The 115343-nt window shown below is 31.8% G+C and carries 116 protein-coding genes and 1 pseudogene (1 of these 117 running past the window's edge); 78 read left to right on the forward strand and 39 right to left on the reverse strand.

The window, feature by feature from the left end:
* Positions 1–69: 69 nt before the first annotated feature.
* From Q0739_RS15075 to Q0739_RS13000, 7 genes are all read right to left on the reverse strand, one after another.
* On the reverse strand, positions 70–405 hold the full coding sequence (locus Q0739_RS15075) for a DUF1361 domain-containing protein (RefSeq protein WP_366140809.1): 336 nt from the start codon (positions 403–405) through the stop codon (positions 70–72).
* Positions 402–770: a DUF2809 domain-containing protein gene (locus tag Q0739_RS12975; RefSeq protein WP_298239171.1), complete on the reverse strand. Its 369-nt coding sequence runs from the start codon at positions 768–770 to the stop codon at positions 402–404. The genes Q0739_RS15075 and Q0739_RS12975 overlap by 4 nt, the downstream gene beginning before the upstream one ends.
* Entirely contained in the window at positions 767–1057 is a 291-nt protein-coding gene (locus Q0739_RS12980; RefSeq protein WP_298239172.1) for a hypothetical protein, read from the reverse strand. Before Q0739_RS12980 ends, Q0739_RS12975 begins: the two co-directional genes overlap by 4 nt.
* 98 nt (positions 1058–1155) lie before the next feature.
* Positions 1156–2526, reverse strand: coding sequence for a cell envelope integrity protein CreD (creD, locus tag Q0739_RS12985; protein ID WP_298239173.1), 1371 nt, complete (start codon positions 2524–2526; stop codon positions 1156–1158).
* 84 nt (positions 2527–2610) lie between these two features.
* Positions 2611–2904 carry a transcriptional regulator gene (locus tag Q0739_RS12990; RefSeq protein WP_298239174.1) on the reverse strand — a complete coding sequence of 98 codons (294 nt, stop codon included), beginning with the start codon at positions 2902–2904 and terminating at the stop codon, positions 2611–2613.
* A gap of 28 nt (positions 2905–2932) precedes the next feature.
* Positions 2933–3190 (reverse strand): hypothetical protein, encoded by a 258-nt coding sequence (locus tag Q0739_RS12995; protein ID WP_298239175.1) that lies wholly within the window; start codon positions 3188–3190, stop codon positions 2933–2935.
* 28 nt (positions 3191–3218) lie between these two features.
* Positions 3219–3830 carry a hypothetical protein gene (locus Q0739_RS13000; RefSeq protein ID WP_298239176.1) on the reverse strand — a complete coding sequence of 204 codons (612 nt, stop codon included), beginning with the start codon at positions 3828–3830 and terminating at the stop codon, positions 3219–3221.
* A gap of 87 nt (positions 3831–3917) precedes the next feature.
* Here Q0739_RS13000 and Q0739_RS13005 point away from each other — a divergent pair, with 87 nt between their 5' ends.
* Positions 3918–4295 carry a DUF1801 domain-containing protein gene (locus Q0739_RS13005; protein WP_298239177.1) on the forward strand — a complete coding sequence of 126 codons (378 nt, stop codon included), beginning with the start codon at positions 3918–3920 and terminating at the stop codon, positions 4293–4295.
* Here Q0739_RS13005 and Q0739_RS13010 read toward each other — a convergent pair.
* The 3 genes from Q0739_RS13010 to Q0739_RS13020 are packed head-to-tail and all read right to left on the reverse strand — an operon-like array spanning position 4292 to position 6373.
* Entirely contained in the window at positions 4292–5143 is an 852-nt protein-coding gene (locus tag Q0739_RS13010; protein WP_298239178.1) for a hypothetical protein, read from the reverse strand. The genes Q0739_RS13005 and Q0739_RS13010 overlap by 4 nt on opposite strands.
* 21 nt (positions 5144–5164) lie before the next feature.
* Positions 5165–5983: a 3-deoxy-8-phosphooctulonate synthase gene (kdsA, locus tag Q0739_RS13015; RefSeq protein WP_298239179.1), complete on the reverse strand. Its 819-nt coding sequence runs from the start codon at positions 5981–5983 to the stop codon at positions 5165–5167.
* Positions 5984–6013: 30 nt separating this feature from the next.
* Positions 6014–6373 carry a hypothetical protein gene (locus Q0739_RS13020; protein ID WP_298239180.1) on the reverse strand — a complete coding sequence of 120 codons (360 nt, stop codon included), beginning with the start codon at positions 6371–6373 and terminating at the stop codon, positions 6014–6016.
* Between the two features lie 177 nt (positions 6374–6550).
* Between Q0739_RS13020 and typA the strand changes: the two genes are divergently transcribed.
* From typA to Q0739_RS13055, 7 genes are all read left to right on the forward strand, one after another.
* A complete protein-coding gene (gene typA / locus Q0739_RS13025) occupies positions 6551–8350 on the forward strand; it encodes a translational GTPase TypA (protein WP_298239181.1) in 1800 nt (599 codons plus the stop codon).
* Positions 8351–8422: 72 nt separating this feature from the next.
* Complete coding sequence (locus Q0739_RS13030) at positions 8423–8668, forward strand: uroporphyrinogen decarboxylase (protein WP_298239182.1); 246 nt, start codon at positions 8423–8425, stop codon at positions 8666–8668.
* 150 nt (positions 8669–8818) lie between these two features.
* Positions 8819–10117 (forward strand): O-antigen translocase, encoded by a 1299-nt coding sequence (locus Q0739_RS13035; protein ID WP_298239183.1) that lies wholly within the window; start codon positions 8819–8821, stop codon positions 10115–10117.
* 169 nt (positions 10118–10286) lie between these two features.
* Entirely contained in the window at positions 10287–11159 is an 873-nt protein-coding gene (locus tag Q0739_RS13040; protein WP_298239184.1) for a GNAT family N-acetyltransferase, read from the forward strand.
* Positions 11156–12256, forward strand: coding sequence for a DegT/DnrJ/EryC1/StrS family aminotransferase (locus Q0739_RS13045; protein ID WP_298239185.1), 1101 nt, complete (start codon positions 11156–11158; stop codon positions 12254–12256). The genes Q0739_RS13040 and Q0739_RS13045 overlap by 4 nt, the downstream gene beginning before the upstream one ends.
* Positions 12257–12332: 76 nt before the next feature.
* Positions 12333–13595: an O-antigen translocase gene (locus Q0739_RS13050; protein WP_298239186.1), complete on the forward strand. Its 1263-nt coding sequence runs from the start codon at positions 12333–12335 to the stop codon at positions 13593–13595.
* A gap of 21 nt (positions 13596–13616) precedes the next feature.
* Positions 13617–14183 carry an acyltransferase gene (locus Q0739_RS13055; RefSeq protein ID WP_298239187.1) on the forward strand — a complete coding sequence of 189 codons (567 nt, stop codon included), beginning with the start codon at positions 13617–13619 and terminating at the stop codon, positions 14181–14183.
* A 3-nt stretch (positions 14184–14186) separates the two neighbouring features.
* Here the strand turns inward: Q0739_RS13055 and Q0739_RS13060 are convergent, their stop codons facing one another.
* On the reverse strand, positions 14187–15341 hold the full coding sequence (locus tag Q0739_RS13060) for a glycosyltransferase (protein ID WP_298239188.1): 1155 nt from the start codon (positions 15339–15341) through the stop codon (positions 14187–14189).
* Positions 15342–15741: 400 nt separating this feature from the next.
* On the opposite strand from Q0739_RS13060, the gene Q0739_RS13065 reads away from it, so the two are divergent.
* Positions 15742–16158, forward strand: a complete 417-nt coding sequence (locus Q0739_RS13065) for an FdtA/QdtA family cupin domain-containing protein (protein WP_298239189.1) — start codon at positions 15742–15744, stop codon at positions 16156–16158.
* Between the two features lie 201 nt (positions 16159–16359).
* On the forward strand, positions 16360–17136 hold the full coding sequence (locus tag Q0739_RS13070; protein WP_298239190.1) for a glycosyltransferase family A protein: 777 nt from the start codon (positions 16360–16362) through the stop codon (positions 17134–17136).
* A 7-nt stretch (positions 17137–17143) separates the two neighbouring features.
* On the opposite strand, the gene Q0739_RS13075 is transcribed toward Q0739_RS13070, so the two are convergent.
* Positions 17144–18082 carry a glycosyltransferase family 2 protein gene (locus tag Q0739_RS13075; RefSeq protein WP_298239191.1) on the reverse strand — a complete coding sequence of 313 codons (939 nt, stop codon included), beginning with the start codon at positions 18080–18082 and terminating at the stop codon, positions 17144–17146.
* A 644-nt stretch (positions 18083–18726) separates the two neighbouring features.
* Between Q0739_RS13075 and Q0739_RS13080 the strand changes: the two genes are divergently transcribed.
* The 3 genes from Q0739_RS13080 (at position 18727) to Q0739_RS13090 (ending at position 21201) form a co-directional block, all read left to right on the forward strand.
* Positions 18727–19482 (forward strand): hypothetical protein, encoded by a 756-nt coding sequence (locus Q0739_RS13080; RefSeq protein WP_298239192.1) that lies wholly within the window; start codon positions 18727–18729, stop codon positions 19480–19482.
* A 1-nt stretch (position 19483) separates the two neighbouring features.
* Entirely contained in the window at positions 19484–20596 is a 1113-nt protein-coding gene (locus Q0739_RS13085; protein ID WP_298239193.1) for a glycosyltransferase family 2 protein, read from the forward strand.
* 83 nt (positions 20597–20679) lie between these two features.
* Positions 20680–21201: a DUF4136 domain-containing protein gene (locus Q0739_RS13090; RefSeq protein WP_298239194.1), complete on the forward strand. Its 522-nt coding sequence runs from the start codon at positions 20680–20682 to the stop codon at positions 21199–21201.
* A gap of 195 nt (positions 21202–21396) precedes the next feature.
* On the opposite strand, the gene Q0739_RS13095 is transcribed toward Q0739_RS13090, so the two are convergent.
* Positions 21397–27567, reverse strand: a complete 6171-nt coding sequence (locus Q0739_RS13095) for an MG2 domain-containing protein (protein ID WP_298239195.1) — start codon at positions 27565–27567, stop codon at positions 21397–21399.
* A gap of 182 nt (positions 27568–27749) precedes the next feature.
* Between Q0739_RS13095 and Q0739_RS13100 the strand changes: the two genes are divergently transcribed.
* A complete protein-coding gene (locus Q0739_RS13100; protein ID WP_298239196.1) occupies positions 27750–28700 on the forward strand; it encodes a tetratricopeptide repeat protein in 951 nt (316 codons plus the stop codon).
* A gap of 146 nt (positions 28701–28846) precedes the next feature.
* Positions 28847–30202 carry a Mur ligase family protein gene (locus Q0739_RS13105; RefSeq protein ID WP_298239197.1) on the forward strand — a complete coding sequence of 452 codons (1356 nt, stop codon included), beginning with the start codon at positions 28847–28849 and terminating at the stop codon, positions 30200–30202.
* A gap of 517 nt (positions 30203–30719) precedes the next feature.
* Here Q0739_RS13105 and Q0739_RS13110 read toward each other — a convergent pair.
* Positions 30720–31163 carry a DUF1569 domain-containing protein gene (locus tag Q0739_RS13110; RefSeq protein WP_298239198.1) on the reverse strand — a complete coding sequence of 148 codons (444 nt, stop codon included), beginning with the start codon at positions 31161–31163 and terminating at the stop codon, positions 30720–30722.
* A gap of 146 nt (positions 31164–31309) precedes the next feature.
* On the opposite strand from Q0739_RS13110, the gene radC reads away from it, so the two are divergent.
* From radC to Q0739_RS13130, 4 genes are all read left to right on the forward strand, one after another.
* Positions 31310–32008, forward strand: coding sequence for a DNA repair protein RadC (gene radC, locus Q0739_RS13115; RefSeq protein ID WP_298239199.1), 699 nt, complete (start codon positions 31310–31312; stop codon positions 32006–32008).
* Positions 32009–32096: 88 nt separating this feature from the next.
* A complete protein-coding gene (locus Q0739_RS13120; protein ID WP_298239200.1) occupies positions 32097–33392 on the forward strand; it encodes a polysaccharide deacetylase family protein in 1296 nt (431 codons plus the stop codon).
* Positions 33389–34078: a YjjG family noncanonical pyrimidine nucleotidase gene (locus Q0739_RS13125; RefSeq protein WP_298239201.1), complete on the forward strand. Its 690-nt coding sequence runs from the start codon at positions 33389–33391 to the stop codon at positions 34076–34078. The genes Q0739_RS13120 and Q0739_RS13125 overlap by 4 nt, the downstream gene beginning before the upstream one ends.
* A 73-nt stretch (positions 34079–34151) precedes the next feature.
* A complete protein-coding gene (locus Q0739_RS13130) occupies positions 34152–35030 on the forward strand; it encodes a hypothetical protein (protein ID WP_298239202.1) in 879 nt (292 codons plus the stop codon).
* Positions 35031–35055: 25 nt separating this feature from the next.
* On the opposite strand, the gene Q0739_RS13135 is transcribed toward Q0739_RS13130, so the two are convergent.
* On the reverse strand, positions 35056–36333 hold the full coding sequence (locus Q0739_RS13135) for a replication-associated recombination protein A (RefSeq protein ID WP_298239273.1): 1278 nt from the start codon (positions 36331–36333) through the stop codon (positions 35056–35058).
* A gap of 138 nt (positions 36334–36471) precedes the next feature.
* Between Q0739_RS13135 and Q0739_RS13140 the strand changes: the two genes are divergently transcribed.
* Positions 36472–37197, forward strand: coding sequence for a rhomboid family intramembrane serine protease (locus Q0739_RS13140; RefSeq protein ID WP_298239203.1), 726 nt, complete (start codon positions 36472–36474; stop codon positions 37195–37197).
* On the opposite strand, the gene rlmB is transcribed toward Q0739_RS13140, so the two are convergent.
* The 6 genes from rlmB to Q0739_RS13170 form a co-directional block, all read right to left on the reverse strand.
* Positions 37194–37928 carry a 23S rRNA (guanosine(2251)-2'-O)-methyltransferase RlmB gene (gene rlmB, locus Q0739_RS13145; RefSeq protein WP_298239204.1) on the reverse strand — a complete coding sequence of 245 codons (735 nt, stop codon included), beginning with the start codon at positions 37926–37928 and terminating at the stop codon, positions 37194–37196. The two genes, Q0739_RS13140 and rlmB, sit on opposite strands and share 4 nt — an antisense overlap.
* A gap of 393 nt (positions 37929–38321) precedes the next feature.
* Positions 38322–38864, reverse strand: coding sequence for a lipid-binding protein (locus Q0739_RS13150; protein WP_298239205.1), 543 nt, complete (start codon positions 38862–38864; stop codon positions 38322–38324).
* Positions 38833–39444: an immunoglobulin-like domain-containing protein gene (locus Q0739_RS13155; RefSeq protein WP_298239206.1), complete on the reverse strand. Its 612-nt coding sequence runs from the start codon at positions 39442–39444 to the stop codon at positions 38833–38835. The genes Q0739_RS13150 and Q0739_RS13155 overlap by 32 nt, the downstream gene beginning before the upstream one ends.
* 28 nt (positions 39445–39472) lie before the next feature.
* Entirely contained in the window at positions 39473–40930 is a 1458-nt protein-coding gene (locus tag Q0739_RS13160; protein WP_298239207.1) for a SusD/RagB family nutrient-binding outer membrane lipoprotein, read from the reverse strand.
* A gap of 21 nt (positions 40931–40951) precedes the next feature.
* Entirely contained in the window at positions 40952–44110 is a 3159-nt protein-coding gene (locus Q0739_RS13165) for a SusC/RagA family TonB-linked outer membrane protein (RefSeq protein WP_298239208.1), read from the reverse strand.
* 120 nt (positions 44111–44230) lie between these two features.
* Positions 44231–45922, reverse strand: a complete 1692-nt coding sequence (locus tag Q0739_RS13170) for a POTRA domain-containing protein (RefSeq protein WP_298239209.1) — start codon at positions 45920–45922, stop codon at positions 44231–44233.
* A gap of 178 nt (positions 45923–46100) precedes the next feature.
* Here Q0739_RS13170 and rpsL point away from each other — a divergent pair, with 178 nt between their 5' ends.
* The 37 genes from rpsL (at position 46101) to ctlX (ending at position 69491) form a co-directional block, all read left to right on the forward strand.
* Complete coding sequence (rpsL, locus tag Q0739_RS13175; RefSeq protein WP_102756994.1) at positions 46101–46475, forward strand: 30S ribosomal protein S12; 375 nt, start codon at positions 46101–46103, stop codon at positions 46473–46475.
* A gap of 21 nt (positions 46476–46496) precedes the next feature.
* Positions 46497–46973: a 30S ribosomal protein S7 gene (gene rpsG / locus Q0739_RS13180; RefSeq protein ID WP_298239210.1), complete on the forward strand. Its 477-nt coding sequence runs from the start codon at positions 46497–46499 to the stop codon at positions 46971–46973.
* A gap of 6 nt (positions 46974–46979) precedes the next feature.
* On the forward strand, positions 46980–49106 hold the full coding sequence (gene fusA, locus Q0739_RS13185) for an elongation factor G (RefSeq protein ID WP_298239211.1): 2127 nt from the start codon (positions 46980–46982) through the stop codon (positions 49104–49106).
* A gap of 11 nt (positions 49107–49117) precedes the next feature.
* Positions 49118–49423 (forward strand): 30S ribosomal protein S10, encoded by a 306-nt coding sequence (gene rpsJ / locus Q0739_RS13190; protein ID WP_295985741.1) that lies wholly within the window; start codon positions 49118–49120, stop codon positions 49421–49423.
* 207 nt (positions 49424–49630) lie between these two features.
* A complete protein-coding gene (gene rplC, locus Q0739_RS13195) occupies positions 49631–50248 on the forward strand; it encodes a 50S ribosomal protein L3 (protein ID WP_298239212.1) in 618 nt (205 codons plus the stop codon).
* Entirely contained in the window at positions 50248–50877 is a 630-nt protein-coding gene (gene rplD / locus Q0739_RS13200; protein WP_298239213.1) for a 50S ribosomal protein L4, read from the forward strand. The genes rplC and rplD overlap by 1 nt, the downstream gene beginning before the upstream one ends.
* Before the next feature lie 7 nt (positions 50878–50884).
* The gene (rplW, locus tag Q0739_RS13205) at positions 50885–51175 is read left to right on the forward strand and encodes a 50S ribosomal protein L23 (protein ID WP_109351411.1); all 291 of its coding nucleotides are present in this window, start codon (positions 50885–50887) and stop codon (positions 51173–51175) included.
* Positions 51176–51185: 10 nt separating this feature from the next.
* A complete protein-coding gene (gene rplB, locus Q0739_RS13210; RefSeq protein WP_298239214.1) occupies positions 51186–52013 on the forward strand; it encodes a 50S ribosomal protein L2 in 828 nt (275 codons plus the stop codon).
* A gap of 3 nt (positions 52014–52016) precedes the next feature.
* Entirely contained in the window at positions 52017–52295 is a 279-nt protein-coding gene (gene rpsS / locus Q0739_RS13215) for a 30S ribosomal protein S19 (protein ID WP_034043300.1), read from the forward strand.
* 6 nt (positions 52296–52301) lie between these two features.
* Positions 52302–52709 (forward strand): 50S ribosomal protein L22, encoded by a 408-nt coding sequence (rplV, locus tag Q0739_RS13220; RefSeq protein ID WP_237238875.1) that lies wholly within the window; start codon positions 52302–52304, stop codon positions 52707–52709.
* A 7-nt stretch (positions 52710–52716) separates the two neighbouring features.
* Positions 52717–53439: a 30S ribosomal protein S3 gene (rpsC, locus tag Q0739_RS13225; RefSeq protein WP_034043304.1), complete on the forward strand. Its 723-nt coding sequence runs from the start codon at positions 52717–52719 to the stop codon at positions 53437–53439.
* 21 nt (positions 53440–53460) lie between these two features.
* Entirely contained in the window at positions 53461–53880 is a 420-nt protein-coding gene (gene rplP / locus Q0739_RS13230) for a 50S ribosomal protein L16 (protein WP_298239215.1), read from the forward strand.
* A gap of 13 nt (positions 53881–53893) precedes the next feature.
* The gene (gene rpmC, locus Q0739_RS13235; RefSeq protein WP_237231813.1) at positions 53894–54085 is read left to right on the forward strand and encodes a 50S ribosomal protein L29; all 192 of its coding nucleotides are present in this window, start codon (positions 53894–53896) and stop codon (positions 54083–54085) included.
* Positions 54086–54097: 12 nt separating this feature from the next.
* Positions 54098–54355 (forward strand): 30S ribosomal protein S17, encoded by a 258-nt coding sequence (gene rpsQ, locus Q0739_RS13240; RefSeq protein WP_019386276.1) that lies wholly within the window; start codon positions 54098–54100, stop codon positions 54353–54355.
* Positions 54356–54357: 2 nt separating this feature from the next.
* Positions 54358–54726, forward strand: a complete 369-nt coding sequence (rplN, locus tag Q0739_RS13245; protein ID WP_069831953.1) for a 50S ribosomal protein L14 — start codon at positions 54358–54360, stop codon at positions 54724–54726.
* 14 nt (positions 54727–54740) lie between these two features.
* Entirely contained in the window at positions 54741–55052 is a 312-nt protein-coding gene (gene rplX / locus Q0739_RS13250; RefSeq protein ID WP_034043314.1) for a 50S ribosomal protein L24, read from the forward strand.
* Between the two features lie 2 nt (positions 55053–55054).
* Positions 55055–55606: a 50S ribosomal protein L5 gene (gene rplE / locus Q0739_RS13255; protein WP_298239216.1), complete on the forward strand. Its 552-nt coding sequence runs from the start codon at positions 55055–55057 to the stop codon at positions 55604–55606.
* Positions 55607–55609: 3 nt separating this feature from the next.
* Positions 55610–55879 (forward strand): 30S ribosomal protein S14, encoded by a 270-nt coding sequence (gene rpsN, locus Q0739_RS13260; RefSeq protein ID WP_298239217.1) that lies wholly within the window; start codon positions 55610–55612, stop codon positions 55877–55879.
* Positions 55880–55947: 68 nt separating this feature from the next.
* Positions 55948–56346 (forward strand): 30S ribosomal protein S8, encoded by a 399-nt coding sequence (gene rpsH, locus Q0739_RS13265; protein WP_298239218.1) that lies wholly within the window; start codon positions 55948–55950, stop codon positions 56344–56346.
* Positions 56347–56363: 17 nt separating this feature from the next.
* Positions 56364–56906, forward strand: a complete 543-nt coding sequence (rplF, locus tag Q0739_RS13270) for a 50S ribosomal protein L6 (protein ID WP_298239219.1) — start codon at positions 56364–56366, stop codon at positions 56904–56906.
* Positions 56907–56916: 10 nt separating this feature from the next.
* The gene (gene rplR, locus Q0739_RS13275) at positions 56917–57273 is read left to right on the forward strand and encodes a 50S ribosomal protein L18 (protein ID WP_298239220.1); all 357 of its coding nucleotides are present in this window, start codon (positions 56917–56919) and stop codon (positions 57271–57273) included.
* A 6-nt stretch (positions 57274–57279) separates the two neighbouring features.
* A complete protein-coding gene (gene rpsE / locus Q0739_RS13280) occupies positions 57280–57804 on the forward strand; it encodes a 30S ribosomal protein S5 (RefSeq protein ID WP_298239221.1) in 525 nt (174 codons plus the stop codon).
* A gap of 11 nt (positions 57805–57815) precedes the next feature.
* Complete coding sequence (gene rpmD, locus Q0739_RS13285) at positions 57816–57995, forward strand: 50S ribosomal protein L30 (protein WP_099563536.1); 180 nt, start codon at positions 57816–57818, stop codon at positions 57993–57995.
* A gap of 16 nt (positions 57996–58011) precedes the next feature.
* Positions 58012–58464: a 50S ribosomal protein L15 gene (gene rplO, locus Q0739_RS13290; RefSeq protein ID WP_298239222.1), complete on the forward strand. Its 453-nt coding sequence runs from the start codon at positions 58012–58014 to the stop codon at positions 58462–58464.
* Between the two features lie 14 nt (positions 58465–58478).
* Positions 58479–59825, forward strand: a complete 1347-nt coding sequence (gene secY / locus Q0739_RS13295) for a preprotein translocase subunit SecY (RefSeq protein WP_298239223.1) — start codon at positions 58479–58481, stop codon at positions 59823–59825.
* A gap of 9 nt (positions 59826–59834) precedes the next feature.
* Positions 59835–60050 (forward strand): translation initiation factor IF-1, encoded by a 216-nt coding sequence (gene infA / locus Q0739_RS13300; RefSeq protein ID WP_298239224.1) that lies wholly within the window; start codon positions 59835–59837, stop codon positions 60048–60050.
* Between the two features lie 10 nt (positions 60051–60060).
* The gene (gene ykgO / locus Q0739_RS13305; protein WP_010181906.1) at positions 60061–60177 is read left to right on the forward strand and encodes a type B 50S ribosomal protein L36; all 117 of its coding nucleotides are present in this window, start codon (positions 60061–60063) and stop codon (positions 60175–60177) included.
* Positions 60178–60179: 2 nt separating this feature from the next.
* Complete coding sequence (rpsM, locus tag Q0739_RS13310; RefSeq protein ID WP_298239225.1) at positions 60180–60554, forward strand: 30S ribosomal protein S13; 375 nt, start codon at positions 60180–60182, stop codon at positions 60552–60554.
* A 113-nt stretch (positions 60555–60667) separates the two neighbouring features.
* Positions 60668–61051, forward strand: coding sequence for a 30S ribosomal protein S11 (rpsK, locus tag Q0739_RS13315; protein ID WP_135877609.1), 384 nt, complete (start codon positions 60668–60670; stop codon positions 61049–61051).
* A 97-nt stretch (positions 61052–61148) separates the two neighbouring features.
* Positions 61149–61754, forward strand: a complete 606-nt coding sequence (rpsD, locus tag Q0739_RS13320) for a 30S ribosomal protein S4 (protein WP_298239226.1) — start codon at positions 61149–61151, stop codon at positions 61752–61754.
* Between the two features lie 95 nt (positions 61755–61849).
* Complete coding sequence (locus Q0739_RS13325; RefSeq protein WP_298239227.1) at positions 61850–62842, forward strand: DNA-directed RNA polymerase subunit alpha; 993 nt, start codon at positions 61850–61852, stop codon at positions 62840–62842.
* A gap of 59 nt (positions 62843–62901) precedes the next feature.
* On the forward strand, positions 62902–63372 hold the full coding sequence (gene rplQ / locus Q0739_RS13330) for a 50S ribosomal protein L17 (protein WP_298239228.1): 471 nt from the start codon (positions 62902–62904) through the stop codon (positions 63370–63372).
* Positions 63373–63489: 117 nt separating this feature from the next.
* Positions 63490–64617: a glutamine-hydrolyzing carbamoyl-phosphate synthase small subunit gene (gene carA / locus Q0739_RS13335; RefSeq protein ID WP_298239229.1), complete on the forward strand. Its 1128-nt coding sequence runs from the start codon at positions 63490–63492 to the stop codon at positions 64615–64617.
* A 130-nt stretch (positions 64618–64747) separates the two neighbouring features.
* On the forward strand, positions 64748–66040 hold the full coding sequence (gene eno, locus Q0739_RS13340; RefSeq protein ID WP_298239230.1) for a phosphopyruvate hydratase: 1293 nt from the start codon (positions 64748–64750) through the stop codon (positions 66038–66040).
* 171 nt (positions 66041–66211) lie between these two features.
* Complete coding sequence (locus Q0739_RS13345) at positions 66212–67498, forward strand: citrate synthase (protein ID WP_298239231.1); 1287 nt, start codon at positions 66212–66214, stop codon at positions 67496–67498.
* Positions 67499–67639: 141 nt separating this feature from the next.
* Positions 67640–68554: an arginine deiminase family protein gene (locus Q0739_RS13350; RefSeq protein WP_298239232.1), complete on the forward strand. Its 915-nt coding sequence runs from the start codon at positions 67640–67642 to the stop codon at positions 68552–68554.
* Between the two features lies 1 nt (position 68555).
* Positions 68556–69491 carry a citrulline utilization hydrolase CtlX gene (gene ctlX / locus Q0739_RS13355; RefSeq protein ID WP_298239233.1) on the forward strand — a complete coding sequence of 312 codons (936 nt, stop codon included), beginning with the start codon at positions 68556–68558 and terminating at the stop codon, positions 69489–69491.
* Positions 69492–69494: 3 nt separating this feature from the next.
* Here the strand turns inward: ctlX and Q0739_RS13360 are convergent, their stop codons facing one another.
* Positions 69495–71552 carry a tetratricopeptide repeat-containing sensor histidine kinase gene (locus Q0739_RS13360; protein WP_298239234.1) on the reverse strand — a complete coding sequence of 686 codons (2058 nt, stop codon included), beginning with the start codon at positions 71550–71552 and terminating at the stop codon, positions 69495–69497.
* A gap of 475 nt (positions 71553–72027) precedes the next feature.
* On the opposite strand from Q0739_RS13360, the gene argS reads away from it, so the two are divergent.
* Positions 72028–73836: an arginine--tRNA ligase gene (argS, locus tag Q0739_RS13365; RefSeq protein WP_298239235.1), complete on the forward strand. Its 1809-nt coding sequence runs from the start codon at positions 72028–72030 to the stop codon at positions 73834–73836.
* 123 nt (positions 73837–73959) lie between these two features.
* On the opposite strand, the gene Q0739_RS13370 is transcribed toward argS, so the two are convergent.
* Entirely contained in the window at positions 73960–74199 is a 240-nt protein-coding gene (locus Q0739_RS13370; RefSeq protein WP_298239236.1) for a hypothetical protein, read from the reverse strand.
* 268 nt (positions 74200–74467) lie between these two features.
* On the opposite strand from Q0739_RS13370, the gene Q0739_RS13375 reads away from it, so the two are divergent.
* The 4 genes from Q0739_RS13375 to Q0739_RS13390 are packed head-to-tail and all read left to right on the forward strand — an operon-like array spanning position 74468 to position 79654.
* Positions 74468–76423 (forward strand): peptidylprolyl isomerase, encoded by a 1956-nt coding sequence (locus tag Q0739_RS13375; RefSeq protein ID WP_298239237.1) that lies wholly within the window; start codon positions 74468–74470, stop codon positions 76421–76423.
* Complete coding sequence (locus Q0739_RS13380; protein ID WP_298239238.1) at positions 76424–77275, forward strand: peptidyl-prolyl cis-trans isomerase; 852 nt, start codon at positions 76424–76426, stop codon at positions 77273–77275.
* Entirely contained in the window at positions 77238–78695 is a 1458-nt protein-coding gene (locus Q0739_RS13385; RefSeq protein ID WP_298239239.1) for a peptidylprolyl isomerase, read from the forward strand. The genes Q0739_RS13380 and Q0739_RS13385 overlap by 38 nt, the downstream gene beginning before the upstream one ends.
* A 5-nt stretch (positions 78696–78700) precedes the next feature.
* A complete protein-coding gene (locus tag Q0739_RS13390) occupies positions 78701–79654 on the forward strand; it encodes a MoxR family ATPase (RefSeq protein WP_298239240.1) in 954 nt (317 codons plus the stop codon).
* On the opposite strand, the gene Q0739_RS13395 is transcribed toward Q0739_RS13390, so the two are convergent.
* Both Q0739_RS13395 and Q0739_RS13400 read right to left on the reverse strand, forming a co-directional pair.
* The gene (locus Q0739_RS13395) at positions 79646–80239 is read right to left on the reverse strand and encodes an SCO family protein (RefSeq protein WP_298239241.1); all 594 of its coding nucleotides are present in this window, start codon (positions 80237–80239) and stop codon (positions 79646–79648) included. The two genes, Q0739_RS13390 and Q0739_RS13395, sit on opposite strands and share 9 nt — an antisense overlap.
* Positions 80229–81377, reverse strand: a complete 1149-nt coding sequence (locus Q0739_RS13400) for a hypothetical protein (protein WP_298239242.1) — start codon at positions 81375–81377, stop codon at positions 80229–80231. Before Q0739_RS13400 ends, Q0739_RS13395 begins: the two co-directional genes overlap by 11 nt.
* Before the next feature lie 36 nt (positions 81378–81413).
* Here Q0739_RS13400 and Q0739_RS13405 point away from each other — a divergent pair, with 36 nt between their 5' ends.
* The 4 genes and pseudogenes from Q0739_RS13405 to Q0739_RS13420 all read left to right on the forward strand — a co-directional run.
* On the forward strand, positions 81414–82538 hold the full coding sequence (locus tag Q0739_RS13405) for an acyltransferase (RefSeq protein WP_298239243.1): 1125 nt from the start codon (positions 81414–81416) through the stop codon (positions 82536–82538).
* Positions 82539–82541: 3 nt separating this feature from the next.
* On the forward strand, positions 82542–83699 hold the full coding sequence (locus Q0739_RS13410) for an acyltransferase (RefSeq protein ID WP_298239244.1): 1158 nt from the start codon (positions 82542–82544) through the stop codon (positions 83697–83699).
* Positions 83700–83867: 168 nt separating this feature from the next.
* Entirely contained in the window at positions 83868–86135 is a 2268-nt protein-coding gene (locus Q0739_RS13415) for an aconitate hydratase (RefSeq protein ID WP_298239245.1), read from the forward strand.
* A 623-nt stretch (positions 86136–86758) separates the two neighbouring features.
* Positions 86759–86899, forward strand: a pseudogene (locus tag Q0739_RS13420) (nucleoside triphosphate pyrophosphohydrolase); the annotation flags it as partial.
* Between the two features lie 39 nt (positions 86900–86938).
* Here the strand turns inward: Q0739_RS13420 and Q0739_RS13425 are convergent.
* A complete protein-coding gene (locus tag Q0739_RS13425) occupies positions 86939–88555 on the reverse strand; it encodes a M28 family metallopeptidase (RefSeq protein WP_298239246.1) in 1617 nt (538 codons plus the stop codon).
* Positions 88556–88757: 202 nt separating this feature from the next.
* Here Q0739_RS13425 and mazG point away from each other — a divergent pair, with 202 nt between their 5' ends.
* A complete protein-coding gene (mazG, locus tag Q0739_RS13430) occupies positions 88758–89531 on the forward strand; it encodes a nucleoside triphosphate pyrophosphohydrolase (RefSeq protein ID WP_298239247.1) in 774 nt (257 codons plus the stop codon).
* Between the two features lie 182 nt (positions 89532–89713).
* Here mazG and Q0739_RS13435 read toward each other — a convergent pair whose 3' ends face one another.
* The 11 genes from Q0739_RS13435 to Q0739_RS13485 all read right to left on the reverse strand — a co-directional run bounded on the left by Q0739_RS13435 (position 89714) and on the right by Q0739_RS13485 (position 103926).
* Positions 89714–91723 (reverse strand): DUF349 domain-containing protein, encoded by a 2010-nt coding sequence (locus tag Q0739_RS13435; protein WP_298239248.1) that lies wholly within the window; start codon positions 91721–91723, stop codon positions 89714–89716.
* A gap of 112 nt (positions 91724–91835) precedes the next feature.
* Positions 91836–92576, reverse strand: coding sequence for a shikimate dehydrogenase (locus Q0739_RS13440; RefSeq protein WP_298239274.1), 741 nt, complete (start codon positions 92574–92576; stop codon positions 91836–91838).
* Positions 92569–93585 carry a DUF368 domain-containing protein gene (locus Q0739_RS13445; protein WP_298239249.1) on the reverse strand — a complete coding sequence of 339 codons (1017 nt, stop codon included), beginning with the start codon at positions 93583–93585 and terminating at the stop codon, positions 92569–92571. Before Q0739_RS13445 ends, Q0739_RS13440 begins: the two co-directional genes overlap by 8 nt.
* Positions 93585–94595, reverse strand: coding sequence for a DUF368 domain-containing protein (locus tag Q0739_RS13450; protein WP_298239250.1), 1011 nt, complete (start codon positions 94593–94595; stop codon positions 93585–93587). Before Q0739_RS13450 ends, Q0739_RS13445 begins: the two co-directional genes overlap by 1 nt.
* 52 nt (positions 94596–94647) lie before the next feature.
* Positions 94648–96036, reverse strand: a complete 1389-nt coding sequence (locus Q0739_RS13455; protein ID WP_298239251.1) for a tetratricopeptide repeat protein — start codon at positions 96034–96036, stop codon at positions 94648–94650.
* A gap of 162 nt (positions 96037–96198) precedes the next feature.
* Positions 96199–97377 carry an aspartate aminotransferase family protein gene (locus tag Q0739_RS13460; RefSeq protein ID WP_298239252.1) on the reverse strand — a complete coding sequence of 393 codons (1179 nt, stop codon included), beginning with the start codon at positions 97375–97377 and terminating at the stop codon, positions 96199–96201.
* A 2-nt stretch (positions 97378–97379) separates the two neighbouring features.
* Positions 97380–99203, reverse strand: a complete 1824-nt coding sequence (locus Q0739_RS13465; protein ID WP_298239253.1) for an OstA-like protein — start codon at positions 99201–99203, stop codon at positions 97380–97382.
* Positions 99204–99310: 107 nt separating this feature from the next.
* Entirely contained in the window at positions 99311–100585 is a 1275-nt protein-coding gene (locus Q0739_RS13470) for an adenylosuccinate synthase (protein WP_298239254.1), read from the reverse strand.
* A gap of 12 nt (positions 100586–100597) precedes the next feature.
* A complete protein-coding gene (locus Q0739_RS13475; protein ID WP_298239255.1) occupies positions 100598–101050 on the reverse strand; it encodes a transcriptional repressor in 453 nt (150 codons plus the stop codon).
* Positions 101051–101076: 26 nt separating this feature from the next.
* The gene (locus Q0739_RS13480) at positions 101077–103296 is read right to left on the reverse strand and encodes a RelA/SpoT family protein (RefSeq protein ID WP_298239256.1); all 2220 of its coding nucleotides are present in this window, start codon (positions 103294–103296) and stop codon (positions 101077–101079) included.
* Between the two features lie 54 nt (positions 103297–103350).
* On the reverse strand, positions 103351–103926 hold the full coding sequence (locus Q0739_RS13485; protein ID WP_298239275.1) for a non-canonical purine NTP diphosphatase: 576 nt from the start codon (positions 103924–103926) through the stop codon (positions 103351–103353).
* Positions 103927–104249: 323 nt separating this feature from the next.
* On the opposite strand from Q0739_RS13485, the gene Q0739_RS13490 reads away from it, so the two are divergent.
* The 3 genes from Q0739_RS13490 (at position 104250) to Q0739_RS13500 (ending at position 106418) form a co-directional block, all read left to right on the forward strand.
* Positions 104250–104420 (forward strand): hypothetical protein, encoded by a 171-nt coding sequence (locus tag Q0739_RS13490; protein WP_298239257.1) that lies wholly within the window; start codon positions 104250–104252, stop codon positions 104418–104420.
* A 29-nt stretch (positions 104421–104449) separates the two neighbouring features.
* Positions 104450–106009, forward strand: a complete 1560-nt coding sequence (locus Q0739_RS13495; RefSeq protein WP_298239258.1) for a hypothetical protein — start codon at positions 104450–104452, stop codon at positions 106007–106009.
* A 109-nt stretch (positions 106010–106118) separates the two neighbouring features.
* Positions 106119–106418 (forward strand): HPF/RaiA family ribosome-associated protein, encoded by a 300-nt coding sequence (locus Q0739_RS13500; RefSeq protein WP_298239259.1) that lies wholly within the window; start codon positions 106119–106121, stop codon positions 106416–106418.
* Here the strand turns inward: Q0739_RS13500 and rlmH are convergent.
* Positions 106415–106888 (reverse strand): 23S rRNA (pseudouridine(1915)-N(3))-methyltransferase RlmH, encoded by a 474-nt coding sequence (gene rlmH / locus Q0739_RS13505; protein WP_298239260.1) that lies wholly within the window; start codon positions 106886–106888, stop codon positions 106415–106417. The two genes, Q0739_RS13500 and rlmH, sit on opposite strands and share 4 nt — an antisense overlap.
* 125 nt (positions 106889–107013) lie before the next feature.
* Here rlmH and nadC point away from each other — a divergent pair, with 125 nt between their 5' ends.
* The 3 genes from nadC (at position 107014) to priA (ending at position 111355) form a co-directional block, all read left to right on the forward strand.
* Positions 107014–107874 carry a carboxylating nicotinate-nucleotide diphosphorylase gene (nadC, locus tag Q0739_RS13510; RefSeq protein ID WP_298239261.1) on the forward strand — a complete coding sequence of 287 codons (861 nt, stop codon included), beginning with the start codon at positions 107014–107016 and terminating at the stop codon, positions 107872–107874.
* Between the two features lie 82 nt (positions 107875–107956).
* Positions 107957–108898, forward strand: a complete 942-nt coding sequence (locus Q0739_RS13515) for a YihY/virulence factor BrkB family protein (protein WP_298239262.1) — start codon at positions 107957–107959, stop codon at positions 108896–108898.
* 3 nt (positions 108899–108901) lie between these two features.
* The gene (gene priA / locus Q0739_RS13520) at positions 108902–111355 is read left to right on the forward strand and encodes a primosomal protein N' (protein ID WP_298239263.1); all 2454 of its coding nucleotides are present in this window, start codon (positions 108902–108904) and stop codon (positions 111353–111355) included.
* A 96-nt stretch (positions 111356–111451) separates the two neighbouring features.
* Here priA and Q0739_RS13525 read toward each other — a convergent pair whose 3' ends face one another.
* Positions 111452–112147, reverse strand: coding sequence for a LytTR family DNA-binding domain-containing protein (locus Q0739_RS13525; RefSeq protein WP_139002091.1), 696 nt, complete (start codon positions 112145–112147; stop codon positions 111452–111454).
* A 196-nt stretch (positions 112148–112343) separates the two neighbouring features.
* On the opposite strand from Q0739_RS13525, the gene rpsF reads away from it, so the two are divergent.
* The 5 genes from rpsF to hisS form a co-directional block, all read left to right on the forward strand.
* Positions 112344–112682, forward strand: coding sequence for a 30S ribosomal protein S6 (gene rpsF / locus Q0739_RS13530; RefSeq protein WP_298239264.1), 339 nt, complete (start codon positions 112344–112346; stop codon positions 112680–112682).
* Positions 112682–112981, forward strand: coding sequence for a 30S ribosomal protein S18 (rpsR, locus tag Q0739_RS13535; protein ID WP_298239276.1), 300 nt, complete (start codon positions 112682–112684; stop codon positions 112979–112981). The genes rpsF and rpsR overlap by 1 nt, the downstream gene beginning before the upstream one ends.
* A 13-nt stretch (positions 112982–112994) precedes the next feature.
* Complete coding sequence (rplI, locus tag Q0739_RS13540) at positions 112995–113441, forward strand: 50S ribosomal protein L9 (RefSeq protein ID WP_298239265.1); 447 nt, start codon at positions 112995–112997, stop codon at positions 113439–113441.
* A 107-nt stretch (positions 113442–113548) separates the two neighbouring features.
* Positions 113549–114019, forward strand: coding sequence for a DUF6495 family protein (locus Q0739_RS13545; protein ID WP_298239266.1), 471 nt, complete (start codon positions 113549–113551; stop codon positions 114017–114019).
* A 279-nt stretch (positions 114020–114298) separates the two neighbouring features.
* Positions 114299–115343, forward strand: the 5' portion of a protein-coding gene (hisS, locus tag Q0739_RS13550) for a histidine--tRNA ligase (protein ID WP_298239267.1). 326 nt of this gene lie beyond the right edge of the window; only the first 1045 of its 1371 coding nucleotides appear in the window; its start codon is at positions 114299–114301; its stop codon lies beyond the right edge, outside the window.

Here is a 115343-nt window from a genome sequence, read left to right on the forward strand (position 1 = left end):
CCAAGTATTAAATTTGAAACAGAAAATACAAATCAATTAGCTCTGTTTTTCTAAATCCTTACGTCGAACTCAGGTTACTAATATATCAAGCCATAATAATGAATTGGTACTCACTTTTAAATGTAATAAATCTGTTATGATATAAGGAGCGTTCGGTAAAAAGAGTAGCCAAATTCCAAAGCATAGTATAAATTTGAATTTATGCAATTTAGGTAAGCTTATTAAATAAGAGGATATTGCAAAAGGGATGACTGCTAAAAATAAGTTCCAAACAAGAAATAAAAGAAAAAATGAATGGGTTAGTTTCATTCTTATCATAAGTAAAAAGAGACTAAAAGCCATTCCAACGGTAAGTAAAGAAAATATTTTAAAACGATTTACAAGAAGTTGTTTTATGGTATTCATGAGTTTGTAGTTTTAAATTCAACAATTAGAACAGTAATTATTCCTAATGTATAAGCGACTAAATCTGAAATTTCAAAAGTAGTTCCAACAATAATTTTAAGTAAGGGGTCATTTTGTAAATTCAATATCTTTAATAGGTTTATTAGCTGCAAAAACTCTATAATGAAAGCGAAAATTAAAACGGATACTCCTAGTTTTAAAGAGTCTATTTCGAAGAAAATTTTAACGAAACAATATATAAGAATAGTAGCTAAGTAATCCCCGAAAGTGTGTCTTATGAAACCAGCTTTTAGGAAAGTAGCAATTAGTATTTCTGTTATTAAAAGTAATACTGTTGCTAAGAGGTATGTTTTGTTTATTTTCATAAAGTTTCAATTAAAATGTAGAAATAGAGTGCTACTATAGGAATGTTTAATAAAACAATACCACAAGTTTTTAATAAGTCTAACTTTTGATTGGTTTTACTTAATAATGAAAATATTAAAGCTATTAATGATATAGAATTTATTATAACTGCAAGTAAAATAAAGATGATTCCTGTATAAATTAATGTAATAGATTCTCTTAAATATAATTGAAGTGAAAATAAAATACTACCAATTGTAAAACTGATTATAGCTATGGATTTGCTTGTGTTTATAAGATTTTTCATTTGTTTTGATTGTAAACTAGATGTTTAACACAGTTAGAAGATGAACCCTCCCGATAGCTATCGGGATTGGGTAACGCCCACACTAATTGGAAAAAGAATTAACCATTTTTCCAATCTATTTTTCGTGATACAAACATAACAATAGCGAGTATTAGGAAAAGTCCAATGCTGCCAACTAATAGTGCGTAATTTTCAAGTTGAATGATAACATAAATAAAGGCATATAATGCGCTTAAGGATGCCCCAATAAATAGAGGAAATTTGAATGTTTTTAGTATTGATTTTGAATATAAAGCGATGAGTACAATCACTGATACACCTGCAATTAAATAGGCTTTTAAAAAGTTACTATGTTCTGATATGGATACTAATAGTGTGTAAAACATAGTAAGCGCAATTCCAATCATTAAATACTGAAATGGGTGAATATTTATTTTACTTAATGTTTGAATTAAGAAGAACACTAAAAAGGTGAGTCCTATTACTAGAAAACCATATTTGGCAGATCGTTCGCTTTTTTGATATTCGTCAACCATAACCATAAATTTTGTTCCGAATGCAAATTGACTTAGAGCAGGTATGCTTTTTAGATGCTGTTGTGAAAAGGCTCTATTAATGTGCAAAACTTTCCAATCGGCTTTAAATCCGTCTTGAGATATTTTTTTTGTTTCATCGTTTGGTAAAAAGTTCCCCATAAAACTTGGGTCAGCCCAATTAGAAATCATTTCCATTGTAGTTGTTTTTCCTATTGGAATAAGTTCTATTTGTCGGCTACCGTTAAAGATTATGGAAAAGTTGAAGTTGGTATTTTTAGTATTAAATAAATCTTCGCCTTTAATGAAACTAGATTCTAAAACATCTAAACGGTTATTGTTATTTTGATTAAAATTGGTTTCAAAATTATACACTTTATCCATTAGCTTTATTTTTACTTCACTTTTGATACCTTTTAGGTTGGACGTTTTAATGATGATTGAGGCTTTATCCCAAATAATATCTTTTTGCTTAATACCTCTTTTAGTCAAGTTTACAGGAATATAGTTGCCCGAAAAATCCATTTGGGTTGTAAATACTGCAGATTCGAAATTGCCTCTTTTTAAAGTTTTAGAGTCTACATTTACTTTGGAGTGCAAGTTTTCTGGAAAAACATAAGCATAATTAGTATGTGTTTTAGTCTCCGTAAAATAGGTTTTAGTTTTCTCATTGTAGGTTTTTGTTTCTGTGTATGTTTTATAGGGCAACTTTAAAATTGGGCCATAAACCAAAACATCATTCCCCCATTTTTCGTTTATTTCATTGACAACATCTTTTTGCCTAAAAGCACGCTCATTAATGAGGCTATTTATGTATGATAATGGAATGAGTAATATAATTACTAGAAAGCCTACCATTAGCATTCTTGCTGTGATAGAGGTTTTAATCCAATGACCAAATTTGTTTTGTTGTTGATTGTTGTTTTGTGTTTCCATTTTGTTAAAGTTTAAAGTACTTTGTATTTCAAAGTAAAATGATAAAAAAATATTATTATTTTGTTTTCCTATTGTTACAAGAATCTATTTTTTGTTAATTAATTTTTCAAGGGCTTCAATATGTTTTTTAAATGCTGCTCTACCTACTTTAGTAGTAGAGTAACGGGTGTTAGGTTTTCTGCCTATAAACTGTTTTTCTACTTTTATATAGTCAGCATTTTCAAGCGCTTTAGTATGACTTGCTAAGTTGCCATCTGTAGCTCCTATAAGTTCCTTTAACATATTAAAATCGGCGTATTCATTAACCATTAAAATTGACATTATGCCTAATCTAATTCGATGATCGAATGCTTTATTTATATTGGTTATGATACTCATTTTTGTCATTCTCGCGAAAGCGGGAATCTTATAATTTTAATACGTACTTTTTAATTAAACGATAAGCAAAGTAGATAATTAAAACAACGTTTAAAATTATCCAAATGTAATAAGAGAAATATGCAATTTTTTCGATAGTTGTCATACTTGATAAACTAAAGTATTTTCCTTTAGATTCGTCATAAAAATCTTCGTAGTTTAAAATAACTAATCCAATAATAATCCATAAAGCTAAATCTATTATAATAAATAGTATAAAGAATAATATTTGCTTTATAATTTTCATATTTTTTTTTACTACAACTGAATACTGCTTACTGTTTCGTGTCATACTTAAAATGCATCCAAGTACCATAAACAATGTGCATAATTCCAAAACCTATTACCCAAAGCCAAAAACCATATCCTGGTTTCCAAGCCCCAATTAATCCCAAAATAATTTGAATATATCCTAAATAGCGAATATCTCCAATGCTGTATTTTGAAGCATTCACTAGTGCTAGGCCATAAAATATTAACATCAAGCCACCCGATTGCCCATATTTCCCTTGACTTAAAATAATTAAAATATAAGCGCCACCAGCTATTAGTGGAATTAAAAAGTTAAGAACTAAACGTTTTGAGGTCGCATCCCAAATTTTAGCATCATGTTTTTTCGCTTTTCGAGTTGTTAGAAATATACCAGTTGTCACACTAAAAAAAGCAACTAGAAATAGCGTTAACAAACATAACCTAAATACCTGTCCATCCAAGGTTAAAACACCATAACTGTAATTCATAACTAACCAATAGGCAATCGCCGCTCCAATTAATGCATAAATACCAGCTAGTATTCCCGATAAACCACTAAGCGAAATAAAACGAGAAGATTTGTTCATTAAATCTTTAATCTCACTTATATCTTTTAAATAATCTTTTGATTCCATATAAAAGTACTTTGAAATACAAAGTAAATAAATTATTTCGAATCAATCATCATAAATTTTTGTTAAGTTTGAAGTTAAATAATTTTAGTGAAACCAGTAGACGAATATTTTATAAACCAAAAAGAGCCATATCAATCTATTATGCTCTATGTACGTAGTGTAATTTTAAATACACTTTCAGGGGTAGAGGAGCGATATAGCTATAAAATTCCGTTTTATAATATTGGAAAGAAACCTATGATTTATTTGAATATTTTAAAAGGGAAAGATTATGTAGATGTGGCTTTTGTACAAGGTGTTTTACTTGAGCAAGAGTTTCCTGTTTTAAAAAATGATAATAAGCGAAAACAAGTGCGTTCAATCCAGTTAAAAACTATTGAAGACTTAGATCATGAGAATTTTATCGAGTTATTACATGCTGCTTCAAAATTACTAAAGAAGAGCAAGAAAGCTTGGTTTGTTTAAATTATAAAAACACCACCAAGCGAAATAACTCGTTGTAAATAAAAGAAATGTTGCGATGCACTTTCATCTGTATTGCTCGTTGTTCTTATGTCTGGCATATTAATATAACCACCTTTAAAATCTAACTGCATAAAAAAGTGTTTAAAAAAAGTTAAGTTTAAACCTGCATTAAGCGAAACACCATAACCTGCTAAATGAAACTCATCATATCTTTCTTTTTGGAGTAGCGTCGTGTTTGTTTTAGGGTATAAGACCCCAGAACTAAAACCTTCGGTAATATTTAATTGGAATTTATCTGTGTTTTGTATGTTAAATATAGATGATATATCGTCGTAACGAGCTATTTCAACATATATGTAGTTTAAACCATTGGTGTGTTCAAACAATAAGAAGTCTTCCGAAACGAAAAATTCTTCATTATTGTAAACTCCATTATATTGACTTCCTAACTCATCACTTGGTAAATTAATAGAACCATCAATAGTTTTATTTAGATTTCGATGCATTACATATTTCATATGGTCTGCACCAAGGGAAATAGTATAATTATCTGAAATAAAGTAGCCTATTTTAAAATTTGTTTGCGGAATCGTAATCTTTGTAGGATTAATATAATCTAAATGCCAACCTTTTGGTTTATCGTGTGCGCTTGCATCTTTAATAGTAAAATTGTAATCGTCACCTTTAAAATGAATATCGGACCTTGAGAATGATTCTCTGTTACCACCCCAACTTATAAAGAATTTTCCTTTATTCGAAGAAGTATATCTTTTTGGAATGGAATCCTGTGCTATTAGGTTAAGAGAAAACAATAAAATTGCTATACTAGTTACTGGTTTTAGTATCATGTTTAATATGTAACAGAGAAGTTAGAGACTGTTTACCGTTTTTCTAATGGCAACAAGGTTAGTTAAAAGGCTTTCTAGATGATTTAGATGCAACATATTAGCACCATCACTTTTGGCATTAGTAGGATCAAAATGAGTTTCAATAAACAAGCCATCTACATTATTTACAATACCAGCTCTTGCAATGGTTTCAATCATATCTGGGCGGCCACCAGTAACACCGCTAGATTGGTTTGGTTGTTGTAATGAATGGGTTACATCTAAAACTGTAGGTGCAAATTCGCGCATAGTTGGTATGCCTCTAAAGTCTACAATCATGTCTTGGTAACCAAACATAGTGCCTCTATCTGTTATCCAAGCATTATTATTTCCTGCATCTTTCACTTTTTGTACGGCATGTTTCATAGCTTCGGGACTCATAAATTGACCTTTTTTCAAGTTAACAACCTTGCCAGTTTGCGCAGCTGCAACAACTAAGTCGGTTTGGCGAACTAAAAAAGCTGGAATTTGTAAAACATCTACATATTGAGCTGCCAAAGATGCATCTGAAACTTCATGAATATCTGTAACTGTAGGAATATGAAATGTTTCTGAAACTTTTTTAAGAATTTTTAAAGCCTTTTCATTACCAATACCTGTAAAACTATCAATCCTACTTCTATTTGCTTTTTTAAAACTTCCTTTAAATATATAAGGTATTTCCAATTTATTAGTAATAGAAACTACTTTTTCGGCAATACGGAGTGCCATGTCTTCACTTTCTATTGCACAAGGACCACATAGTAAAAAGAAATTGTTAGAGTTTAGGTGTTTTAACTTAGGAACATTATCAAGGTTCATTCGCTTAAATTTAAGCGGCAAAGTTACATATTAAAAAGTTTCTTTTAAACTATTTCTTATAATCCATAGTGACATAACAAAATTTGCAAACACAAATAATCCGCTGTAAACCATAAGCCTTTTAAGAATTTGAGAAATAGATATAATATTTAGACTATCAGATATGTAAATAAAAATGAGGTAAGATGATATACAAACGAAAGTGATGCCTAAGGTAAAGTTTAAATCCTTACGAGGTTTAAATAATTGCCATACAAATGGAATGCCGAATAATAAAACTGGGTAAGCAATAAGCCCCTCACTTTTATTAATCATGGTAAAACAAAAAATGGTTGCAGCGATAAAGTATAAATAAGGAATAAACTTGGTATAACTTTTAAATGATTTCATAAAATGGTAATTCAATTAGTTTTTAAATTAGGGTATCCTCTGTAAACAGTAAAACGACGAAAACTTAAGAATAGTTTTTACTAAACTCAATAATAACATATAATTAACTAAATATCAAAATATAATGTTTAAAATGTTAAAATATAGCGTACATTTGCACGCTTAAAATAGGGCATTATGGCTAGTATTAAAAACATTGCAATTATTGCACACGTAGATCATGGTAAAACTACTTTGGTTGACAAAATTATGTATCACTGTCAGTTATTTCGTGAAAACGAAAATACAGGGGATTTAATCCTTGATAATAATGATTTAGAAAGAGAAAGAGGTATTACAATTACTTCTAAAAATGTTTCTGTAATTTATAAAGACACTAAAATAAATATTATAGATACACCAGGTCACGCCGATTTTGGAGGAGAAGTTGAGCGTGTTCTTAATATGGCAGATGGTGTACTATTGTTAGTAGATGCTTTTGAAGGCCCTATGCCACAAACACGTTTTGTATTGCAAAAAGCAATAGATTTAGGATTGAAGCCATGCGTGGTAATTAATAAAGTTGATAAAGAAAACTGTACACCAGATGAGGTACATGAGAAGGTTTTTGATTTAATGTTTGAATTAGGTGCAGAAGAGTGGCAACTCGACTTTCCAACAGTTTATGGTTCGGCTAAAAATAATTGGATGAGTGATGATTGGCAAAATGAAACTCAAAATATTGAGCCTTTATTAGACATGGTTATCGATCATATACCATCACCAAAAATTGAAGAAGGAACAACTCAAATGTTAATAACATCTTTAGATTTTTCATCTTTTACTGGAAGAATAGCTATTGGTCGTTTAACACGAGGGAAACTAAAAGTAGGACAGAATATTTCTTTGGTAAAAAGAGATAAATCTGTAGTGAAATCTAAAATAAAAGAACTTCATGTTTTTGAAGGCCTAGGTCGTTTAAAAGTTGAAAGTGTACAAACAGGCGATATTTGTGCTATTGTTGGTCTTGAAGGTTTTGAAATTGGTGATACCGTAGCCGATTGGGAAGCTCCTGAGGGCTTAAAAACAATTGCTATTGATGAGCCAACGATGAGCATGTTATTTACAATTAACGATTCTCCATTTTTTGGAAAAGACGGTAAATATGTAACCTCTCGACATATAAAAGATCGTTTAAATAAAGAACTAGAGAAAAACTTGGCGCTTAGGGTTGAAGATACTGATAGTGCAGACAAGTTTATAGTATTCGGTCGTGGTGTATTACATTTATCTGTTTTAATTGAGACCATGCGTCGTGAAGGTTACGAGTTGCAAATTGGACAACCACAGGTAATTATTAAAGAAATTGATGGCGTAAAATGTGAGCCAGTTGAAGAAATGACCATTGATTTACCTGAAACTGTTTCTGGTAAGGCTATTGAAATGGTTACTTTACGTAAGGGTGAGATGCTTAGTATGGAAGCCAAAGGAGATCGTATGGTATGCCAGTTTATGGTACCATCAAGAGGTATTATAGGTTTACGTAATCAATTACTAACAGCTACAGCAGGTGAGGCTATTATGGCACACCGTTTTAAAGAATACCAACCACTAAAAGGAGGTATTCCAGAGAGACAAAATGGTAGTTTAGTGTCTATGGAAAAAGGTCAAGCCATTCCTTATTCTATTGACAAATTACAAGATAGAGGTAAGTTTTTTGTAGATCCAGGTGAAGATATTTATGAAGGTCAGGTTATTGGAGAAAATTCACGAGGTGACGATATGACTGTAAACGTTACCAAAACTAAAAAGTTAAGTAATGTACGTTCTTCTGGTGCAGATGATAAGGCTAAAATTGTTCCAGCTATTAAATTTTCTTTAGAAGAAGCTTTAGAATATATTCAAAAAGACGAGTATGTTGAGGTAACTCCAAATCACCTAAGGTTGAGAAAAGTATTTTTAACTGAAGTTGAGCGTAAACGAAATAAAGCATTATAAAATCACCGATATGGTAGAGAGATTAAAAGAGAAATTCCAATGAGTTTCTCTTTTTTTTGTTATTATTGAGATATGGAATTATTTGGAATTACTGGAACAGAATATATTGGATACTTAGCTTCTTTATTGGTTTTAATTTCATTTACAATGAAAAATATTAAAGGGTTACGTTTATTAAATATGGCAGGGTGTATTTTATTTATTATATATGGTTTTTTAATGCCAACGTTTCGAATTGGGTTGCCCATTATTATTGCTAATTTGGCTATTTTTTCTGTCAATGGATACTATCTAATAAAAAAAGCAGGTAATTCATAATATAATCGATTTCTTACGATTCGTATAATTTAATTAGACAAACCTAAATCATTTTGTATCTTTGGTTCATTCTTAAAAGAGGAATAATTAATAAGCACCCTACACTTGATTTTACGACCATATATTTCTAATAAAAGGTAATTATATTAATTGAAGAAATTATTAGAATACATAAATAGTAAAGTTTTAATTAAAATTACATCTTTAAAAACAGCTTCCGTTTTTACAAAGATTATAGCTGGTGTTTTAACTTCTAAAGCTATTGCTATTTTTATTGGAGCAGAAGGCTTAGCCCTAATTGGGAATTTACGAAACTTTGTTAGCGCTGTTCAAACTATATCTATTTTAGGTTTTTATAATGGTGCTGTAAAATATATCGCAACTTTTAAGGAGGACACCATTAGGCTTAGTAGAACAATTTCTACAATTTTTTATGTAGGTTTTATAGCAACTATTTTAGTCTCACTATTATGCTATTTCAATGCAGAGAAAATTAATAATCTCATTTTCCCATTTTATAGTAATTATGCATACGTAATAAAGATTTTTGCCATTGTATTGCCTTTTTATGCGTTGAATATGTTTTCATTTTCCATAATGAATGGGTTTTCAAAGTACAAAATATTAATTGTAATAAACATTATTGGTCAAATTTTAGGGTTGTCTATAACCTTGCTTCTTATTTATCAAAGAAAAATTGAAGGTGCTTTAATATCTGTGGTAATAGCAGAGTCTTTAATCTTTTTAATTACGCTTGTTGGCATAATTAATAGGCGCAGTTTAATAGGTCTCATTCAATTAAAAAGAGTCAATTTTAATACTTTAAAGAAATTAAGTTCATATTCAACCATGACCTTGTTTTCTGCGGTTCTATTACCAATTGTGGCTATTGCTATACGGTCGTATATTATAGAACATGTTAGTTATAAAGATGCTGGGTTTTGGGAGGCTATGACTAGAATTTCGAAATATTATTTAATGTTAGTTAATACCTTAATGGCATTATATATTTTACCAAGATTCTCAGAAATTGATAGTGCTAAAGAATTCAGAAAAGAAGTTTTTGGTTTTTATAAAACAATAATACCAATTTTTGCAATAGGCTTGTTAGTTATATATTTATTGAAATCATTCATTGTTATTACTGTTTTTTCAGAGGAATTTAGACCAGTTGAAGAATTGTTTATATGGCAACTCATTGGTGATTTTTTTAAGGTTATTTCTGTAGTTATTGCTTATCAGTTTTTAGCAAAAAAAATGTTTTGGCATTATATTGTTACCGAAGCCTTTTTAGTAATTATCACTTACGTAACAAGTATTTATTTTATAAAAATTTATGGAGTAGAGGGTGCTGTAATTGGTCATTTGGTAAGTTATATTATGTATTTTGGGGTTATATTGCTTATATTCGGGAGTTCTCTTTTTGGGATTGACGGAGATGGTAATTAAGAGATGAATTCTTGGTTATTTCTTTATAAATAATCTTTTGTAATTGACTAACTAATTTAATTTTAAACTTATTTTTTCAGTAATAAAATATAACTCAGAAAACAAAAAGCAATGGAACGAATTCATTTCTAAAGCTAAGAATGCAACATTTCTTTTTGATAGAGATTTCATGGAATATCATCAGGATAGGTTTGAAGACTATTCATTAATGATTTACAAAAACAGTAAGCTATTTGCTGTTATACCAGCGAATAGAGTAGGTGAAGTTATTTATTCTCATCAAGGGTTAACGTATGGTAGTTTTGTATTACTTGAAAGCACAAAATTAATTGACGCTTTTAAGGCTTATAAAAAAGTGTTAGAATTTCTTTTTTTAAATGGAATTAAGGTATTGAATATAAGAGTTATTCCTTCTTTTTATAATATTTTACCATCTGATGAAATTCTCTATTTTTTATTTAAATCTAATGCAAAACTTGTTAAGAGAGATGCAATTATGGTTATTGATTATCGACATAAAATAAAATTCCAAAAGAATAGACGAGAAGGAATTAATAAAGCTGTTCGCAATGGGTTAATAGTTAAAGTAGATAATAACTTTGCTGAATTTTGGAATGAAGTGTTAATTCCTAATTTGAATAAAAAGCATGGTGTAATGCCAGTACATACGTTAAGCGAAATACAAATTTTAGCTTCTCGTTTCCCAGATAATATTAAACAAGTAAGTGTTTACTATAGGGGTAAGATAGTGGCTGGAACTACGGTGTTTTTTACTAAAACAACGATACATCCACAATATGTTTCAGGAAAAACCAATAAAAACACTTTAGGTAGCTTAGATTTAGCCTACGATTTTATAATTAACAAATTGTGTAATAATAAGAGGTATTTCGATTTTAATGCTTCTAGCGAAGAAGGAGGGACAAAACTTAATGAAGGTCTTATTTTTTGGAAAGAAAGTTGTGGAGCACGTACCTTTATAGCAGATAATTATACTGTAAACACGGAAAATTATAAAAATTTGACACTAAATATTATATGATTCCTTTTTTAGATTTACATAAGATAAATACGCGATTTAGGGATGAAATAAGAGAAGGTTTTGAGGCTTTTTTTAATTCTGGAAGTTATATATTAGGAGAGCAAGTTTCTAAATTCGAGAATGAATTTGCACAATATTGTGGAGCCAAACATTGCATAGGAGTTAGTAATGGTTTAGACGCCATTAAACTTATTTTGGAGGCCTATAAAACAATAGGACAACTTAATGTTGGTGATGAAATAATAGTGCCAGCTAATACATATATAGCGTCTGTTTTAGCAGTTAGTAATTGTGGATTTAAGGCTATCCCTGTAGAGCCAGAATTAGGTACTTTTAATATTAACCCCAATAATATTCTTAAGCATATTTCTAAGAAAACAAAAGCAATTTTAGGAGTGCATTTATATGGGCAATTATACGATGTTATTCAGTTAGAAGAAATTTGCAAAACATACAATTTAATATTGATAGAAGATGCTGCACAAGCTCATGGTGCTATTGGAGTAGATGGAAGGAGAGCAGGTAATGTGTCTAATGCCGCTGCATTTAGTTTTTATCCAACAAAAAATTTAGGTGCTTTGGGTGATGGCGGTGCTATAACTACAAATAGTCAAGAACTAGATGGCGTAATAAGGAGATTAAGAAATTATGGAAGAACATCTGCTTATATAAACGAAGTTAAAGGCTTTAATTGCAGGTTAGATGAGATTCAAGCAATGTTTTTAAGGAGTAAGTTAAAATCATTAGATGAAGATAATAATATAAGAAGAAACATCGCACGCTATTATTTAAATAATATAAAGTCTGATAAAATTGAGTTACCAGAATGTAATGATATTAATAGTCATGTATTTCATCTTTTTGTTATTAGACATAGTTTTAGAGATAACCTAAAAGCCCATTTGAAGAATAAGTGTATTGAAACATCTATACATTACCCTGTACCAATACATAAGCAAAAAGCATATGCAGAATGGAATGGATTAAGTTTGCCAATAACAGAAAAGATTCATAATGAAGTTTTAAGTATTCCTATTAATCCATTATTAAATAGCAAGCAGATTGGCACTATTGTTAATGAATTGAATAATTGTTAAGACAATTTGACTTAATGTCTTATTTACAAACTATATTTTGATAAATTTTAAAAGGATATTTAAAGGAAATTTACTATTGAAGATAACTTCTTTAAATACCTTTGTTATTGCCGCCAGACTAATTATTTCACTTTTTGTGCAAAGAGCTTTAGCAATAGCTGTCGGTGAAGTTGGTATAGCCAAAATAGGTGTAATTAGGAATTTATTGCAAATTCTTACAAGTACTTCATCTCTTGGAGTCTTTAATGGTGTGGTTAAATATGTATCAGAATTTAGTGATGATAACAAAAAACTTTCAGATTTATTCTCAACAACTTTTGTTTTTGTTTGTATAGGTTCATTTATTACCTCTCTTGTAATGTTCTTTGGATCTTCTTGGATTAGCTTCAAATTGTTTAATGATTTAGATTTTATTTGGCTTATAAAATTATTGGCATTCTTGCCTTTAGTTGTAGGAGTTAATAGGATCTTTCATGGGATTGTTAATGGGCTTTCAGAATATAAAAAATATGCAAAAATTGATTTGTTAGGTTATATTTTATCAGTCATTTTACTTCTTATATGCTTATATTTTTCTAATATCGAAGGAGTATTGTTTGCAATAACAATAACACCGATAATTCAGTTAATTGTTTTAATATATATCTTTGGTTCGGTATTAAAGAAATATTGTCAAATTGTTTATTTTAAATTAAAATTTCCTTATGCAAAGGAACTACTGGCATTTGCTTTAATGTCCTTTGTCTCCACTATATTGATTAATTATATAGAACTCGATATAAGAACAATGATAACTAACAGAATTAATATTATTGAAGCTGGTCATTGGACAGCAATTAATTTTATTTCAAAAAACTACATGTCGTTTTCTTCTGGTATATTTACCCTATATGTGATACCTAAATTTGCAAGAATTTATGATAAACAAGGTTTTTTTAAAGAAGTGTTATATATATATAAAACATTATTGCCTTTATTTGGTATAGGAATGTTGCTAGTATATATTTTTAGAAATATTATTATTGATTTAATTTATCCAAATTTTGTTGGAATGGAACCACTATTTAAATGGCAATTAATGGGAGATTTTGTTCGATTGGCTACTTTGGTTTTGGCACATCAATTTTTAGCAAAAAAGATGGTGATAAGTTTTGTTTTTTCAGAACTTTTTTCACTGCTAATATTTTATGTTGCTGCCTATTATTTGACAGACATTTATGGAGTTGAAGGAGTTGTACTAGGGCATTTTATAAGAAGTTTTGCCCTTCTTATCGTAGTTTTTACTTTAGTTATGATTAAATTTAATTCTAAAAAGAACACGAATAGTGTTAAACATTAAGCTGTAATTAATTATGTGTCGATGATGCTCAAAAGTTTTATAGAGAGAATTATTCTTTTTTTAAGAAAAATTAAATACTCTTTTTTTTCAAACAATAATAATGTAAAAGGTAGTTATAAATCATATCAACCTGTGGTTATAAGGGGTGTGGGTAAAATAAGCTTTGGCAATAAAGTTTGTTTTGGTGTTGTTAACTCACAAGGCTATTATAACAGTTACGCTTATATTGAGGCAAGAACAAATGAATCTTCTATAGTATTTGGTAATAACATCCATATAAATAACGGATTCTCTATAGTTTCTGAAAAGAGAATAATATTAGGCGATAATGTTTTAATAGGCTTTAATTGCCAAATAATTGATAGTTCATTTCATGATTTAAGAGTAGATAAAAGATTTTTTACAGACCCTAATCCAAAGGAAGTAATTATTAAAAATAATGTTTTTATTGCTAATAATGTTACGATTTTAAAAGGAGTAACTATTGGTGATAATTGTGTAATTTCTTCAGGATCTGTAGTTACTAAATCCTTTCCAGAAAATGTTTTAATAGCTGGAGTTCCAGCTAAGATTGTAAGGCAGTTGTAATACTTAATGCTCTTTAGTAAACGTTTGCCAAGTATCTATGTATTTAGAGGATATTGAAAGATAATCATGCTCTTTTTCAATAAAAGCTCGAGCATTTATTGATATTTTTTCTATTTCTTTAGGATTTAAAATTAGCCATTCCAATTTTTCGGATATTTTATTTGCGTCTGGTAATGCATTTATTGCTACCGTATTTTCTTTAAGGTTGTAATAGTCAAGCCATTCTTTTTCAGCTCCTGTAAATACTACTTTTCCTCTAGCCATTGCTTCTAAGGCATTATAACCTTGATCATATGCATATACTTGATCTAAAAGAATATGACAGCTTTCATACATTTTTATGTATTCAGCATAGGGTAAGCTTTCAGAAGTAAGAATAGTAATCTTGTCAGCATATTTCTCTTTAATAATTTCTAAAGCTTCTTCAAATATGGCATTTCCTTTTTTAATATAATTTAGTCTATTAATTCCATGAAAAATCACGATTTTTGAATTTAAATTATTTGAAATAAAGCTTATTTTGTCAATGTTAATAGGGTTTGGTATTAGACCTAAATATTTTGGGTGTTTGACTAATGGAATATGATAGTCCATGTCTGAGGAAATTACACCTTCAATTTGACTATATACAAACTCATGCAACTTTTTATAACGTTTTGTAATATATTTTAATACGTAGATATAATGTTTTTTTAAACTGGGATTATTCTTAAGTGGTGTTAATATTGAATACTTAAAAAAATTCTTATTTGAGTATTCAACACTTATAAAATCTGTTCCACAGGATAAAAGAAATAATTTTTTGTTCTGGGAAATAAGTTTTTTTAACAACCATATTTCAAGCTTAGGATGTGTACTTATACTATTCTCATTTATTAGTTGAACAATATCAAATCCTTTAAGTAGGTGTAATATTTTGTAAAAGCGAAATGCACTTTCAAATTGTGACAGACTAATTTTAAAGAGTTTAAAAAAAATTTTCTCAAAGAAAAAAAGTAAAGATTTTTCTGGAATTTTTGGTTTAATATTTATGTCTACAGGGTAGTTCTTAAACCCATCTCCAGTTCCAACTAATAAAACCTCATGACCATGTTTAATAAGTCCTTCTTTAAGAGAATTGTGTAACCTGCTGTACTCTCCAATCAATAAAACTTTCATTAATTATACCTGTCTTTGAGTCAAAGATAATTTTTAATGCTTAAGACCAAAAGAAAAGCTATTAATTTTGAAACCATAATCTCCCTATTAAACAAAAAGTTATTATTTCTTCTATCAAATCTGACCTTAATAATAATTATTTGTCGAATTTAGAGGTGCCTAAAAGGGGAAGTCTACATTTTTAAGGAAACCTACATTAGGTAGTGATTAAATTATACTTACCAGAAGTGCTTTATTGTTTGATTATTCAGGTATTTTAGTATATTTAAAAATTACTAAATTACTTTTTTGTATTTACGACTTAAGAAATTTAATACTGTTAGTATATTTTGTTAGAATAATGAACTTTTTAAATATACAAGCAATAGATAAAATTAGGATTAGAGAAGAAATTAAAATAATGAAACTTAATATAGTTAACTCAAAAATTATAGATATTCCAAAAATTGTTGATGCAAAAGGACGCGGAAATATGGGAGTAATAGAAAAAGAAGTTATTCCATTTAATATTAATAGGGTATACTACTTATACGATGTTCCAAGCGGAGAAACAAGAGGGGGGCATGCTCACAAAGATCAGCTAGAGTTACTTATAGCATTAAGTGGTAGTTTTGAGGTGATTTTAGATGATGGAATAAAAAAGGAAAAAGTAATGTTGAATAACCCAAATAAAGGCTTAATCATACCTACAATGACATGGCGTGAACTAGAGAATTTCTCTTCTGGAGCAGTTTGTTTGGTAATAGCTTCTGATGTATATATAGAGGAGGATTATATTAGGGATTATAGAACTTTTGAATTATCTGTAGTCCGTTAGCAGGTTGTATTTTTTTAAGATTTCTTCAATAATACTGGTTAATAGTACTATTGATATTTCAGTAATTGTTATACTGTTTGTTAAAAATGGAAACAAACAGATAAGGCTTTAAGGGTTAAAATAAATCCATCAACTTTAAACCTTAGATAGTTTTTTAGAATATAGATTTTTATAATGATTTTAGAGATTCTTATCAGTACTATGAACAAAAAAGATCTTTCTTTTTTGGATAAGATGTTTGTTAATAATAACCTTAATAATTTTCAAATTCTAATTATAAATCAAACTACCCCTAATTATATTCTTAAATCTAGTTTAAATAATATTCGCATTATTAATACTTTTGAATATGGCCTTTCAAAGAGCAGAAATTTAGCTATTGAAAATGCCATAGGTGATATTTGCTTAATAGCAGATGATGATGTAGAATACGTTAAAGGTTTTAAAAAAATAATTACAGATGCATATATACTTCATAATAATGCAGGGGCTATAATATTTAATTCTGAAATAAATGGATATTTAAGAAACCCTAAATATCTTTTGCAATCGAAAAGAGTAACAAGAATTAAGGAATGTTTTAGTGTAACTTCTGTGGACATTTCTTTTCGTAGGAAATATATTCAGAATTCTAATATTAAATTTAATGTATTAATGGGTTTGAACAGTCCTTTTATGTCGGGAGAAGAGTTTGTGTTTTTGAATGATATCCTAAAACAAACTAAAATATATTATAAGGATAAATTAATTTTGCGCCATAGTGAAATAAGTACAGGAACAAAAATTAGTCTGATGCAGATTATTCCAAATTATGCAATTCAGTATCATTTGGTATATCCAAATATGTTTTATTTTAAAGTAGTGAAATTGATAATTCATTTATTATTTAGGAGAGAGATAAGTATTTCTAAAATTCATCTAATATTCTCAATGTGTTTAAAGGCCAGAAATAAATATTTAAAATTATTAACTAACTAATAAACAGCTATTTATAAGCCGTCAAATACAAATTGGCTCTCAATAACCAACGTTGTACTGTTTTGGCAATTTTCAATATACTCGTAGGAGAGTTTAAAAGCAGTTTTTGTTTTAAGTTCAAATTCTTTAAATCAATTTCTTTTTTTAATTTTTGGTATAAGTTAAATTGATTATTAATTTTACATCTTATTGCAAGTGCGTATCTATTAATATCTAAATATAATTTTAATTCTTGATTTGATTTTTCTTCTGTACGGTAGTTATTAATAAATTTATATCTTACTTCATTAGTTTCCTGCTTTGACAAGCTATTGTCTATGAAAATATTATATGTCATAGTAATTTTAGGGTTGAAACACACTTTATATTTCAATGCAAAGCGAATCCATAAGTCAATGTCTTCAGCAATTTCAAAATTCGTGTTATAACCTCCTAGATCTATAAAATACTTTTTTGAAAATGTAACTGAAGAAGACGAAGGAATAAAGTTAATAATATTGGCTTTAAAAAAGTCTTCGACTATCAGGCATTCATTGTTGTAATCAAAATTAAAAGTAGCTGGCTTAACAAAATTTTCATTATAATTAATTTCATAATTATTACAAAATAATCCAGCTTGAGGAAAGGTATCAATAAGTTTTTTCAATTCCTGAAGATGATCTTCATACCATAAATCATCGGCATCAATGAGTGCAACGTATTCAGAGTTTGCCTTTTCAATGCCAAAGTTTCTGGCTACTGATGCACCTTGATTGTTTTGAGTATAAACTTTTAACCTATTATCATTGAACTGTTCAACTACCTGTAAACTGTTGTCAGTACTACCATCGTCAATTAAAATTATCTCAAAATCTTTAAAGGATTGATTAAAAACACTTTTTAAAGTATCTTCTATATAATCTTCTTTGTTGTAAAGCGGTATAATTACACTAAAGAAAGGCGTCATATTTTTTGTTTAAGAAAACAAATTTAATTTAATATATGTTAGCGAAAAGTTATTTTAGATGTATTTTATGCTTATAGAAAAGGTCGAATAGTACAAATAGTTTACTTTTGCTTGGTATGACATTAAGAGATAATAATATAGAAAAAAAAGTTAAAATTACCATTTATATTTTAACTTTTGTTTTTGTTTTAGTTATTGGACCTAAGTATTATCCAGATAGTTATGCTCATATGGATATGCTAATTAACAGGTCGGTGTTATATTCGTTAATAGTGAATATACCTAAAATTATTATAGGTGACCACAATGGGTATGTTATGATTGCTATACATCATATAGTTTTTGTTTTAAGTGTTGAGTATTTTTTAGTGAAATGTAAAAAGTTTTTATGCTTTTCTAATTTTTCTCACCTTTTATTAGTTTTTGTTTTTTGTTTTTTTGCACTATTTGTTTACCCTTTTATTAACTTTATATTGTCTGAAACGATTGCTTTTCCATTATTGATAGTGTGTTTAGGGTTGTTGATTGAATTATGGAGAAAAAAAGCCAATAAACAGCTAGCTTTTTTTGCGCTGTTTTTTTTCTTGTTAATACTTACTAGAAGCCAGTTTGTTGTTATATTATTGCCTTTTTTTATTCTATTTGTGATTAAAATTAAATCATTTATTAATGATAAGTTGACACTTTTAATTTTATTAGTTATAATTTCAATCCCTTTTTTATCAAAAGTAACAGAAAATTCTTATTATAATTTAGTTTTAAAAGAAGATATAAGTTATACTATGACTTATGTTCATTTAATATCGGCACCTTTTTATGTGGCTTCTATTGAAGATCAATCTTTATTTTCTAATAAAGAAGAACGTTCGTTTTTTATAAGGACAAAACAATTCTTGGATAGCCAGAACTTAAGTTATAATTATAGTAAGGCTAAAAATTTAGATGAATTTGATTATTATCAAAACAATTTTACAAAAATTTGTAACACAACAATTCACGAGGCTAATATGTCTTATTACGAAAATAAGGGAGTAAGTTTTTATAATCAACATAGGAAGGTAGACATGCTTACAACTAAAATGTTTTTTCCTTTATTGAAGAAGAATTTTAAAAAATGGCTAGTAATTGTTTATAAAGGCTTTAAAAAAGGGTTGGGTAGAAGCCACGGTATATTGTTGCTAGGTTTAATATTTATGCTATCAATACTTTTTTTAAGGTATGATTTAAAAAGTTTGTCAATATTTTTTTTAGGCATTTTAATTTTAAAGCTAACCCTACATTTGCTTATAGCGATTTCTGTGCATAGTATTCACCGATATTTATTTTATTTTGATTGGTTTATTCCTATGTTTTTAGTTATTATTGGAGACAAGGTAATTAGCTTAAAAAAAACAATTTAGTATGGAGATAGAATTATCTATTGTTATGCCGTGTTTAAATGAAGCTGAGACTATTACAAGTTGTATTGAAAAAGCAAAATCTTTTTTATATAAAAATAAGATAAATGGAGAAATTATAATTGGAGATAATGGTAGTGTAGATGGTTCGCAAAAACTTGCTATAGATGCAGGCGCTCAAGTAGTTACGGTAAATGAAAAAGGATATGGTAATGCTACCAGAGAAGCTATTAAGAATGCCAAAGGGAAATATATTATAACAGCTGATACTGATGATAGCCATGATTTGCTCGGACTTATGCCTTTTTTAGAGAAGTTGAGGCAAGGTAATGACCTAGTGATGGGTAATCGTTTCAAAGGCGAGAAAATACCTGAAGCTATGTCATTTTTACACCGTTATATAGGGAATCCAATTCTATCAGGTATTGGAAATGTTTTTTTTAAAACTAAAGTAGGAGATTTTCATTGTGGGCTTAGAGGAATGACAACCGAAGCATATAAGAAAATGGATTTACGTACTTCTGGAATGGAATTTGCATCAGAAATTGTTGTAAAAGCCTCATTAAATAAATTAAAAATAGCTGAAGTCCCAACAACGGTTTATCCATCAGGTAGATCAAGAAAACCACACTTAAGATCTTTTCCAGATGGTTGGCGTCACCTTCGATTCTTATTATTATATAGTCCAAAATGGCTATTTCTACTACCAGGAATATTTATTATGATTTTGGGATTATTTGTGACCATTATTCTTTTATATAAAGACCAAGTTGATATGAAATGGTTGCCATTATCTATCTTTGGAATTATTGTAGGTTTTCAGTTTTGTTTATTTTATGCCCTAACCAAAATATATGCGATTAATCATAGAATTGTACCAAAACCAGAGAATTATAGTGGCTTATTTAAATTTATAAATTTAGAGAAAGGATTGACTTTTGGTAGTTTGGTGTTCGTTTTAGGAGTATTCGGGATATTTTATTCGTATTTGAATTGTGAAGTAGTTTTAGAACAATTAAAGATTTCAATGATTTCAAGCGCACTTCTAGCAGTGGGTGTTCAAATTATTCTTTTTAGTTTTTTCTTTAGTGTTTTAGGCTTAGGAGATAAATCTTGAATTGATATCTTTGCTTCTAATTTTTGCCTAATGTTAGTATAGTTTATACTTCTAACTGTTAATTTATATTAACTATAAAAAAGATGAAAAGGACATTATATTTTTTCGTTTTACTATTATTAGTTACTACTTGTGCTCCAATTTACGTAAACTACGATTTTGAAAAAAACGCAGACTTTTCAAAATATAAAACTTACAATTATTTTGGTGATATACAGACAGGGTTGAGCGATTTAGATACAAAGCGTTTGTTGGATGTACTAGATTTAAAGATGAAAGAAAAAGGATTAACACTCTCCAATAATCCTGATTTTTATATAGATATAAAAAGTAGCGAGTTTCAAGCAGCGCAGAGAAATACTGTTGGAGTAGGCGTTGGTGGAGGCGGTAGAAATGTTGGAGGCGGAATTTCAATTGGTTTACCTATAGGGCAAGCAAATGTTAATAGGCAAATTATATTCGATTTTGTTGATGAAGACGGTATAGGCTTGTTTTGGCAAGCAGTGAGCGAATCTAGTTTTAATCCTAATGCTATACCAGAAAAAAGAGAAGCTAGATTATCTGCAATTGTAGAAAAAGTTTTGGCTAAATATCCACCAAAATAGTAAACCAAAAGGCCCAAGAAGTATTTTTACACCATAAAAATTTTTGAATTCATAATAATGTATATATTAGTTAGTGCGTTGAATGATAGTAAAATGTAAATAAAGCAATCTTTAACTTTATCGAAACTAGCTTTTTAAGCTAATCCAATATTTTATATCTGTCAGGTTTCTAAAAACTGACATGTCTTGTGAAAATTATTTTATTGTAATTCTAGTGCCTTCACTATGGTTACTATATTCTGGTGCATACATGCTTTGTATAGTGGTAATGCCGTTACTCATATTACCAGCATTATTTACTCTTAAATCATATTCGAAAACGTAAATGCCTTTTGGTAAATAGTCAAAAAAGAAATTGGTTGAAGCATCTTTTGTGCTTTCGTAATAACCCAAGCCATCTTGCCACTTATATTGGCTAAGAACATTTATAGGTTCTAAACCAGAGGCACGCATATCTTTCATGTGTATAAATTCCATGTTTCGGTCGCTTCTTAATTCTATACGAACTCTCACTAAATCACCAACTTTTAATTGCGTGTTTTTATTAATCTCTGAAATTTCTTCACCTGTATCAGTATTCTTTTTTAAGAATAGCTTTTTCTTCAATTTCAAAGGGTGTTCCTGACTGCCGTCAGGCAGGTCTGCTGAAGTAATTTTATCCAAATCTTCAAAATATTGCCAATATAAACTTCCCCAAGCAATACCATTACCTTTTTTTGCAATGGTAACAGTTCCCATTTCTGGTTTAATTTCAGAAGAATTCCAAGCCGTTTTATAATAGCCTGTTCCAGCTTCAACTGTAACATCTTCTAATTTAGAAGGATTGATTTTTTGTCCGCCAATTATAACATCTACCATATCGGTAACCGAAAGCCAATCACTTCCTTGTAGTAATAAAACATATATTGCTTCGGTGGTTGCTTTGGTTGTTTTCCAACGGTTTGTTTGCTTATTCTTGAGCAACCATATTTTTAAGGCATCAATAGTTTCAAGATTCTTTGCGTCGCTCTGAATAACAGATCCAGTTTCAGAAAAGACTTCAATTAACAATGCTTGTGTTTCAATTGGTGCCTGATACCAATACCATGAATTGGTGTTGGATTTCCAATACATACCTAATTCATCCGTAGTGATACTTGTTTCTTTTAATGACTTCAGAATTTTACTTGTTGTTTTTGAATCGTTCATTCTATTAGAAACCAATGTCATTAATCCTTTTGAATATAATGAACGACTTAACCAATACTTTTGAATTTGTGTTTGATAATACTTGCTAATCTCGATAACTTCGTCTGGTTTTTTTATTTCCGGATAAAAGCTGCGCATATACAAATAGTGCAATTGTGTATAGCTTAAATGGTCTTTATTCAAATTTACATTAGCATCATACTTTCTTATGTCTTTATATTCTTTTACAAATTCATTATCCAAATAGTTGATGGCTTTTTGAATCATAGATTTTTCGTTGTTGTTCTGAATGACATTTAACTTTTTCAAATGTCCGAAACCAGTTATAATATGCTGTGTAATGTATCGATTTTCATATCCGCCATTAAACCAAGACCAACCACCAGAAGGCATTTGATTATTTTTTAGTTTACTAATAGCCAATTGCAATTCGTTATTCATTTTATTTAAATCGAATAAAAGTGCAATTCGTTTTTTCTGTTCGGTTTCGCTTTGTGCATCACGTAACCAAGGCGTTTCCTGAATTAAAATAGATTTGAGTTCTTGATTTTTTTCTAAGTTAGAAAGTAAAGCATCGGTGTTTCGCCATTGATTAAAAACTTCCTGAATTCTAGGGTTTGAATTTGCAATATGACTCGCCAAAGCATTAGCATAATACTTTGAGAATGTTTGTTCATTACATTCATAAGGATATTCCATTAGGTAAGGCAACGCTTGCACTGCATACCATGCAGGGTTAGAAGTCATTTCTAAGGTAAGCTTATGGTTTTTAAGAGTTGTTGAGGTATTGGTTTTCAACTTATCTAAAGTGAATGTTTTAGTTTGATTGCTTTTAACCCACATAGGTAATGTCTCTGTCACCAACATGCGGTTATATAAAACAGGAAGTACATTTTGTTCGCCATCACTAAAAGCTTCCGATTTCGCGATTATTTTATATTGTACTGCTTGAACATCGTCTGGTATTGATAAATTCCAGGACACTTGCGTGTTGCCTTTAGCATCTACAATAAAATCCCTCTCTGGCTTCACCATCTTTCCCGAAGGGAGAGAATTATTGGAATTGATAATGAGTTTTTGAGATATATTGTCTACTGAAACAGCATCAGTTAGAATTAAAACAGCTTGCCCCGAAAGTTGAGTTTCTGTAAGATTAGCAATTTTAGTACTTAAAGTAATTTGGTCGCCTTCACGTAAAAATCGAGGTGTGTTTGGAATTACCATAAGCTCCTTTTGGGTTATGGCTGTTAAAGATTGTGTCACACTTTCTAAAGTTTTAGTATGCGCTAACAATTGTAATTTCCATTGGGTTAAAGCTTCAGGAGTAGTGAAACTGAAACTTACGTTTCCTGCTTCATCTGTTTTTAACTGCGGAAAGAAAAAAGCTGTTTCTTGAAGGTTTTTACGAATTTTAATGTTGTTGAAGTTTGGTTTATCTTGTTCATTTTCCAAAATACTATCATGTAAATCTTCTCCTGCATTTAGTTGTTTTGCTGAATCTTTTTTCGACTTTTCACCGTAACCAACTACCACCACCTCATCTAGGTTATCATCACTTTCCATCATTAACACAGATTCTTGAACTTCCATTTCATCTGAAACAATTTGAACACCTGCTACGCGTCTACTAAGTGCATTGGAAACACTGGCATTACCTCTAATTCTTATAGAATGGTTGTATCTAAAACTAAACCCAAACCAATTTAATTGGTCATAGGATTGTCGGGAATAATTAGCCCGAAATCTATCTTGATATACTCTAAAATTTTGCGTACCAAAACTTTGGTTAGCATTGCTGCGGTTATTAGAATAATATAGTGGATTGTTAATCGGGTTGAATACCCATGAATGCGATTTAAATTGATCCAGAGAGGCATCGTACATACTTGCTAATAATTCGGCACTTACTTGCTCTCCTTTTGGACCTTTAATTTTAAAGTTCCATGTTTCGTCGGTTCCTGGCTGTAATTTGTCTCTAAACGTCGTGGTTTCAATATTCAAATTCGTTTTTGGATAAGGTACAGAAATAGCCTGTGTTCCCGATTTAAAACCGTTAAACGCAGCAAAACTATAATGCACAACAAAACCACCCATATCTTCTTTTGTTACAGGAATGGAGATCGTTTTTTTATTATTATTAAGCTGAATAATTTCGGTACTAATTATTTTTCTATCTTTTTCAATAACTATAGTTACTGCTACATTTTGAGCAGCAGAGGCAATCGTTATTAGAGCGTTATCTCCAGAGTTGTAACTTGGTTTGTCTGTTGAGATATTAAATAATTGATTGTCTGATAGAGTTTTATCTTGACTACTAAATAGGTTTATTCTAGTCTCGTCTTTTACTAATTGACCAAATTTATCTTTACTACTTAATGTGATTATATATTGTCCTGATTCCCAGTTTTTTATTTTTCCAAGTTTTAGTTCTTTAGAATCTTTAGTGTTAAATGGTTCTTCAAAAACTAAAGCGCCTTTTTGCCAATTATTAGAATTGTCCTCATTTTTATAAGCATCATATGGGAAGAGATTTTTAAACGCTTCTTCCGAAAGAGTTTGGTAATCTGGAGCTGCCCAAGGCCGTTTTCTTAAAACACTACTTGGTGCTTTTAACTTATAGATTTTTATGATCCCTTTTGCAGGAACAAATTCGTTATTTAAGTTTTTTGTGTCAATAGAAATTTTGTGATCCTTTCTAGTTTTATCTACAGCTTCGTCAATAATCATGTTAGCAGTTAATGCATGATAACCAACTTTTACAATAGTTGTCGCGCTTCGGGTTTCGCCATTTATATCGGTGACATCTGCAATAATTTCATAATTAAAAATGGGTAAACTACTTTTATCTACACTTTGGTCTGGTTGTGCATTAAAAATAATGTCAAATTCACCTTTATCGTTAGTAATACTTTCTCCATGAGCAATTTCTTGTGGCTCACTATTAAACCAAGGACGATACCAGAAATACCATCGCGGATATTCCACTTTTCTATGCACTCTATATACCACTTTCGCATCGGTAATATTACTACCCGCATAAGCTAGAGCATTACCTTTTACTGTTACAGAATCATTAATTTTAAAGGTTTCTGTAACAGGTTTGAATTTAGTTTCAAACTTTGGTCGCTTATATTCTTCCACAGAGAAATAATGGTTTTCTCTTATAGCACCAATTGTTGAATATATTTCAATGTAATATTGCCCATTTAAGCCATTATTTGGTAAAATAAACTCACCAGAAATTGAGCCAAATTCATTGGTTTCAAAGTCTAATTCAGATAGTTTCTCTCCGTTAGTATTATGTAAAGTCGCAAAAATTGTTTCGTTAGTAAGAAGTTCAGACTTCCCATTATTCTTCTTAACTATTATTGATTTAAAATATACGGTTTGATTAGGTCTATAAATACTTCTATCGGTAAACAAAAAAGATTTATAATGTGTTCTTTCTTTTTGAGGCTTATAATTTTGGCTTATATAGTAATTGCCAAAATAAGCTATATCATTATTGCCTTTTACTTTTACCACTACATTTCTTAACCAGCCATTGTCCTTCTTAATTTTAATTTGCCCTAAATTATTAGTAGTATAATTTTTAGAAATTAAGTTTCTATTATTTCTTGATTTATAAGATAATTCGGCATTGGTATTACTAATAGGAGCGCCATTATTCCTATCTATAACTTGAAATATTTTGTATTGGGCTGTTTCAGTTTCTACTAATGCCATATTTGTAACCTGCATGTTTGCAAATGCAAAACTTTCTGAATTATCAGATGTTTTTGCAACAATTAGATATAAACCATTAACGAGTTTAGGTACAATTATTTCAGTAGTATGTGTTTGGTAATCATTTTCGTTTCGAAGCTTACTCTTCCAAGTTTTGTATGATTTCAGATTGTTTATAAAGACTAATTGTTCGTCTTTTCTGTAAGTATTTTTAAATTTTTCAAGTTGATTTTTATTTAGTTTATAAATATTAAATTGAAGTGAATTTAAATTTTTATAGCTAACTAATAAACGTGTATCTTTTTGAATAGGTAAATACACCTCTGTAGTTATTTGAAGTTCTTGTTGCTCAATTTGTCGTTTTAAAATAGCACATTTTTCAGCACCTTTGCTTTCAAGAAAATTCCCAAGAACGTTACTGCAAATAGTAATGGCGTCTTTTGCTTTCCAGCGGTTTTTATCATCTAAACTGTTACTGTATTGCTTACTTTGTTGAAAATAGATAGCCGCAATTTCAAAGTCGTATAATGCCGCAATTTCATGATGTTTCAATTTATCTTTTTCAGCTTTAAGCGCATTTAGCAGAATGGTTTCTTTGTCGTTAAATGTTGCATGCTGATTTACAAATTTTAAGCGTTCAATATTTACATTAGCTAAGGCCAATGGTGTTTCGTCCTTTAAATGAAATTGAATTAAATCTTGATAGATTTTTAGAGCATTCAATTGTAATGATGTCGAATCTTTTGAAGCTATATTAATTTCTGAAAAGGTATTCACATCAGCTAAAAAATCTGGATTGTCAATCTCAAACTTGTAAGCAGGTTTTGTAATATGAGTTTCATTTGTTTTATAAAACGCTAGAGCATTATGACATAGAAAATCAAATACTGTAGGTCGGTAAATTTTTGAATCTTTTTGAAGGTTAAGTATCTCGTTATACTTACTTAAAGGTTCTAATTGTAACATCAAACCATTTTGTAATGAGTTTTTAAAATGGCTATCAATTTCGTTAAAAAGTGTTTGTAAATCCCATGTTCTAAAATCAGTTTTAGTAACCTTTTCTGCTACTTTGGTTCGGTTATAAAATTGCCACCTGTGCTGATTAAAATATTGCCAATATAAATTCGCAAGAATACTTTCTAAAACATTTTTTGTTGGGAATTTACTGTTATTAATTTCAGTTTTAAGATCACTAATAACTTTTAGTTGTGCTTCTTCCTCTAAAACCAAAACAAACTTGCTTTTAAAGAGCATCGTTTTTATAAGCTGCGATGCGTTATCCTCTTTTTTTGCTATTTCCGAAATTTGCTCAACAATATCCAAAGCAGACTTTGGTAATCCATCTATTTCGAGTTTTTCAACTTTTTCCCATAAATCATTGTAATGCTTTAATTGGGCATTAGAAAAGGAAGCTAAAAGTATAATCATTAACAGAGATAGCGTATGTTTCATTTGTTAAATTTATTACCAATGTACTTTCAAAAGCTATACCAAAAAACAACTAATGAGCGAACTATGTATTTGGTTGAGTGAAGTTAGGTTTTTTAATTATAAAATAGAAGCGAACTTTTAAGCGTTATTATTAAAATTTGCTCACGAAAGGTTATTTTTGTGCTTTCGACTTATTATTTGCTATGAAGAAAATGTTGTTTCTATTTCTATGTCCTATAATGGCTATTGGTCAATCTAATCTAGATTCGATTGAGGCTTTATTTCAACAAAAGAAGTATAAAAAAGCAGAAACAATAATCGAAACGTATTTAGAAACACATCCAAATAATTTAGAAGCTATAGAATTGTTAGGCGATGCCTTTGGTCATCAAAAAAAATGGAATGAGGCCATTGATGCATATGAAAAATTGGTAGATGCAGATGATGATAATGCTAACTATCATTATAAATATGGCGGCGTTTTAGGCATGAAGGCTTTGGAGAATAAATTTAAAGCCATTGGTTTTATTGGTGATATTAAATCTTCTTTCACAAAAGCAACAGAATTAGATAAAAATCATATTCCTGCAAGGTGGGCACTAGTAGAATTGTATATGCAATTACCAGGTATTTTTGGTGGTAGCAAAAGCAAATCACTAAAGTATGCCGAAGAACTTGAAAGACTTTCAACCGTTGATGGTTATCTTGCAAAAGGCTATGTTTATGAGTATGATAATAAGCCAGAGTTAGCCGAAAAATATTATAAAATGGCAATCAAAGAAGGAGGTTCTTTAACCTGTTTTAATAAACTTACAGATCTTTACGAAAGTGAAAATGAACCCGAAAAAGCAATCAAAAACATAGAAAAGGCACAACAAAAGCACCAACGAAACGCACTGCATTATCAAATAGGCAAGGTGTCTGCAGAGTATAATGTTGAGTTGCAAAAGGGTGAGCAGTGTCTTAAAAAATATATAAAAAATTATTCAGAAGAAGACGGTGTTCCCAAAGCTTGGGCGCACTATCGATTGGCACAAATACATGCACATCAAAAAAACAAAGCAGAGGCTTTAAAGTATATAGATTTGGCGATTGCCGAACTTCCTAAAATAAAGCCGTTTAAGGATCAAAAAGAGAAAATTTTACACCTTTAATATTTGGGCGTTACCACAAGGGTCGCGCTTTTCATTGCAATCTTTTAGTTCGTGCCTCACAAAAAGGATTTTCATTGCAATCGCTAACGCAAAAACTTCATGATAAATAATTTGGAATTTGATATTTGGAACTTGATATTTGTTTCATGAATGTACATTTTATAGCTATTGGAGGTTCTGCTATGCATAATTTAGCTTTAGCACTACACAATAAAGGATATAAAGTAACTGGAAGTGACGATACTATTTTTGAACCATCAAAATCCAGATTAGACGCTAAAGGTTTGTTGCCAGAAGTGTTTGGTTGGTATCCCGAAAAAATCACTCAAAATTTAGATGCCATTGTTTTAGGCATGCATGCTAAAAAAGATAACCCCGAATTATTGAAAGCTCAAGAATTAGGTTTAAAAATCTACAGCTATCCAGAGTTTTTATATGAACAATCTAAATATAAAACGCGGGTTGTAATAGGAGGGAGTCATGGTAAAACAACCATTACTTCTATGATACTTCATGTTATGCATTACCATGATTGCGATGTCGACTATATGGTAGGAGCACAACTGGAGGGTTTCGATGTTATGGTAAAGCTAACCGAAGACAACGATTTTATTGTTTTAGAAGGCGATGAGTATTTAAGCTCACCAATAGATAGACGTCCTAAGTTTCATTTATACAAACCAAATATTGCGTTGCTAAGTGGTATTGCATGGGATCATATAAATGTATTTCCAACCTTTGAAAATTATGTAGAACAGTTTAGCATATTTGTAGATTCTATTGTAAGTGGCGGAAGTATTAGCTATAACGAAGAAGACCACGAAGTTAAGTGCGTAGTAGAAGCGAGTGAAAATACAATTAGAAAACTACCTTATAAAACACCTAATTACTCGGTTAAAAACGGTGAAACCCTATTAGAAACACCCGAAGGTGATTTACCTATTGCTGTATTTGGAAAACATAACCTCAATAATTTAGCTGGAGCAAAATGGATTTGCCAGCATATGGGTATAGATGAGGATGATTTTTACGAAGCCATAGCTACTTTTAAAGGAGCTAGTAAACGCTTAGAAAAAATAGCAGAAAGTAAAACCAGCGTAGCGTATAAAGATTTTGCACACTCCCCAAGTAAGGTAGAAGCAACAACCCAAGCGGTAAAAGAACAGTATAGCAACAGAACCTTAGTTGCTTGTTTAGAATTACACACATACAGTAGTTTAAATGCCAATTTTTTAAAAGAATATAAAGGCGCGCTAGATGCTGCCGATGTTCCTGTTGTGTTTTATTCTCCACATGCGGTTGAAATTAAGAAGTTAGAAGAGGTTACTCACGACCAAATAGCCAGTGCTTTTAAACGCGACGATTTAATTATTTATACCAATCCAGACGATTTTAAAGACTTTCTTTTTTCTCAAGATTTTAATAATAAAGCATTGCTTTTAATGAGTTCTGGGAATTATGGTGGTTTAGATTTTGATGAGGTTAAAGGGTTGATAGAATGATGTAATGCTGAGATTGTTAGTATTAATATTTTACTAAGAATATAGAAATATACTCCAGTTTAGACCGAATTAATTCAATTTTAGTGAGTTAATTATCTTTTGTTTTTGTCTTTAGAGGGTTTGAATTTATCTTCCCACGAATCAATATAAATTTCGAACATTTTGATTTAATCTGGCACAGCTTCCATTCTTGGGTTGTCATGTTCTAAAAAACATATTTCTTTTAAGTGAGATTCCTCCTCACATGCTCAGCTTGGTATCTTCAAACAAAATATATTTTGTCCTCGAATTACCTAACTTCTACAGTAAGGGCACCATTTCTATATTAAAATAATTTAAAATTTTGATTGTCAATATTTTAATATATCGAACACACGTTATTTATATACTGGAGTTTCTAAGAAAGAGATTATAGTAATTAACGATATTTTTCAATGTCTCTTTATCATCAACAACTTCAATCATGAGATCGATGTTATTATTTTGATAGTGGTGATGGTGGGTATTTCAGAGATTGTTAAACTCCAAATTGTCTTAAATGGTGGTCTAAGTGTTTGTATTGCATTTGACCCCATTGCGCTGCAGTAAATTCACCAAAAGCAGGATGTGGATCCCATTCCTTTTTATCTTTATGTGTGTGCAATTCATTTAATAAAGAAACAAGTGTGGCTTTTTCTTCTACTAAACTTTTTAATTCCTTAGTTTTTAAAAATTTTGCAGTGGGCAAACCCTTACTCCATGGTTTATCGTTATAAAGAGATTTTTTAAAAAACACTTTTGCAAACCAACTTGGTTTCATGCCGTAATCGTTCTTTTTCAAAATGATATTTAGAGGACCCTGGCAGTGCCATACCATTTGACCAACAGACATTTTACCCCAATTGGGTTTAGTCTCTTCATTTAAAGTTTCTATGCGTTTTATAATTTCTTGATGAACTTCTGTATTAAATAAGGATTTCATTGCTAAAACGATTTTTAAATTGCACCTGAAATTTACAATATTTATCTTTACTCACTAAGTGAGATTTTAGTTTTTTATGCTTATCTCTTTAGTAAAATTAATTTTAAACAAATTTCTTGTGTTCTTTTTCAAGATTATTTGATTTTATGTCGGAAAACAAAGCTTCTTTTTCAATTAAAAATTGGTCGCAAGATGACCAACCTAGAGAAAAATTACTTTACAAAGGAAAAGCGGCATTAAGTGATGCAGAACTTGTAGCTATATTAATTGGTACTGGGAGCAGAGACGAGAGTGCTGTTGCTTTGTGTAAGCGCATTTTAGCAAGAGTAGATAATAACTTGAGCGAGTTAGGCAAGCTCTCTCTTAAGCAGTTAATGGAGTTTAAAGGAATTGGTGAAGCTAAAGCAATTACTATTGCTGCTGCTTTAGAATTAGGTAGAAGGAGAAGAGAAGAAGCCGCATTGGAAAAAAATAAAATAACATCTAGTCTATCGGTTTTTGAATTGATGCAACCTGTAATTGGTGAGCTTCAACATGAAGAATTTTGGATTATCTATTTAAATAATTCCAATAAAGTTATCCAGAAAAATCAATTGAGCAAAGGCGGTATAACGGGGACATTGGTAGATGTTCGATTGGTATTAAAAAATGCTCTCGAGGTTGGAGCAACTGGATTAATATTGGTTCATAATCATCCATCAGGCACTTTAAAACCTAGCGTAGCCGATAAGCAAATAACAACTAAACTTAAAAATGCTGCCGAAAGTTTGGATATAAAAGTGTTAGACCATCTAATAATAACAGAAAAAGCATACTTTAGTTTTGCGGATGAATCACTATTGTGATAACAAAAAAACTAAATTCCAAAATCTCATCATAAAATATGATACAGCGACTGGAATTTAAAATTTTAAAATTTGGAATTTATAACTCATGTTATTAGTATATACCCATAAAATATCGCCAAGATTAAAATATGTTTTTAAGCATATTTGTACACGAATTTTAGGTATAAAGGTTGAGTTTACTACTAAAATTGAAGATTTTATTGCACACGACAGTTTAAAAATGTCGTACACAAGACAGCAATTGGGTAATGAATTTTTTGTTAAAAGTCACGATATTTTATTCGAACAAGGTTTAGCAGATATTGAAATTAATGTACACAATTGGGAAAACACGAAATGTTTTTTTTATAATGGTGAGAAGAGTACCATGCCTTTCGATATTTTTGCAGCGTCGTTCTATTTATTAGCAAGGTATGAAGAGTATTTGCCTCAAGTAAAAGATGAATATGGACGTTTTCTTGCTACAGAAAGTATTGCGTATAAATACGATTTTTTACATCAACCAGTAGTAGATATATGGGCATATAAGTTTAAATCGATACTTCAAAAATTATACCCAGATTTCATTTTTCCAGAAAGATCATATAGTATAAAACCAGTTATCGATGTTCCTTCAGCATACAAATTTAGACTTAAAGGAATTATGCGGACTTTTGGGGGGACTATAAAAGATATTTTCGAATTAAAACTTAAAAGGTTATATAATCGTTATGCAGTTCTATTGTCTTTTAAACATGATCCTTACGATACTTACAAGTATATAATAAACAAGCAGAAACAAGCTAAAAATAAGTTTCAATTTTTCTTTCTAATAGGTGCATTTTCTACTTACGATAAAGGTATTAATGTTAACAAAAAGAAGTTTAAATCTTTAATAAAACATGTTGGAGATTATTGCCACGTAGGTTTGAAAATATCATTTTTTGCCCTAGAAGACACCACACTTTTAAAAAAAGAAAAGAAGCAGATGGAGTCTATTATTAATTCATCATTGCAAGCATCTCGTCAGTCTTATTCTAAGTTAAATTTTCCAGAGTCCTACAGGAATTTGGTTGAACTTGAGATAAAGGAAGATTATACTATGGGTTATACTAATTATGTTGGTTTTAGAGCTGGATCATGCACCCCATTTTTGTTTTACGATTTAGATTACGAAACACAAACTCCATTAAAAATAAATTCTTATCATATAATGGATTATGCATTATTAAAAAACAAATCCTTGTTAGATAAAAAGAAAGTTTTAAATGAAGTGATTTCAGAAATAAAGGCAGTTAAAGGACAATTTGTTCCAGTATTTCATAATTACACCTTCAGTAATTCGATACGTTGGAAAGGATTTAAAGATTTGTTTAATATTATATTAGATTCGGCAAAATGAGAGCTAATGGAATATCCGATGTTTTTTTCGATTTAGATCATACCCTTTGGGATTTTGATAAAAACTCTGCATTAACATTTGAAAAAATCTTTGAAATAAATGATATAAGTGTTAATACGGCCTATTTTTTACAACATTATGTTCCTATAAATCTTAAATACTGGAAACTCTATAGAGAAGAAAAAATTGAAAAAGAAGCATTACGCTTTGCAAGATTAAATGAGGCCTTTTTAGCTATTGGTATAAAAATTAAAGAACCTTTAATTTATAAACTATCTGAAGATTATATAGCATATCTAACCACTTTTAATCACTTGTTTGACAATACGTTGGAGATATTAGATTATTTAAGTCTTAAATATAAATTACACATTATTACCAATGGATTTGATGAAGTACAACAGAAAAAAATAGAGAAATCTGGAATAGACGGTTATTTTAAAACCATTACTAATTCAGAAATGGTAGGTGTAAAAAAGCCCAACCCTAAAATATTCAATTTTGCGATTAACAAAGCAAATACGCATATTGATAAAAGTATTATGATAGGAGATAGCTACGAAGCCGATATTCTTGGAGCTAAAAACATTGGTATGGATGTGGTTTTTTTTGATATTCATGGTATAACTTTAGATGAAGATATGAAGCGAGTCGATAATTTAATTCAACTAAAAAAGTACCTCTAGTCTAAATGATTTAAGAATAAAACGCCAAAAAGAGTATATTTACAATTAGAACTTAATAATACATTTTATAATAATGAAAACGAAAATATTTTCAATCCTTATTACCTGCTTGATATCATTATCAATGTTTTCTCAAGCAAACTTAAACAGTTATAAGTATATAATTGTACCAAATAAATATGATTTTTTAAAGGAAAAGGATCAATATCAATTAAATTCTTTATCTAAATTTTTATTTAATAAATATGGTTTTCTAGCTGTAATGGAGGGTACAGAATACCCAGAAGATTTAATAAGAAATAGATGTTTAGCTTTAAAGTCTGATGTTATTAAAGATTCAGGTATGTTTAAAACAAAACTTACTATTGAATTGACAGATTGTAATGATAAACATGTGTATACTTCTAAAGTAGGAGAGAGTAGGGAGAAGGCTTTTAAATCTGCATATAATTTCGCTTTAAGAGATGCTTTTAAATCTTTTGAAGCACTTAATTATAAATATGAACCAAACGAGCGTGTAAACTCATTAGCAACAAGTCAAGATATATCTAAAAAAAATGAAGTAGCACAAGAGATTCAACAATTAAAAGAAGAAATTCAAAATCTTAAAAAAGAAAAAGTTGTAGAAGCTGTAAAGCCAGAACCAAAAGTATCTGAACCGCTACCCAATTTTAAGGAACGTGTAGAAGAAGCAGTAACCAAAGTAAAAACTCCAGAAACTTCAGTAAAGCAAGCAGTATCGGGTGTTTTGTATGCTCAAGAAATCGAGAATGGTTTTCAATTAGTAGATAGCTCTCCTAAAGTTGTATATAAAATAAAAAGTTCGAGCTTACATAACGTCTTTTTTGTCGAAGGTAAAAATGCTATTATATACAAAAAAGGGGATGCTTGGATTTTAGAGTATTATGTGAATGGTACATTAAAAAAGGAAGCATTAAATATTAAATTTTAATTTTCAGCTAGCTGCCTGCTATCAGCTAATACCCATATTTATCATTCCAACGTTTTTTTAAGAATTCTCGTTGGGCATTCTCTCTAGAGTTATTCCCAGGTTCATATAATGTTGAATTTTTTATTTCTTCTGGCATAAACTCTTGCTTAGCAAAGTTTAACTCGTAATTATGAGCGTATTTATAGTTGTCGCCATAACCAAGTTCTTTCATCAGTTTTGTAGGCGCATTTCTTATTTCTAAAGGAATAGATAAATCTCCAGTTTTTTTAACTAATTGTTGTGCATTACCAATTGCTTTATAGGCAGCATTACTTTTCGGTGAACAAGCCAAGTATGTTGCACATTGACTCAATATAATCCGCGATTCGGGATGTCCAATTGCCGACACAGCTTGAAACGTATTGTTAGCTATAACCAAGGCCGTTGGATTAGCATTACCAATATCTTCACAAGCTAAAATTAACAAGCGTCTGGCTATAAATTTAACATCTTCACCGCCTTCAATCATTCGAGCGAGCCAATATACGGCAGCGTTGGGGTCGCTACCTCGGATAGATTTTATAAATGCCGAAATAATATCGTAGTGCTGTTCTCCAGTTTTATCGTAATGTACTGTATTGTTTTGAACTTTTTGTAAAACGGTATCATCAGTTATTTCGATAGTACCAGAATTGAATGAATTTATTATCAATTCAAAAATATTCAATAATTTTCTTGCATCACCACCTGAAAGTCTTAGTAAAGCATTTGTCTCCTTTAGTTTTATATTTTTTTGAGAAATGAACTCATCTTTTTTAATAGCTCGTTGTAAAAGAGTTTCCAAATCTTTCTTATCAAATGCATTTAAAATATAAACCTGACAACGTGATAAAAGTGCAGAAATCACCTCAAAACTTGGATTTTCTGTCGTGGCACCAATGAGGGTTATCCAGCCTTTTTCAACTGCTTGTAATAAAGAATCTTGTTGCGATTTACTAAATCTGTGGATTTCGTCAATAAATAAAATAGGGTTTTTAGTTGTAAATAACCCACCACTTTGTTTTGCTTTCTCAATAACATCACGGATATCTTTTACACCAGAATTAATGGCACTTAGCGTATAAAACGGTCTACCAGATTCTGTGGCGATTATGTTGGCTAAAGTTGTTTTACCAGTACCAGGAGGTCCCCAAAAAACCATAGATGGTATTAACCCTAGCTCGATATGTCGCGTTAAAGCACCGTTTTTACCAACCAAATGCGATTGACTTACATAATCTTTTAAGGATTTTGGTCTTAAACGTTCAGCTAAAGGTTCATTGATATTCATAAAGTAAAAATACTTTAATTTTTTTGCTTTTGCATAGCTGCATAAAAGAATTAGAGAGTTATTAGATTTGTAGTTGACTGACAATTTAGCATCATTCCATAGCTTGGTTAACTATTTGCTATCTTTAAAATAATGAACAGTAAAGAACATTTTAAATTTACTACAGGGGTAATAGCGTACCCAATATTTTTTGTGTTGGTTATTTGGTTAATATTCTGGTTTGAGGTACGATTTGGCTTCAATTTTAGTAAATATGGGGTATACCCTCAAACTTTTAAGGGACTAAGAGGTGTTCTATTAAGTCCTTTCATACATGGCGATATTCAGCATATATATCATAACACGATTCCACTTTTTGTGTTATCTATGGCGTTGTTTTATTTCTACCGACCTATTGCATGGAAGGTCATTGTTTTTGGGGTAGTCTTGTCTGGCTTTTTAACCTGGTGTATTGGAAGACCTTCATACCATATTGGAGCGAGTGGTTTAATTTACGTGCTTGTAAGTTTTACTTTTTTTAAAGGTGTTTTAGCAAAACATTATAGACTTATAGCATTATCTTTATTGGTGGTTTTCCTTTACGGTAGTATGATTTGGTATACCATGCCAATTGAAAAAGGCATCTCATGGGAAGGTCATTTAGCTGGACTTATAACGGGTCTATTATTTGCCTTATTCTTTAGAAAAGAAATAGCAAAACCTAAAAAATATGTTTGGGAGCAAGAGAGCTACAATGAAGATGAAGATCCTTTTTTAAAGTATTTTGATGAAAACGGAAACTTTATTGAAAGTCCAGAGATAGAAATAGAGGAGGACCAAGCAACTATCAATTATACTTACAAAAAAAGTGAAGACTAACTTCGTTGTCTTACCACTTCATATAGAAAAGCACCACAAGCTACAGATACATTTAAGGATTCTATATCTCCTAATAACGGTAATTTGGCTTTAGTGTCAACTACTTTAAGTGTTGAGGGGTTGATGCCTCTACCTTCAGACCCCATTATTATAGCACAAGGCTCAGTGAAAGAAACATCATATAGGGTATTCTCTGTTTTCTCTGTAGCAGCAATTACTTTAATACCAGAAGCCTGCATAAAAAATACGGCATCTTTAATATGGTCTACTTTGCAAATAGGGATTTTAAAAATTGCTCCAGCGCTTGTTTTAATTGTATCGCCATTTACAGGTGCTCCTCCCTTTTTCTGAATAATAATACCATTCACTCCGGTACACTCTGCTGTTCTAATAATAGCTCCAAAATTACGCACGTCACTTAATTGGTCAAGTAATAAGAATAAAGGGGTTTTACCAGATTCAATAATACTTAAAACAAGTTCTTCCATGTCATGAAATGCGATTGGCGATATTTGAGCCACTGCACCTTGATGGTTTTTATTGGTAAGTCTGTTAAGCTTTTCTACTGGAACATATGACGAGTTAATAGAATTTTTTCTTAAAAGAGATTCCAATTCACTAAATAAATCACCTTTTTGCCCTTTTTGTAGAAATACTTTGTCTATAGTTTCGTTTGCATTAATAGCCTCTATAATAGCTCTAATACCGAATATTTGTGTTTGGTTTTCCATTGAGGTAAAGGTATAAAAAAACCACCTATTAAACTAGGTGGTTTTACTAATACTGTCCACTAACGCTTCTACAGGAAATTTATTTCAACACCAAAATTAAAGCCTTCAGAGTGCAGTTTTGAGGTGTTAAAATGTAGAATTCTTCCTTTCTAAATTGACTAGAATTTTTGCTTAAACATAACAATTGGTCTTGATTCTAGAAATCTATATGAATCAACGCCACATGAATCAAACCAAATAATTACACCAATACAAAAGCATGCACAAAACAAATTGAAAAGAAAACAATACAAATCAAAAAAGCTGAACAATGACCTCATTGTTCAGCTTTAATTTATAAATTTAATCCTTTAATAGTCTGTATCGCTTATTCAGGACTAGGCATTTCTTTTATTAATGTTCATCTTCTAGGAATCCACTACGTTTATATCCCTCTATATGATAAATAGTGCCAGGATCATCAGAAAATTCGATGTCAAACGAAATAAAATCGGCAGGCAAATTTGTGTCACTTGTTACAGTACCGTTCTTTTCAATTTGCCCATTTGTTACATTAACCGTAATTTGATAGCCATCTACGTCACTAGCTAAGTCATTACCTTCAAAGCTTAAAGCTCCTACATTGGCAGGAACAGCCGTATTAAACCACCATATATTCTTATGATCAAATATTTGAATTGCTGACTCATCATTTGCTGTATTAGAGATAGTTATAAGTTCATAGCCTAAGGCCAAGTCATCACCAATAAAAGTTTGAACATACCAATCACCAGTCATATCATTGACTGAAGTTTTTTCTACAGGGAAATCTTCATATCCTTCTTCAGTTTCACATGAAGTAAATGCTGCAACAAAAAGGATAACAACAATGTATTTAAAATTTTTTTTCATAATATTATATTTATTATTGATATTGAAATGTATAACCAAACCCATAAGGGTTTACAAAAGTTGTAAATGTTTTTGTAATAGGATCGTAAGTCATATCTACAGAAGTAGCTCCAAACGGATATACTTGAGCTATTTCGGAAATTACGTCTCCATCCATCTGAAAGTACATAGGAAAAGTTCCACCAAAAGCAAAATCTGTCACGAAAAATATGCTTGTTGTTCCAGGGACAAGAGAAATAACTCCAGTTCTTTCAGGTCTACCGACATCTTGTATATCTCCAGATACATCAGTACCAACAATTGAAGGGTCGTGTACTATAACAGTTTGAGTCTCCGAACCATCAAAGCCATCAGAATTGGTTGCAGAATAGGTTATAGTATAGATACCTATTGTATTTGTATCTGCTGAGCCACTAATACCGACTGGCAAATCTACACCTCCTTCATTAGCTGTTGCAGATGGAGTGAATGTGTCTCCTACTGCAACTATTGCAGTTGGTTCGAATTCAAATGTTGGAAAAAATGTTAAATCAGATGTGATAGGGCTTTGTTCGCTACATGAGACAAACAAGACAATCGTCCATACTAATGAAACTACTTTTATTAATTTATTTTTAATTTTCATTATTTTTAATATTTTAAGTTAACACTTATTATTTCTGATCCCACCAAACTTTTTCAGTAAGTGAAGACTTCTGATTAATACTTGGATTTTTAGAAGTTTCAGTATCAGGATAAAAAATAGTATTTGGTGTCTGATCTCCAGTTAAAACTGAGCTAACAGATACTACCATATTACCCATTGTATAATCTTCATTACCAATGGTAACCGTCTCAGGGTATTGCACCCTATTTGATTCGAAAAAGCCTTCAATATTATTAATGTTAGCTAATGACACCCATTTTTGAATCATGACTTGTCTTAATGCTGTTTCTATATCTGGATCTGCAACATATTCATATGCTCCTCCAGCACCAATGAGAGCTTGAGCACCACTGACACCATAAGTTGCAAATGAGTTAATCACACCTGCATCATATTTACTCTTAGCTCCAGTACCATTTGAGTATCTAATTAAAGCTTCTGCTTGCAAAAAATTACTCTCAGCTACAGTCATAAAATATACTGGGGTAGTTGCAGTAATATTGGGTCTGGAAAAATTTGATGCAACCTCAGAAGCATAACTTCCACGATCACCTTGATCTATACCTCTATATACACCTGGAGTTTCATCGTTTAAACGATAAATGGCACCAATCCTTGGGTCAATGTTATTATCTAAGAAAGTAAGTAGCGAATTGCTTGCAATATTATTTACATCACCCAAACGATCTATTTGAACATCATAAAATGGATTCGCTTTGTTCTGTGCATTTTCATATAAAGCAAATTTTGCATCAGAACTAATAAAATTATCCTCTGTCATTAACGCCATTACAGCTGAGGCATTTGCTTGAGATGTATATGACATTCTTATATAAAGTTTTAATTTCAAGGTGTTAGCAAATTTAACCCAATCAGACATGTTCGCACTATAAATAGCATCTTGAGTCCCTACAGTAGAAGCGACAGGATTACCATTATATTTAGCAAGCGCAGCATCAATTTCAGAAATTAAACCTGTGTAGATATCACCTCCAAAATCAACTTTTGGTGTAATGTTTTCTGAACCTAGTAAAGCTTCAGAGTAAGGAATATCACCATATAAATCTGTTAATACTTGCAATGTGTATGCTCTCACTAAAGATGCAATTAAAAAGGAACCTGTATCACCTTCTTCATCAGACTTTGTTAGCACATAATTTAAATCGTTAAGACAGCCTGCCCATAGTTCATTCCATAATCTGTCAGAAAAATCTATATTCATATTATATGTATCTATGGAAAGGTACTGAGATGCACTTGGAGATTGCGTGTGGTATTGTGCTAAAAAGCCACCGAGGTTTGCTAATTGTCCACCTAGTCCAGTAGCTAATGATCCCTGTGCTGCTGTTAACACAAAGCTTTTATCTACATTTACTGGTGTGTTAGGGTTGTCATTTATATTCAAATGATCTTCACACGATGTGATAAGTATAAAGAAAAAAAGAAGTCTTAGTATATTTTTCATTTTTTATTTTTTTTAAATTAATTAAAAACTAGCTTTTAATGTTAGACCAACACTTCTTGTACTAGGACTTGCACTAAATTCACCAAATTGACTAGCTAAATCCGTACCAAATGTTGATACTTCAGGATCAATATATTGATTAGACTCAGGTGTGAAAAGCAAAAGATTTCTACCTACTACAGTAAGTGATATATCTTCAAAAGGTGTTTTTTCAATTATTTTTTTAGAGAACCTATATCCAAAAGTAACTTCTCTTAATTTAACATAAGATTTATCAATAACGTCACCTCTTTCAACTGCTGAAGCACGGTAATAATCATCCCAATGTTCGTTATCTATAGCTGTCGTATTTTCTACATAAGTAAAATTGCCATTACCGTCATCAATTCTATTAACAGAACCTGGAATTATGTACGGTTGTCTATCATTTATCGTGGTTGTGATTGAGTTTCCTGTAAAACGTGTGAGACTAGCAGTACGGCTATACATTAAGCCTCCTTGTCTTACATCAACTGATAGCCCTAGAGAAAACCCCTTATATGTAAAACTATTAGTAATACCTAAAGTATAGTCATATTGAGTATCTCCATAAACCTCTTTAACAGGTGATGCAATTGGAACACCTACATTATCAACAACAATATTTCCGTTTGGATCTCTTAGAGGAACACTACCTTCAATAAGTGCTAAAGGAAATCCTTGTCTTGCAACTAAGCTAATAGTACTCAAACCACCAAGAGCAATTTGTGGTACTCTATCATCCAGTTTTTCTAATACGGCATCATTTGTAGAATAATTTATTGCCATGTCCCAATTAAACCCATCATGATTTCTAAAAACTCCAAGGGTTAGAAGGGCTTCATAACCAGTATTAGAGATAGTACCTATGTTGGCAGTTTGATTTGTGAAACCAGAAGTTGACGCTAAGGGTAAGGCCAAAATTTGATCTTCAACTGTAGCATCATAATACGTAAAATCTATGCTAATACGGTTCTTTAAAAAAGATAATTCAGTTCCAATTTCAAACTCTTTTCGTCTTTCAGGCGCTAGATTTGGATTTCCAGCTCTATTTCCAACTTCAAAAGCGTTTAGGCCACCTACTGGGAAATTAAGATTTCTAAATCCTTGGTTGTCTGTTGCTCCTAAAATATTAACGGGATTAATACTATATGGAGCTGTATCTACACCAGTTTCTCCATATCCTAATCTTAGTTTTCCATAACTAAGGATGTTTTTTATTTCTGGAAAACTTTTTGTTATTATCCATGAAGCATTTGCGCCTCCATAAAGAACAGATCTATTTTCTTCTGGTAAGGTAGAATACCAATCGTTTCTAACATTAGTAGTAAGAAAGAGCATGTCTTTATAAGAGACTGTAGTGGAATTTAATACACCATAAAGTCTCCTCTTTGAAATTGTTGAAGCTGCAGTAATAGGACTAGCTGAGTTAGATAGTGAAAAGAAATCTGGTATATCCTGTGAAGTAACATTAGCACTAGATCCTGATGTTGTTCTATCATTGTAGTTAAAGCCAATGGTAGAGGTAAGATGGAAATTCTCGTTTAAATTAAAATCAAGATTATATAAAATATCATGATTAACCTGTTTTACATTATTTTGAGCTTCACCATAAAACCCAGGGATTTCTATACTAGTACCATCATTAGGGCTCCCAGGAGATGCATCTATAATGGCATTCCATATTTTCGTGTAGTCATTGTATGAATCTATACCTAGTCTGTATGATACGTTTGACCAATCATTAATTTGAGCACTAACATTAAATGAACCATAAACTCTTTCTTTCGTATATTTAGCCCCATCTTCATTAAGATTAAAGTAAGGATTTACAATTCCGAAACCAGTATAGTAATTATCAATATTATTAAAAGGGTCGTTTTTATAGTCTTTAAATTCTGTAATATCAAAATCAGTGGGAATCTGCATTAAGTTATTAATAGTGTTAGTTCCCTGCCCACCTTGAACACCAGAACCTCTAGTGCTTACATAATTTAAATTACCTCCAAAGGTTAAGAAACCCATCTTAGAATTGAATGTAAGAGAAATAGTGTTTCTTTCATTAGAATCATTGGCTGTTGGGAATATCCCATCTGAAGTTGTATTATTAAAAGATATTCTACCTGAAGAGTTTCCCGAACCGCCAGAAATAGCAACATTGGTTACATAAGAGGTGCCAATATCGAAAAAGTTCCTCCATTGATCTTCTTGAAAAGAGTAAGGTTTTATTTTCTGTGAATTGTTTACAACATTACCCCAAGGTAATACTTCGCCTGTAAAACGAGGTCCCCAAGAACCGTTTTCACCTAAAAAATGCTGCCCATCCCAACCTTGTCCAAACTGAGTTTGGTAGTTAGGAGCTCTCAAAAGATCTGAAAATATTGCAGTTGTAGAAAAATCAATACTTAATTTATCTGTAGACCCTTGTTTTGTTGTAATAATTACAACACCATTAGCTGCCCTTGAACCATAAAGTGCTGTACTAGAAGCACCTTTAAGGATAGAAATTGACTCGATGTTTTCTGGATTTATATCTCCAGATCCACGACCAAAATCGTATGAACCATTTAGGCTATCTTCAAAATTTGATTGGTTGTTAATTGGAACACCATCAATAATATATAAAGGTTGATTACTACCACCTATGGTACTAAACCCTCTAATAATAATTCCAGAAGAAGAACCAGGGTCTGTACTAGCACTAGAAATAACGACACCTGCTACTTTACCTTTGATAGCATCTGCTATATTAGCTTGTGCTCCTTCATTTAATTCTTCTGAACCAATACTAGTTATTGCTGACCCAATAGAACCCTTTTCTCTTTTAATTCCTAAAGCAGTTACCACTACTTCTTCTAGGGACTCTGCATCTTCTTGCATAGTAACATTAATTATACTTGAAGTTCCTACAACTATTTCTTGTGATGAATACCCAACAAAACTAAATACAAGGGTTGCTCCTTGATTCACATTGATTGAATACTTACCATCGAAATCTGTAGAGGCACCAGAAGTTGTACCTTTAACTAAGACAGTAGTTCCAGGTAATGGTAATCCACTATTGTCGGATACCGTACCAGAAATTGTCTTTTCTTGCGCAAACGTTAGTTGCACAGCAAACGCCAGTAAAAGCGTTAGCATTCCACTAAACTTTGTTTTCATTTTATAATTATTTGAATTAGTCAATGCCAAAAATCTTAATAATAAGTTAATAAAACAACAATTTCTAGTTAAAATTTCTTGTAGAACTCAAAAAAATTAATAAAATGTTAAAAAAAAGAGCTAAAAATTAGCCACTAAACTAATATGTATCTTAGAATTCGAAAGCTTGAATGGCTGGTTTTCAGCCTTACCATTTGCATAGTTAAACTTTAAAAGCCCTGCTTTGGTTAATAGTCCAAAACCAAAACCATAACCGAAAAGTTTTTCTTTAGATTTGATTACCTCATTTTCAAAATAAGCTAAATCTGTAATAGTATGAATATATATGCTATTACTGAGTTGAAATCTATATTCGGTATTTATAACACCAAACAAAGAAGCATATAAGCTGTTTTCTTCAAAACCTCTTATGGAATTAATCCCGCCAAAGCGAAGCAACTCATTCTCAAAATAGCTATCAGAATTTAATGTAGAGCTATTAACTCTTATATAAAAGCTATTCCTGTTGTTGAAGTTTATTATTTTAAATGCATCAATAAAAAGATGGGTTTGCTTTTCAGAAATATTGGATGTGGTTCTTTTCCCAAAATTTGTTTCAACATAAAGTGACGTCTTTATGGGGAAAAGTAGGTTGTACGATTGTTGTGATATAAATTCATAGGCTAAAGAATAATAGGTCGTATCATAATCGCTTATTGATGCTGTAGTATTTGATAGTAAATTGTTAGATGTAGTTGAGTTAACACCAGAATAAATTTTATTTCTTGAATTTATTTGATAATGTAATTTTGCGATTTGATTTACTGTAGTGAAAGATGAATCTCGTTTAAATATTTGTAATGAGAAATCGACACCAATAGGAGAATTAAATAAATAGGGCATCGATATGTTTGCATTAAATGTTTTCTGGTCATTTTCATCACTCTTGTAAAGAAGTCTAAATGACTCCCCAAAGTTTAAGTTATTTGTTAGACTTAAGTTTAAATAACCATCGAATTCTAAATTATTGGTTTCATCATTTGTGCCGAAACCTAAAAAACCATCAAACGAATTGCTTTTTGCCTTTTCTATATATAAATAGAGTGTGGTAGAATCTTTTGTAAATAGAACTTCAGGAGGTTTTATTTGGTTAGCAAATTTTAAATTATCCAGACGCTCATTTTTTTTCTTGATTTCATTTAAATCAAAAAGACTGTTCTTTGTTATCTTTAAATAATGTTTGAGGTAAGATTTGGGGAATTTCTCATATCCTTTAATAATTATATTATCAATGTTTCTTTTTTGTTCTTCTGAGCTTATTATTAATTGTGCTTCTAGATTTGAGTCTTTTCTAATTTTTATGTTGGAGAGTTTTAATTTAGAAAATGGATAGCCTTGTTGAGATACTTTAGAATTAATAAAATTTAAAGCATTTTCAATTTCACTAAAACTAATTATAAAATAATCATCAAAAACTTGTTTTGAAATCAAATCGATATTTGCAATATCTATATCCGATTTATTGTAGTATATATATATGGTATTGAATTTTTGTTTTAAATGAATTTCTGCATTAAAAATCGAATCAGATGTTTTACTAATATTATTTAACCTATTTTCAATATATCCTTTTTTATATAGTGCGTTTTGAATTGAGTCAATTTCATGTTTTAATGAGTTATAGTCCTTATAGGTTTTTGAGTAATTTAATGAGTCGATTATTTGTGTCTCGAATTCATTTTCTCCACTAACTTTAAGATTTAAATTTTGGCAAAATGTTTCCGAAGAAAAAAGTGTATATATAATAAGGAGTAAAAAAGAAGTTTTCTGCACGTTAAAATCAGCTCTTTGATGCTGTAAATCTAACGGAAAATAGAGACTTATAATATATGCGATTCTATTATTTTTAAAAACTCTTAAAAATTAATGTTTTAGGGTTTGAATAATTCATTTTAATTTCTACCTTTGCAGCCCTCTAATAAGAGGATTTTTAAATTTATATTTATTATATATGCCAACAATTTCACAATTAGTAAGAACAGGAAGAGCCAAAATAACCAAGAAGAGTAAATCGGCTGCTTTAGATTCTTGTCCGCAAAGACGTGGTGTATGTACTCGTGTTTACACAACAACTCCTAAAAAACCTAACTCAGCAATGCGTAAGGTAGCAAGGGTTCGTTTAACAAATGGAAACGAGGTTAATGCATACATTGGTGGAGAAGGACATAATCTACAAGAGCACTCGATAGTATTGGTTAGAGGTGGAAGGGTAAAAGATTTGCCAGGAGTTAGATATCACATTGTACGTGGTGCTTTAGACACAGCAGGTGTTTCAGGTAGAACGCAACGTAGATCTAAGTATGGTGCTAAACGCCCTAAGAAGTAATTTAAACTTTAAGAAGAAGACATGAGAAAAAGAGCAGCAAAAAAGAGACCGCTTTTACCAGATCCACGTTTTAACGATCAGTTAGTAACTCGATTCGTTAATATGATGATGTGGGATGGCAAGAAGTCCGTAGCTTTTAAAGTATTCTACGATGCAATTGATATGGTAGATTCGAAAAAAACTGACGAAGAAAAAACAGCATTAGAAATCTGGAAAGATGCTTTATCAAATGTGATGCCTCACGTAGAAGTACGTAGTCGTCGTGTTGGTGGTGCAACATTTCAAATACCAATGCAAATCCGTCCAGACCGTAAAGTTTCAACCGCAATGAAATGGCTTATTAGCTATTCTCGTAAAAGAAACGAAAAATCTATGGCCAACCGTTTAGCAGCAGAAATCTTAGCTGCAGCTAAAGAAGAAGGAGCAGCTGTTAAGAAAAGAGTTGATACTCATAAAATGGCAGAGGCAAACAAAGCATTCTCTCACTTTAGATTTTAATAGGTAATGGCAAGAGATTTAAAATTTACTAGAAATATAGGTATTGCTGCACATATTGATGCAGGAAAAACTACTACTACAGAACGTATTCTTTATTATACAGGTGTTTCACATAAAATTGGTGAAGTACACGATGGTGCTGCAACAATGGACTGGATGGAGCAAGAGCAAGAAAGAGGTATTACAATTACTTCTGCTGCTACTACTTGTACTTGGGAGTTTCCAATTGAAAATGGAGCGCCAACACCAGATACTAAAGGATATCACTTTAATATAATTGACACACCGGGTCACGTTGATTTTACCGTAGAGGTGAATCGTTCATTACGTGTTCTTGATGGGTTGGTATTCTTATTTAGTGCAGTTGATGGTGTTGAGCCACAGTCTGAAACTAACTGGAGACTAGCCGATAACTATAAAGTACCTAGAATTGGTTTCGTTAATAAAATGGACCGTCAAGGATCTGACTTTTTAGGTGTTTGTCAACAAGTAAAAGATATGTTGAAATCTAACGCGGTGCCAATCGTTTTAAATATTGGTGACGAGGAAGATTTTAAAGGAATAATCGATTTAGTTAAAAATCGTGCTATTGTTTGGCATGATGAAACACAAGGGGCAACTTTTGATGTAATCGAAATTCCAGAAGAACTTAAAGAAGAAGCTCGTAAATATCGTGCATTACTTATTGAAGAAGTTGCAGGTTACGACGAGGATCTTTTAGAAAAATTCATGGAAGATGAAGATTCTATTACAGAAGATGAAGTGCATGCTGCGCTTAGAGCTGCTGTAATGGATATGGCAATTATTCCAATGATATGTGGTTCTGCATTTAAAAATAAAGGAGTACAGTTCTTATTAGATGCTGTATGTCGTTATTTACCTTCTCCAACAGATAAAGAGGGTATTGTTGGGACTGATCCAGATTCTGGAGAAGAGATTTTGCGTAAGCCAGATGTAAAGGAGCCGTTTGCTGCTTTAGCATTTAAAATTGCTACCGATCCTTTCGTAGGTCGTTTAGCATTTTTTAGAGCATATTCTGGTCGTTTAGATGCAGGTTCTTATGTTCTAAATAATCGTTCTGGTAAAAAAGAGCGTATATCAAGAATTTATCAAATGCACGCTAACAAGCAAAATGCCATTGATTTTATAGAAGCTGGAGATATTGGTGCTGCTGTAGGATTTAAATCTATTAAAACAGGAGATACCCTTTCAGATGAAAAACATCCAATTGTTTTAGAGTCTATGGACTTCCCAGATCCAGTAATTGGTATAGCGGTTGAGCCTAAAACTAAAGCAGATGTTGATAAGTTAGGAATGGGCTTAGCTAAATTAGCTGAAGAAGATCCAACATTTACTGTACGTTCAGACGAAGCTTCAGGGCAAACTATTATTTCAGGAATGGGTGAACTTCACCTTGATGTTATTGTAGATCGTTTAAAGCGTGAGTTTAAAGTTGAAGTAAACCAAGGTCAACCACAAGTTGAATATAAAGAAGCTATTACACAAGCTGCAGATCATAGAGAAGTTTATAAAAAACAATCTGGTGGTCGTGGTAAATTCGCAGATATTGTATTTACGGTTGAGCCGGCTGAGGAAGGAGCAACAGGGCTTCAGTTTGAATCTATAATTAAAGGTGGTAACGTTCCTAAAGAATTTATCCCTTCAATTGAAAAAGGATTTAAAATGGCAATGGTTAACGGACCTTTAGCAGGTTACGAAATTGATGCTATGAAAGTTACTTTAAAAGATGGGTCTTATCACGATGTGGATTCAGATCAATTATCTTTTGAGTTAGCTGCAAAACTTGGATTTAAAAACTGTGCTAGAGCTGCTAAAGCTGTAATCATGGAACCAATCATGAAACTTGAGGTAATAACTCCTGAAGAAAATATGGGTGACATTGTTGGAGATTTAAACAGAAGAAGAGGACAAGTGAGTGATATGGGTGATAGAGCTGGTGCAAAAACTGTAAAAGCTACTGTGCCATTATCAGAAATGTTTGGATATGTAACAACATTAAGAACATTATCATCAGGTCGTGCAACGTCAACAATGGAATTTTCACATTATGCTGAAACACCTTCAAATATATCTGAAGAGGTTATCAAAGCAGCTAAAGGAGAACAATCTTAAAAGTTAAGAAAATGAGTCAAAAAATCAGAATAAAATTAAAGTCTTACGATTTCAACTTAGTAGACAAGTCTGCTGATAAGATTGTAAAAACAGTAAAAAGTACTGGAGCTGTAGTAACTGGACCAATTCCATTACCAACTCACAAGAAAATTTTCACTGTATTACGTTCTCCACACGTAAACAAGAAATCAAGAGAGCAGTTTCAATTATCTTCTTATAAAAGATTATTAGATATCTACTCGTCGTCATCAAAAACAATTGATGCCTTGATGAAACTTGAATTACCAAGTGGTGTTGAAGTAGAGATTAAAGTGTAATCGAAAAAGCGATGTCACCCTGAGCGCAGTTGAAGGGTCTCATTAATAAAATGTCTCACCGATGCGGTCGCGAGAAAAACGGATAAATACATTTCAGGGACGAAAGGTATTTTGTCCCTGAAGTTTTTAATAAGAATGTTGAATTTTCCCTGAGTAAAGTCGAAGGGAGGTTTAAACGAAATAGTAATAATTAATAATAAATAAATTATGTCTGGGTTAATTGGAAAAAAAATCGGTATGACCAGCATCTTTGATGACAACGGAAAAAACATTCCTTGTACAGTTATCGAAGCTGGACCATGTATCGTTACCCAAGTCAGAACCGAAGAAGTTGATGGCTATGAAGCTGTTCAACTTGGTTTCGATGACGCGACAGAAAAAAGCGCTACTAAAGCAGACTTAGGTCATGCTAAAAAAGCGGGTACTTCTGTAAAGCGAAAAATCGTTGAATTCAAAGGTTTTGATGAGGAGTACAAATTAGGTGATGCTATCACTGTTGAACATTTTAGTGAAGGTGAATTTGTTGATGTGGCAGGAACATCAAAAGGTAAAGGATTTCAAGGTGTTGTAAAACGTCATGGTTTCGGTGGTGTAGGTCAAGCTACTCACGGTCAACATAACCGTTTAAGAGCACCAGGATCTATTGGAGCTGCATCTTATCCTGCTCGTGTTTTTAAAGGCATGAAAATGGCAGGAAGAATGGGTGGAGACACAGTTAAAGTTCAAAATTTAAGAGTTTTAAAAGTAGTTGCTGAAAAGAATCTACTTGTGGTTAAAGGATGTGTTCCTGGTCACAAAAACGCTTATGTAATTATTAGAAAATAATGAAAGTAGCAGTTTTAGATATAAACGGAAAAGACACAGGTAGAAAGGCAGACCTTTCTAAAGATGTGTTTGCTATTGAGCCTAATAATCATGCTGTATATTTGGATGTTAAACAATATTTAGCAAACCAACGTCAAGGAACTCACAAATCGAAAGAAAGAGCTGAGATTGCTGGAAGTACGCGTAAGATTAAAAAGCAAAAAGGAACTGGTACAGCAAGAGCAGGTAGTATTAAGTCTGGTGTGTTTAAAGGTGGTGGTCGTATGTTCGGTCCAAGACCTAGAAATTACAGCTTCAAACTTAATAAAAACTTAAAGCGTTTAGCACGTAAATCTGCCTTAAGTATCAAAGCAGGAGAGCAGTCAATAACAGTTTTAGAAGACTTTAATTTTGATACAGTAAAAACTAAGAATTTTACTGCAGTTTTAAAGGCTTTAGAGCTTGAAAACAAAAAAACGCTCTTTGTGTTGGGTGGGTCAAATAATAACGTATATTTGTCATCGCGCAATTTAAAAAGCTCAGAAGTTATAACTTCTTCAGAATTAAGCACTTATAAGATTTTAAATGCTAATCAAGTAGTGCTGTTAGAAGGAGCTTTAGCAGGAATTGAAACAAACTTAAGTAAATAAGAAACAGATGAGTATCTTAATTAAACCTATAATCACAGAAAAAGCGACTGCAGATAGCGAGTTGAGAAACTGCTATACTTTCGCGGTGAATACAAAGGCGAACAAGGTAGAAATCAAGAAAGCGGTGGAAGCCACTTACGGAGTTTCTGTAGAAAAAGTTCGTACTATAAATGTCCGTCCAGATAGAAGTACCAAGTTTACAAAAACTGGTATTCAACATGGTAAAACAAATGCTGTTAAAAAGGCAATTGTACAACTGGCGGAAGGTGAAATGATTGATTTATACAGTAACATGTAATTAAAGACTAATGTCAGTAAGAAAATTAAAACCAATCACACCAGGACAGCGATTTAGAGTAGTAAATGGTTATGACGCCATTACTACTGATAAGCCGGAAAAGAGTTTACTCGTTCCGAACAAAAGGTCTGGTGGTAGAAACAGTCAAGGAAAAATGACCATGCGCTATATAGGTGGAGGTCATAAGAAAAAGTATCGTATTATCGATTTTAAAAGAGACAAAGCTGGGATTCCTGGTGAAGTTGCTTCTATTCAATACGATCCTAACAGAACAGCTTTTATCGCATTATTGAATTACCAAGATGGTGAGAAAAGATACATTATTGCTCAAAATGGACTTCAGGTTGGACAAAATGTAGTATCTGGTAATGAAGGTGTTGCACCAGAAATTGGAAATGCAATGCCCTTAAGTGAAATTCCATTAGGAACTATTATTTCTTGTATAGAGTTACGTCCAGGTCAAGGAGCTATTATGGCTCGTAGTGCTGGAGCATTTGCTCAATTAATGGCAAGAGATGGTAAATTTGCTACGGTTAAATTACCTTCAGGAGAAACAAGATTAATTCTTGCGAACTGTATGGCTACTATAGGTGTTGTATCTAACTCAGATCATCAATTATTAGTTGGTGGTAAAGCAGGTAGAACACGTTGGTTAGGAAGAAGACCACGTACTAGACCAGTAGTAATGAATCCAGTTGATCACCCAATGGGTGGTGGTGAAGGTAAATCTTCAGGTGGACATCCTCGTTCTAGAAATGGTATTCCAGCTAAAGGCTACAGAACCCGTTCTAAGACTAAAGCAAGTAATAAATATATTGTAGAACGTAGAAAGAAATAAGACATGGCAAGATCATTAAAAAAAGGACCTTACGTTCATTATAAATTAGAAAAGAAAGTAGCTGTTAATGTTGAAAACAACAAAAAAACAGTAATCAAAACTTGGTCAAGAGCAAGTATGATTACTCCAGATTTTGTTGGACAAACAATAGCAGTACACAATGGCCGTCAATTTGTTCCAGTTTATGTAACTGAAAACATGGTAGGTCATAAGTTAGGAGAATTTTCACCAACACGTTCATTTCGTGGACATGCAGGTGCTAAAAATAAAGGTAAAAAGTAGTAAGCTATGGGAAGTCGTAAAAAACAAATGGCAGACGCTATTAAGGAAGCAAAAAAACATGTTGCTTTTGCTAAACTTAATAACTGTCCTACGTCACCGAGAAAAATGCGTTTAGTAGCCGATTTAGTAAGAGGTGAAAAAGTAGAGAATGCACTTAATATCTTGAAATTCAACAATAAAGAAGCATCTGGTCGTTTAGAGAAGTTATTATTATCAGCTATCGCTAACTGGCAATCAAAAAATGAAGATGCAGATGTTGAATCGGCTGAATTATTTGTAAAAGAGATAAAAGTGGATAGCGGATCTATGTTAAAAAGATTACGTCCAGCACCTCAAGGTCGTGCACACAGAATTAGAAAACGTTCTAACCACGTAACATTAGTGGTAGGAGCTAACAATAACACACAAGCTTAATAAGAGTATGGGACAAAAAACAAATCCAATCGGAAATCGCTTAGGAATTATCAGAGGATGGGAATCTAACTGGTACGGAGGAAACGATTATGGTGATAAACTTGCCGAAGACGATAAGATTAGAAAATACGTTCACGCGCGTTTATCTAAAGCTAGTGTTAGTAGAGTAATTATTGAAAGAACTTTAAAACTTGTAACCGTTACTATCACAACGGCACGTCCAGGTATCATTATTGGTAAAGGCGGTCAAGAGGTAGACAAGTTAAAAGAAGAACTTAAAAAGATTACTGGAAAAGAAGTTCAGATTAACATCTTTGAAATTAAAAGACCTGAACTTGATGCGTTTTTAGTAGGATCAAGTATCGCCCGTCAAATTGAAAATAGAATTTCATACAGACGTGCAATTAAGATGGCTATTGCTGCTACAATGCGTATGAATGCAGAAGGAATTAAAATCCAGATTAGTGGTCGTTTAAATGGTGCAGAAATGGCACGTTCAGAACACTACAAAGAAGGACGTATTCCTTTATCTACTTTTAGAGCCGATATTGACTATGCTTTAGTTGAGGCACATACTACTTATGGTAGATTAGGTGTTAAAGTATGGATCATGAAAGGTGAAGTATATGGTAAAAGAGAGCTTTCTCCGCTTGTTGGTTTATCTAAGAAGCAAGGAAAAGGTGGAGCCGGAGGACGTGGTGGAAATAAAGGACCTCGTCGTAGAAAGTAATTTTTTATAAATTAAAGAAAAATGTTACAGCCTAAAAGAACAAAATTTCGTAAACAACAAAAAGGACGTATGAAAGGTCTCTCTGGAAGAGGACATCAACTATCAAACGGTACTTTTGGAATAAAAGCATTAGACGCTACGTTTATTACAGCACGTCAAATTGAAGCAGCTCGTATTGCCGCTACACGTTACATGAAAAGAGAAGGGCAACTTTGGATTAAAATATTTCCAGACAAACCTATCACAAAAAAGCCTCTTGAAGTACGTATGGGTAAAGGTAAAGGTGCTGTAGAATTATGGGTAGCTGTATGTAGACCAGGACGTATTTTATTTGAAGTAGGAGGTGTGCCATTAGACGTTGCAAAAGAAGCATTACGTTTAGCAGCGCAAAAGCTACCTGTAAAAACTAAGTTTTTAATCGCTAGAGATTACGAAGCATAATTTATTTGATATTATGAAACAATCAGAAATTAAAGAATTATCTGTAGCTGAGTTACAAGAAAAACTTGGTGAAACAAAAAAGAGTTATTCAGACCTAAAATTGGCTCATGCAATATCTCCTTTAGAAAATCCAATTCAGTTACGTACAATTAGACGTACAGTAGCAAGAATTGCGACCGAATTAACTAAAAGAGAATTACAATAATTCTGCTGAAAGATGGAAACAAGAAATTTAAGAAAAGAACGTATAGGAGTTGTTACTAGTAACAAAATGCAAAAATCAATAGTTGTTGCAGAGGTTAAAAAAGTAAAGCACCCTATGTATGGTAAGTTCGTGTTAAAAACGAAAAAATACGTTGCACACGACGAAACAAACGATTGTAATATTGGAGACACTGTAAAGATCATGGAAACAAGACCTTTAAGTAAATCTAAATGTTGGAGATTAGTAGAAATCCTAGAAAGAGCTAAATAATTATGTTACAACAAGAATCAAGAATAAAGGTAGCAGACAATACTGGAGCAAAAGAAGTTTTAGTAATCCGTGTTTTAGGAGGAACTAAAAGAAGATATGCTTCTGTAGGAGATAAGATAGTTGTTTCTGTTAAAGATGCGACTCCTAATGGAAACATTAAGAAAAAAGCAGTTTCTACAGCAGTTGTTGTTCGAACTAAGAAAGAAGTAAGAAGACCAGACGGATCTTATATAAGATTCGACGATAACGCATGTGTTTTATTAAACCCAACAGGTGAGATGAGAGGTACACGTGTATTTGGTCCTGTTGCTAGAGAACTTCGTGATAAACAATTCATGAAGATTGTATCATTAGCACCAGAGGTGCTTTAATACAGAATATTAAGATGGGAAAGCTTAAAATAAAAACTGGAGATACTGTAAAAGTAATTGCTGGAGACCACAAAGGATCTGAAGGTAAAGTACAAAAGGTATTTATAGAAAAAAACAAAGCAATTGTTGAGGGTGTAAACATGGTTAAGAAACATACTAAACCAAGCGCGCAAAATCCTCAAGGAGGCATTGTAGAGAAAGAAGCTGCTATTCATATTTCTAATTTATCATTGTTAACTTCAAAAGGAGAAACAACAAGAATTGGTTATAGAGTAGAAGGCGATAAAAAAGTAAGATTTTCAACAAAATCTAATGAAGTAATATAGTTATGGCATATTCACCAAGACTTAAAGAAGAGTATAAAAGCAGAGTAATTGCAGCTCTTACAGACGAATTTGGATATAAAAATGTAATGCAAGTTCCTAAACTTACTAAGATAGTAATATCTAAAGGTGTTGGGGCAGCTGTTGCAGACAAAAAGTTAATCGACTACGCTGTAGAAGAGGTAACAACTATATCTGGACAAAAAGCAATATCTACATTATCTAAAAAGGATGTTGCATCATTTAAATTACGTAAAGGAATGCCAATTGGTGTTAAAGTAACTTTACGCGGTGAGAGAATGTATGAGTTTTTAGACCGTTTAGTAACTTCTGCACTTCCACGTGTTAGAGATTTTAACGGAATTAAAGCTACAGGATTTGATGGTAGAGGTAACTACAATTTAGGAGTTACCGAGCAAATTATATTTCCAGAAATAAATATTGATAAAGTTAATAAAATTTCTGGTATGGATATTACATTTGTTACAACAGCAGATACTGATAAAGAAGCAAAATCATTATTAACTGAATTAGGGTTACCTTTTAAAAAGAACTAAGTTATGGCTAAAGAATCAATGAAAGCCCGTGAGGTAAAAAGAGCTAAAACAGTAGCTAAATATGCAGAGAAACGTAAAGCTTTAAAAGAAGCTGGAGATTACGAAGCATTACAAAAGCTGCCAAAAAATGCTTCTCCAATTCGTATGCATAATAGATGTAAATTAACTGGAAGACCAAAGGGGTACATGAGAACTTTTGGAATTTCACGTGTAACATTCAGAGAAATGGCCAATCAAGGTCTTATCCCTGGAGTTAGAAAAGCAAGTTGGTAATATTATTTAAATAATCAGGTTTAAGGTTCGAAATAGTTCGAAAACCAAGACCACAAAATCAATTCATTATGTACTCAGATCCAATTGCGGATTATTTGACAAGAATTAGAAACGCAGTGCGTGCTAACCACAGAGTGGTAGAGATACCTGCTTCTAATCTTAAAAAAGACATCACTAAAATATTGTTCGAACAAGGATATATTTTAAGTTACAAATTTGATGATTCTTCTGTACAAGGCACTATTAAAATAGCACTTAAGTACAACAAAGAAACAAAAGAACCAGTAATCAAAAAGCTTCAAAGAATTAGTACACCAGGTTTACGAAAGTATGCAGGTGCTAACGATTTACCACGTATCTTAAATGGTTTAGGTATTGCTATAGTTTCAACTTCTCACGGAGTAATGACAGGTAAGCAAGCTAAAAGAGATAACGTTGGAGGCGAAGTTTTATGTTACGTATACTAATTTAAAGCCAGAAAGAAATGTCAAGAATAGGAAATAATCCAGTAGCCATTCCAGAAGGTGTAACAGTAGACGTTAAAGAAAACGTAGTAACTGTAAAAGGAAAATTAGGAGAGTTAACACAAAATTACGATTCTATAGAAATAAAAGTTGAAGACGGTAGCGTTTGGGTTACACGTTCTTCTGATACTAAAGATCAAAAAGCAAAACATGGTTTATACAGATCATTAATGTATAATATGATTGAAGGTGTCTCTAAAGGATGGACTAAAGAATTAGAATTGGTTGGTGTAGGTTATAGAGCATCTAACCAGGGTCAGAAATTAGATTTAGCTTTAGGTTTTTCTCATAACATTATTTTAAATATTGCTCCAGAAGTAAAAGTAGAGACAATATCAGAGAAAGGGAAAAACCCAATTGTTAAACTAACCTCTTTTGATAAACAACTTGTAGGTCAAGTAGCTGCAAAAATTCGCGGTTTCAGAAAACCAGAACCTTACAAAGGTAAAGGTGTTAAGTTTGTTGGTGAGGAAATAAGAAGAAAAGCAGGTAAATCAGCTTAATAATTAAGTTATGGCATTGACAAAGAATCAAAGAAGATTAAGAATAAAAAGCAGAATCCGTAAGGTTGTTTCTGGTACAGAAGCAAGACCAAGATTAGCTGTTTTTAGAAGTAATAAAGAAATTTATGCTCAATTAGTAGATGATATAACTGGTAACACTATCAGTGCAGCATCTTCAAGAGATAAAGACATTAGTGCTGCAAAGGCAACTAAATCTGAAGTAGCTAAATTAGTAGGTAAGGCTCTTGCTGAAAAAGCTTTAAAAGCAGGTATAGAAACTGTTTCTTTTGATAGAGGAGGTTATTTATATCATGGTAGAGTTAAACAATTGGCTGAAGGAGCTAGAGAAGCAGGACTAAAATTCTAAAAAATTATGTTTCAAAAATATAAAAGTGCAGAGTTAGTAAAACCAGGTGGATTAGATCTTAAAGATCGTTTAGTTGGGGTACAAAGAGTTACAAAAGTAACTAAAGGTGGTAGAGCATTTGGTTTTTCAGCGATTGTAGTGGTTGGTGATGAAGCTGGTGTTGTAGGTCAAGGTTTAGGGAAATCTAAAGATGTAGCTAGTGCTATTGCAAAAGCAGTTGAAGATGCAAAGAAAAACCTTGTTAGAATTCCTATTATAAAAGGAACTTTACCACACGAACAAAAAGGTAAATATGGTGGTGCTAGAGTAAATATTATTCCTGCAGCTCCTGGTACAGGTGTAATTGCTGGTGGTGCTGTAAGAACAGTACTTGAAGCAGTTGGGGTACATGATGTATTATCAAAATCTCAAGGGTCTTCAAATCCTCATAATGTAGTAAAAGCAACTTTTGATGCCTTATTACAATTAAGAGATGCAAAGGCAATTGCAAGAGATAGAGGTATTTCACTTGAACAAGTTTTTAAAGCTTAATAAAGACAGAGATGGCAAAGATTAAAGTAACAAAAGTTAAAAGCGCAATCAATCGTACGCAAAGACAAAAAAGAACTTTAGAGGCTTTAGGTCTTAAAAAGATTGGTCAAGTAAAAGAGCATGAAGCTACACCAAATATTCTTGGTATGGTTGCTAAAGTTTCACATTTAGTTTCTGTAGAAGAAGCTTAAAAATATAAACTGAAAAATGGATTTAAGTAATTTAAAACCTGCAGAAGGTTCAGTAAAAAACCAAGGAAAAAGAATAGGTAGAGGTCAAGGTTCTGGTAAAGGTGGTACGGCAACCCGTGGTCACAAAGGAGCAAAATCTCGTTCGGGTTATTCTAAGAAACTAGGATTTGAAGGTGGTCAAATGCCACTTCAAAAGCGTGTTCCTAAATTTGGTTTTACTAACATTAACCGAGTTGAATATCAAGGTATCAATTTAGATACGTTACAACAATTGGTTGATGATAAGAAAATAAAAGATACAGTAGATTTCGAAATTTTATTCGCAAACCGTTTAGCTGGAAAAAATGATTTAGTTAAAATATTAGGTCGTGGAGAATTAAAAGCAAAATTAAAAGTATCTGCGCATAAATTTACTGCATCAGCAAAAGCTGCTATAGAAGCTGCTGGTGGAGAAGCTGTAACTATATAAGACTTATTATAAGTATGAAATTTATAGAATCATTAAAGAATGTTTGGAAAATAGAAGAACTAAGAAACAGAATCATAGTAACTTTGAGTCTGTTATTAGTTTATCGTTTTGGTGCACAAGTAGTTTTACCAGGTATTGATGCAGCCCAATTAGGTGGTTTAGCAGATAGTACAGATGGTGGGTTATTAGGTTTACTTAATGCCTTTACTGGTGGCGCTTTTGCAAATGCTTCGGTTTTTGCACTTGGTATCATGCCTTACATTTCTGCCTCCATTGTAGTACAGTTAATGGGAATTGCTATTCCTTATTTACAAAAACTACAGAAGGAAGGTGCTAGTGGTCAAAAAAAGATAACTCAGATTACACGTTGGTTAACCATTGCAATTTGTTTAGTACAAGCCCCTGGTTATTTAGCGAGTTTACCTGCTTTAGGTATACCTCCATCTGCTTTCTTATTAGGTACAGGAGGATTGTTCTATTTTTCATCTATTGTTATTTTGGTTACAGGATGTATATTCGCCATGTGGTTAGGTGAAAAAATTACCGATAAAGGTATTGGTAATGGTATTTCATTATTAATTATGGTGGGTATTATTGCAACGTTACCACAAGCATTTTTACAAAATGCAGCAACTAGATTAGAAGGTAATAACGTTATGTTAATCCTTTTTGAATTGGTTGTATGGTTTGTAATCATATTAGCTTCAATCTTACTTGTAATGGCTGTTAGAAAAATAGCGGTACAATATGCAAGAAGAACAGCTTCTGGTGGTTACGAGAAAAGTGCTATGGCTGGATCAAGACAATATATTCCTTTAAAGCTTAATGCTTCTGGGGTAATGCCAATTATATTTGCTCAAGCAATTATGTTTGTACCAAGTTTAATAGGCGGATCTTCTTTCTTAAAAGAAACAACTGTAGGTGCTTGGATGCAAACACAGTTTTCTGATATTTTTGGTTTCTGGTACAATGTGGTATTTGCTTTATTAATTATAGTATTTACATACTTCTATACAGCAATTACGGTACCTACAAATAAAATGGCAGACGATTTAAAACGTAGTGGTGGTTTTATTCCTGGTATTCGTCCAGGTTCTGAAACATCTGAATATTTAGATAAAATAATGTCTCAAATAACCTTACCAGGTTCTATATTCTTAGCATTAATAGCTGTGTTCCCAGCATTTATAGTTAAGCTTATGAACGTTCAAGCAGGATGGGCTTTATTTTTCGGAGGAACCTCATTATTAATTATGGTTGGAGTTGCGATTGATACTATGCAACAAGTAAATTCATACTTGTTAAATAGACACTATGATGGTTTGATGAAAACTGGTAAAAATAGAAAAGCAGTAGCTTAATTTTATACTATGGCAAAACAAGCAGCAATAGAACAAGACGGAACAATAAATGAAGCATTATCGAATGCTATGTTTCGTGTGGAATTAGAAAACGGTCACATTGTGACTGCACATATTTCTGGAAAAATGCGTATGCATTACATTAAATTGTTACCAGGAGATAAAGTGAAATTAGAAATGAGTCCTTACGATTTAACTAAGGCTCGAATAACTTACAGATACTAATACGAATACGATGAAAGTAAGAGCATCATTAAAGAAAAGAAGTGCCGATTGCAAAATCGTGCGTAGAAAAGGTAGACTTTACGTGATAAACAAAAAGAATCCTAGATTTAAACAAAGACAAGGGTAATTATGGCAAGAATTGCAGGTGTAGACATACCAAAAAACAAAAGAGGAGTAATCTCTTTAACTTATATCTATGGAATAGGTAGAAGTAGAGCAAAAGACATTTTAGCAGTTGCTAAGGTAGATGAAAGTATTAAAGTTCAAGACTGGACCGATGACCAAATTAGCGGTATTCGTGAAGCTGTAGGTTCTTTTACTATCGAAGGTGAATTACGTTCTGAAACACAATTAAACATTAAGCGATTAATGGATATTGGATGTTACAGAGGTATTCGTCATAGATCGGGTCTTCCTTTAAGAGGACAACGTACTAAAAACAACTCTAGAACAAGAAAAGGTAGAAGAAAAACGGTTGCTAACAAGAAAAAAGCAACTAAATAATCATTAGACAATAGTCATTAGTCATTAGTATTTGGACGTTAGAAGAATCTGCTTGAAATGTAAAAGTTTAGGATTCCAATAACTAAAAGCTAACAACTAGAAACTAAAAAAATATGGCAAAGACAAGCACTAAAAAACGTAAAGTTATTGTAGACTCAGTTGGAGAAGCACATGTTACTGCTTCTTTCAATAACATCATTATTTCACTTACCAATAAAAAAGGAGACGTTATTTCATGGTCTTCAGCTGGTAAAATGGGATTTAGAGGTTCTAAGAAAAACACACCTTATGCTGCTCAATTAGCTGCTGAAGATGCTGCAGCTGTAGCTCAAGAAGCGGGATTGAAAAAAGTAAAGGTTTATGTTAAAGGACCAGGTAATGGTAGAGAATCTGCTATCCGTTCTATTCACAATGCAGGTATTGAAGTAACCGAGATTATCGATGTTACTCCATTACCACACAATGGATGTAGACCTCCTAAACGTAGAAGAGTTTAAATAAATTAATAATAACAAGTATCAACAAGAGATCAACGATTATCGAAGGATAAGATTAAGACCTTAATTCATAATCACTCTTAAAAACAAATTTAAAATGGCAAGATATACTGGTCCTAAAACTAAAATAGCTCGTAAATTTGGCGAAGCTATCTTCGGAGATGATAAATCTTTCGAAAAAAGAAATTACCCTCCAGGTCAACATGGAAATAACAGAAGACGTGGAAAAAAATCTGAATATGCAATCCAACTACAAGAAAAGCAAAAAGCTAAGTATACCTATGGTATTTTAGAGCGTCAATTTAGAGGATTGTTTAAAAAAGCTAGAACTGCGCAAGGTATTACTGGTGAAGTATTATTACAACTTTGTGAGTCTAGATTAGATAATGTTGTATTCAGAATGGGTATCGCTCCAACAAGAAGCGGTGCTAGACAATTAGTATCTCACAGACACATTACTGTAAATGGGGAATTAGTAAATATTCCTTCTTACTCATTAAAAGCAGGAGATGTTGTTGCTGTTAGAGAAAAATCTAAATCCCTTGAAGCTATTGAAAGATCACTTTCAAATTCAAGTCATGTTTATGAGTGGATTACTTGGAATGATGACACGAAACAAGGAACTTATGTTTCTGTTCCTGCTAGAATTCAAATTCCAGAAAACATAAACGAACAATTCATCGTAGAATTATATTCTAAATAATAAATTAATCATATTGGTATTTGTCCAAAGGGTTTATAAGTATTTCTTCAAACTTTTAAACCGCGCAAACAAATAACAATTAAAACGAAGAAAATATGGCAGTATTTAATTTTCAGAAGCCCGACAAAGTAATCATGATTAACTCTACTGATTTCGAAGGTAAATTCGAATTCAGACCATTAGAGCCTGGTTATGGATTAACAGTAGGTAATGCATTAAGAAGAGTTTTGCTTTCTTCATTAGAAGGATTTGCAATCACATCGGTTAGAATAGAAGGTGTAGATCATGAGTTTTCTGCAATTGCAGGAGTAGTAGAAGATGTAACCGAAATAATCTTAAACTTAAAACAAGTACGTTTTAAAAGACAAATTGAAGATATTGATAACGAATCTATTTCTATATCAATTTCTGGTCAAGAACAAATATTAGCTGGCGATTTTCAAAAGTTTATCTCAGGATTTCAAGTTTTAAATTCAGAATTAGTAATCTGTAATTTAGACCCTAAAGTAAATTTCAATATAGAAATCACTATAGAAAAAGGTAGAGGATATGTACCTGCTGAAGAAAACAAAAAAGCTTCTGCACCAATAGGAACTATTTTTACCGATTCTATTTACACGCCAATCAAAAATGTTAAGTATAGTATTGAAAACTATCGTGTTGAGCAAAAAACTGATTACGAAAAATTAGTTTTTGAAATCATTACAGATGGTTCTATTACGCCACAAGACGCATTAACAGAGGCAGCTAAAACCTTAATTCACCACTTCATGTTATTCTCAGATGAGCGTATAACTTTAGAAGCAGATGAAATTGCACAAACTGAAACATATGATGAAGAATCATTACATATGCGCCAGTTGCTTAAAACAAAGTTAATTGACATGGATTTATCTGTTCGTGCATTAAACTGTTTAAAAGCTGCAGAGGTAGATACTTTAGGAGACTTAGTGTCGTTTAATAAAAATGATTTAATGAAGTTCCGTAACTTCGGTAAAAAATCTTTAACAGAGCTTGAAGAGCTTGTAAATGTTAAAGGCTTAAACTTCGGAATGGATTTAACAAAGTATAAATTAGATAAAGATTAATTAATCATATTTTGCTCCTCGCATGTCGAGTTTGGTAGCAAGATGATAAAACAAATGTCATGAGACACGGAAAAAAGGTAAACCATTTAGGTAGAAAAACTGCCCATAGAAAATCAATGTTGGCTAATATGGCTTGTTCATTAATTGAACACAAACGTATTAACACTACAGTTGCCAAAGCAAAAGCTTTAAAGCAATTTGTTGAGCCAATGATTACTAAATCTAAAGAAGATACAACTCATAACAGACGTATCGTTATGGCAACTTTAAGACAAAAAGATGCGGTAACAGAATTATTTAGAGATGTAGCAGTAAAAGTAGCCGATCGCCCAGGAGGTTATACTAGAATTATCAAGTTAGGAAATAGACTTGGTGATAATGCTGATATGGCAATGATTGAGTTAGTAGATTACAACGAAATCTACAACGCTGGTAAGAAAGAAAAGAAAACAACTAGAAGAAGTAGAAGAAGAGGTTCTAAACCTGCTGCTGCTCCAGTTGAAACTCAAGCATCTAACGAAGAAGAATAAATGTTAATAAGCATTTAAATATAAAGGATAAACTATTTTAGTTTATCCTTTTTTTTATGCAATTTTGTAAAACTTCATTCCTGTGTAGGCAGGAATCTTATGAATTTAAGCGAATAAATGAAATATCAAAAACGACAAAATGCCATCATTCTACTAGCAGATGGTACAATTTTTTACGGTAAGGCAGTAGGAAATAAACAAGGAACAGCTTTTGGCGAAGTATGCTTTAATACTGGCATGACAGGATATCAAGAGATTTTTACAGATCCTTCATATTACGGACAATTAATGGTAGCCACTAATGCCCATATTGGTAATTACGGAACAAATGCAGATGAAGTAGAATCAGATTCTATAAAGATAGCAGGTCTTATAGTAAAAAACTTTAGCTATGAGTATTCTAGAGTAGATTCAGAAGGTTCTTTAGAAGATTTTCTTGAAAGAAATAATTTATTAGCAATATCAGATGTTGATACTAGAGCTTTAGTAAGTTATATTCGAGATAATGGCGCTATGAATGCTGTAATTTCCACCAATGTAGATAATATAGATGGTTTAAAGAAGCAATTAGCCGAAGTACCTAATATGGAAGGTTTAGAGCTAGCTTCAAAAGTATCAACCAAAGAGCCATATTATTTTGGTGACGAAAATGCTACCTACAGAGTTGCAGCATTAGATATAGGGATAAAAAAGAACATCCTTCGAAATATTGCAAAAAGAGATGCTTATATAAAAGTGTTTCCATACAATTCAAAATTCGAAGATTTAGCGGCTTTCAATCCAGATGGTTATTTTTTATCTAATGGACCTGGAGATCCAGAACCATTAATAGAAGCCCAAGAGGTTGCAAAGGAAATTATAAAAAGAGATTTACCTTTATTTGGTATCTGTCTTGGTCACCAAGTAATTGCGTTAGCAAATGGTGTATCTACGTATAAAATGCATAATGGACATAGAGGTATTAACCACCCAGTTAAAAATTTGATAACTGGTAAAGGCGAAATAACATCTCAAAATCATGGTTTTGCAGTTAATAGGGAAGCAGCAGAAGCAAATGCAGATTTAGAAGTGACACATGTTCATTTAAACGACCACACAGTAGCTGGTTTAGCCATGAAAAATAAAAATTGTTTCTCAGTTCAGTATCATCCAGAAGCAAGTCCTGGCCCACATGATTCTGATTATTTGTTCGATCAATTCATTGAAAATATTAAAAAAGGTAAGTTAGAAATGGCTAACAAATAACATCTAAAAATAGACTAAATTTTACTAAAACGTTATAGAAGTGTTTTTGATTGTTTTCTTAAAAACATCTAAAAAAAGAGAAGATTTAGCCGTAAATTTGAAGTATTAAACGATTAAAAACAAACTAATTATGAGTATTATAATTAATATACACGCAAGACAAATTCTTGATTCGAGAGGAAACCCAACAGTAGAAGTTGATGTTGTAACAGAAAATGATATATTAGGAAGAGCTGCAGTACCATCTGGAGCATCAACTGGTGAGCATGAAGCTGTCGAATTACGTGATGGTGGCAATGCATATATGGGTAAAGGTGTTTTAAAAGCCGTAGATAATGTAAATTCTATCATTGCTCAAGAATTATTAGGAGTTTCAGTTTTTGAACAGAATTTAATCGATCAAATCATGATTGATTTAGATGGCACAAAAAATAAATCTAAATTAGGAGCTAATGCTATTTTGGGTGTTTCTTTAGCAGTTGCTAAAGCAGCAGCTGGAGAGCTTGGATTACCATTATATCGTTACGTTGGTGGCGTTTCTGCAAACACCTTACCATTACCAATGATGAATATAATAAACGGTGGTTCTCATAGTGATGCACCTATTGCATTTCAAGAGTTTATGATTATGCCTGTAAAAGCTAAAAACTTTACACATGCTATGCAAATGGGAACGGAAATTTTCCATAATCTAAAAAAAGTATTACACGATAGAAATTTAAGTACAGCTGTTGGTGATGAAGGTGGTTTTGCTCCAAATTTAGCTGGAGGGACAGAAGATGCTTTAGAAACTATAGCAAAAGCTGTTGAAAACGCTGGGTATAAATTTGGTGACGAAGTTAAGATTGCATTAGATTGTGCTTCGGCAGAATTTTATGAAAACGGTAAATACGATTACAAAAAGTTTGAAGGAGATACAGGCGTAGTTAGAACAAGTAAAGAACAAGCCGATTATTTAGCTGAACTAGTTGAAAAATATCCAATTATTTCTATTGAAGATGGGATGGATGAAAACGATTGGGATGGTTGGAAATACTTAACCGAATTAGTTGGAGATAAAGTACAATTGGTTGGAGATGATTTGTTTGTAACAAACGTAGAGCGTTTATCAAGAGGTATTGATGAAGGTATTGCCAATTCAATTCTTATAAAAGTAAACCAAATAGGTACTTTAACCGAAACTATCGCAGCTGTAAATATGGCTCATAATGCTGGTTATACATCGGTAATGTCTCACCGTTCTGGAGAAACAGAAGATAATACTATTGCAGATTTAGCTGTAGCATTAAACACAGGACAAATAAAAACAGGCTCGGCATCACGTAGTGATCGTATGGCTAAATACAATCAATTATTACGTATTGAAGAAGAGCTTGGAGAAGTTGCTTATTTTCCACAAGAAAAAGCCTTTAAAATAAAATAAAGAGTCTTAAACTATATTCAAGAGGCGATTGTTATTTTAGCAATCGCTTTTTATTTAGTATCAATTTTAATAATATTTAAATTGATTAAAACATTACCAGTAAGCTTTAAAAATAAGGGGATATTTCGTAAATTAGCGTTCCGCTTAACAAAATTAAATTAACGTGTACTTATGGCAAATACTGCTACCATAGAAATAGATGGTCAAAAACATGAATTTCCTTTAATTGAAGGAACTGAGAACGAAGTTGGAATTGATATAAAAAGCTTAAGAGCTGCCACAGGAGGTTGTATAACTTTAGATCCAGGTTACAAGAATACAGGCTCTTGCGAAAGTGGTATAACGTTTTTAGATGGAGAAAAAGGAATTTTAAGGTATAGAGGATATTCTATTGAAGAATTAGCCGATAAAGCAGATTTCTTAGAAGTAGCTTTTCTTTTAATTTTTGGAGAACTACCTACAAAAGAACAACACGATAAATTTCATGCAGACATTAAATCTAAATCTATTGTAGATGATGATGTAAGAAAAATTATTGATGCCTTTCCTAAGTCGGCACATCCAATGGGCGTGTTATCATCACTTACAAGTGCTTTAACAGCTTTTAATCCATCTTCGGTAAATGTTGATTCTGAAGAGGATATGTATAATTCTGTTGTAAAAATACTAGGAAAGTTTCCTGTATTAGTAGCTTGGACTATGCGTAAAAAACAAGGGCTTCCTTTAGATTATGGGTCTAACTCTTTGGGTTATGTTGAAAATGTTTTAAAAATGATGTTTAAGCAGCCTAACGAGGAATATGTTCAAAATAAAATAATAGTAGATGCTTTAGATAAGTTATTAATACTTCATGCAGATCATGAACAAAACTGTTCAACTTCTACAGTAAGAATTGTTGGTTCATCACATGCGGGGTTATTTGCATCATTGTCTGCTGGTATTTCTGCGCTTTGGGGACCTTTGCATGGTGGAGCAAACCAAGCAGTTCTTGAAATGTTGGAAGCAATAAAAGAAGATGGTGGCGATACTAAAAAGTATATGGCAAAAGCCAAAGATAAAAATGATCCGTTTAGATTAATGGGCTTCGGTCATCGTGTGTATAAAAATTTCGATCCACGTGCTAAAATTATTAAAAAAGCAGCAGATGAAGTACTTGCAGATTTAGGTGTTGAAGATCCAATTTTAGAAATAGCAAAAGGACTAGAACAAGAAGCATTAAACGACCCGTATTTTGTAAAACGTAAATTATACCCAAACGTAGATTTTTACTCAGGAATAATTTATAGAGCTATGGGAATTCCAACAGATATGTTTACAGTAATGTTTGCATTAGGGCGTTTACCTGGTTGGATTGGACAATGGCGAGAAATGCGTTTGCGTAAGGAACCAATTGGAAGACCAAGACAACTATATATAGGAGAAAAGCATAGAATGTTTAAGTCTGTAGAAAACAGATAATAAATATTTTTTTTGCAATATTATTAAGCTTCATGAATTTTTCATGAAGCTTTTCTTTTTTAACTCAATAATTTTACGAATAATTCAAAAAGTGCTTAATTATTATTAGCTTTGAGGCCTTAAATATTTTAGTTCTAGTATATGTTAAAATTAAATGTAAAAAATGAAACTTCAAGGTTAAGAGCTGTTGTTTTGGGTACGGCAGAAAGTAATGGACCTACTCCAAAAATTGAAGATTGTTATGATCCTAAGAGTATAGAGCATATAAAAGCTGGAACCTATCCAAAGGAAAAAGATATGATTCTTGAAATGAATGCTGTTGAAGCTGTTTTCAAGAAATACGATATTAAAGTCTATAGACCAGAGGTTATAAAAAATTGTAATCAAATTTTCTCAAGAGATATAGCATTTGTTATAGAAGATAAAATCATTGAGGCTAATATATTGCCACATCGAGAAGAAGAGGTGCAGGCAATAGATTATATATGGAATCAAGTTGCCGAAGAGAATAGAGTGATTCTTCCAGAAGAATGTCATGTTGAGGGAGGCGATGTTATGCCATGGAACGATTATATTTTTGTTGGAACATATTCTGGTGCAGATTATCCAGAATTAATTACAGCACGCACCAATATAGATGCTGTTATGGCACTTCAAGAACTTTTTCCAAACAAAACAGTTAAGTCGTTTGAGCTCAGAAAATCCAATACCAATCCTAAAGAAAATGCTTTACATTTAGATTGTTGTTTTAACCCACTGGGAAAGGGTAAAGCGATTATTCATAAAAACGGATTTTTGGTTGAACATGAATATGAATGGCTAGTTAATTTCTTCGGAAAAGACAATGTGTTTGAAATTTCCAAAGAAGAAATGTACGAAATGAATAGTAATGTTTTTTCAATTTCTGAAGATGTTATTATTTCAGAAAAAAATTTCACACGATTAAATACATGGCTTCGTGAGCAAGGTTTTACAGTAGAAGAAGTGCCGTATGCAGAAATAGGAAAGCAAGAAGGGTTATTACGTTGTACCACATTGCCACTTATAAGAGATTAAAATGCAACAAACTACAAATACTATATTAATGATTCGTCCTGTAGGCTTTAGGATGAACGAGCAAACAGCAGTAAATAATTTTTACCAAAAAGTTTTGGATAATATATTACCCGAAACCGTGAATGCTAAAGCACAAAAGGAATTTGATAACTATGTCGAAAAACTTAGGAGTATAGGTGTTAATGTACTGGTTGTAGATGATACGAAAGAAACAGATACTCCAGATTCAATTTTCCCAAATAATTGGGTGTCATTTCATGAAAATGGCGATGTTGGATTGTATCCTATGTTTGCCGAAAATAGACGTTTAGAAAGACGTGAAGATATTTTAGAAACCCTAGAAGAACAAGGCTTTGTTATTAACAGAATAATTGATTATACCAATGCAGAAAAAGAAGACGTATTTCTTGAAGGAACAGGAAGCGTTATACTCGACCGTGTAAATAGAAAGGCTTATTGTGCATTATCTCCAAGAGCAGATGAAGATTTGTTTATTGAGTTTTGTGAAGACTTTGAGTTCTTTCCAATTGTTTTTACTTCAAATCAAACAGTAAATGGGAAACGCAAAGCTATTTATCATACAAATGTTATGATGTGCATTGGCGAGACTTTTGCTGTTATTTGCTTGGAAAGTATTGATAATAAAAAGGAGCGTAAAAATGTGATTAAACATTTAAAGGAAGATGGTAAAGAGATAATAGCTATTACCGAGAATCAGGTGAATAATTTTGCTGGAAATATGTTGCAGGTAAAAGGAGCAAATGATGAACACTATTTAATTATGAGTCAAGCTGCATACAACTCGCTTTCTACAAGTCAAATAAAAACCCTTAAGAAGCACTCAAATATCCTATCAAGTTCATTAGATACCATTGAAGCCTGTGGTGGTGGTAGCGCTCGTTGTATGATGGCAGAAGTGTTTTTGCCAAAAGCTTAATTTTTAAATTTCAGGCTTTTGTTTGGGTAATTGTACATAAAATGTACTGCCAACATTTAAGGTGCTTTCAACCCATATTTTACCTTTGTTAAGCTCGACAAGTTCTTTGCAAATAGATAAGCCTAAACCAGTGCCTTTTTCATTGTTTGTGCCAGTAGTTGTAAAAGAACTACTTTTAAAAAGTTTATCAATATTTTCTTTCGAAATACCTACACCTGTATCTGCTACACTTAAGATACAATGACCATTACTAATGTGATTGGATACTGTAATTGTATCACCTCCATTACAGAATTTCAGTGCATTTGCCAGTAAGTTTTGTATAACAATTTCAATCATACTTTTATCGGCATAAGCAAAATCGCGTAAGGAGTGATCTACTAAATTAATACCCTTACTTTCCATACGCTGTTCAATAAGCTTTACTTTATCTTCAAAAACATCTTGAATATCAAATAAACTCGGTTTAGGTTCTAAAGATTGCATTTGAGATTTTGACCAATTCAATAGGTTGAATAATAACAATGAAGCATTGTTAGCATTCTCGCTAAGTTCTGGTATTAAATTATCGAACTCTTCTCTCGATAAACTTCCATCTTTAAGCAAATTAATAAACCCGTTAATAGATGATAACGAATCTTTTAGGTCATGTGATATAATGGAAAATAATTTGTCTTTTACTTCATTTACATTCTCTAAATGTTTGGTTTGCTCGGCAAAAGCTTCATTTTGCAATTCAATTTTTAAATTCTTTTCTTCTAATTCTTGTACATACTTAACATTGTCGTTACGCTTAGAATAAATTAATGCTAAAAAAATACCCATTATAATCAATGCAGCTAATAGAATATAAAACAATAATTTAAAGCGTTTCATTTTTTCTTTATTTTCAGAAACCTCTTGATTATTTGCTGCAGACAAGTTGTTAGAAGTACTCGTTTCTGTAATATTTAAATCCGATTCTAACTCCATATTAGGTATTACACTAACAGAAGTAGTATTGGTGTTTAATTTGTTTTTTAAGTCGTAATATTCTCTTTGCCAAATAAAAGCACGATCAAATCTTCTTTTAGTAGAATCTAAGGTTTTCATTAAACCGTAGTAGGTTAATAGTTCCTGTTTGTTGTCAATTCGCTTGGCAATAGCACCTGCTTCTAACAACTGTCTTTCGGCTAGTAGTAATCTTTTTTGCTGTAAATTTAAAGCGCCTAAATTATTTAATGAGGTCAATAAACCAGTTTCATTTTTGGTTTGGCGGTTTATATTTAATCCTTCTAATAGATATTTGGAGGCATTTGTAAAATCGTTGAACTGTAAATATTCTCCACCTAATTTAGCCGATATTTGGCCTCTTATTGAATCGTTAGATTGGTTTGCATTTAAAACCTTGGTGTAATACTCGATAGCTTTTCTATGCTCTTTATTCATTGAATAGAGTATCGCTAATTGGCTGTTAGATTCGTTAACGCCTTTGGTATCATTTAAAATTTCTTGAATGTTCAACGCTTTTAAATAATACTCTGTCGCCTTATCGTAAGCTTTAATACTAAAATATGCTTCAGCTAGATTACTGTACGCTAGGTTAAGGTCGTTTTTTAAATTACGTTTTTCTAAAACATTTATAGCAGATAGAGCATGCTGTAACCCCTTGGAATAATTACCACGTTTTATTTCGATAATCCCAATGCTATTGTTTACTCTGGCAATACCAAGAGTGTCTTGTAGTTTACTAAAAAGTAATTTAGATTTAGAGTAACTACTTATGGCATTTATATAATCATCTTTTCGAGTATAAATTAATGCTTTGTAATAATTAATTTCAGCAAGACCATGATTGTAATTTAAGTCGGTTGCAAGTTTTTCACTTTCAAGAATATATTTTAAAGCTCTATTATATTCGCCTGCATCATAAAGTGACTTAATAAGTTTTAAAGACGTGTCTGCTTTTAAAGTATCTTGTTTTTGAAAGGCTAATTGTATGGTTAGGCTATCTATTTCCTGAGTTTGAGAGAACCCTAAGAAGAAAGTAAATAATAAACCTAACGTAATTATTTTATTCATATAATTTATAATATATAACCTAAAGCCTTTTAATAAGTAGTTATATATAGAGGTCTTTATTGAGGGAATAAGAAAACTCTATTTTAAGTTTAAATTTATTTGATAGTTAGTGTAAAAAAATGATATAAACTTATCGGATTGATTAATAGCTTTAACAAAAATGTCAAAAACCTCTATTAAAAGCTAATTTCTAGGTTTTACTACCAATAAATTAGATGAAATGAGGATGGAATTTTAGCAAAAAATCGACGAATAGATTAACGGCAAAAATCATAGAAAAACAACACTTTTATCGATGAAATGCATGATTAACTCTTCAATCGATAAGTGCCTTAAACATAGAATTTTAGCTTTTTTTGTTAATTGGTGATTATTGTATTATTTGAAACAAACCATAGGTTTTCTTTTTAGCAATCATTTGAAAGCTTAAAAGTAATAAATATTCTATATTTGCACACTTAAAAAGTGACTGTTAATGAGCCTTCAAGAGACTATAAATAATCAAGTAAAGCAAGCTGTTTTAGAGAATTATAAAGTAGAAATTACTACTGTAGAATTTCAAGCAACACGTAAAGAGTTTGCTGGTGATATTACGGTGGTTATTTTTCCAATGCTACGATTCATTAAAGGGAATCCCGTACAAATAGGAGAAGCTATTGGTAATTATTTAGTTGATAATGTCAATGAAGTTAAAGGGTTTAATGTTGTAAAAGGATTTTTAAATATCGAAATTAACGATAAGTATTATATTAATTTCTTCAACTCTATAAAAGATAATAATAACTACGGATTAATTAAACCTAAATCTGGAGAAAATGCTGTTATGGTCGAGTATTCTTCGCCTAATACCAATAAACCACTACATCTTGGTCATGTTAGAAACAATCTTTTAGGATATAGTGTTGCCGAAATTTTAAAAGCATCTGGAAAGAAAGTTTATAAAACGCAAATTATTAACGACCGTGGTATTCATATTTGTAAAAGTATGTTGGCTTGGGAGCGTTTTGGAAATGGAGAAACTCCAAAAAGTACTGGTTTAAAAGGAGATAAGCTAGTTGGGAATTATTATGTAAAATTTGACCAGGAGTATAAAAAAGAAATTCAAAATTTAATTGCCCAAGGAAAGACTGAAGAAGATGCTAAAAAGCATGCACCAATTTTATTAGAAGCACAAAACATGCTTCGTAAATGGGAAGCTGGAGATGAAGAAGTTGTGTCGCTTTGGGAAAAAATGAATGGTTGGGTATATGAGGGGTTTAACGAAACATATAAAAACTTAGGTGTAGATTTTGACACCTTGTATTACGAAAGTAAGACCTATTTATTAGGTAAAGAATTTGTAGCCGAAGGGTTAAATTCTGGTGTTTTTGTAAAAGAAACCGATGGCTCTGTTTGGTGTGATTTAACCGAAGACGGTCTCGATAAAAAAATAGTACAGCGAGCCGATGGAACAGCGGTATACATGACTCAAGATATTGGAACGGCAATTCAACGAATTAAAGATTTTCCAGATGTAGGAGGTATGGTCTATACCGTTGGAAATGAGCAAGACTATCACTTTAAAGTATTGTTTTTAATACTAAAAAAATTAGGTTTTGAATGGGCAAAAAACCTGTATCATTTAAGTTATGGGATGGTAGATTTACCTAGCGGAAAAATGAAAAGCCGAGAAGGAACCGTTGTTGATGCAGACGATTTAATTGATGAAATGGCTAAAACAGCAGGTGATATTTCGGAAGAATTAGGGAAACTTGATGGATACAGCAAAGAAGAAAAACAAGCGTTATATAAAATAATTGGCTTAGGAGCCTTAAAGTATTATATTTTAAAGGTAGATCCTAAGAAACGTATTTTGTTTGACCCAAAAGAGTCTATTGATTTTCAAGGAAACACAGGGCCATTTATTCAGTATACCTATGCTAGAATCCAGTCTATCTTAAGAAAGGCTAATTTAGATTCTAATATTACGTTGAGCACTTCGACTGCGCTCAGTACAGGCTCTGTTGAAACGTCTTTACATCCAAAAGAAAAAGAACTAATCAAGCAAATACAGTTGTTTCCCGAAGTGGTTCAAAATGCAGCAGAACAGCATAGTCCAGCTTTAATTGCTAATTATACTTACGATTTGGTTAAAGAGTTTAACTCTTTCTATCAAAATGTATCTATTCTTGGAGCAGATTCTGAAAATGAAAAACTATTTAGAATACAACTTTCTAATAAAGTAGCATTAACTATTAAAAATGCTTTTAGTGTTTTAGGAATTCAGGTGCCTGAGAGAATGTGATTTTAATTTTAAATATTTTATTAATTCGATTTCCTATTTTCATATTAAAACAAGTTTAACACAGGTGATATATATTAAACGGTAATCAAAATCATCCAATTTTTATAACAAAGTCAAGTAGGGTTAGTTTGATAAATATACTTGCCCACGATGAGGTTTTAAGGCATCTCGAATAGGTTTCATATCATCTTCATTAACAACTAAAAAAGCGATACTATGCATGTCATTTATATGCGCCACATCAGTAATGGTAATGGCTTTATTTTCAAGATTAATGTATTCTTTTAGATGAATTACATGATGCTCTGCTGTGCGACTAGCGTTCGGTCCTCGAAAATCCCATATAAGTTTTAATTGGCGCATAAATGGTTTTAATAAAAGCCAAAGATAATTGTTTTGTGGTATTAATTTGACTAAACGTAAATGTTAGTTCGAGTAATTTTCAAAAGAAAATTGTATCGAAAACAGGTTTTAAAATGGAAAATTTTATGGTCACTCGATTTAACAAATTTCACTCAAAATAGACATGGGTTTTCACCATAATATATTCTTGTTTTAATCGTTTGTTAAACAACTTGTATTATAGGTTTATATTAGTATTTTTGTGATTCTTATAAAATAAAATTAGCATATGAAGTTAAAGTATATTTTAGTTTTTGTATTTGCAATATGTAAGTTAAATAATTACGGACAAACGGTTAATGAAGATGTTCTTTTTACTGTAGATAATGACCCTGTTTCTGTTTCAGAGTTTTTAAGAGTTTATAATAAGAATTTAGATTTAGTCCAAGACGAATCTCAAAAAAATATAGACGAATACTTAACTCTTTATACCAATTATAAATTAAAACTTAAAGAGGCCAGAGCTCTTGGCTTGCATGAGAAGTCAAGTTACCAAAGAGAATTAGGGAACTATAGAAAACAATTGGCTAAGAGTTATATTTCAGATTCTAAAGTCACCAATGCTTTAGTAGAAGAAGCATACGAGAGAGTCACAAATGATGTAAAGGCGAATCATATTTTAGTAAGAGTAGATGAAACAGCAAGTCCAGAGGATACTTTAAACGCTTATAATCAAGTACTAAAATTAAGAGAGAGAGCACTTAATGAAGGCTTTGAAAAAGTAAGGAAAGAAGTGCATAACGGAAAAACTATTTATGGTGAAGAACTTGGTTATTTCACAGGCTTTAAAATGGTTTATAAATTTGAAAATGTTGCTTACAATACGCCAGTAGGTGAGATATCTCAACCTTTTAGAACCCAATTTGGGTATCACTTTATTAAGGTGTTCGATAAAAGAGCATCTCGTGGCGAACTTACGGTTGCTCATATCATGCTAACCTTAAAAAAGACTGATTCTTTAAGTGAAAATCCAGAAGAAAGAATTCAAGAAATTTATAAAAAAATAGAACAAGGTGAAGATTTTGAAGCATTGGCAAAACAATTTTCAGAAGATAAAAATTCTGCACCAAAAGGCGGCTTGTTAAAGCCTTTTTCTGGAGGTCAACTTAGTGTGCCAATATTTGAAGAAGTTGCGTTTGGCTTAAATGCTGTTGGAGATATTTCTAAACCATTTAAATCAAAATTTGGATGGCATATAGTAAAGTTATATGCTAAGAAACCAGTAGCGCCTTTCCAAGATATAAAACCAGAATTAGAAGTTAAAGTAAAACGCGATGCGCGTTCTAAACTTATAGATGAAGCTTTACATACCAAATTAAAGAAGCGTTATAATATAAGCGAAAAACAACCAGCTTTAAATTATTTTACATCTATACTTAATGACGACTTTTTTGCTAGAAAATGGGTGCTTCCTGAAGATTTTACAGGTAATAAACCTTTACTTAAAATTGGAAACAAACAATTCTATTACAAAGACTTTGGCGAATATTTATTAAAAAACCAGCGTCATAATAGAGCAAAAATGGATTTAAATAATATAGTAAACGATAATTATAATACGTTTTTAACTTCCAATTTGGTTCAATATCAAGAAGATAATCTGGAGTTTGAAAACGAAGAGTTTGCGCATATAGTAGGCGAATACCGAGATGGCTTATTATTGTTTGACCTTATGGAATCTTCTATATGGAATGCCGCCAAAACCGATTCTATAGAAGTTAAAGATTTCTACAATGCTCACAAAGAGAACTATATTATACCAGAAAGAGTCAATGCTGTTGTAGCGTCTTCAGATAAACAAAAAACGCTTAAAAAAGTAGCTAAGTTGTTAGCACAAGGTATGGAACTTGATAAGATTAAAAATTTAGTTAATAGTAACGATAAAATAGAAGTTATTTTCTCTACAGGCATTATGGAAGCTAACCATCAGGCGTTACCTAAAGATTATACATTTGAAACCGGTATTTCAAAAATTTATAATCATAATTCTGGTTACGTAATTGTGCAAGCTAAAGAAATTCTTCCTAAAGAAATAAAGCCTTTCGAAGAAGCAAAGGGTTCCGTTATTTCAGATTATCAGGCAGATAAAGAAAAAAGTTGGTTAAACGAGTTAAAAGAAAAGTATCCTGTAGTTATTAATCAAAGTATTTTAAAACAGGTAAGAGAGCAAATTAAAAACCATTAAGTGCGTTACAAAGCAAGCCTAATCATACTATCGTTTGTTATAACATCTTGTTCTTTTTTTAAGAATACAGATAACCGTACTCCTGTAGCTAGAGTTAATGATGCTTATTTATATCTAGAAGATGTTAGCGATTTGGTTTCAGGAGAAACTTCAAAAGAAGATAGTACGCTTTTGGTTCAAAACTTTATAAATCGCTGGGCAACACAACAGTTATTGATTGATGGAGCTAAACTTAATTTAAGTGATACAAAGCAAGAAGCCTTTAATAAACTTATTAATCAATACAGAAACGATTTATATACAAAGGCTTATTTAGAAGCATTAGTAAAACGCAGTATTGACACCTTGGTTAATGATGATGAAGCTCGTATTTATTATAATGAAAATAAAGAAGCTTTCAAATTAAATGAAGAGCTTATAAAATTTAGATATGTATATTTAGATAAGAATATGCTTAATTTTCGTAGAATTGAAGAACAGTTTAAACGTTTCGACCCAAAGGATAAAAAAGAGCTTGATTCTGTAGCTATTCAGTTCAAATCTTACTCTTTAAATGACTCCATTTGGGTAAAAGCAACACAGGTAATTGATAAAATACCAGTATTACATTCTGAAAATAAAGATGAACTGTTAAAAAAATCTAATTTTATACAACTCAAAGATTCATTAGGAGTATATTTGATGCAAATTAATGATGTTTTATTACGCAACGACACAGCTCCTTTGGAGTATGTAAAACCTACTATCGATCAAATAGTTATTAATAAAAGGAAGTTAGAGCTAATAAGACAATTAGAAAAAGATATTACAAAAGATGCCATTAAAAACAAGCAATTTGAAATTTATAAATAATTATAAAACCTTAGCCTTCATATTTGTCGCTTTTTTTGCGATTAATTTTTCTTCGGCTCAAGAAATTATTGAAGATGAAAAACCTGTTGAGGAAGTAACAAAAGTAGTCGATACACTTAATGGTTTTAAAGCACAGAAAGTAGATGGTGTTGCTGCCGTTGTAGGCGACTATATTATTTTAGATTCTGACGTTGATAAAGCCTACTTGCAGTTACAAGCTCAAGGTGTTAATACAAAAGATATTGAGCGTTGCCAATTATTTGGAAAGTTGTTAGAAGATAAACTATACGCACATCACGCTATTCAAGATAGTTTAACTGTTTCAGATGCAGAAATAAGACGAAATGTAGATTATCAAATAGAACAATTTCTACAACAAGTTAATGGCGACATGAAACGTCTTTTAGAATTCTATAAAAAAGATGACGAACAGAGTTTTAGAGACGAAATGTTCGAAATAAATAAAGCCAATCAGTTAGCCCAAAAAATGCAAGCGAGTATTGTTGAAGAAATTGAGGTGACTCCAGAGGAAGTAAGAACTTTTTTTAATAAAATTCCCGAAGATGAGCGTCCAACATTTGGTACAGAATTGAAAGTGGCACAAATTGTGGCAAAACCAAAAGTGTCTGAAGAAGAAAAGCAAAAAGTAATTGATAGGCTAAAGCAGTTTAAAGCCGATATTGAAGAGAATGGCGCCAGTTTTAGGTCTAAAGCGGTCTTATATTCCGATGATCCAGGATCTGCAAGTAAAGGTGGTAAGTATACCTTAAATAAGAAACAGCCTAGAATGGTTAAAGAGTTTAGGCAAGTTGCTTTTTCACTTCAGGAAGGTGAAATCTCAGATCCGTTTGAAAGCGATTTTGGTTTTCATATCATTCATTTAGAAAAAATTAGAGGACAAGAATATGATGTGGCACACATCCTTTTAATTCCAAAAGTATCAAATGAAGCCGTATTAGAAGCAAAAGACCGCCTTGAAAAAGTTAGAGAACGTATTGTGAGTGATGATATATCATTTGCTGATGCAGCAAGAGAAGCTAGTGATGAAGATGAAACACGTTATGATGGCGGTCAACTTATTAATCCAGCAACTCAAGATTATAATTTTGAATTGACAAGAATGGATCCAGAATTATATGCTCAGATTCAAGACCTGAAAGATGAAGAAGTTAGTTTAGTTTTAAAGGAACAAGATAGACAAGGAAACCTTTCGTTTAAAATCTTAATGGTTACCGATAGAATTGAAGATCATGAAGCAGATTATGCACGCGACTTTTTAAAAATAAAGGATTTAACACTTAATGATAAACGTGTAAAGGCTATAGAAAAATGGCAAGCCGAAAAGATTATGGATACTTACATAAAAATTAGTGGTGAATATAGAGATTGTGAGTTTTCTAGCAATTGGTTAAAAAAGTAAAACTTATGTCAGACGTTGCTGCAATAGAACAGTTTGTAAAAAGATATAAAGAATTAAAAACCGAAATTGGTAAAGTAATTGTTGGGCAAGATGCGGTTGTAAACCAGATTTTAATTTCTATTTTTTCTGGAGGACACTCATTACTTATCGGAGTTCCTGGACTAGCAAAAACCTTAATGGTTAACACCATTGCACAAGCCTTAGGTTTAGATTTTAAACGCATCCAGTTTACGCCAGATTTAATGCCTAGCGATATTCTAGGAAGTGAGATATTGGATGAAGACAGGCATTTTAAATTTGTTAAAGGCCCTATTTTTGCCAATATTATTTTAGCCGATGAGATTAATAGAACACCACCAAAAACACAAGCCGCTTTATTAGAAGCTATGCAAGAACGTGCGGTAACTGTTGCTGGGCATCATTATAAATTAAGCTTACCGTATTTTGTTTTAGCTACTCAAAACCCTATTGAGCAAGAAGGAACTTATCCGTTACCTGAAGCACAATTAGACCGTTTCATGTTTGCAATAAATCTAGGGTATCCGTCATTTAATGAAGAAGTTCAAGTTGTTAAAGCAACTACAACAGATATTCAAGCAAAAGTTAATGCCTTGTTTTCTGCTCAAGAAATTATAGATTGTCAACAGCTTATTCGTCGAATTCCTGTAGCCGATAATGTAATTGAATATGCAGTAGCAATGGTTGGAAAAACAAGGCCAGAAAGTGATGAAGCTATTGATTTAGTAAAAACTTATATTGATTGGGGTGCAGGTCCTAGAGCATCACAAAACTTAATTTTAGCTGCAAAAACACATGCGGCTATTCATGGTAAATTTTCTCCAGATATAGAAAACGTTCAAGCGGTTGCATATAGTATTTTAAGACATAGAATCATTAAAAACTACAAAGCTGAAGCTGAAGGAATTACCGAAAATCAAATTATTAAGAGTTTATTCTAATAATAACGCGATATCTTTTTTTAACTGATTTACGGAACTTTTATCTAATAAGTTATAAAAGCCACGTATGTATTGCTGCTTGTCTACAAGTGCAGCATAAGAGGAATGATAAAAATCCATACGATCTTCTTTAGGTTTAAAGCTTGTTCTAAATAAGCTAGATACATGTTTAAGCTGCTCATCACTGCCATTTAGAAAATGCCATTTTGAGCTTGGAATATTGGTAGCTTCAGCATAGCGTCTTAAAACAGGAATTGAATCATTATTGGGATCTATACTAAATGATAACAAGAGAAAATCTTCATTATTAATAAAATCTGTTGCGAAATTTGTTAATGCCGATGTCATTTTTGGGCAAATACTTGGGCAACGTGTAAAAAAGAAATTGGCTAGATATACTTTATTATATGTGTTTTGATCTGTGATTAGTTGATTTAGTTGATTCCTAAATTCGAAATCACTTATGGTATAAGTTACATCAGCTCCATTCGTATCAATATAGCGACTTAAAATAGGTAACTCTTTTTTTGATTGACAGGAAGAAATTAATAATACAGCAATTAAAAAAAGTAAACTATTGCGCATCGTAATAAGTATTGATTTTTAAATCCATTTCCTTGTCATAAAAAAACAAAAACATACTAGCCATCATATCTTGAACTTCATTAGTTGTGTTATCAGTTACAAGGGTTAACTCATATTCATGATTTGGATACATTAAAACACCTTCTTTACTTGAAAATTCTGGTGTTTTAGTCAGACCAATTTTGTTCTTATGATTTATTACATCGCAATTATAAATAACTTCACCAGAAGTAAGATCTTTTAGTATAAATTGTTTTGCAAAAGGATGGAGGTGAGGTGTAACTTGATGCAGACGCATCGTATCTTTTATAGCTAGCTGTTCTGTTGCATTATATGAGAAAGTTTGTTCTCCTTCAAAAATTTTCCAATGTCCAGAAAGCGCTTGTCCGTTTTTATCAAAGTAAGTGTGATTTTTTGTTTCTATTGGGATACATGAGTTTTCCATCATTTTTCCTTCAGAATTAAAAGGATCGTTGATGTCAAAGGGTAGCATCATAAATATAGTTCTTGGAAGTAAAGGCTTTATGTCTCGTTTTTTGCTATATGCTATGGAGATATCATGTTTTATTTGAAATATGGAATCATTTATATTGTGATTTAGTGCCTGTGTAATTATAAAAAATTGTTCATCACTAAAAAAAGGAAAGCCATATCCTTCAGGAAATTTAACAGATTCTACACCATGAGATAACGAAATTACTCTTGGATATTGCTTATTAATTCTATCTAGCATATTCCAACGACCATGGTGTTCTTGTTCTATATAATCTATGTTTGTATGGCAAACAAAGTCATTAGAACGATTGTCATTTGTTTTAGAATCTACTGCTTCAATTTTAAAACCTGTCATCCAAAGTAAGTCTTGTTTAGATTGGTTTAAATAAAAATTTTGTAGTGCATTTGGACCTTCCATTGATTTATAAATTCCATCTATTAATAAAGAAGGAGATTGGAACTTTATATAATTATCAGTTAGTGATTTTGACCATTCAGAATCAATAATTTTGAAAAAATGTAGCGCTCGCGTTTTAACAATTGCTTTATATCTGTTAGACAAATTAAAATAGTATATTAGACCAATAGTAGTGATAATTACTAGGGAAATTATCGTGATTTTATGCCACTTTTTTAAAGTCATTAGATCTGTGTATTAATCAAAATTACTAATATTTTAATGCAACAACCAACGTTTTCAAGATTATTAGGCTTAGACTGTTTAAGAGCTTTAGCCATTAGTTTAGTTGTGTTGTCTCATATTACTTTTTTGCTATATCCTAACACGACATCTACACTTATAGATTTTGTACGCATTATGGGGGCTATTGGGGTCGATTTGTTTTTCGTATTAAGTGGTTATTTAATAGGAGGTATTCTACTTAAGATTTTAAAGGAAGAGCATTTGCAATGGAGCAGCCTTATTAGGTTTTGGAAAAGACGCTGGTTACGAACATTGCCTAATTATTTTTTAGTTTTAATTTTAAATGTTGTAGGGGCTTTAATTGTTGGTACTTCACTACCCAAAGATGTATTCTTATACAGTTTCTTTTTTCAAAACTTCGCGAGCGAACATCCAGATTTTTTTACTGAAGCATGGAGTTTGTCTATCGAAGAATTTGCTTATTTACTATTACCGTTCTTTCTTTTTTTGTCTGTAATGCTATTTAAAAAGGGTAATAGACAATTGTTGTTTTTTAGGACAACATTACTGATAATCATTATGTTAACCATTTTTAAAATATTTTACTATTTCGATAATTCTATTACTACTTATCACGAATGGAGTACATCTTTTAGAAAAGTTGTTATTTATAGAATGGATAGTATTTATTATGGTTTTATTGTTCTTTTCTTAGTTAAAAATTTTCCAAACTTTATAACTCGTAAAAAAAATATATTATTAATTCTGGGATTGGCTTCATTTGCTTTACTTCACATTTTTGTTTACGTTTTCAATTTATTACCTCAATCTCATTTTGGGTTTTATGTTTTTATATATCTGCAAATAGTTGGAATCTCATTGGCGCTCTTATTTCCCTATTTTTTAAATCTAAAAAGAACTTTTTTTGGTCAACAATTAATTGAATTTATTAGCAAGCGCTCTTATGCTATATATTTAGTGAATTATTCTTTAGTTCTATTAAATATTGAATTATTGTTTGATATCTATTCAATGAATATATTAGAAAAAACAGCTCTTGTTATTTTATTTTTATTAATGACTACGGTAATTTCAAATATCATGTATGTTTACTTTGAAAACCCCATTTTAAAATTTAGAGACCGAAAGTTTCCAAGGTAACATATGGCTTATAAAGCAAGAATATATGGACTAGATTTAATGAGGGCTATAGCCATTACCATGGTAGTTTTTTCGCATTCACTTTATATTTTTCAAGGTTATAATAATGTTATAATTAGCGCAGTTCAAGTTATTGGTGTGCAAGGTGTGGAGGTTTTCTTTGTTTTGAGTGGGTTTTTAATTGGAGGGATGCTTTTCAGGTTAATAAAGACTACTCAATTTTCTAGAAAAGAACTATTTCATTTTTGGGTAAGACGTTGGTTTAGAACATTGCCATTGTATTTTTTAATGCTATTAATTAACATTGTAGTTGCTCTTTTATTAGGTTATGAATTGCCTCAGACTTTATGGAGGTACTTTTTCTTTTTACAAAATTTCTCAGCCTATCATGTCCCTTTTTTTCCAGAATCTTGGAGTTTATCGGTTGAAGAGTTTGCCTATCTTTTAGGTCCTTTTTGCCTTTTTACATTTTATAAAATTGCAAATAGATATATTATTAAAAAAGAAAAGATATTTTTACTAGTGTCTATGCTATTGGTGTTTGTCTTTTTAATATCAAAATTCATTTATTATTGGTCTTTTTTAGATGAGGTACAATCTTTAAGAATATGGAATTCTAATTTAAAGGCGATAGTAATATACAGACTTGACGCCATTTTTTATGGCTTCATTTTGCTATATTATTTTAAGCAGAACAAGACTAAAATCGAAAAACTAAAAGATAAACTTTTTATTATTGGAATCTTCCTGTGGGTAATGGTTTTGGTAATACTTCCTTTGTCAGGTATTACCATTCAAACACATACATTTTATTGGAATGTGCTGTATTTACCTTTTAATTCAATAGCTATTTGTTTGATGTTGCCTTATTTGTGTTTTTTAAGGCCTCCCAGACGAAGGTTTTTCAAATTCGTTAAAAGTATCAGTGTCTATTCTTATGCTATGTATCTTTTGCACTACAACTTTATTTTGTATTTAATGCAAATCTTTTTAGACTTTCAAAAATTGAACTTAGTAGAACGGATTATTGGCTTGTTCGTTTATTTATCCCTTACTTACTTCTTGTCCAAAATAGTGTATACGTATTTTGAAAAGCCAATAACCAATTTGCGAGATTCAAAGCGTATTAAAAACAAGCTTAAGATTAATGTTAATAATTAGATAGTTTTCAAATTAAAAATTTGAAAAAAACGTAACGATATCAAATTATAATAGGACTATAATAAATTAATATTAGTAGACATTGTATTCCTTAGTTAATTTTTAAAACTTTGCATTAATTTTGTACTTTGCATCACTTTAAAAATTCAACCATTTAAAACATAAAATATGGCATTTGATATCGACATGATTAAGGGTGTTTACAGCAGGATGGCAGAACGCGTTGATAATGCGCGTGAAGTAGTTGGTAAACCTTTGACACTTTCCGAAAAAATATTATACAACCACCTTTGGGATGGAACACCTACAGAGGCATTTACAAGAGGAAAGGACTATGTAGATTTTGCACCAGATAGAATTGCATGTCAAGACGCTACAGCTCAAATGGCTTTATTGCAGTTTATGCAAGCAGGAAAAACTAAGGTTGCTGTACCAACAACGGTACATTGTGATCATTTAATCCAAGCTAAAGAAGGTGCTGCAACAGATTTAAAACACGCTAATAATGTAAGTAGCGAGGTTTTTAATTTCTTAGAGTCTGTGTCTAATAAATATGGTATTGGTTTCTGGAAACCAGGAGCAGGTATTATTCATCAAGTGGTTTTAGAAAATTATGCATTCCCAGGAGGAATGATGATTGGTACCGATTCACATACTGTAAATGCAGGGGGGTTAGGTATGGTTGCTATTGGTGTTGGAGGAGCAGATGCGGTAGATGTTATGGCAGGTATGGCTTGGGAATTGAAGTTCCCAAAACTAATAGGTGTTAAGTTAACTGGAAAACTTTCTGGATGGACAGCACCAAAAGATGTGATTCTTAAAGTAGCAGAAATTCTTACTGTAAAAGGAGGAACAGGAGCTATTGTTGAATATTTCGGACCTGGAGCTACATCAATGTCATGTACAGGAAAAGGAACTATTTGTAACATGGGCGCAGAAATAGGAGCAACAACTTCTACTTTTGGATACGATGAATCTATGGAACGTTATTTACGCGCTACAGATAGAGCCGATGTTGCAGATGCTGCAAACGCTGTAAAGCAACACTTAACTGCTGATGCTGAGGTGTATGCTAACCCAGAGCAATATTTCGATCAAGTAATTGAAATTAATTTATCAGAATTAGGGCCATTATTAAATGGACCATTCACTCCAGATTTATCTACAGAAGTTGGAGCTGCAATGACTGAAAAAGCAACATCTAACGAGTGGCCTTTAAAAGTAGAGTGGGGACTAATCGGGTCTTGTACAAATTCATCTTATGAGGATTTATCAAGAGCATCTTCTATCGCACAACAAGCTTTAGATAAAGGTTTAAAAATGAAAGCTGAATTGGGAATCAATCCAGGTTCAGAGCAAGTACGCTTCACAGCAGAACGCGATGGTATTCTTGGAATTTTTGAAAACCTAGACGCTAAAATATTCACCAATGCATGCGGACCATGTATCGGGCAATGGGCAAGATATTCAGATCCTAAAAACGCACCAAAAAATAGCATCGTGCATTCGTTTAACAGAAACTTTGCAAAGCGTGCCGATGGAAATCCAAACACACATGCCTTTGTAGCATCACCAGAATTAACAGCTGCTATTGCAGTTGCTGGACGTTTAGATTTTAACCCGTTAACAGATAAGTTAATTAATGAAGACGGACAAGAAGTCATGTTCGATGAGCCAACAGGATGGGAATTACCACCAAAAGGTTTTGCAGTTGATGATAATGGTTATTTAGCACCAGAAGCAGATGGAAGTCATGTGCAAGTTTCAGTAAAAGACGATTCAGAACGTTTACAATTACTAACACCATTCCAACCAATCGGTGGAGCAATCAATGGCGCAAAACTTTTAATAAAAGCCTTTGGAAAATGTACTACCGACCATATTTCTATGGCGGGTCCATGGTTACGTTTCAGAGGTCATCTAGATAATATTGCAAACAATACTTTAATAGGTGCAGTAAACGCCTTTGGACAAAAAACCAACTTTGTTAAAAACCAATTAACAGGAGAGTATGGCGGAGTTCCAGATACGGCAAGAGCTTATAAAGCTGCTGGCGTTAAGTCAATTGTAGTTGGAGACCATAACTACGGAGAAGGGTCTTCTAGAGAGCATGCCGCAATGCAACCACGTCATTTAGGTGTTGCTGCGGTTATCGTAAAATCGTTTGCACGTATTCACGAAACAAACCTTAAAAAACAAGGGATGTTAGGTTTAACCTTTGCAAATGAAAGCGATTACGATTTAATCCAAGAGAACGATACATTTAACTTTATCGATTTAAATGAATTTGCTCCAGGAAAACAATTAACACTAGAAGCTGTTCATGAAGATGGATCAAAAGATCTTATAAAATTGAATCACACCTACAACGATGCACAAATTGCATGGTATAACGAGGGTTCTGCGCTTAACTTAATTAAGAAGCAAAACGCATAATAATATATTGAGCATTTTACATAGACCTGTCAGGTTTCAAAAACCTGACAGGTCTTTTTCTTTTTAAGATTTCCAACCAGCAAGGTTTTCAAAACCTTGTAGGTTTATTTTCAATATCAAAACCCAGTTCTATAGCTAGATTTTTTATTCTATAATTATTTTTTTAAGTGTCTAGTATTTTAATATGGTAAGTTTAAAATTTGGGCGTTCCCTGCGTTCCATACCTACAAGGTTTTCAAAACCTTGCAGGAGTCACTTCGGTCGGGCTTTCCGTTATATCTTTTTTTTTCGTCATAGTAAGAGGAACGACGTGACTATCTGTTAAATTTTAGTTCTAAATAAGGCATGTTTTTATCTTTTCAAAAAAAGGATGCCACTACAATCCCTAACGCAACTTATCCGCTAACTTTATTTTTAAACCGAAAAGAGGTTTTTTTTGGAAAGGTTCGTTTAGCGGTTTTACGGATATACGTCGTTTCAATGACTTATATCCGACGTCAAACGAATTTATAATTTTTTTCTGACAAAATCAAGTTATAGATTATATTGTCAAGATCTAATTATTAAACAAATTACTCCCCATTCAAAACATCAAAATTGTATTTTTGAAAAACTTCTAAATAATGAACTCCAGACAAGATCAGTTAAAAGCTTTTGATAGATTATTAACCATTATGGACGAGTTGCGTGAGCAATGTCCGTGGGATAAAAAGCAAACTATGGAAACTTTACGCCACTTAGCCATAGAAGAAACTTACGAACTTAGAGGCACTATTTTGTTTGAATTTCATTTGTTGGTTAGGTTATTTTCTAGCAGTTTTAAATTCACTTCCATTGTACCATTTTGGAAAATATTCTTCATTAGATAATTTAAAACCTACATTAAAGAAAAGTTGTAAATCTAATTGAACACCACTTAATTCTGTTGTTTCAGGATTGTATTCGTCTGAAGGTTGATGATATTTATTAATACGATAATAATCATTATACTTCTTTACTTCTTCAATACTAACATCAAACCCTTCATAAGTACCACTTGCATACAAAGCAGGTATTCCTATTTTTGCGAAATTAAAATGGTCTGATCTAAAGAAATATCCTTTTTCTGCTTCTGGATCAGGAATAATATACCTGTTTTGTTTATTAGCTGCTTCTCTGGCATATTCATCCATTTCAGATTGACCAAAACCTGTAATCGTTAAATCTTTCATTTTTCCTGGACTATCCAGCGCATCAATATTAATGTTTGCTATTGTTTTCTTAGGATTAAAAATGGGGTTTTCTGAATAATATGCTGAACCTAATAATCCTTGTTCTTCACCAGTAACTGCTAATAAGACTATTGAACGTTTTGTAGGTTTGGTTTTTTTGAATGCTTCAGCAATTGCTAATAAACCTGCTGTACCAGAGGCATTATCTACTGATCCATTGTAAATTGAATCACCATTTATTGATTTACCAACTCCAAAATGATCCCAATGAGCAGAGTATATAATAAATTCATCTTTTCTATCTGTACCTGGTATAAGTGCAACTACATTTTTGGAAACATCTTTCTTAATTTTATTTTTAATTCCTACTGAAACTTTTAAGCCTAATGGAATTGGTTTAAAGTCTTTATTTCTAGAAAGTGTTTTATAGTCTTGACCTTTCATTGTTGAAATTTCAAACATTTTCTCAGCACTTTCACCACTAATCCATGACTCAATATTTAATAGAGGTAAATCACTTTCTATAATTAACCGCGCACCGCTCCAACCAGATTCAATTACATTCCAACCATAAGAAGCTGGCTCTGTATCATGAATAATTATAAGTCCATCGGCACCTTGTCTTGCAGCTTCTTCATATTTGTATGTCCAACGTCCATAGTAAGTCATTTCATTTCCTTTAAATAAGATTGAATCACCAGATTTAAAACCAGGATCATTTATTAAAACAACAGCAGTTTTTCCTTTCCAATCTATACCTTCATAATCATTCCATCCATATTCAGGAGCAACAATACCATAACCTGCAAATACAAGTTCTGAATTATCAAGTTTTAGGTCAGATTCTGTTTTATTTGTTGTTGCAACAAAATCCTTTAAGTATTCTAAATTAAAGCTTTCGTTATTTCCTGAAATAATCATTTTTTCTGATGGAGTTCCAGTAATTTCTACCATTGGAACATCTTGAAAAAAACTACTACCATTTCCTGGCAAAACTCCTAATTTTTCAAACTCATCTTTTAAATAGTTTACGGTCTTTACTTCCCCCTCAGTAAATGGTTTTCTTCCTAGAAATTCATCGGACGCTAGACGCTCAATATGATTACCAATAGTTGTTTGGTTAACTTCTACAAAATCTGTGACGTTTCTTTTGTTGTTTTCACAACTAATAAAAAGTACTAGTACTAAAATTTTTAAATAGTTCTTCATAAATTATTGATTTTGAATAAATTATTGCCAACTTTCACGTATATGAAATCGTTTTAATGTTTTATATCCGATGGTAAGCTAAGTTAGCTAATTTTTCTGTCAAAATTAAGAAACGCAGTATATAGTTATTGTCAACAATTATTAAACAAATTACTCCCCATCCAAAACATCAAAATTGTATTTTTGAAAAAACTTCTAAATAATGAACTCCAGACAAGATCAGTTAAAAGCTTTTGATAGATTATTAACCATTATGGACGAGTTGCGTGAGCAATGTCCGTGGGATAAAAAGCAAACTATGGAAACCTTACGTCACTTAACCATAGAAGAAACTTACGAACTTGGAGACGCTATTCTAGATAAGAATTTAGAAGAAGTTAAAAAAGAGTTGGGCGACGTATTATTGCACATTGTATTTTACGCTAAAATAGGTAGCGAAACCAACCATTTTGATATTGCCGATGTGTGTAACAGCATTTGCGAAAAACTAATAAACAGACACCCGCATATTTATAGCGACGTAAAAGTTGAAAACGAGGAAGGCGTTAAGCGCAATTGGGAAAATCTAAAACTAAAAGAGGGAAAAACCAGTGTTTTAGAAGGGGTTCCAAAAAGTTTACCAGCCTTAGTAAAAGCCAACCGAATTCAAGAAAAAGTAGCAGGTGTTGGTTTTGATTGGGAAGAACCAGCTCAAGTTTGGGAAAAAGTAGAGGAGGAGCTAAACGAATTTAAAACTGAAGTGCAATCTGGTAACCAAGATAAAATGGAAAGTGAGTTTGGAGATGTCATGTTTTCAATGGTAAACTACGCACGTTTTCTAAACATTAACCCAGAAAATGCTTTGGAGCGTACGAATAAGAAATTTTCAAAACGTTTTCAGTATCTAGAAAGTAAAGCAAAAAGCTTAAATAAACCACTTAAAGATATGACGCTTGCCGAAATGGATGTATTTTGGGAAGAGGCTAAAACTTTGTAGCTGTGCATGTATTTGTAATTTCGAACAGTGTGAGAAACGAGCGACGAAAAATCTTTAAAACGTCGAGATTCCTTCTCATGCTTCGGTCGGAATGATAAAGAAGTGAGTTTAGTGATGTACCTTTTGAAGGTTAATTGCGATAGGTTTTTACCTTACAGTTTACTTTTTTAGCTAATGGCTAATCAATATAAATCTTTAATTTTTCGAAGCTTAGCTTTCCACAAGTCTAAATCTTCTTTGTGTTTTTTTATGTTAGTATGTACCTCGTTAACTAGCGGGTTATCATCATCTACATTAGTAAAGAATTGTAAATTATTCTCTAATTGATTAATCTGACTTTTAACTTCATCAATTTTCTTTCGAATAAAAGAACGTTCGTTGTCTAAATCTCTTGTGCTTTCAGAACTATTTAAACTTTCTAATTTATTCTCGAACTTAATCATTTCAATCTCATTCTTATCCATTTTAAGATTAGAGAATAAACCATCTAAGGCTTTATGAAATTTTCCTTCAATATAGCGTTTGTCGTGAGGAACTCTTCCTAGTGTTTTCCAAGTATTTATTTGCGTGTTAATGATTTCTATATCTTTGGTTTTATCACCAGAAAGTTTTATTTTTTTTATAGAATCTAATAATTCATGTTTTTGGTTAAACGCATCTAGTTCTACTTTGTTAGATGCATTTCTTTCTGCATGAAGCTTATCGAAATAATGATTACAAGCTGCTTTAAACTGTTTCCATATTTTGTCACTATCTCGACGAGGTACATGACCTATTTTTTTCCAATCACTTTGAATTTTTTTCATCAAAGCTGTGGTTACTTGAATATCTTCACTGTCTTTGTTGTCTTCAGCAATTTTTATTAATTCTAATTTTTTCTGAAGATTTTTATATTGTTCTTTTTTAAGTCCTTTGTAGAAAGCGTTTTTTTGTCTGTTAAAAGTTCTAACAGCGTCTTTAAACTTTGCCCAAGTGGCTTCATTTACTTTTAATGGTACTTTTCCAGCATTGAAAAAGTCGTTTCTTAAAGATTCAATTTCTTTTATCTTTTTCTGCCATGCACCATGAGAGCTAACTTGTTGAGAAGCAATTTCGTTAATGTTTGCAATTATTTCTTCTTTCTTCTCAAGGTTTTTCTCATAAACTTTATCTATTTCTTTAAAGTAAAGTTGACGCTTATCATTAATAACTTTTGTGGCTGTTTTAAAACGTTCCCATATAACCTCTCGATGTTCTTTTCCAACAGGACCCAACTCTTCTTTCCACATTTTATGCAGTTCTTGAAGTTCTCTAAACGATCGTGTTATATCATCGTCTTGTGCAAGTTCTTCTGCACGCTCAATAATTTTGAGTTTTTTATCTAAGTTATGTTTAAAATCAAGATCGCGAAGATCTCTATTTAGATGTAAAAAATCGTAAAATATCTCAACATGGTGGTGATAGCTATTCCAAGCATTGTTGTATTTATCGCGCGGAATAGGTCCTGTATTGCGCCATCGTTCTTGTAATTCTTTAAAATGCTTGTAGGTTGTATTTATGTTTTCTTCAACATTAATTAAGCCTTTTAATTCTTCAATTATTTCAAGTTTATTGGCTAAATTTTCTTTTAGATTTTTTTCAAGACTTTTATAATGCTCATTTAATTTATTGCGGTATTCTCTGTAAGCTGTTTTGTATCGTTTTTGAACAGGAGAGGAGTAATAGAAGTCTATTTCATTACCACCATCGGCTAAAAAATCTGCTTTTTTCTCATCTATTAAAGCTTGGAATTTAGTTTTAAAATCACTGTTAATATGATCTACATGAGATTTAATAGCTTGAATTTTTTCTGTTTTAATCAGTTTTTCCAATTCAATAGCTAAGGCTTCCAACGACATTTTATCATACTCTTTAACTTCTATAGTATGTCGTTCTTTATTGCCTTCGTCTTCTGCATCTTCTGCATTAGAAGCTTCAATTTCATCAATAACCTCGTCTGGTTCTTGTGTGTTTTCTGGTGTTTCAGAATTAGGAGTTTCATCGGAAGTTTCAGCCGTATTGGAAGCGTTATTAGATACATCTTCTGGCTGTGAAGTGTTTTCAATGTTTAAATCGGTATTCTCAGCTTGTTCCTGATTTTCCGTTTTATTTAAATCTAAATTTAATTCTTTATTTTCTCCTTCTGCTTTTTGCAGGTTATCAATCTCAGACATTTTAAAAATGTTTAGGGTCGTTATTAATGTGATTCTATAAAGTCTAAAGATACTAACAACTCTAGTATTTACAAAGTGAAGATTGCGTTTTTAATAAGTTAAGCGAAGGTTTTTATTTTAAATCCCAGATAGACCATGCTTTTTCTGCTTGCAGTTTTAACATTTTTAAACCGTTAATTGCAGTGGCATTTTTTTCTTTTCCCAGTTTTAAAAATTTTGTTTCATCTGGGTTATAGATTAAATCAAATAAGATATGATTATTTGTAATTCCGCCATACGGAATATTTGGACAGTCATTTATATTTGGGAAGGTTCCTACGGGAGAGCAGTTAACAATAATTAGATGTTGTTTTATGATGTCTTCATTTAATTCTGAATAGGTATAACTAACTTTTTTAGATACATTTCGAGAAACATAATGGCACTGAATATCTAGTTTTTTTAGGCTATAAATAACTGCTTTGCTTGCACCACCAGTGCCAAGGATTAATGCCGATTTGTGGTTTTCATTCAAATATGGAGCAATCGATTTTTTAAATCCATAACAGTCTGTATTGTAACCAATTAATTTGCCTTTTTTATTAATTTTAATGGTGTTAACTGCGCCTATAGCTCTTGCCTTTTTATTTAATTTATCAAGAAAAGGAATTACAGTTTCTTTATAAGGTATGGTAACATTCATCCCTTTTAAGCCTTTTGTTTCATTGATTATTGAAGGAAAGAGAGTAATATCTTCAATATCGAAATTGTCGTAAGATACATTATCTATTTCTTCGTTTATAAACTTGTTTTTGAAGTATTCTTTAGAAAAAGAATAGGATATGTTTTTACCTAATAGCCCTAATTTATGCATGCTGTTTTCTAGTTTTCTTACCATATATTTCCAAGCCCAATACTATTAAAATTCCAAGAATAATAAAGGTAATAGCGTAAAAGGTTTCTGAATTTAATTCGGGTATATACCGCTGGTAATTTTCGATTATTTTTTCGCCTGTAGAATCTAGTGAATATACATCATTATTCATTTTGTAAATTGTTTTTTTCCACGGCCATACTACACCTAAGGAGCCAATAATAAAGCCTATTATGGCTGCAAGCGTAATATTTTTATAGTGTTTTAAAATATAGCTTAAAACATGGGAAAAGGTTACCAGCCCCGTTATAGAACCTAATGTAAAAACGGTTAAAACCTTTAGCATTCGAACTCGTACTGGATTCTCAGTAAAGCTAAAATTACCACCTAATATTTCATAAAAAGTATCATATAAAGCATTAACTGAATCTACTAGTAGCAGTACATAATTCCCTATTAAAATAAGAATAAAGGAACCAGAAAATCCTGGAAGCGTCATTCCTGCAACACTTATAATACCACAAAAAAAGACAAACCAAAGGTTGTCGTTTTCTTTTGCGGGGTTTAAAAAACTGATGCTTAGTCCTAAAATAATACCGACGGATAAAGTTAATAAAGTTTTAGAATTCCAGTCTTTAAAATCTTTATTTATATAGTAAATAGAGCCTATAATCATTCCAAAAAACACACTCCATACAAATAATTCGTAATGCTTTATTAAGTAATCTAGAATTTTAGAAACGCTAAAATAACTTATAATCATGCCAAAGAATAGCAAGCTTAAAAAACGCCCATTTATATAGTAGAAAAAACTCTTGAATCGACCGTTTATTAATAATTTGAAAGCTTTACCATTTACTTTTTGAAGCGAATAAATGAATTCTTCGTAGAATCCTGCAACAAAAGCAACCACACCACCTGAGACACCAGGAACTTTATTGGCAGCTCCCATGCCTAGTCCTTTTAAAACTAAAAAAAGTTTATCGGTAAATGTTCGAGTGCTTTGCATTATTGTTTTTTAGAACCAAGTTTTTCAAGAATAAAAATAGTTAAAAAACCAATAATCATTAAAACAACTGCAGGAGTTGTTTGTGGATATATGTATTCGTTGATTTCAGAATAATTTAAAGCATAAACACTTTCTTCTAAAACAGTTTTATAAGAATCGAAATCGTTTGTTTGTTTTTGAAACACATTAAGTGTACCTAAATTAGATATTTCATTAAAAGGTAATATATCACCTGTCTGGTCAGACATTACAGAAACGGTTCTTTTCCAAGGCCAAACTTTGTTTAAAGAACCAAATATAAATCCTGTTAATAAAGCTAATGTTATATTATGATAATGTTTAAATAACCATTTTAATACGTGACTAAAACTTAATAAACCTATGATAGCACCAGTAGCAAAAATGACTATTTTTTTTATGTCGAAATCATGTAAAGCATTACTTAATGTTTTATACGCACCAAGAATAATTAAAATAAATGATCCTGAAATACCAGGAAGTATCATGGCGCAAATAGCGACAGCACCAGAGATAAACAAAAACCAAGAATCATCATTATTTGCAAGTGCTGGCAGGGTAGTAGTATAAAAAGCAATGACCGCACCTACAATTAATGAAACTATAGTTGCAAAGCTCCATTTGGTAATTTGTTTTCCAATAAAATAAATACTGGCTACGATTAAGCCAAAAAAGAATGACCAAATTAGTATGGGATGATGTTCTAAAAGATATTTAGCAAGCCTCATAAAAGACACAAAACTCACAATTATACCTAATAAAAGCGCTGTTAAGAAATTTCCATTTGCTTGTTGCCAAAAAGCTTTTATCCCTTTTGTAAAAAGGGTGCGAAATAAAGAAATATTTACATTGCTAATTGTGGAAATTAATTCTTCGTAAATACCAGAAATAAAAGCAATAGTACCACCAGAAACACCTGGGACGGCATCTGCAGCTCCCATGGCTATTCCTTTTAAAGAAATTATGAAATAATCTTGTAAACGTCTTTGCATTACTCGATTTTTAAACGAAAATCAAAGGTATGCATTTTAATGAAACGTAACCTTAAAGATTTGCTTTTAGTAAATTTTTAACTAGAATTTTGTTTGCGACATCTGGAAAAAGTTCTTCTACTATAAAGCCATAGTCTTCGTTAAATCGAATACCATTTTTTAAATGAAATGTTCCTTTATCGTTTTCATTTAAAGCGAAATAAAGTCCAGCTAACCTATATTCTAATTCGGCATTTTCTGGATAAAATTCCACAGCTTGTTCAAAATTGTAGATGGCGGCTTCTAATTCGCCAAGCTTTATTAAAAGATCGCCACGCGATAACCAAGTGTTAAGTTCATAATTACCTAGTTCAAGTGTTTTTTTAAATCCGCGTTCGGCTTCTTCATAAAAGTTTAAACGCTGATTAATTTGAGAATATAGTTTCCAATAAATTACATTTTCAGCGTCTATATTTATTGCTTTATTTATATAATACAAAGCTTTTTGGTAGTTCTTTTTGCGGTTGTAAAATTTAGTAATAGCTATCCAACCCTTGTCTAATAAAGGATCTTCATGAACTGTCTTGTAGTAGTATTGAACAGCTAAATCGTCTTTATTTAGTTTTTCATAACAGCCACCAATTCTTAATAATGCAAAAGATGTTGGGTCATCAAGTTTTAAAGTAATACTATAATTTTCTATAGCTTCTTCATATTTATTTAACTTTTCTAAAACTTTTCCGCGTTCAAGATAAGCACCGACAAATCTATCATCTGAAATAATAGCAAAATCGAAAGCAGTTAAGGCTTTTTCGTAGTTTTTTAACTCAAAATACTGTTTCCCTAATTGATGCCATGCAACTTCACAATAAGGATTTTTATCTAAAAAGACATTTAAATAGTCTATAGCTTCATTATGTTGGTTGAGAAAATCGAAGCAATAAATTATATTATAAAGTGCAGAATAATCTTGAACATCTGCTTCAATGCATCTCATAAAATTTGATTTTGCATCTTCAAAAGAGTCTAAAAACAGATATTCCATACCAATTAGTGAATAGATGTCAACCACATCATCGGTTAATTCTAATGCTTTTTTTAGAACTTCAATGGCTTGTTGGTGATTATCCTGTTTAGATAAAATATTTGCTTTTTGAATGAAGAGCTCTTCATTCATTGGGTCAAGTGAATAGAGAACATTTAATAATTCATTGGCGTCATCTAGCTTATCTTCAAACACATATACTTCAACCTTGAAAAGGCGTAAATTTATGGATGTCGGGTGTTGATCGAGCCCAAGCTTAATAGCTTTTTTAGCTAGAGCTATTTTACCTTGGTTAAGGTAATGATGAATGATGTTTTCAAATTCTTCAGAATCAAAAAACAAAACATTGTTTGTTTTCAACATCGATTCAAATTTAGAAAGTGGCAAGTTGTTGTTGTCGTTATGACTAAACTCCATAGGCACATTAGTAAGTTTCTACTTCAATAAATTTAAGGTTCTATTCTTTTTTTTGGCACTTGATTTGTAAATGTTTTTAACAAAGTAATGAACATTTAAAATTTCTTAACGCCTGTTTAGTTGTTTTAATTTGATTTTCAGAAGTTTGAAGTTGGTTTTCGATTACTTCATACTATTTAAAATATCAATAATAATGCCACAGCCTTTTGTTATCTCTTCGTTAGATATGGTTAAAGGCGGTGTAATTCTAACGGCTTTATTTTCAAATAACAACCAAAATAGAATCAAGCCATGTTCTTGTGCTTGAAGAATTAGTGAATTTGCGATTTCCGATGTGGGCATTATTAAGGCCAGCATAAGCCCTTTTCCTCTAATTTCTGAGATTAGTGGATGTACTAAAAGGTTACGAATAAGTTTTTCTTTATCTGTAGCTTGTTGCATTAAGTTGCTTGCTGTTATTTCTTTTAATGTTGCTAGAGCAGAAGCAGCTATAACTGGATGTCCACCAAAGGTTGTAATGTGTCCTAATTTCGGGTTATCCATGAGTAAGTCTATAAGTTTAGCCGAAGCTGTAAAAGCACCAATTGGCATGCCGCCACCTAAACCTTTTCCGGTAACCAAAATATCTGGTGTACAGTTGTAATTTTCGAATCCAAAAAGTTTACCTGTTCTACCAATTCCGGGTTGTATTTCATCTAGAATTAATAGTGCTCCAACTTTATCGCAGCGCTCTCTAACTTTTTTTAGATAATCATCTTTAGGTTCGATAAAGCCAGCGCCACCTTGAATAGTTTCTAAAATAACACCAGCGGTTTTATTAGTTATGAGATTTAATTCTTCAAAATTATTAAAAGAGATAAAACGAACATCTGGCAATAGTGGTCTAAATGCTTGCTTGCGTTCTTCAAAACCCATAACACTCATTGCACCCATAGTATTGCCATGATAAGCTTTGTTAGCAGAAACTATTTCGCTTCTGCCAGTTGCTCGTTTAGCTAGTTTTAGGGCGCCTTCTATGGCCTCTGTTCCAGAATTTGTTAAATAGGTTTTTTCTAATTTTTCTGGAAGGTTTTTTGCCAAAAGTTTGGTTAGTTCTACAGCAGGTTTTTGAATGTATTCTCCATAAACCATGACATGTAAATACTTGTCTGCTTGTTCTTTTATGGCATCAATAACTTTAGGATGATTATGACCTAAGGGACATGCAGATATGCCTGCAACAAAATCTAGATATGGTTTTTTGCTAATATCATAAATATATGAACCCTTAGCATGAGAGATTTCCATTGCCAAGGGATGTGGCGTTGTTTGTGCTTGGTATTTAAAGAAATCTGAAATCATTATTATTGACTGCTTTTAGGTGCTATCAGTTTCTTTTTATTGGGATCTGCTAATTTAGTGGGTCCTAAAAGTTTTCGTTTGGATTTTATTTTTTTAGGAAGGTTTCTAGATGCTTTAGACTTTGATTTATCTTGAATTTTAGATTCTTTATCTGCCTTGTTAATACGATCAATCATCTCTTCATCGAAAAACTCATCTTGAGGGATGTAATCATCCAAACCTTTAATTATTGGTAAATCTAGAGGTGGGTCATCACTAAATAAATCTTCAACGCTTTGAGGACGTTCTTTTTCACGCCAATCGAAACCTTTTAAAAGTTTTTGGTTTTCGGGAAATTCATCTTCAGGAAATATGTCGCCATCAATTTGGTTAAGCTTTCTTACTTCATCAATTTCTTTTTCGGTTATGAGTATTTTTATGCTTCCAGATTTAGATTTATCAATACCAACTAATTCTCCTTTGTCATTCCTAAAGTAATATATAGACTGTGCGTTTTTAATAATATCGACTTGATTTAAGTCATTATTTTCGTTGAACAATCCTATTAATCTTCTTCCTGAAATTTGATTATAGCCTGCTTCAAGTGTGTCTCTGCTTATGAGGAATGCATTTTCGAATACAATAAGAGAATCAATTTTTTCTGTTTCTGGATTTGATTTTAAATGAATAGTGTCGCCTGTAATTTGATTTTTAATATTCCATAAAATAGGTTTTCTAACAGTTGCAAATTTATCGGCAGAAGAAAACTTAGAAATATTAATAAACTTCATTAAACCAGTTTCATGGTTAACATGTACGGAATCTGATTTACCACTCATGTCTGATTTATACATTTTCACATTTCTGAAAGCGCGCGTAATTCGTTTGTCTGGTTTTCCTGTTACCATTAAGGTGTCTGCATGCACATACAAAGAATCGTTTTCTTGAACTGTAATGGCTAATGCACGCTTTGTTATAAATAGGGAATCTTTTTCTGCACCTCTAAAAACTTCGGCATAATGACCTTTAACAATGCTGTTGTTTATGGTGTCGGTAACTTTTATATTATTAGTTGCAGATGAGAAATTTCTATTATTATCAAAATATAAACTGTCTCCTTCAATAATACGATTGTCGTAATCTATTCTAGATTTTTTTACGGCATATCCAGTTTTATTTTTAGTATCATAAAAACCTTTTTCGCAGTAGGTTTTACTCTCTTCTGTAACAATAGTTGATGGACCGTATAAATAGGCGTGTCCAGTATCTGAATAAAAATCGAAGTAATTTGAATTAATAGTCGCATCTGGATTTACTAAAACAACATCTTGAACAAAACGGTACTTCTTTAAATTCATATAATATCTACCAACTTTACTCGTTATCGTGCCAGATGAATCTTTTACAACAGTTCCACCAGTTCTGTAAAAAGCTTCTTGTTTAATACGGTCAAAGTACAAGGTGTCTGTTGTTATGGTGGAATTAGGGTCTGTTAAAACCACATCACCACTGGCAAAAGCGAGTTGTGTTTTTCCACTATATTCCACATATTTAGAATTCATGTTTATCGTGTCACCTTGAATCATTTTTACATTACCATAGGCTTCTATAAAGTTTTCGCTGCTATAGTGTATGGCACGATCACACCACATATTAATACTCTCATGAGCAATATGTACTTGTTCGGAATCGTCACGAGTTAAAATTTTGGCACCAGGATTGTCTTCGTCGGTAGTTAAGAAACCAGAATACTTAATTTCTATTTTCTTTTTGCTTTGTGCTTCGGAATGCGGTACAAAGAACAAACTTAGAAATAGGAAAATAAATATGCGAAAGCTTGAATTCAATATCATGTGATTTAACGCAAAAATAACGATTAAAATACTGTTTAAGTATATGGAAACAAAAAACGCTCCAAAATAATTTGAAGCGTTAGTTTATAAAAATAAATGTTTTAATTTCTAAAAATAGTTTGTTTTCTATCTGGTCCAACCGAAACGATTGTAATTGGAATTTCCAACTCTTTTTCTAAAAACTCTATATATTCGTTTAAAGCTTGAGGTATTTGAGATGCTTCAGACATTTCTGTCAAATCTTCATTCCATCCACTAAAATCTGTGTAGATTGGTTCTACATTTTCTGGTTCAATATTATAAGGCAAATGATAAATCACATCACCTTTATATTTATATGCAGTACATACTTTTAAGGTTTTAAACCCTGAAAGCACATCGCCTTTCATCATCATTAATTGCGTTACACCATTTACTTGACATGCATATTTTAAGGCTACTAAGTCTAGCCATCCACAACGTCTTGGTCTACCAGTTGTGGCTCCAAACTCGTTACCAACTTTAGCCATGGTTGCTCCGTCTTCGTCAAACAATTCTGTAGGAAAGGGACCTGACCCTACACGTGTTGTATAGGCTTTAAAAATCCCGAAGACTTCTCCAATTTGATTTGGTGCTACCCCTAAACCAGTACAAGCACCCGCAGCTGTTGTGTTACTTGAAGTTACGAATGGGTAGGTTCCAAAATCAATATCTAGTAAAGAGCCTTGAGCACCTTCAGCCAGAATGCTTTGTCCAGATTTTTGTGCTTGATAAATATATTCTTCAGAATCAATAAATTTTAAAGATTTTAAAACTTCAATAGCTTTAAAAAATTCGATTTCCAATTCAGCTAAATCATATTCTATCTCAACATTATAAAAAGCAATCATAGATTCATGCTTATTAGCTAGAGCTCTATATTTTTCTTTCCAATCGCTCAACTCTAAATCTCCAACACGAATACCGTTCCTGCCAGTTTTGTCCATGTAAGTTGGTCCAATACCTTTTAAAGTAGAACCAATTTTAGCTTTACCTTTTGAAGCTTCACTAGCTGCATCAAGTAAGCGATGTGTGGGTAAAATAATATGGGCTTTTCTAGAAATTAATAATGATTTTCTATAATCAACGTCTTGTTCTTCTAGTTTGTCTAGTTCTCCTTTAAATATCACAGGGTCTATAACTACGCCATTTCCCACTAAGTTGGTAGCATCATCATGAAATATTCCAGATGGTATGGTATGAAGTACATGTTTTCTGCCATTAAAAACTAAAGTATGTCCTGCGTTTGGACCTCCTTGAAAACGTGCAATAATATTGTAGTTTGAGGTTAGTACATCAACAATTTTTCCTTTGCCTTCGTCTCCCCATTGTAATCCTAGTAGTAAATCTACTGCCATTGTAAAAAATAATTAGTTGGTTGATTTTCTGTTTCCGTAAAAGTATAGTGAGTGGTTGTTTATTTCAATATCGAAAACCTCTTCAATTGTCTTTTTAATAGACTGAATTCTTGGATCGCAAAACTCTATAACTTCTCCAGTATCTGTTAAAATAACATGATCGTGCTGTCTATCGAAATAAGATTTCTCGTAATGTGCCTGATTTTGTCCAAATTGATGTTTTCTAACCAATCCACATTCTAATAGTAGTTCTATGGTGTTATATAGTGTTGCTCTAGATACCCGATATTTTTTATTTTTCATACTAAGATATAGGGACTCTATATCAAAGTGTTCTGTATTATTATATATTTCTTGAAGAATCGCATATCGTTCAGGTGTTTTACGATGCCCATTAGTTTCTAAAAAGCTCGTAAATACACTTTTAACGATGTCTTGATTTTTGGTATCTGATTTTGCACTCATAATTTCGTCGCAAATTTACACTTTTTTTACACTCTAGTAACCTTATCAATACCATTAATTTTCTTAAGTTTTTCTTGGAGTCTTTTTAACATAGTATTGTTTTTTACAATCACGTTAATTTTTCCAGAAAAAAGCCCGTCGTCTGTCTCGAAACTTAAGCTTTTCATATTAACATGCATGTTAGATGAAATGATTTCTGTTATTTCATTCACTAAACCTAAGTGGTCTATTCCAGATACTTCTATTTTTACCAAAAATTCTTGCTGCGTAGAATCAATCCATTTTGCAGGCATGATTCTGTAGGCATAATTAGATTGTAAACTAAGTGCGTTTGGGCAGTTTTTTTTATGAACTTTGATACCATCGGCAACTGTTAAAAAACCAAAAACGTCATCACCTGGAATAGGATTGCAGCAATTGGCTAATTTGTAATCTAACTTATCTTCTTCTTTACCAAAAACTATAGAATCGAAATTAGATGTAACTTCCTCTTTTTCTAATTCTTCTTTCGAAATAGTTGCTTTTCGACTTATTTTATTTTTAATAAATGTCATTAAAGCATTGCTTCTAGAAGAAGCGTAGTCTTTAAGCATTTTATTATCTATAGAGCCTATACCAACACGGTAGAAGAGATCTAAACTTGTTTTAAGTTTGAAATAGCGAACTAACTCATTTATACTTTCTTCGTTAAGTGTAATTTTGAGTTGTTTTAGCTTTCTTCTTAAAATTTCTTTGCCGTCTTCACCAATTATTTTTCGATTTTCCTTGAGGGCAGATTTTATTTTGCCCCTTGCTCTTGCTGTTGTTGAATAATCTAACCAATTGGCATTTGGTTTGGCTGTTTCGGCAGTTAAAATATCTACTTGATCACCACTATGCAACACATGACTTAAAGGAACTAGTTTTCCATTTACTTTTGCACCGCGTGTTTTCATACCAACTTCTGTATGGATACTGAATGCGAAATCTAATGCTGTAGCTCCTTTTGGTAATGACTTTAACTCGCCTTTTGGTGTAAATACAAATATTTCTTGTGCGTAAAGATTAAGTTTAAATTGTTCGACAAAATCTACTGCATTTAACTGTGGATTTTCTAAGGCTTCTTGTAATCGATTAATCCAGTTTTCAAGACTATCTTCAAGTTCTTCGCCTTGTTTGTATTTGTAATGAGCGGCGTAACCTTTTTCGGCTATTTCGTTCATGCGTTGGCTTCGTATTTGTACTTCAACCCAGCGACCTTTTGGTCCCATAACAGTTATATGAAGGGCTTCATAACCTGTTGACTTTGGAGAAGAAATCCAGTCTCGTAGTCTAATAGGATTAGGTCTAAAATGATCTGTGACAATAGAATATATTTTCCAAGCTAAGAATTTTTCATTGACTTCATCACTTTCATAAATAATTCGAATAGCGAATTTATCATAAACTTCATCAAAAGAAACTCCTTGTTTTACCATTTTTTTTCTAATAGAAAAGATGGATTTAGGTCTTCCTTTAATGTTATACTTCATGTTCTCTTTGTTTAGAGATTTTTCAATAACCTCGCTAAACTGAAGAATGTATTTGTCTTGCTCTTCTTTACTTTCTTTTATTTTGTTTAGAATATCGTTGTATACTTCAGGCTCTGTGTATTTTAAGCCTAAATCTTCAAGTTCGGTTTTAATATTATAAAGACCAATTCTATGGGCAAGAGGTGCGTAAATGTATAGTGTCTCAGATGCAATTTTTACTTGTTTATCTGCTCGCATTGCATCCATAGTTTGCATATTATGGAGTCTGTCTGCAATTTTTATAATAATAACACGAACATCATCATTAAGCGTAAGCAGCATTTTTCTGAAATTCTCGGCTTGAAGCGAAACATCCATGTCTTGCTCCTTACTAAGTGAGGAGATTTTTGTAAGTCCGTTTACAATTTTTGCAATGATTCCTCCAAAAAGTTGTTCAATATCATCAATAGAATAATCGTCACTATCTTCTACGACGTCATGAAGTAATGCTGAAGCTATTGAGGTTGCATCAAGACCAATTTCTTGAGCTACAATTTTTGCTACGGCAATGGGATGGAAAATATAAGCTTCGCCAGATTTCCTGCGTTGATCTTTATGCCCATCGAGTGCCACATCAAAGGCTTTTCGAATCAGTTTTTTATCATCACTAGAAAGCGTTCTATAACTAACTTTTAGTAATTCTTTATATGCTTTTGTAATTGCTGCGTTTTCTTTTTCTATCGCTTCCTCTGTCATAAATTAAAAGTAGCATAAAGAATATTAACTAGCAACATGGTTTTTAATTTTTTGTTATTTAATTTTTAGAAATTGAACAAGCTGAGAAACAGCTTTTCCACGATGACCAATTTTGTTCTTAAGGCTTAGATCCATTTCTGCAAAAGTTTGATTGTAATTGTTAGGTTTGAAAATAGGGTCGTAACCAAAGCCCTTTGTGCCTTGTATAGTATAGGTTATCTTACCTTTACAAATACCTGTAAAGGTTTTAAGTTCTCCGCCAAGATGTAAAGCAATGACCGTTTTAAATTGTGCTTTTCTATTTGTTTTGTCTTTCAATTTAAAGAGTAATTTATCCATATTGTCATTAGCATCTCGTTGTTTACCTGCGTAACGAGCAGAGTAAACTCCTGGCTCTCCATTAAGTATTTCTACTTCTAAACCAGTATCATCTGCAAAGCAATCATAGCCATAATGGGTTTTTATATAATTAGCCTTCTGTATAGCATTCCCTTCTATGGTGTTTTGTGTTTCTGGGATGTCTTCAAAACAGCCAATATCTTTTAAACTTAATAGTTTAATATGCTTAGGAATTAAAGCTTGAACTTCTTTAAGCTTATTTAAATTATTGGTTGCGAACACAAGTTTTATCATAGTGTATAATTGCTAGTAAAGTATTTAAGTAATTTAAATTATTTATCTTAGTAAGCATAATAAATCTAATGTGTAAAATTAAAATTTATTGGTTATGAAAAAATTAATATTAATTATTCTTCTTTTTGTTTTTTTGCATCTCATATTCCCAAAATAAAGATATTAGAAATACTGTTATAAAGTCGAAGTACGAAAACATATTTTATAAATCTCCTCAACAAGGTAACAAAGAGATGCCTTTTAATGTGAAAAGAATTGTGTTTTCAACAAATTTTAAAGGGTCGAAGTCAAAGAATCAATGTCAAATATCTATATATGGCATGGTAAATAATAAAAATGAGACTATTCATCACAATGTAGCCTCAATTGAAGAAATAGTTTATTATACCAAAGTTTTAAAAAATAAATATAAAAAGATTTTATTGTTCGAAAATTTATATAAAGTAGGTTCAAAAAATTATACAGATACGTCAATAGTAGTTGAGTATTAGATTAGGATGTAAAATTTAGATATATTAATATGAAACAAATCACCCTTCTTTTATTGATGGTTTTTATATGTTCTTGTAAAAATAAAGCTGTGAAAACTGATTATTTAGGAATAATAGATTTTGAAGTTACTGGAACTAAAGATGCGATTCCTAAATTTGAAAAAGGCTTATTGCTTCTGCATAGTTTTGAATATCAAGATGCCAGAGAAGCTTTCTTAGAAGCACAGAAATTAGATCCCAACATGGCCATGGCTTATTGGGGAGAAGCAATGACATATAATCATAGTTTATGGAGGGATCAAGATTTTGATAACGCAATTGAAACGGTTCAGAAAATTAAAAAACTTAGGGAAAAAGTTGAGTTTACTACTGTAGAAGAAGGCTTATTAGATGGTGTTGAAATTTTATATAAAGAAAAGACACTTAAAAAAGAAAGGGACCAAGCATATATGAAACATATGCAAGAGCTTTTTAAGAAATTCCCAGAAAACAATGAAATTGCTGCTTTTTATTCATTATCACTTTTAGGTTCTGTTGCAGAAGGAAGAAATGATTCTATATATGGAGAAGGAGCAGTTATTGCTAATAAGATATTACAAAGTAATAGAAAGCACCCTGGGGCATTACATTATTTAATACACTCTTATGATGATCCTAAACACGCTCATTTAGCACTTGATGCTGCTGATGCTTACGCAAAAGTAGCACCAGATGCTAGTCATGCCTTACATATGCCATCTCATATTTATGTAGCTTTAGGCATGTGGGATAAAGTTGTTGCATCAAATATAGATTCTTATGGAGCAAGTGTTGCTAGAATGAAAAATAAAGAACTCGACAATAATGCGAGAGGTTATCATGCTTATCATTGGTTGGAATATGGCTATTTGCAAAAAGGACAAGTTGCAGAGGCAGAGAAAATGGTTTGGGATATGGAAAAATATTGTAAAGAGGATCCGTCAAGAAGAGCGCGGGTTCATTTGTTATTTCTAAAAGGAACTTTTTTAGCGGAAGCAGACCTTTGGAATCATCCAATTTCAAATATAGAGATTGATGTTTCAGATGCTAATATTGCTATTAAATCTCAAAACTATTTTATAGAAGGTAGAATTGCATTTGAAAACAATAATGCTGAGGTTTTAGGTAAAATAATAGAATCTATGGAAAGTGACATAAAAAGCGAATCACTTTTAGTCGATAACGTATCGAGTGGCTTTAGTGTTTGCGCATCTGGTAATCGGGAATTACCAAATAGAACAGATATTAGTGAGTCTATTGTAATGAAAACCCAACTAATGGCATTACGGGCAAGATTAGAGAATAATATTATTGAGACTGAAAAATTCCTTAAGAAATCAGTTTTTTTACAAGACCAGTTGGCCTACAGTTATGGGCCACCATTTATTCAAAAACCAACTAAAGAAATGTATGCTGAGTTTTTGATGGATCAGAATAGGTTAGAGGAATCTATAGTTTTGTTTAAGCAAGCTTTAGAGAAAGGAACAAAAAGATTAACAGCTTTAAACGGATTAGAAAAAGCAACCTTGATGCTAGAGAAAAAGATGTCGGTTAAGGAAGCTGTATTATGAATTTTCTTAGAAGGTTAAGGTAGTTCAAATAAATTATTTTAAAATGATATAAGTCATCTTTAAAGATGCCAGTGTTATTTAAATTTGAGTATAAATTAAAAAAGAAAATATGACGGTAAGTATCCAATATGTAGGAGTAGATAAAAGTGAAACACTTTCAAAATTCACTAAAGAAAAATTAAGTAAATTACCTAATAAATATGAATTCTTAATAAGTGCTTCTGTGCATTTTAAACAAGATGAAAAAGAGCATATAAATGGTAAAATTTGCAACATAGAATTAAGTTTACCTGGACCAAGAATATTTGCGACTTCCAATGAACGCAATTTTGAAGTGTCTGTTAGAGAAACCATTAAAGATTTAGAACGTCAATTAAAAAAACGCAAACAAGTTTTTAAAACACATTAGCGATGATGATAAGGCTCGTTTCTCAAAATTGTAAATCCTCTATAGAGCTGTTCAATAAAAAATAAGCGAATCATTTGATGAGAAAATGTCATTTTAGATAATGATAGTTTTCCATTTGCTTTGTTGTAAACATCCTTAGAAAACCCATAAGGCCCACCAATAACAAAAACAAGTTGTTTAATACCAGAATTCATGTGTTTTTGCAAATAAGAAGAAAAATCGATAGAATTAAGTGTTTTTCCTTGTTCATCTAATAATATCAATACATCAGTGGTGTTTATTTTATTAAGTATAAGCGTGCCTTCCTTTTCTTTTTGTTGTTCTTCGCTTAAATTTTTTGTGTTTTTTAAATCTGGAATAATTTCTAAATTAAACTTAATATAGTGCCCTAATCGCTTTACATAATCTTCAATAATGGATGCAAGTTGCTTATTATCAGTTTTTCCAATAGCAAGTAATTTTATAGTCATATAACAAAATTAATATTTACAATTTGTCAAATATGCAATTAAAACAATAAAATTTGAAAATTTCGTAAATGTAAAATATAATTTCGCAAATCAATTTCTTATTTTTGTTTCAAATTTTCTCAAAAATGATAACACAAGAAATCTTTGATTCCGAAGTAAAACGTATTATATCTAGCGCCATAAATGAAGATGTTGGAGACGGCGATCATAGTTCTTTGGCATGTATTCCAAATAATGCAAGAGGAAAAGCTAAGTTATTAGTAAAGGATAAAGGAGTTATTGGAGGTGTTAACTTTGCAAAGAAAGTGTTTGCCTATGTCGATAAAAACTTAAAACTGGATGTTCTTATTGAAGATGGCACCGAAGTTACTTTTGGAGATATAGTTATGTATGTTGAAGGGCCTTCGCAGTCAATCTTGAAAGCAGAGCGCACCGTTTTAAATGCTATGCAACGTATGAGTGCTATTGCCACAAAAACTAAAATGTTTGTTGATTTAATTGATGGTACTAAAACTAAAATTCTAGATACCCGTAAAACAACACCTGGAATACGTGTTCTAGAAAAATGGGCAGTAAAGATTGGTGGTGGAGAAAATCATAGATTTGCTTTGTATGATATGATTATGCTAAAAGATAATCATATTGATTTTGCAGGAGGTATTACCAAAGCAATTGAAATGACTAAGCAGTATTTAAAGGAAACAGAGAAGGACTTAAATATTATGGTAGAGGCTCGCAATTTAATGGAAGTTGAAGAAATATTAAGAAATGAAGGCATATATAGAATCTTGCTTGATAATTTCGATTATGAAGATACTAGAAAAGCAGTAAAATTAATAGGAGATCAATGTCTTACAGAATCTTCTGGAAATATTAATGAAACGACCATTAGGCATTATGCCGAATGTGGTGTAAACTTTATTTCTTGTGGTGCATTAACCCACTCGGTTCATAACATGGACTTAAGTTTAAAAGCAATGAAATAATTAATAGTTATAAGCCTTATTTGTTAGTTGATTTTTATATAAATTGCATGTATAAAATTCACTAAAGCAAATTGAAGTTTTAATGACTAAACCTCTTGAAGATAAATTAGATAAAATACCAGTACTTAATATTTTAGTCCGCTTTTTAAAGCGTATAAAATTGCCTGGACTCGAAGGTTTGTCTTTTTACGATTTATTAGAACTTTATATTACAGGTATAGTAAAAGGTGCATTAACCACAAGAGCAAGTGCTATTGCGTTTAGTTTTTTTACCGCATTGTTTCCATTTTTACTTTTCGTTTTAATTATAATTCCTCTAATTCCAGTTGATAACTTTCAAGTAGAGTTTATGAATTTTTTGGAGTCGTTTTTACCACCAAGTACATCAGATTTTTTCTTTCATAATATTTTTGAAAACATTGAGAACTCCCAAAGAGGAGGCTTGCTGTCTTCGGTATTTGTATTATCCATCGCTTTAATGGCAAATGGTGTAAATGCTATATTTTCGGGTTTCGAAAATTCCTATCATGAGCAATTAACTAGAAATGTTTTTAAACAATATTTATATGCCCTAGGGATTGCTTTAATACTTGCTTTTTTATTAATTATAACTATTGTAGTACTTGTATATTTTCAAATTTATATTATTCAAGAATTGTTAGATGCATTAGAGAATAGAGGATATCAAGTAGAATCACAAAGCGTTTTTTGGTATGATATTGCAAAGTATTTATTCTTTGTTCTTATGGTTTATTTGGCTACCGCAACCTTATATTATTTTGGAACTAAAGAAGGAAGGCATTCCAATTTCTTTTCTGTTGGTGCTTTGTTTACAACACTTCTTATAATATTGTCATCCTATTTTTTTGGTGTTTATATAGAAAACTTCGGGCAGTACAACAAACTTTATGGCTCTATTGGTGCGCTTCTAATTTTACTATTTTACTTGTGGTTAAATGCCAATATTTTGTTATTAGGTTACGAGTTAAATGCGTCTCTAAATAAGTTGCGAAAAAGCTGCTAGTTTATGAAGGATTTTATAGATGTCATAATTCCTATTCCACTCCAAAAACTATTTACTTATAGTATTACACCTTCAGAATCTGAATTTTTAAAGGCTGGTATGCGGGTTGCTGTACCATTTGGAAAATCTAAAATATATACAGGTATTGTTGCTAGAATTCATAAAGATGCACCAACTGCGTATGAAGCGAAAGAAATTCATCAAATTCTAGATGAAACACCCATTGTTAATCGAATGCAGCTTAATTTATGGCAATGGATTGCAAGCTATTACATGTGTACTTTAGGCGATGTTATGCGTGCCGCTTTGCCAAGTGCTTTTATTTTAGAAAGTGAGACAGTTATTTCAAAAAAAGTTGATACCGTTATCGATGAATCTATTTTAAAAGATGATGAGTTTTTAGTTTATGAAGCCTTACACCATCAATCATCTTTAAAAATACACGAAATAGCGAACATTCTGGATAGAAAACAAGTGCTTCCTATTATTAAAAAGCTAATCGAAAAAGAAATCATTCACTTAGAAGAGGAAGTTTATGAAAAGTACAAGCCTAAATTGGTGCGATATGTGAAATTACATTCTGCATTTGCTACAGAAAAAGGACTTCATGATTTGTTAGACAATTTAAGTCGCGCACCAAAACAGAGGCAAGTTGTAATGACTTTGTTTTCAATTTCTGCGACTACTAAGAAACCTGTAAAGGTGTTGGATTTAGTTGAAAAAAGCCAATCATCTTCAGCTATAATTAAAGCGTTAATCGATAAAAATGTTTTAGAAGAATATCATATACAAACAGATAGAGTACTTTATTCTGGAGATGAGACCGAAGATTCTAAAAATCTAAATGAACACCAAATCCAAGCTTTAAATGAAATAAAAGAATCTTTTAAAATTCATAATACCACCTTATTACACGGTGTAACATCTTCTGGAAAAACCGAAATTTATGTCAAGCTTATTGAAGATGTTTTGAAGAAAAATAAACAAGTATTGTATTTGCTTCCAGAAATAGCATTAACCACACAATTGGTAACAAGACTTCAAAACTATTTTGGTGAGAAGGTATCTGTTTTTCATTCAAAATATTCAACACATGAGCGTGTTGAGGTTTGGAATAATGTTTTAAATAATTCTGCTAAAGCCCAAATTGTATTGGGAGCACGTTCTTCAATATTTATGCCTTTTAATAACTTAGGATTAATAATTGTAGATGAAGAGCATGAGCAATCTTTTAAGCAGTTCGATCCAGCACCTCGTTATAATGCGCGCGATACAGCCATAGTTTTAGCAAATATGCATCAAGCTAAAACACTTTTGGGGTCTGCAACACCAAGTTTGGAAAGCTATTTTAATGCACAACAGAATAAATATGGCTTAGTTAAAATTACTAAACGTTATAACAATGTGCTAATGCCTGACATCGAGTTAGTCGATTTAAAGGAAAAGCACAAAAAAAAACGTATGAAGGGGCATTTTAGTGATAGACTCATCGAAGAAATGACTGAAACTTTAACAGATGGGCATCAAATTATTCTGTTTCAAAATAGACGAGGGTTTTCACCAATTGTAGAATGTAATACCTGCGGGCACTCGCCACAATGTCCTAATTGTGATGTTAGTTTAACGTTTCATCAATATCGAAATCAATTACGTTGCCATTATTGTGGTTATAATATTATTATGCATAAGAATTGTGAAGCCTGTGGTGGCGTGGAATTAGACTCGAAAGGCTTTGGAACTGAGCAAATTGAAGAAGAAGTGAAACTTTTATTCCCAGATAATAAGGTGGCACGAATGGATTTGGATACCACTCGTGGAAAATATGGTTATGAAAAAATAATAAACGCGTTAGAACAGCAAGAGATTGATATATTAGTAGGAACCCAAATGTTAACTAAAGGCTTAGATTTTAGAAATGTCAAGCTAGTAGGTATCATGAATGCAGATAATATGCTCAACTTCCCTGATTTTAGAGCCCATGAACGTAGTTTTCAATTAATGTTACAAGTATCGGGTAGGGCAGGACGAACAGAAGAAAGAGGTAAAGTGCTAATACAAACCTACAATCCGTATCATAACATATTACAACAAGTATCTGCAAATAATTATATAGATATGTTTAAGGAACAAATGAACGATCGGTATAATTATAAATATCCGCCAATTTATAAGCAAATAAAAATAACCTTAAAGCATAAAGATTATAATAGAGTAGAAACAGCTTCTATTTGGTATGCAAAATCATTAAGACAAGTTTTTGCTCAGAATATTTTGGGACCAGAATCGCCGCCAATTGCTAGAATTAGAAATCAGTTTCATAAAAATATTTTGGTGAAAATTCCAAAAAAGCAATCCTTATTAAAAACAAAAGAAGCTATTATAAAAATAAATAACAGCTTCTTGAGTATTAAGGATTTTCGGTCAGTTAAAGTAATTTTAAATGTCGATAACTTTTAGTGAAACCCATAGTTTGGAAGTCCGAAGGACGTACTAAAATATGTTGGTTGAACTAATGCCGCTGAATAGCGGTATCTTATAATTGCGTGTTGTTTTTTATATATTATTCAAAGCATCAACAAGTTGCGTTTTCTTGTTCCTGCTTAAAGGAATTTCATAAGCACCAACTTCAACATTTTTACTGTTGAATCTGTCTATCTTGTCTAGATTAACAATATAAGATTTGTGAATTCTTAAAAATTTATTTTCTGGTAATTCCTTTTCAAACGATTTCATTGTAGATAATACAACAAGGCTTGTTTCTTCTGTTACCAATTTCACATAATCACCAAGGGCTTCAATCCACTTAATGTCTTTTATGTAAACTTTACGTTTTTTAAGATTACTCTTTACAAAGATATGTTCGCCTTCTTCTTCGTTAAAGTCTAGTTTCAACTTATGTTGTTCTAGAGCTTTATCTACAGAGGTGTTAAAACGTTCTCTTGTAATGGGTTTGTGAAGGTAATCGGTAGCATCATAATTAAATGCTTTAAAAGCATATTCGGTTTTACCAGTTACAAAGATAATTTGAGGTTTGTTGTTTAATACGTCTAAAAGTTCAAATCCGTTTAGCACTGGCATTTCAATGTCTAAAAAGATTAAGTCAACTTGGTGCGTATTTAAACCATTTTTAGTTTCTAAAGCACTACTGTACTCTGCAATTAAGTTTAGAGATGGGTGATTCTCGACTAACTTAACTATTGAGAGACGTTGTATTGCTGAGTCGTCTACTACTACACAGTTTAAAGTCATAACATTTTATTATTTCGGTTAAGATATCGACAATAGTACAAAAAATTCGGCTAAAAACCAAAAATCATCGATAAAGTGCTTAATTTAACATAATTTTAACATTTAAAAAACACTAATAATAAGTCGGGGTTATGTTTGCAATATAGAAAATATTTGGCTACTTTTGCCCCCATTTTTAACAATAAATTAGATTTTTATGAATCATTATGAAACTGTTTTCATCTTAAATCCCGTTTTATCTGAAGATCAGATAAAGGAAACAGTAAAGAAATACGAAGATTTTCTTGTTTCTAACGGCGCTAAGATGATAGCTAAAGAAGATTGGGGGCTAAAAAAATTAGCTTACCCAATACAAAACAAGAAAAGTGGTTTTTATCACTTATTTGAGTATACTGTAGATGGAGAGGTAATCAATCCATTAGAAGTTGAGTTTAAACGTGATGAGCGTTTTATGCGTTATTTAACGGTTGCGTTAGATAAACATGCCATTTCATGGGCAGAAAGAAGAAGAGTTAAACTTAAACAAAAAGCTTAATTATGTCAACAATAGAACAACAATCTAAAGGAAAAAAAGACGGCGAAATTAGATATTTAACGCCGCTTAACATTGACACAAACAAGGCTAAGAAATATTGTATGTTTCAAAAGACTGGAATCAAGTATGTTGATTACAAAGATCCAGATTTTTTAATGCGCTTTATAAACGAGCAAGGTAAAATTTTACCAAGACGTTTAACAGGTACATCATTAAAGTATCAAAGAAAAGTTGCCGTAGCTGTTAAAAGAGCACGTCACTTAGCTTTAATGCCTTACGTAGCAGATTTATTAAAATAAAATACCGATAACAATGGAACTTATATTAAAACAAGACGTTGAAAATTTAGGATTTAAAGACGATGTTGTAACAGTTAAGAACGGTTATGGTAGAAATTTTTTAATTCCTCAAGGGCAAGCTATACTAGCTACAAGTTCTGCAAAGAAAGTTTTAGCAGAAAACTTAAAGCAAAGAGCCTTTAAAGAAAAGAAAATAGTTGATGATGCTAATAAGGCTGCTGAAGCATTAAAAGCATTAGAAATTAAGATACCTGCTAAAGTAGGAACAGGAGATAAATTATTTGGATCTGTTAATAATATAGATATTGCTTCAGCTTTAGAAAAAGAAGGACAATCAATAGATAAAAAATTCATTACAGTTACAACTGTAAAGCGTTTAGGTAAATATACTGCAGTAGTACGTTTACACAGAGAAGTATCTGTTGATTTAGATTTTGAAGTTATTGCGCAGGCTAATTAAACTTTAAAAAGATATAGTTTAAAAGCCTCAACCTAGTTGAGGCTTTTTTGTTATTTTTATATTTGATATAGTAATTTCTTCCCTTTTGGGGAGATTAAGAAGGAATTATGAAATATTCAAGACTTACAAAAGAGCAATTTGAAGAATTGCACCAAGAATTCATAAATTTTTTGGCAACACAATCTATTACCCACGACGAGTGGTCTAACTTAAAAACCAATAAGCCAGAATTAGCAGAAATGGAATTGGACGTGTTTAGCGATTTAATCTGGGAGGGTGCATTAAATAAAGCAGAGTATCTGGAGCATTTTGCACCTCAGCATATGTATTTATTTCATTTAGATGAAGCTAATATGCATGCCATTGTTGTAAATGTTAAGAATGGCGATATCGATATTACAACAAAAGATGGCTATAACTGGCTTAGGGAAAATTTAATGGACGATCGAGTGGAATTTTTACAAGCCGATAAAGAATATACTGAAGACAAGAATTTAGATAAATTCAAAATGATAGAACAAGGAGCTGTGATTACGAAAGGCGATTTGTATCATTATTTTTATAAACTTATAAATTAGAATTTAACCGTCATTGTTAGGAGGTACGACGTAACAATCTGTATGTTGTTTAGTTTACTTTTTTAAATTCAGTTTCGGTTTATGAGATTACCATACTTTGACTACGTTCAGTACAGGCTAATTTTTTCTAATGAAAAAGCTCGCAATGACGTTTTCATTAATTATTTTTGTCATTTCTGCGCAGGCAGGAATCCACTTTTAATTAGGTTGTCATACAGAGCTTTTCGACTTCGCTCAAGATAAACTAAAGGCGAAGTGCTTATTAACTAATATTATTACATGGCTCAAAAACCAAGCATTCCAAAAGGTACCAGAGATTTTAATCCAGAGCAGGTAGCAAAACGAAACTATATTTTTAATACCATTCGTAGTGCTTTTGAAACTTTTGGATTTCAACCCATTGAAACACCTAGCTTTGAAAACTCAAGTACTTTGATGGGAAAGTATGGTGAAGAAGGGGATAGATTAATTTTTAAGATTCTAAATTCTGGGGATTATTTATCAAAAGCTAATGTTGAAGCATATTCTGAAAAAGACTCTAATAAGCTTACATTATCAATTTCAGAAAAAGCCCTTCGCTATGATTTAACCGTGCCTTTTGCGCGTTACGTAGTGCAACACCAAAACGAGATAGAGTTTCCTTTTAAACGTTACCAAATTCAACCGGTTTGGCGTGCTGATAGACCACAAAAAGGACGATTTAGAGAGTTTTACCAATGTGATGCCGATGTAGTTGGTAGCAAATCGCTCTGGCAAGAAGTGGAGTTTATTCAACTATACGATGCAGTTTTTTCAACTTTAAAACTTGAAGGTGTTACTATTAAAATAAATAACAGAAAAATACTTTCTGGAATTGCAGAGGTTATTTGGGCAAGTGACAAACTCATCGATTTTACGGTTGCCTTAGACAAGCTTGATAAAATAGGCGAGGAGAAGGTTAAAGAAGAAATGCGTTCTAAAGGAATTTCAGAGGACGGTATTTCTAGACTACAACCGTTGTTTACTTTATCTGGTTCTTTTGAGTCTCAAATTACAAGTTTAAAAACTATTTTATCCGCTTCTGAAGAAGGAAAAAAAGGTATTGATGAACTAGAGTTTATAAATAAAGCAATTTCTGAGCTAGGACTATCAACAGCTACATTACAATTGGACGTTACTTTAGCTCGTGGGTTAAATTACTACACAGGTGCTATTTTTGAAGTGTCTGCTTCAGACAAGGTCAAAATGGGTTCTATAGGTGGCGGTGGACGTTATGACGATTTAACGGGCATCTTTGGGATGAAAGACGTCAGTGGTGTTGGTATTAGTTTTGGGTTAGATAGAA

This window comes from uncultured Algibacter sp., assembly GCF_947487605.1.
Taxonomy (GTDB): domain Bacteria; phylum Bacteroidota; class Bacteroidia; order Flavobacteriales; family Flavobacteriaceae; genus Algibacter_D.

Coding starts and splice junctions, on each gene's coding strand:
- nadC (WP_298239261.1), top strand. CDS start 107,014: ATGATAACACAAGAAATCTTTGATTCCGAAGTAAAACGTATTATATCT.
- rpmD (WP_099563536.1), top strand. CDS start 57,816: ATGGCAAAGATTAAAGTAACAAAAGTTAAAAGCGCAATCAATCGTACG.
- Q0739_RS13500 (WP_298239259.1), top strand. CDS start 106,119: ATGACGGTAAGTATCCAATATGTAGGAGTAGATAAAAGTGAAACACTT.
- Q0739_RS13020 (WP_298239180.1), bottom strand. CDS start 6,373: ATGAAATCATTTAAAAGTTATACCAAGTTTATTCCTTATTTATACTTT.
- Q0739_RS13030 (WP_298239182.1), top strand. CDS start 8,423: ATGGAATTATTTGGAATTACTGGAACAGAATATATTGGATACTTAGCT.
- Q0739_RS13045 (WP_298239185.1), top strand. CDS start 11,156: ATGATTCCTTTTTTAGATTTACATAAGATAAATACGCGATTTAGGGAT.
- Q0739_RS13395 (WP_298239241.1), bottom strand. CDS start 80,239: ATGCGCAATAGTTTACTTTTTTTAATTGCTGTATTATTAATTTCTTCC.
- Q0739_RS12990 (WP_298239174.1), bottom strand. CDS start 2,904: ATGAGTATCATAACCAATATAAATAAAGCATTCGATCATCGAATTAGA.
- rlmB (WP_298239204.1), bottom strand. CDS start 37,928: ATGGAAAACCAAACACAAATATTCGGTATTAGAGCTATTATAGAGGCT.
- Q0739_RS13350 (WP_298239232.1), top strand. CDS start 67,640: ATGTTAAAATTAAATGTAAAAAATGAAACTTCAAGGTTAAGAGCTGTT.
- Q0739_RS13150 (WP_298239205.1), bottom strand. CDS start 38,864: ATGGGTTTGGTTATACATTTCAATATCAATAATAAATATAATATTATG.
- rpsL (WP_102756994.1), top strand. CDS start 46,101: ATGCCAACAATTTCACAATTAGTAAGAACAGGAAGAGCCAAAATAACC.
- Q0739_RS13370 (WP_298239236.1), bottom strand. CDS start 74,199: ATGCGCCAATTAAAACTTATATGGGATTTTCGAGGACCGAACGCTAGT.
- Q0739_RS12980 (WP_298239172.1), bottom strand. CDS start 1,057: ATGAAAAATCTTATAAACACAAGCAAATCCATAGCTATAATCAGTTTT.
- priA (WP_298239263.1), top strand. CDS start 108,902: ATGAAGGATTTTATAGATGTCATAATTCCTATTCCACTCCAAAAACTA.
- Q0739_RS13450 (WP_298239250.1), bottom strand. CDS start 94,595: ATGCAAAGACGTTTACAAGATTATTTCATAATTTCTTTAAAAGGAATA.
- rpsE (WP_298239221.1), top strand. CDS start 57,280: ATGTTTCAAAAATATAAAAGTGCAGAGTTAGTAAAACCAGGTGGATTA.
- Q0739_RS13000 (WP_298239176.1), bottom strand. CDS start 3,830: ATGGAATCAAAAGATTATTTAAAAGATATAAGTGAGATTAAAGATTTA.
- Q0739_RS13125 (WP_298239201.1), top strand. CDS start 33,389: ATGAGAGCTAATGGAATATCCGATGTTTTTTTCGATTTAGATCATACC.
- infA (WP_298239224.1), top strand. CDS start 59,835: ATGGCAAAACAAGCAGCAATAGAACAAGACGGAACAATAAATGAAGCA.
- Q0739_RS13070 (WP_298239190.1), top strand. CDS start 16,360: ATGAACAAAAAAGATCTTTCTTTTTTGGATAAGATGTTTGTTAATAAT.
- rpsS (WP_034043300.1), top strand. CDS start 52,017: ATGGCAAGATCATTAAAAAAAGGACCTTACGTTCATTATAAATTAGAA.
- rplX (WP_034043314.1), top strand. CDS start 54,741: ATGGGAAAGCTTAAAATAAAAACTGGAGATACTGTAAAAGTAATTGCT.
- rpsJ (WP_295985741.1), top strand. CDS start 49,118: ATGAGTCAAAAAATCAGAATAAAATTAAAGTCTTACGATTTCAACTTA.
- Q0739_RS13545 (WP_298239266.1), top strand. CDS start 113,549: ATGAAATATTCAAGACTTACAAAAGAGCAATTTGAAGAATTGCACCAA.
- mazG (WP_298239247.1), top strand. CDS start 88,758: ATGAACTCCAGACAAGATCAGTTAAAAGCTTTTGATAGATTATTAACC.
- Q0739_RS13375 (WP_298239237.1), top strand. CDS start 74,468: ATGAAGTTAAAGTATATTTTAGTTTTTGTATTTGCAATATGTAAGTTA.
- rpsM (WP_298239225.1), top strand. CDS start 60,180: ATGGCAAGAATTGCAGGTGTAGACATACCAAAAAACAAAAGAGGAGTA.
- ykgO (WP_010181906.1), top strand. CDS start 60,061: ATGAAAGTAAGAGCATCATTAAAGAAAAGAAGTGCCGATTGCAAAATC.
- Q0739_RS13525 (WP_139002091.1), bottom strand. CDS start 112,147: ATGACTTTAAACTGTGTAGTAGTAGACGACTCAGCAATACAACGTCTC.
- Q0739_RS13445 (WP_298239249.1), bottom strand. CDS start 93,585: ATGCAAAGCACTCGAACATTTACCGATAAACTTTTTTTAGTTTTAAAA.
- creD (WP_298239173.1), bottom strand. CDS start 2,526: ATGGAAACACAAAACAACAATCAACAACAAAACAAATTTGGTCATTGG.
- Q0739_RS13435 (WP_298239248.1), bottom strand. CDS start 91,723: ATGTCTGAGATTGATAACCTGCAAAAAGCAGAAGGAGAAAATAAAGAA.
- Q0739_RS13085 (WP_298239193.1), top strand. CDS start 19,484: ATGGAGATAGAATTATCTATTGTTATGCCGTGTTTAAATGAAGCTGAG.
- rpsD (WP_298239226.1), top strand. CDS start 61,149: ATGGCAAGATATACTGGTCCTAAAACTAAAATAGCTCGTAAATTTGGC.
- rpsK (WP_135877609.1), top strand. CDS start 60,668: ATGGCAAAGACAAGCACTAAAAAACGTAAAGTTATTGTAGACTCAGTT.
- Q0739_RS12975 (WP_298239171.1), bottom strand. CDS start 770: ATGAAAATAAACAAAACATACCTCTTAGCAACAGTATTACTTTTAATA.
- Q0739_RS13475 (WP_298239255.1), bottom strand. CDS start 101,050: ATGAGTGCAAAATCAGATACCAAAAATCAAGACATCGTTAAAAGTGTA.
- rpsC (WP_034043304.1), top strand. CDS start 52,717: ATGGGACAAAAAACAAATCCAATCGGAAATCGCTTAGGAATTATCAGA.
- rpsN (WP_298239217.1), top strand. CDS start 55,610: ATGGCTAAAGAATCAATGAAAGCCCGTGAGGTAAAAAGAGCTAAAACA.
- secY (WP_298239223.1), top strand. CDS start 58,479: ATGAAATTTATAGAATCATTAAAGAATGTTTGGAAAATAGAAGAACTA.
- Q0739_RS13130 (WP_298239202.1), top strand. CDS start 34,152: ATGAAAACGAAAATATTTTCAATCCTTATTACCTGCTTGATATCATTA.
- Q0739_RS13165 (WP_298239208.1), bottom strand. CDS start 44,110: ATGAAAACAAAGTTTAGTGGAATGCTAACGCTTTTACTGGCGTTTGCT.
- Q0739_RS13495 (WP_298239258.1), top strand. CDS start 104,450: ATGAAACAAATCACCCTTCTTTTATTGATGGTTTTTATATGTTCTTGT.
- eno (WP_298239230.1), top strand. CDS start 64,748: ATGAGTATTATAATTAATATACACGCAAGACAAATTCTTGATTCGAGA.
- Q0739_RS13055 (WP_298239187.1), top strand. CDS start 13,617: ATGATGCTCAAAAGTTTTATAGAGAGAATTATTCTTTTTTTAAGAAAA.
- fusA (WP_298239211.1), top strand. CDS start 46,980: ATGGCAAGAGATTTAAAATTTACTAGAAATATAGGTATTGCTGCACAT.
- Q0739_RS13090 (WP_298239194.1), top strand. CDS start 20,680: ATGAAAAGGACATTATATTTTTTCGTTTTACTATTATTAGTTACTACT.
- rlmH (WP_298239260.1), bottom strand. CDS start 106,888: ATGACTATAAAATTACTTGCTATTGGAAAAACTGATAATAAGCAACTT.
- Q0739_RS13105 (WP_298239197.1), top strand. CDS start 28,847: ATGAATGTACATTTTATAGCTATTGGAGGTTCTGCTATGCATAATTTA.
- Q0739_RS13410 (WP_298239244.1), top strand. CDS start 82,542: ATGGCTTATAAAGCAAGAATATATGGACTAGATTTAATGAGGGCTATA.
- rplB (WP_298239214.1), top strand. CDS start 51,186: ATGTCAGTAAGAAAATTAAAACCAATCACACCAGGACAGCGATTTAGA.
- Q0739_RS13010 (WP_298239178.1), bottom strand. CDS start 5,143: ATGATACTAAAACCAGTAACTAGTATAGCAATTTTATTGTTTTCTCTT.
- rpsG (WP_298239210.1), top strand. CDS start 46,497: ATGAGAAAAAGAGCAGCAAAAAAGAGACCGCTTTTACCAGATCCACGT.
- radC (WP_298239199.1), top strand. CDS start 31,310: ATGTCGGAAAACAAAGCTTCTTTTTCAATTAAAAATTGGTCGCAAGAT.
- Q0739_RS13155 (WP_298239206.1), bottom strand. CDS start 39,444: ATGAAAATTAAAAATAAATTAATAAAAGTAGTTTCATTAGTATGGACG.
- kdsA (WP_298239179.1), bottom strand. CDS start 5,983: ATGAACCTTGATAATGTTCCTAAGTTAAAACACCTAAACTCTAACAAT.
- rplN (WP_069831953.1), top strand. CDS start 54,358: ATGTTACAACAAGAATCAAGAATAAAGGTAGCAGACAATACTGGAGCA.
- Q0739_RS13100 (WP_298239196.1), top strand. CDS start 27,750: ATGAAGAAAATGTTGTTTCTATTTCTATGTCCTATAATGGCTATTGGT.
- Q0739_RS13385 (WP_298239239.1), top strand. CDS start 77,238: ATGCCATTAAAAACAAGCAATTTGAAATTTATAAATAATTATAAAACC.
- ctlX (WP_298239233.1), top strand. CDS start 68,556: ATGCAACAAACTACAAATACTATATTAATGATTCGTCCTGTAGGCTTT.
- rpmC (WP_237231813.1), top strand. CDS start 53,894: ATGAAACAATCAGAAATTAAAGAATTATCTGTAGCTGAGTTACAAGAA.
- carA (WP_298239229.1), top strand. CDS start 63,490: ATGAAATATCAAAAACGACAAAATGCCATCATTCTACTAGCAGATGGT.
- Q0739_RS13390 (WP_298239240.1), top strand. CDS start 78,701: ATGTCAGACGTTGCTGCAATAGAACAGTTTGTAAAAAGATATAAAGAA.
- Q0739_RS13040 (WP_298239184.1), top strand. CDS start 10,287: ATGGAATATCATCAGGATAGGTTTGAAGACTATTCATTAATGATTTAC.
- rplV (WP_237238875.1), top strand. CDS start 52,302: ATGGGAAGTCGTAAAAAACAAATGGCAGACGCTATTAAGGAAGCAAAA.
- typA (WP_298239181.1), top strand. CDS start 6,551: ATGGCTAGTATTAAAAACATTGCAATTATTGCACACGTAGATCATGGT.
- rplF (WP_298239219.1), top strand. CDS start 56,364: ATGTCAAGAATAGGAAATAATCCAGTAGCCATTCCAGAAGGTGTAACA.
- Q0739_RS13360 (WP_298239234.1), bottom strand. CDS start 71,552: ATGAATAAAATAATTACGTTAGGTTTATTATTTACTTTCTTCTTAGGG.
- Q0739_RS13515 (WP_298239262.1), top strand. CDS start 107,957: ATGACTAAACCTCTTGAAGATAAATTAGATAAAATACCAGTACTTAAT.
- rplR (WP_298239220.1), top strand. CDS start 56,917: ATGGCATTGACAAAGAATCAAAGAAGATTAAGAATAAAAAGCAGAATC.
- Q0739_RS13460 (WP_298239252.1), bottom strand. CDS start 97,377: ATGATTTCAGATTTCTTTAAATACCAAGCACAAACAACGCCACATCCC.
- Q0739_RS12995 (WP_298239175.1), bottom strand. CDS start 3,190: ATGAAAATTATAAAGCAAATATTATTCTTTATACTATTTATTATAATA.
- Q0739_RS13400 (WP_298239242.1), bottom strand. CDS start 81,377: ATGACTTTAAAAAAGTGGCATAAAATCACGATAATTTCCCTAGTAATT.
- rplC (WP_298239212.1), top strand. CDS start 49,631: ATGTCTGGGTTAATTGGAAAAAAAATCGGTATGACCAGCATCTTTGAT.
- Q0739_RS13480 (WP_298239256.1), bottom strand. CDS start 103,296: ATGACAGAGGAAGCGATAGAAAAAGAAAACGCAGCAATTACAAAAGCA.
- Q0739_RS13075 (WP_298239191.1), bottom strand. CDS start 18,082: ATGACGCCTTTCTTTAGTGTAATTATACCGCTTTACAACAAAGAAGAT.
- Q0739_RS13440 (WP_298239274.1), bottom strand. CDS start 92,576: ATGCATAAATTAGGGCTATTAGGTAAAAACATATCCTATTCTTTTTCT.
- rplP (WP_298239215.1), top strand. CDS start 53,461: ATGTTACAGCCTAAAAGAACAAAATTTCGTAAACAACAAAAAGGACGT.
- rpsQ (WP_019386276.1), top strand. CDS start 54,098: ATGGAAACAAGAAATTTAAGAAAAGAACGTATAGGAGTTGTTACTAGT.
- Q0739_RS13095 (WP_298239195.1), bottom strand. CDS start 27,567: ATGAAACATACGCTATCTCTGTTAATGATTATACTTTTAGCTTCCTTT.
- Q0739_RS13490 (WP_298239257.1), top strand. CDS start 104,250: ATGGTAAATAATAAAAATGAGACTATTCATCACAATGTAGCCTCAATT.
- rplO (WP_298239222.1), top strand. CDS start 58,012: ATGGATTTAAGTAATTTAAAACCTGCAGAAGGTTCAGTAAAAAACCAA.
- rplW (WP_109351411.1), top strand. CDS start 50,885: ATGAGTATCTTAATTAAACCTATAATCACAGAAAAAGCGACTGCAGAT.
- Q0739_RS15075 (WP_366140809.1), bottom strand. CDS start 405: ATGAATACCATAAAACAACTTCTTGTAAATCGTTTTAAAATATTTTCT.
- rplQ (WP_298239228.1), top strand. CDS start 62,902: ATGAGACACGGAAAAAAGGTAAACCATTTAGGTAGAAAAACTGCCCAT.
- argS (WP_298239235.1), top strand. CDS start 72,028: ATGAGCCTTCAAGAGACTATAAATAATCAAGTAAAGCAAGCTGTTTTA.
- Q0739_RS13325 (WP_298239227.1), top strand. CDS start 61,850: ATGGCAGTATTTAATTTTCAGAAGCCCGACAAAGTAATCATGATTAAC.
- Q0739_RS13455 (WP_298239251.1), bottom strand. CDS start 96,036: ATGGAGTTTAGTCATAACGACAACAACAACTTGCCACTTTCTAAATTT.
- Q0739_RS13120 (WP_298239200.1), top strand. CDS start 32,097: ATGTTATTAGTATATACCCATAAAATATCGCCAAGATTAAAATATGTT.
- Q0739_RS13470 (WP_298239254.1), bottom strand. CDS start 100,585: ATGGCAGTAGATTTACTACTAGGATTACAATGGGGAGACGAAGGCAAA.
- Q0739_RS13110 (WP_298239198.1), bottom strand. CDS start 31,163: ATGAAATCCTTATTTAATACAGAAGTTCATCAAGAAATTATAAAACGC.
- Q0739_RS13065 (WP_298239189.1), top strand. CDS start 15,742: ATGAAACTTAATATAGTTAACTCAAAAATTATAGATATTCCAAAAATT.
- rplI (WP_298239265.1), top strand. CDS start 112,995: ATGGAACTTATATTAAAACAAGACGTTGAAAATTTAGGATTTAAAGAC.
- rplD (WP_298239213.1), top strand. CDS start 50,248: ATGAAAGTAGCAGTTTTAGATATAAACGGAAAAGACACAGGTAGAAAG.
- Q0739_RS13405 (WP_298239243.1), top strand. CDS start 81,414: ATGCAACAACCAACGTTTTCAAGATTATTAGGCTTAGACTGTTTAAGA.
- Q0739_RS13415 (WP_298239245.1), top strand. CDS start 83,868: ATGGCATTTGATATCGACATGATTAAGGGTGTTTACAGCAGGATGGCA.
- rpsF (WP_298239264.1), top strand. CDS start 112,344: ATGAATCATTATGAAACTGTTTTCATCTTAAATCCCGTTTTATCTGAA.
- Q0739_RS13160 (WP_298239207.1), bottom strand. CDS start 40,930: ATGAAAAATATACTAAGACTTCTTTTTTTCTTTATACTTATCACATCG.
- rplE (WP_298239216.1), top strand. CDS start 55,055: ATGGCATATTCACCAAGACTTAAAGAAGAGTATAAAAGCAGAGTAATT.
- Q0739_RS13345 (WP_298239231.1), top strand. CDS start 66,212: ATGGCAAATACTGCTACCATAGAAATAGATGGTCAAAAACATGAATTT.
- Q0739_RS13425 (WP_298239246.1), bottom strand. CDS start 88,555: ATGAAGAACTATTTAAAAATTTTAGTACTAGTACTTTTTATTAGTTGT.
- Q0739_RS13140 (WP_298239203.1), top strand. CDS start 36,472: ATGAACAGTAAAGAACATTTTAAATTTACTACAGGGGTAATAGCGTAC.
- rpsH (WP_298239218.1), top strand. CDS start 55,948: ATGTACTCAGATCCAATTGCGGATTATTTGACAAGAATTAGAAACGCA.
- Q0739_RS13060 (WP_298239188.1), bottom strand. CDS start 15,341: ATGAAAGTTTTATTGATTGGAGAGTACAGCAGGTTACACAATTCTCTT.